Raw genomic sequence first — 115,343 nt, 5'->3', positions numbered from 1 at the left:
TTGAGGGCCTGTACGGTAAATATCCCCGCATCGATAAAGAACTGATTGTTCAATATCATAAAGGCCTTATTGCTACTACCTGCTGCCTTGGTGCTTCGGTGCCCCAGGCCATTTTAAGAAAGGGCGAAACCGAGGCTGAACAGGAGTTTAAGTGGTGGCTTGATTTATTTGGTGAAGATTTTTATGTGGAGCTGCAGCGCCATGATATTCCCGACCAGAATAAGGTGAACGAGATATTAGTGAAATTTGCGAAAAAATACCAGGTGCCTATTATTGCCAGCAACGATTCGCATTATGTGGAACAGGATGATTTTAATGCCCATGATATTCTGCTTTGCATCAATACCGGTGAAAAACAATCTACTCCTGCATTCCGCGGTGATTTTGCCGATGATGATGTAAACATGAAAAATATGCGCTTCGCATTTGCCAACGACCAGTTTTATTTTAAAACTACCGAGGAAATGACAAAGCTGTTCCACGACCTGCCTCAGGCTATTGATAATACCAACGCTATTGTTGATAAGATCGAGCTGCTCGATCTAAAACGAAGCATCCTCCTGCCTAACTTTCCCATTCCTGATGCATATAAAACGCATACAGCAGATCAGAAGACGGAGAAAGGTGATACAATGAGCGCCGATTCGCTGAATCAGTGGGAATATCTGAAGCATCTTACTTATGAAGGCGCCAGGGAGCGTTATGGCGATGCCTTTGAGGGGGATATTAAGGATCGCATCGATTTTGAGCTGTTTACGATCAAAACGATGGGATTTGCCGGTTATTTTCTTATTGTAAGCGATTTTATTAAAGCGGGCAGAGACAGCGGTGTATTCATCGGGCCCGGACGTGGTTCGGCAGCAGGATCGGTAGTGGCGTACTGTATTGGCATTACCAATATAGATCCTATAAAGTACAATTTGCTGTTTGAGCGCTTCTTGAATCCTGATCGTAAATCTATGCCGGATATTGATACGGATTTTGATGATGAAGGCAGGCAGAAGGTAATTGATTACGTGGTGCAGAAATATGGTAAGAGCCAGGTGGCACAGATCATTACATATGGTACCATGGCTGCTAAAATGAGCATTAAGGATGTGGCACGTGTGATGGACCTGCCGCTGGTTGAATCGAACGCTTTGGCCAAATTGGTTCCGGAAAAGCCGGGCATATCGCTGAAACGTGTGCTGCATGCACCTTTACAGCCAAAGGAAGGAGAAAAGTCGCTGATCGAAAAAGAAGGATTGGTTTCGGAAGACCTGGAAAATGTAAGGAAGATCCGTGAAATATACAATGGTGATGACCTGCGGGCAAAAGTGCTGCATGAAGCAGAGATATTGGAAGGATCGGTACGAAATACGGGTATCCATGCTGCGGGCATTATCATTGCGCCTAAAGACCTGACGGAGCTGCTTCCGGTAAGCACTGCCAAAGATTCAGATTTGTGGGTAACGCAAATAGAAGGAAGCGTGATTGAGGAAGCAGGGGTAATTAAAATGGACTTCCTGGGGCTGAAAACTCTCACCATCATTAAAAATGCCTTACAGCTTATTAAGCTGAACTATGGTAAGGAGATAGATATAGACAGTATACCGCTGGATGATGAGAAAACCTACCAGCTATACCAGAAAGGAGAGACCAACGGTACATTCCAGTTTGAAAGCCCGGGAATGCAAAAGCACCTGCGTGATCTTAAACCGGATAAGTTTGCAGACCTGATAGCCATGAACGCACTGTATCGCCCGGGTCCGTTGCAGTACATTCCCAATTTTATTAAGCGGAAGCATGGGCAGGAAGAGATCGCTTATGATTTGCCGGAAATGGAAGAATACCTGGCTGAAACTTATGGAATTACGGTATACCAGGAGCAGGTGATGCTGTTAAGCCAGAAACTCGGAGGATTTAGTAAAGGCGATGCAGATGTGCTGCGTAAGGCAATGGGTAAAAAGCAAAAAGCCGTGCTGGACAAAATGAAAAAGCAATTCATTGAAGGTGCGGTACAAAAAGGCCATCCTGCCGATAAGCTGCAAAAAATATGGACAGACTGGGAAGCTTTTGCACAATACGCGTTCAATAAGTCGCACTCCACCTGCTATGCGTTCGTAGCTTATCAGACAGCCTATTTAAAGGCACATTATCCCAGCGAATATATGGCGGCAGTATTGAATAACGCCGGGTCGCTGGAAAAGATCACTTTCTTTATGGAAGAGTGTAAACGCATGACCCTGCCGGTGCTGGGCCCCGATATTAACGAATCGCTGAAAGGTTTTGCTGTAAATAAAAAAGGAGAGATACGCTTTGGCTTAGGCGGACTGAAAGGAGTGGGCGAAGCTGCCGTGGAAAGCATTATTGCCGAAAGAGAAAAGGGGGGTGCCTATGCTACCATTTTTGACCTGGTGAAAAGGGTGAACCAGCGTACCGTAAATAAAAAAACGATGGAAAGCCTGGCCTATGCCGGAGCTTTTGATTGCTTTACAGACCTGCACCGAGCCCAGTATTTCCACACAGCTCCCAATGATGCTATGAATGGGCTCGAAAAGATCATTAAGTACGGACAGGTTTGCCAGGCGCAGGCGCAAAACAGCGCCAACACGCTGTTCGGAAACCTTAGCGAAAGCATGGAAGTACAAACCCCGAAAATACCGGATTGTCTTCCCTGGCCTTTGGTAGTGCAGCTGGATAATGAAAAAGAAGTAACCGGTATCTTCATCAGTGGGCACCCACTAGATGATTATCGTTTTGAAATGGAGCACTATGGCATTTCGAGGATCGGGTATGTAAACGAGTTTAAGGACGATAAAGAAAAAGTGAACCCTAATGTTACTTTTAAAATAATGGGTCTGGTAAGCGATGCGCAACACCGGGTAGCTAAAAGCGGTAATAAGTTTGGCAGCTTCGTGATTGAAGATTATAGCGGGAAGCTGGAGCTGATGCTATTTTCGGAAGACTACCTGAAACATTCGGCTATTCTGCAGCTGGGCGCTACGGTATATATTACCGGCTTTTTTAAACAACGCTTCAACGGTGATTATGACTTTAAAATAGCTTCTATATGCCTGGCAGAAAGTGTAAAGAAAAACTTTACCAAAAAGCTCAGTGTACAATTACCTGCTGCGGATGTATCGGAGGATATGATTGCTTTTGTACAGCAGAACTTTAAAAGTTATAAGGGCATGGCTTCCGTTAACTTTACCATCAGGGATGAAGAGGAAGAAATAGAGGTAGCGTTGTTAACCAATGGCAAAGGTGTCGAAATGAACAGTGAGCTGATTGAATTTTTGAAGGATAAAGAAAACTGGAAGGTAAGGGTGGAATGTAACTAGGGAGTTGACCTGGTCTGACCGTCCCGGTCTGACCAGCAGGGAGAAAGAAGCACTGCTATATGTGGCGTTCCTGACCGCCGTCAGGCAGCTGCTGCTGTGCGAGGCGTCCTCGCCTCGCATTATTTATTTTATGGCCTGCGGGCGATGAACATTTTTAGATGAATGACGCCGATCATTGGCTTCGGTACAACTTTTTATTTTATATCTTGTTATCTTTTGCATGAAAACAATGAACTGGAACGAATACCTCAACTATACGCATGAGATCGTCAATGCGGATGTGCCTCCGGCTCCGTATGATCATCCCGATTATTACCATTATACCAAAATGAACGAGGCTCGTATGAAGCGCTGGATAAAGACCAACCCGATTACCCCGGAAGCAGCCAGCTTAATCAAAAGCATTGATCAGCCACAGCAATGGGTGGTTATAACCGAACCCTGGTGCGGCGATGCAGCGCATATTGTGCCGATCATTTATTTAATGAGTACATGGAATGATAAAATTTCGTTCACGCTTCAGCTCCGCGACAGCGCCTCTGAGATCGACCACTATTTAACCAGTGGTTCCAAGTCGATTCCTATACTGATTGTAAGGGATGAAAATGGTAAAGACCTGTTTCATTGGGGCCCAAGGCCTAAGAAAGGGCAGGAGATGTACCTGGAGCTGGCGGCGCGTAAAGCTGATTTTGAAGAGATCAAAACAGCTATCCAGAATTATTACAATGCTGATAAATCTTTAAGCACGCAAAAGGAAATTATAGCCCTGTTGAGCAAAGTAAACGCATGATGTTGCTGGGACCTGATGCTTTACGCTTATACTAACGGTTAGTTGCTCAGGTCTTTCATTACTTATTTTTACCGGGGTAAAAACCAGAAGCATGAAAAGGCGCTAAAGCGGACTGGTGAAATACAGCTACATTATTGGAGCAGGTGCTATTAATGTAGCCCCCGGGTCACAGATCCCGCCTGTAATAATAGATTATCGATCACCTAACGGTTTTATTGGTTAAACAGTACCGTTGAACATCTGCAAGCGGATTACAAATACCTGGTATGATACATAACCTACAGCTTTGGATGTAAATGGTAATTCAAATCATATCCCCGGTATTAATGAAGGTTACGGGGATGTGGCACTTTGCTGATGTTGAACATTGCATATAGCGTATTACATATACTTACATTTTCAGGAATTAAGCATCGAGTTCCAATATACGGCTGGTGCGCGCTCTTACTTCGGCCAACAGTTCAGGATGGTCTTCGAGCTTTTGTCCATAGGACGGGATCATGTCCAGAAGCCGCTGCATATTGGCCTCGGCCCTGTCGGGGAAGCATTGCTTTAAAAGCCGGAGCATAATGGAAACTGCAGTTGATGCACCCGGCGATGCGCCCAGCAGCGCTGATATGGTGCCATCTGCTGCAGTTACTATCTCTGTACCAAATTGCAGGGTAGGGCCATTCTCAGGATCATTATGAATTACCTGCACCCGCTGGCCGGCTTCCTGCAATTTCCAGTCGGCAGGATTGGCCTCAGGATAAAACTGTTTCAAAACATTCATCCTTTCTTCGAAAGATAAGCTTAACTGGCGGATGAGGTATTTTTCAAGGTCTAAGTTTTTAATACCCACTTTTATGAGTGGGAAAATATTCCAGTACTTTACAGTACCGAACAAATCCCAGTAAGAGCCCTCTTTTAAAAATTTAGTAGAGAAGCTGGCAAAGGGGCCAAAAAGAATGGCTTTTTCACCATCAATAATCCGGGCGTCCAGGTGCGGCACGCTCATGGGCGGAGCGCCTACTTCGGCCTGCCCGTACACTTTTGCCTGGTGCCTGCTGCTTACTTCGGAATTTTTACAAACCAGCCATTGGCCACCTACAGGGAAGCCTCCGTATTTTTTGCCTTCAGGCACATCGGCTTTTTGTAACAGCTCCAACGAGCCACCGCCCGCACCGATGAATACAAATTTTGCCAGCACATTATATTTTTTACCGGAGCTTAGGTCTTTCACTCTTATTTCCCAGCGCTTATCGGGTCGCTGGTTCAGCTTTCTTACCTCGTGATGCAGGTGCAGCGTGGCCTGTCCCGACTTTTGAAGCGCTTTGATCAGCGCCCCGGTGATAGCACCAAAATTTACATCGGTACCTAAAGCCGAGTGTGTAGCGGCAATTTTTTCAGCGGCATCACGGCCATTAATAATTAAAGGCGTCCATTGTTTAATAACTTCAGGGTCTTCGGAATATTGCATATTCTGAAAAAGGCTGCTTTGCTGCAATGTAGCGTATCTTTTCCTGAGATATGCTACATCTTTCTCCCCCCGTACAAAGCTCATGTGAGGCGTGGAGCGGATAAAATCTTCAGGATTACCGATTTTTTCCTGTTCAATAAGATAGGCCCAGAATTGCTTGGACACTTCAAACTGCTCCATAATGGCACGTGCTTTATCAATATGCACCACACCATTTTCGTCTTCAGGAGTATAATTCAGTTCGCATAAAGCGGCATGTCCTGTGCCGGCATTGTTCCATGCATCGGAGCTTTCTCCTGCCACGTAATTTAATCTTTCAAAAATATGCATGGTTTTACCGGGAGCTAACTGGTTGATGAGCATTCCCAGGGTAGCGCTCATGATCCCGCCGCCAATAAGGGCGATATCGGTTTCTATCGTCTCTTTCATTTTCTGTATGGTTTATTTCAGGTTTTTGCTGCTGTACTTTTAGAGAAAGGAACACCGCCTGGTAGTAAGAGATAAGTAATGGGTGCGCTTCCCGTTGCAAAAACAGGCGCAAAAATAATACGAATTTTCCTATTTCCTTTTATTAAAACAGAATGATAATAGATATAAATATTTCGGTAATGTTACATTGGAGCAGTAGCCTGGTGCGTTGACAATAAATTATCGGGTGGCGGCTGCTTACCTTTAATGAGTCGTTTTTTCAAACGGAAAAAGGGCTGTTCTACAACGTAATAGAGTAACAGAGCACAAATGGCTACCAGCACCAGGTAAATCATTAGCACCGTCATTTTTTGATGCCCTACCCATTGATTGAAAAACGGCAGCAGGATGCCGATAACCAGGCTGCTGTGCACGAGATAAATGCTGTAACTCAGTTTACTGATGTAGGTAATCACTTTGCGCCAGGTATTCTGTGGTGCTTTTATGCGAAAGAAATGGGGCAGCAGCAGCAGGATAATGCCCTGGGAAAGATCAAAGTACAGAAGTCCTGATAAGCTTAGGATAGGATGGTGGCCCAGATTTACTGTAAAGCCATCTTTAATGATCTGGTAAAGGAAGTAATTGCAGGCTACCAACAGCAAGATCAGTATCCATAACAGCATGGAGCGTTTGCTGTTTTGTTTGAGAAAAAAGGATGGCCGGTACACATATAGCCAGGCAGCGAGTATGCCGAACGCCGGCGCGTCCATTCTGCATAAACGCGGTTTCTGAGAATAAGCCCAAAATCTTCCATAGTGGCAAAGCTGGCATTATATAGATAGTATGATCTTGTGATGTGTGCGCCGATCCAGAATAAAAGACTTACGTATAGAAACGCAAATTTCGGTCGGATTCTTAATCCCCTGATAAGCAGTAGCAATAAAGCAGGTGTAGCCAGATAAAACCATTCTTCTGTACTTAAACTCCAGGCCTCCAGGAAAAATTTTGGATGGTTTTTGTTGAAGTTCTGTATAAAGATCAGGTATTCACTTGTCTGTACACCGCTTTCCTGAACATAGGTATAGTTGAGAAAATACAGTAATACGAGCATAGTATAGTAACTGGGTAAGGTTTTAAACCACCTGCTGATAAAAAACCGGCGAAGCCTGGCGTTGTTGACATTACCGGCAGATTCGAAGCAGGAGAATAACCGGTAACCGACAAGAAATCCACTCAATACAAAAAATATGGTCACACCATCTAATAGTGAAAATACCATCGAAAGTGCCTGCATTTTACCGCCTGGCGGATAAATGAGGTACAGGTGGGCCAATACTACAAAGGCAATTGACAGACATCTCAGCAAGTCCATCCCGTAATTTCTTGTATTCATTAGTTTTGATTATATCAGTTACCGATCCGGATCATACTTATCCTTCTATCCATTCGCTCAGCTCTAACCAGCGCATTTCCTTTTCATCTAAAAGATGGGTGACGGTGCCGATTCTTTCCGCCAGCTTCTGTAATTCTTCATAAGCTGTGCTGCCGCTGTTCAGCTGCGCTGAGATGGCTTCTTTTTCTTTGGTTAAAGCTTCAATTTCTTGTTGCAGCAGTTCAAACTCCCGTTTATCTTTAAATGAAACCTTCTTTTTTTCAGGTATTGTATTTTCTTTGGGCGCAGGCTTTCCTGGTGACTGTACATTCTCATCTGTCAGCTTTCTTTTTTCTTCCTGCAACCGGTACTGGGTATAGTTCCCCGGGAAATCCCTGATCAGGCCATCTCCTTCAAATACCAGGAGGTGATCTACCAGCCTGTCCATAAAATACCGGTCGTGGCTTACGATCAATAAGCAGCCGGGGTATTCCATCAGGAAGTTTTCTAAAACACCCAATGTGGGAAGGTCAAGATCGTTGGTAGGCTCATCTAAAATTAAGAAATTCGGATTCCTGAAAAGGATGGAAAGCAGGTGCAGCCTGCGTTTTTCGCCGCCGCTTAATTTGCTGATATACGTGTATTGCTTATCAGCGTTAAATAGAAACAGTTCCAGGAACTGTGCAGCGCTTAAGGTTCCGCCTTTAGCAAGGGGAAAGTTTTCAGCAATATTTTTTACAAACTCGATCACGCGCATATCGTTCTTTACCTCCAGACCCTGCTGTGAATAATTGCCAAAAATTACGGTATCGCCTATATTGATTTTACCATTGTCCGCTTCCTGTAACCCTTGCAGTATATTGATGAAAGTAGATTTGCCGGCGCCGTTTTTACCTATTACTCCTATGCGCTCACCTTTGTTAAAAGTGTAATCAAAGCCCGTGAGTATTTTTTTATCACCATAAGACTTGTACACTTTTTTCATCTCCACCACTTTGCCGCCCAGGCGGTTCATTTTCATCTGCAACTGTACCTGCTCGTTCACTACCTGTTGTTTGGCGCGTTTTTCTACTTCATAAAAATTATCTTCCCGGCTGCGCGATTTGGTGGTACGGGCTTTGGGTTGTTTACGCATCCACTCCAGCTCACGGCGGTACAGGTTTTTAGCCTTATCAATACTTGCCAGTTCGTTTTCTATACGTTGCGCTTTTTTTTCGAGATAGTTTTCATAGTCGCCTTTGTGCACATACAGGTTGCTGCCTTCCATTTCCCATATTTCTTTACAAACGGCATCTAAAAAATAGCGGTCGTGCGTAACCAGCAGCAGGGTTACATTCTCTTTGTTCAGGAAATGCTCCAGCCATTCTACCATCTCCACATCCAGGTGGTTGGTAGGTTCGTCCATGATCAGTAATACATGCTTGTGCTCAAACCCTATATCGATAAGGGTTCTGGCGAGCGCAACCCGCTTTTTCTGTCCGCCGCTGAGGTTTTTTACCAAAGCGTCCAGGTGATGTATGTTCAGCTTACCGAAGATCTGCTTTACTTTGGCATCAAAATCCCAGGCCTGTAACTCGTCCATCACCACTAATGCGTCGGCTATTTTGTCTGCATCATTGCTTTCGCTGGCCGATTCATATTTTTTGATCGCAGTAATTATAGGATTATTATGAAAGAACACATTATCTGCAATCGTTTTTTCAGGGTCAAGGTCGGGTTCCTGCTCAAATAGAACCACATCCACGTCTTTGTTGATCCATAGTTTGCCTTCGTCTGCAGTTTCCCTGCCTGCCAGTATTTTTAAAAGGGTAGACTTGCCGGTTCCGTTACGGGCTACCAAAGCAATTTTATCGCCTTCTTCTATGTGAAACGATATATCGGAGAACAGCGGCTGTATGCCATAACTTTTTTCTAAACCTTCTGCGGAAACGTAATGCATTCTTTTAATGTGAAAATATGGAAATGTGAAAATATGCTAATGGGCAAAGGTACGCAGAATGCGGGGAAGGCTTTGTTATAAAACGGGATTTTTGCGAACCCGGTATTTGATGGGGCATAAATATTTTGCGGTTTAGCTGTTGGATGAAGATACAACAGCGGCAGCACGGCCGGGGCTAATCCAAAAGTAATATCAGCCTGATGTCACAGTGAGTCTCAAGGACAGGACAGGGCGACAGACAGCATTTAATTCACATGACACTAGTTAGATTCTGTTTGAAGAAGACCCCAAACTCACGTTAATATATATAAATTGTGAATTATTGTTTTACTGTAACGTATGCAGATAAGGAGCCTCCTTTTACCTTTTCCCAGGAGCCGAGACTGTTATGCCTTATATATATACTACCGCCTAACCTGCTGCCGTAATTAAATGTAATCTCTCTCTCTCCCGGGATTAATTCATAAGTAATGAAAAAAGGCCCTTTAAAATGGAGATCGTGATCCTGTAAATCTATTTTTTGCCACCCTTTTTGGGTGGATACCCGTTCAATAATATTTACCGGGCATATTTTTTCAAAAGGCGCTCCGTCTTTTATATTATAGAAATTAATTCTTAGGGTAACAGAATCACCACTTCCGTTCCGGATCATAATAGAAGTGCTTAAAATTTGAGAAGATTTTGTATTGGCGATATATTGGGCAAACTCCACTATATCATTATTTTTTGAATTTACCGGTGGGCTAAATAAAAAAGAACTGTAAGATTTTACGCCAATTGTTTTTAGGGCCGGAGTCTTATTGCTGATAACGACCGGTTCTAATGTAATAGTGTCTGCATTTAGAAAAAAACTATATTGCTTGCTGCTAATAATATCTTTGACCCTTAATGTTACATCCCGGAACCCGGAATAAGAGAACGTCAGCGAGTCGTATAAAAACTTATCTGGTATGTCGATTTCAAAGGCTCCCTGTTTATTGCTGATTGTGCCGAAATTCTTCCCTTTAATGCCGATATTGGCATAAGGAAGAACGCCATTAGTAGTATTTACTGTTCCCGAAATTGTATTTTGGGCAATCATGAATACAGGATGCAAAATGATGCAGATGAAAATGATGGCTTTCATTCGCCCGGGTTTATATTGATTTCAGCAAACCTCCATCCACGGGAATACTTGCTCCGGTTATATACGATGCCTGTTCCGATGCCAAAAAGGTTACCAGGTTTGCCAGTTCTTCAGGCCTGCCTAATCTTTGTAAAGGAATATCAGCTTCTGCTGTTTTTGTGATTGCTTCTATTGATGTATTTTGAGCCTTGGCCTGTAACGAAAATAATTCATTCAGCCTTTCAGTGTCAAAATTTCCTGTAAGGATATTATTCACAGTAATATTGTACTTGCCTACATCCCGTGATATCGTTTTTCCCCAGGCAACCACTGCAGCACGTATAATGTTGGACAAAGCCAGGTTATCAGCAGGTTCTTTAACCGTTCTGGATGTAAGGTTTATAATACGGCCACACCTGTTTTCCTTCATACCTTTAACAGCAAGGCTGGTAGTGTATTGCACGGTTTGAAAAAGCAGGCTGAATGCTGATTGATAATCTGTTTCCTTTTGCTCCGATACGGTTCCTGCCTTTGGCCCGTTGGTATTGTTTACTAAAATATCAACCGCATGATTGCTGAAAAAATCATCCATCTTTATTTTAAAGCTTTCAAAATCCGAAAAATCAACAACCAGATAATCGTGCTGTTGCCCTTCGCTTGCAGATAATTCGCTTATTACTTGCTGTAGCTTTGCCTCATTACGTGCCATAATAGTTACCGAGGCTCCGCTTGCTGCAAGCTGCACAGCCACTGCTTTTCCAAGCCCCTGGCTGGCGCCGCCGACCAGGGCTTTTTTGTTTTGTAAAGAAATGATCATGAATGATATATGTAAAATGTAGCATCCTGCATTCAGAATTCTACGGTTAAAATTTTATATGTTTCTAAAGACTTCCTTCTTTTTTAAGTTTATTAAACCAGTCGTCCAGGTTCATATCCAGCGCTTTTTCGAAGGAGGCTTTCATGTCTTCCGGCTGGGGGTGTTTATTCTGCCAGTCTTTAAAATACTGCTGCATGGCTTTATCTACACCTTCCTTACCTACCCGTTTTTCCAGTTCATATAACCATATGGCTGTTTTTACATAAGAAATCAGACCATAATCCTGTGATGTTTTAAAATCTGCGGCCGGAATGTCGATAGCTGATTGCATGGGGATTTGCTGCATAGCGGCATACAGCGCATTTTGAAACCGGTCTAACGGAAGATTTTTTAGCTGCGGAGGGATCTGATCTCCGAAAACGGAATTGGCCCTGTATTTTTCTGCTTCGTAACGAAACTGGTAATAAGTGTTCAAACCCTCATCCTGCCATGTATGTTCCCGCTCATTGCTTCCCAGCATACTCATGAACCAGTTGTGGCCTATTTCATGGGCAATGACACCGTCCAGGTATTCTTTTTTTGCATCCGGCACGGTAATAAGCGTGATCATGGGATACTCCATGCCGCCGCTGGAATTGTTTTTGGGACCTTCAAAAACCTGAACGGTTGGGTACATATAGGTGCCTATCCAGTTACTATAAGCCCTGGTTGCGTCTTTTGTATAATCTATGCTGTTATTCCAGATGGTTCCGGGTTTATTTTTATAGTAGGTGAATGCGTCTACAGTTTTACCGGAAGCCAGCTTTACCGTATCATATTGTATCACTACATCCTGTTCAGCAAACCAGGCAAAATCAGGTACATTTTCGGCGGTATAAGTAAGGGTTTTTTTCGCAGCCTTATTTTTATATAACACAGGGGTACCGGAACGTGCCTGTGTATTCTTTGCCCCGATTTCCCGGTATTGCTTCAGTTCATCAGCATTTTGTAATACACCGGTAGCACCCACCACATAATTACCTGGTAATGTAATGTTGACCTTAAAATTCGCATACTCGCTGTAATACTCGCCCATACTTAAATATGGAAACTCATGCCACCCGTTTTTATCGTACACGGCTGGTTTGGGATACCATTGGGTGGCCATAAACTGACCATCGGCATAGCCTGAACGTGAAAAGTAAGAAGGTAAATGAACTTTAAAATTGGTAGTGATAGTAGCCGATTCTCCCGGATTTAGTTTTTGGGGTAATATGACTTTAAGAATATCAATATAACCGGGATTACTATGGGGTTCTGTTTTTGCGGTGGCCCCGTTTACCTTAAAGTTCAGCCCTTCTATGTAACCGCGCGTGATATTGGAAATATCTTCTTCCGATGTAGGATCATTCTTTATTTGTTGGAATAAGGCAGTGCTGTCATTTTTATAGGCATTGGGCCAGATATGAAACCAGATAAAACTGAGGGAATCGGGCGAATTGTTTGTATAGAGCACCGTTTCTGCTCCAGTGAGTGTATGAGCTTTATCATCAAGCGAAACATCAATTTTATAGTCCACCTTTTGTTGCCAGTAAGTATTCTGGGCATAAGCAGTGGTGGTCAGCATCATAATAAAAGGTAAAAAAAGGAATCGGATCATACTGATAGTTTTTTGAAAGATAAGGAGAAATTTTAAAGCCGGTGATTGCCATTTTTGTGAAACGCATGCGATTTTAGCGGTATTGTTGGCCAAGAACAAAAACCTCCTTGATGCTCTGCTTTTACTAACTACCAAACCGGCAATATTTATTGCATCTATTCCGGTGTTTTATTCAATAAACGGCTATCCCGGCTTGCTGTTGTATTATTCATCCAGACGCCAGGTATCTAGCAATAGTAACAAATGAAATACTAAGGATCTGATAAAATTATAATGATTTGTTTTTATTTAATTGATAGTCAATATTTTATATTATTTTAATTAGAGTTGCTTATTGAAAGGAACAGTAAAAACAGCCTGTTTTGTTAAAAGTCTCTTTTTTATCGCCGGCTATTGCAGTAACAGCTGTAATTTAAAAAAAAATCGGTTTTGATAGCTTTAAGGGGAGCATGTCTGAGGATGAAAATTGGTAGTTTACTTTTTAACCCTTAACTTTTGCCGCTCATACCGTTAAGCCTTTCATAAGAAACAAAATGGTATGTTCGTTTTCTTTAATTGATCATTATATTGCAGGATTAAAATGTCGATGAAATTATGAAGCAGGCTTTATTAATCGTAAATGCTTTATTGGTTGTTGCGGTTTCTTATTTATTGTATAAACAGTTTGCAAAGGGTTCCGAAGCGATTGTTACCGCGGGAACCTCTTTAAATAACAAAGATTCTGTAACCAGCAAAAAACTGCTGTTCGCTTATATTAATATGGACTCTATACAAAATAAGTATGAGCTGGCAAAAGTTGTATCCAATGAAGTAGAACGGAGAAGAGAAAGCCTTGATGCAGAGCTGAACAGGATGCAAAAAGCGTACAGGAATAAATTAGAGGGCTACCAGCAGCGCAGCGCTACTATGACTGAAGAGCAGGCCGTTGCAGCGAGGGAAGATATGGAGAACACAGAACGTGAAATGATGGAAAAAAGGCAGACACTGGCAGATGAATATCAGAACTGGCTGGCATCTAAAAATATGAGCGTGATAAAAGATATAAAAGACTACTTAATGCAATTTAATGCAGACGGCACTTATTCATTTATATTTTCTCATGAGCCGGGTCTTTTTTATTATAGCGATACAGCGTACGATATCACAAAGGAGGTGATCAACGGGCTGAACCAGCAATACAAGCTTAAGAAGAAGAAGTAAGAAGCTATAGTTGCCACTCGACAATGCTGTTCTCCAATGTTGTTTTATAAGGAATGCTAACGCGGATATAATTATCGCTATATCCTTCTATCATGCCGTTTTTATTGTGATTTTCAAATAATACCTTACGTGTTTGTCCTGCATGTTGTGCTTCAAAATATTGCATTTTCATATAAGAAAGATTACGAAGCGATTTATTCCTTTCATGCCTTTGATGTATAGGTACTACCGGTTTTAACGTAAGCGCATGGGTATTATCTCTTTCAGAATAAGTGAAAACGTGCAGGTAAGAAATGTCTAACCCGTGCAGGAAATCGTAAGTTTCTTTAAATTCAACATCGGTTTCGCCGGGAAATCCCACAATAACATCCACTCCAATAGCACAATGCGGCATCAGGGTTTTTATAAGCCCTACACGTTCAGCATAGAGTTCCCGTTTGTACCGCCTGCGCATCAGCCCCAGAATCTTATTGCTGCCACTTTGCAGCGGTATGTGAAAATGCGGCATGAACTTTTTGCTGTTAGCTACAAATTCCACAATTTCATTAGTAAGCAAATTAGGCTCTATGGATGATATCCGGTACCGTTCAATCCCGTCAATGTGATCGAGCGCTTTAATGAGCGAAAAAAAGTTTTCTTCCCTGCTATGAACCGGCACCGGGGCATACCCGTCAGGGCCTTTACCGAAATCGCCCAGGTTAATGCCGGTAAGCACAATTTCTTTAGTACCGCCGGCAGCGAGACTTTCTGCGCTCCTGATCACATTGGCAATATTATCGCTGCGGCTTTTTCCCCGTGCCATGGGAATCGTGCAGAAAGAGCAATTGTAATCGCAGCCATCCTGCACTTTTAAAAAAGTACGGGTACGATCGCCAAGCGAAAAGGAAGTAGTAAACCCGCTGACTTCTTCAATATCGCAACTGCAGATTTTTGCGGAGTCTCCTTTAGCGATCTCTTTGATATGTTTGGTAATATTGAACTTTTCTGCTGCGCCCAAAACCAGGTCTACACCGGGAATTTCGGCTATTTCCTTAGGTTTTAACTGTGCGTAGCAGCCGGTAATAACCACGATGCTTTCAGGTGCTTTACGTTGTATGCGGCGCACCAGCTGGCGGCATTCTTTATCTGCATTATCGGTAACAGAGCAGGTGTTGATTACATATACATCGGCCAGTTCTGTAAATTCTTTCTTCACAAAGCCCTCATTTTCCATCATCCTGGAAATGGACGAGGTCTCGGAGTAATTGAGTTTACAGCCCAAAGTGTGAAAAGCTACTGTTTTTGTGCCCTGCATAAGGGTGCAAAGTTAAGTTGAAAAGTTGAAAGGTTGAAAAGTTGACTGTTGGTAACCAGGGCCAGGCGCATGAACTTGCGAAATTTTGTCAACTCATTAACCTGCTGACTTTTTAACTAATTCCTACATTTGCCAACTGATATGAAGATCCTGCGTTTCCTGTTCAGCATTTATGCGGCCATTCTCTTTGTGGTTTTAATGCTGCTGGTATTTCCCTTTGTAATCATTGCCAGTTTTTTTGGCAGGATCAGGGGCGGCAATATGATCTACCGGCTATGCGTTTTATGGGCCGATGTGTGGTTTGCGCTTACATTTATTTTTGTAAAGAAAATATATGATGCACCACACAATAGTAATAAGAAATATATTATTGTAGCTAATCATATTTCGTACCTGGACATTCCCATGCTGGTGAAAGTGTTCAGAAAACCTTTACGGCCGTTAGGCAAAGCAGAACTGACCAAAGTGCCGGTTTTTGGTTTTATATATAAATATGCTATTGTTTCGGTTGACAGAAGCGACGCCCGGCACCGGGCATTGAGCCTCCGTTTACTGCGCTACATTTTAAACAAAGGCATTTCAATTTTTGTTTTTCCTGAAGGTACTTTTAATGAAACAAATGCTCCTTTAAAGGAATTCTATAATGGCGCTTTTAAGCTGGCTATTGAAACGCAAACGCCTGTTAAGCCCGTTTTATTCCTGGATACTTACAGCCGGATGCACTACCGCAGTATATTTTCTTTAAATCCCGGGAAGAGCAGGGTAGTGTATCTTGAAGAAATAGCTGTTGACGGCCTTACAATGAATGATGTAGCCCGCTTAAAAGACAGCGTATATCAAAAAATGGAAGAAGCGCTCAGGGCTTATAAGGCGCCCTGGATATCAAAACAGTAAGTATATTGCACTACATGCCGCAAGCACCTGAATTATACAGTAACAGTTATAGGAAGCCCGTTTTTGCGGAGATCATTATCCCGCTGGCCCTCCCGCTTAATTATACCTGGCAGGTACCTCAACATTTGCTGGAAACAGTTAAGGCGGGCTGCAGGGTAGAAGTGAATCTTGGCAGGAATAAGCGGTATGCTGGTATTGTAAAATTTTTACATGACAATGCTCCTGAATTTTTTGAGCCGAAAGAAATATTGAATGTTCTGGATGTGCAGCCCGTGGTATATGCCCAGCAGCTACAGTTATGGGAATGGATGGCTGCTTATTATATGTGCACAGAGGGAGAGGTAATGGCTGCAGCACTGCCGGCTCATTTTAAACTGAGCAGCGAAACGGTTTTGATTTTTAATGAGGAAGCAGGAGAAGATTTCACGGATCTGGATAATGAAGAATACCTGGTGGCAGAGGCTTTACTGATTAGAAAGGAACTAAAACTGACCGAAGTACAGCAGGTATTGGATGCTACGCATGTGTATCCTGTTATTAACCGGTTGATACAAAAGCGCATTTGTTATGTGTGGGAAGCGTTGAAGGAAACCTACAATCCTAAAAGGGAAACTTTCGTAATACTGGCGCCTGAATACGCTGCAGAAGCGGCTTTGGAGCAATTGCTGAATGAGGATAAGCGCCTGCAGCGTGCCGAAAAGCAAATGGAGCTGCTGCTGGCCTATCTGCATTTTCAAAAAGCTGAAGGCGATGTAACCAAAGCTGCTTTGCTGAAAAAGGCAGGCGCCAGCGAGGCGCAGTTTAAGGGACTGGTGGAGAAAGGAATTTTGATCGCTGAGAAAAGAAATGTTGACAGGGTGAGGCGGTCGCCTAAAAACATTAATGTAGATTTTGAGCTGTCTGAAGCACAGGCAAAAGCATTTTCGGACATTAAAGCATCGCTTGTTCAAAAGAATATCTGCCTGTTGCATGGGGTTACCTCCAGCGGCAAAACGGAGATTTATATCAGGCTGATAGAAGAGCAGTTGAAAACCGGAAAGCAGGTACTTTATATGTTGCCGGAGATAGCACTCACTTCTCAAACCATTCGCAGGCTGCAAAAGCATTTTGGAGGGCATATAGGCGTTTATCACTCTAAATTTTCACAAAATGAAAGAATAGAAATATGGAACAGGGTAAAGGATGGTGAGCTGAAAGTTGTGTTGGGCGCACGCTCTGCGCTGTTCCTGCCTTTTGACAACCTGGGCTTTATTATTTGTGATGAAGAGCACGATACTTCTTATAAGCAGATGGAGCCTGCACCACGTTATCATGCAAGAGACGCGGCTATTTATATGTCGTCGTTATACGAGAACTGTACTGTGATTTTAGGCAGCGCCACTCCTTCGTTAGAGTCTTACTATAATGCCACAAAGGGTAAATATGGATTAGTACAGCTGACACAGCGCTATGGCGATGTGGAGATGCCTGTTATCGAAATGATTGATACGCGCAGGTTCCGGGCAAAGGATATCACTGAAACTATTTTAACACAGCCGCTGCGCGATGCGGTTCAACTGGCTCTGAATAGTAAGAAACAGGTAATACTGTTCCAGAATCGGCGTGGTTATACTCCTTACCAGCGTTGTAATGCGTGCGGCTGGATACCTCAATGCAGGCATTGTGATGTATCGCTTACCTTTCATAAATTTTATAATAAACTGGTTTGCCATTATTGTGGTACCACTTATCCGCCTATGACCACCTGCGCCGCCTGCGGCAGCCACGATTTTGTGCAGAAACAATTTGGTACCGAAAGAATAGAAGAAGCTTTACAGGAAATTTTTCCTGATGCCAGAGCGGCCAGGATGGATATTGATTCGGTACGTGGCAAGCACGCGCACGACCAGCTGATACAGGCATTTGAGCAGCACAAGATCGACATACTGGTGGGTACACAAATGGTAGTGAAAGGACTTGACTTTGAAAATGTTGACCTGGTGGGCATTTTAGACGCTGATGGCATTTTATCTTTTGCTGATTTCAGGGTGAATGAAAGAGCGTTTCAGCTGATGGAACAGGTAAGCGGACGGGCGGGACGCAAGCATGGCAAAGGTAAGGTACTGGTACAAACTGCTCAACCGGCACACCCGGTATTGGTGCAGGTGCAGCGGCATGATTATGATGCCATGTACCAGGATGAAATAACTAAACGGGAACTTTTTGCTTATCCGCCTTTTTCCAGGATCATTAAACTTACTTTCAGAAACAAAATAAGAGAGGTAGTGCAGGATGCGGCACAGCTCTTTGCCAATGGGCTGTCTAATCGCTACAAAGCGTATTTAACAGGCCCTGCAGAACCGGTTGTGAACCGGGTGCGCAACCAGTATTTAATGGAGCTGCTGCTAAAATTGCCTCGCAATGCAAAAGTCCTGGAGCAATGCAAAAAAGATATCCTTTATCAGATAGCGCTACTTCACCAGGAAAAAAGATATAAATCGATAGTGGTGATCCCCGATGTGGATGGAGTGTGAAAGGGGATATAAGCGATAGCTGACAGGTATAATAGCTGAGAGGATATAGATATCAGGCCTTCCTGAAAATTCCGGGTGTGCTGTGTATTGTCTATTTCAGGCCGTATTGAATCAGTGTGTTGTGGATTTTTAATTTTCCAGCCATTTAAAATATTCAATTGCTACCGTTGAAATCTCCTGAAGCTTAATGCTGGCACACATTTTATACTTTCAGGAAACCCCGATGTTAGCCGCCCTTTCATATTCACTATTCACCAATAACTGATATTCATAAGCTATAGACAATAAACCTCCATCCCCGATCTCCGGACTTTCCCACTACACTCCTCACTTCACTTTCCCTGTATCTACTTCCCAATCATCTGTTCTGAAAGGAGCAACCGGTAATCCCTCTTTGCTGAAAATATTAGACATGCCTTCGTTGCTGAATGAAAACCTTACGGCCACCGGTTTTTTTACCTGGGTACTGGACGCAACCAGCCTGTTTTTTTCTATTTTAACCATTGCCGGGAAGAACACCTTGTCGGCCCCGGCAATAAAAAACTCAGTAGCCGCCTTCCCGCTCTTTAATGTAAAGCCATTAGGAGCATTATCGAAATACAGGTTCGCATTGCTTCCGTTTATTTCCATGCGGCTAAACATAGGGCTTTTGTAAATGCCCACATCCTGTGTATATGTTTCTGCTAAGGCATAAGCAGCGAGTCTTTTGGCTACCTCTGTTTTATTAGTGGGGTGTATGTTTTTTACATCATTAACCAGGTCCGTAATTACCACCATACCGGTTTGGGGAAGGTTTAATGTTTGGGTTTGCTGTTCGCGGATGAGGTTGCCCACATTATAATTTCCATAAGTATAAGGGGCTATCTGCACATAATAAAAAGGAAACTCTTTTTTCCATGCCTTTCTCCAGGCGTTTATCATGGAGGAAAATAAATGATTATAAGTAAACGGCATCACGGTATTGCCTTCGCCCTGGTACCAGATAACGCCTGCAACAGAAAACTGTGTTAAAGGATAGATCATCGAATTGTATGCATAACCAGGCTGTACGGGCCACCACGGCGTTTGGTTTTGCATGGCGGCAGATTGCATTAATACGCTGCTTTGAGTAACTATCCCGGCCGGGGTCCATGTCTCTGCGGGTGTTCCGCCCCAGCTTGCATTGATGATGCCTACAGGCACATTCAGTTTTTTCTGAAGCTCCTTCGCAAAAAAATAACCCACTGCGCTAAAGCCCTGCAAAGCTTCAGGGCCGCTTATTTTCCAATTTCCTTCTACATTATCCTGCGGGTACCGCGATGTTGACCGGGGTACCTGTAACAATCTCAGGTTATTGTTAGCGCTGTGAGGTATTTCCTCCAGTATTTGTGGCAGCTTCTGGTAGCTGCTCCATTCCATGTTCGATTGTCCGGAGCACACCCATACTTCGCCGATCATAATATTGCTGAGGGTGATGGAATTATCACCTTTAAAGGTGATTGTATACGGCCCTCCCGCAGCCGGGGTTGCCAGCTTTATTTTCCATTGAGCATTGCCATCTGTAACTACTGAATCTGTTTTATTATTCCAGGAAGCTGTAATAAATATTTTTTCCGTTGGATTTGCCAGCCCCCACAACGAAACCTCAGTTTTTTGCTGCAATACCATATTGCTGCCGAAAATGTTGGGAAGCCTTATAGTAGCAAACGCTGTACTGCCTGCAGTTATGGCGAAGGCTATACAAAATCCTATAAACTTAAAAAGAACCGGTTTCTGGTAATGAGCAATCATCATTTTTGTTTTAGTATTTAAAATCCGGGGTGAAAGTTAAGAATTTTACCGGCCTTTTGGAAATGCTGCAAACAATTCTAATAAAGATTTCTTTTGTGCACTGTAATCAGGATTGTTAAAAAGATTCACCCGTTCCGACGGGTCCCAGGATAAGTTGTAAAGCTCGTTTAGCGTCCCGGCGCTATCTTTTGTGACGCGTAATTTCCAGTCCCCGTCCCTAACACCTTCCAGTGATGTATTATGATAATAAATGGGCCGGTGAGGTTTGTCGTAATTTTTTATGGTAAGAAAGCCTGACACAGATTGGCCGTCGAGCTCATTTTTGGGCAACTTCGATCCCGACCATTCGGCTATTGTTGGCAAGATATCCAGGTTGGAAAGGGGCTTCCTCAATACTTCATTAGATAAGGTGTGCCCCTTCCAGTAAACGATAAAAGGAACACGATGCCCTCCTTCGTAGGATAATGCCTTCCATCCCCTGAAAATACCTGCTGCACCTACATGGTAGGGCCTGGTGTTACCATCCTCGTACATACGCTGCGGCGCGTTGATCCAGGGGCCGTTATCGCTGGTAAAAATGAAGACCGTATTGCTGGCTTCGCCTATGTCGTCAACAGCTTTCCATATTCTTGCCAGACTTTCATCCATATCTTCAATCACATCGCCTAAAGCCCCGGCTGCCGAGTGCACGGGTCGATATTTCATAGCTCCAAATGCCACAGGTAAATGGGGCATATTGTGGGCCAGGTACAGGAAGAAAGGTTTTTTGTTTTTATGTGCCTGCTGAATGAATGCGATAGATTCTTTAGTATAAATATTGCTGAGAATGCTGTCGTGTGGTTGATAGATCTCAGGTGTGGTATTCCTGAAAATTTTAATAACGGTATCTGTTTTTACATAAGGGCTTCTGTAATCATGGCTATACATCATGCCATAAAAAAGATCGAAGCCCTGTTGATTCGGAAGCCCGCTTCCATAATCGCCCACATGCCATTTACCTATTGCCCCTGTAGCATAGCCGCTGGGCTTTAAAACCTCTGCAATGGTTACTTCATCTTCAGGCATTGTGATTTTGTTTCCTGGCCCGATTACATAGGTAATGCCCGATCTTGTGCAATACCTTCCGGTAAGTAATGAAGCACGGGAGGGGGAGCAAATAGGCGACGTGGTTACAAAATTAGTCGCCATCAGGCCATTAGTCGCCATTTTGTCCAGGAAAGGCGTTCTGATCAATGGATTGCCATAACAGCCAATATCGCTATAACCTAAATCATCGGCTAATACGAGTATTATATTGGGCTTTTTCTGGGCCGATAAAGCTGATACCATTAATAATAACCATGCACTGGTTATTAATTGCCTGCATATTTTTTTATTCATAACCATTTTCAAAAATTACGGTTTGTCCTCTTTTAAGGTTCACAGAAATAATCCCGTTATCATTTCTTTTAAATAATTCCATAGGAATATTTTTCGACAGCCAGGTTTTAAAAGGAAGCCTGATGTTTAACTCACCATTTTTTTCAGCAACTACGGTAATAATTGTGGGCACCCCGTTTTCTTTTTTTGCCGAAACAATAAAAGCCCCTTCGGCCCTGAGATGATTAAAAGCAACATCTTTCCATTCGCGTGGAACAGCCGGAAAGACTTCGATATAACTATCCCTGCTTTGTAGTAACAATTCGTGTACGCCTTGTGCAAAAGCAAAATTGCCTTCCAGGGTAAATGGTCTGTATGTAAGGCCGGAGTGTTCTCCTCCTTTCTGGTCTCCATTCAGATGGAAGCTATTGGGAGAACAGAAGTTGGAAGCGAAGATCTGCAACTGCCTGGCAGCTTTATCAGCCTCATAGGACCGTGCATACAGGCTGGCCATCCAGCTAAAGGAGTAGCCGCACCATGCCCGGGTGCCTATTTCTTCAATTCTTTTTAAGGAATTTTGAATCATGACTTTGTCTTCCGGGTTGTTGATATCTAACAACGCCAACGGGTATATAGCCATGTACTGGGACATGTGGCGATGCGAATTGTTCAGGTTTTGTCCCGGCGCAACCGTAAAACCAGTTTCGTTTATTTCATAGCCAGGAAGCTGTTTCAGCAGGGTTTGCCAATGCGCTGCTTCACTTTTTTTACCGGCGGCTATGGCTGTCTCTCCTGCTGCCTTAAACAGGAACTTAACAAGAGAAAGGTCAAAATTGCTCCATTCCCTAAACCAGGCCTCTATACGGTTGTCGTTGTATTCAGGGCTGGAGCTTAAAGGAAGCTTTCTTACGCCATCTTCTAATCGCGTGATGTTTTCGAGGTAAGTAGCTACGTCGTGTATGTAGGGATAGGCTTTGGCTTTGAGGAAGATTTCATCCATCGAATATTTCCACTGCCAGTAGAAATGCTGCGCGCACCAGGCGCCTACTGTTGGCCCCAGCGCATATGGTATCCATCCTCCCATCGGGTCACCGTTAAGCGTGGCCACTCCCGGCACGTTCAGCCCTTCCACGCCGAAATATTGTTTGGTATATTGCTCATTCTTTTTCCTGTTTTTCCATAGCCAGTTAATAAAACTTTCCCCTTCTGTCAGGTGGTTACCCGTATAAACCGGCCAATAGCTGAGCTGGGTATTAAGATCATTATGAAAATCGCCTTTCCATGGTGGAAGGCTGCCATTATCGGCAGTCCAGACGGCTTGCAGCGTAATAGCAGGAGCCATGGGGCGGGATACCGATCCCAGCTTATACATTTCCAGGTAATATTGCTTTTCAATAAGGGTGTCCGGCAGGCTTACTGATGATTTGGACCAGAAATTCTTCCACCAGTTGGTATGGCCTGTCCAGCTGGTAGGCTCGCTTAAAGCAGTGTTGAGCACCGGTATTTTAGCCTTGCTGTTGTTGCTAATGGTCCATCCTCCAATCATCCGGTTTCCCGGGAATTTTTGCCAGGCAATGGCTACTTCAAAATAATTCTTATCATAGGTAGATTGATGATAGCTGATGGTATGGGCTGTTTCCATAACTGTACCTTGCGTATATCCTAATTTTTCAAGGCTTTGTGCAGGAAGTTTGTCTTTCCCGCTATTACCGTTGTTGTAATTATGCACAATAAGTTTTGGTGCCAGGATGTTAAATATTTCATGAAATTTTTTTTCCTCAATGTTTTCGAAAGTAAAATACCCCGTGTTTTGAGTGGCATGTATATAACATTTAAAAGTGATCCCGCTTTCAAAAATGATAATATTAATGGCGTTTTTTATGTCGAGGGTATTGGAGAGAACTTTTCCAATGCTGCCCAGATCAAATTCTAATGCAGCAGCAGGAAGTTTGGTAGGATAAGGTACCTGGTCATAAGGAACGTCGCCTAACAGTTGGGCAGAGTCGTAATTTTTAGTGCGCACCCAGCGTTCAACGTCCTTAAAGTGAAATTTGGACAGGTCCAGTGCTTTGCGTTCGTCCCAAAGGTCTGCCCGGTCCAGTGATAAGCGAAGCCTGCCCTGTTTTTGCCATACAAGTGCACCCAGCATGCCATTGCCGAGTGGCATGGCTTCATCCCATTTTTTTGCTAAATGGTTAAATTGAAGATTGTGCCATGCCTTTGGCTGTGCAAAACAAATTTCTGATAAAGCAATAAATAAAACCAGTAGTAATAACCAGGCGGATAGTCTCCTTATCATAATTAAAAGCTAAATTGCATATAAGCGCAGTTAAGGTAGCAATTTTAATTTTATAAATAGCCATGAATATTGAAGTAATACGTGATTATTGCCTTTCAAAACCAGCGGTGGAAGAGACTTTTCCTTTTGGTCCTGACACTTTGGTGTATAAAGTGGACGGGAAAATATTTTTACTAATGGGCATCAATAGTAGCCCGCTTTCATTTAATGTAAAATGCGATCCTGACAGGGCTTTAGAACTGAGGGAAGCGTATGAGTGTGTAAGACCGGGCTATCACATGAACAAAAAGCACTGGAATACAGTTATTGCAGACGGAACTGTTTCCCCGAAGCTTTTAAAGGAGTGGATCGATGATTCCTATCACCTGGTGGCTAAGGTAAAAAAGAGCAGGTGAACTTTTTCAGAAATGAATATAACTATGCTCTTTTAAATTATTCTTACAGAAACAAAATTTTAAGCGATTGAGTAATAACCATATCACATTCAGGTCTGCTTTGCAGCTGCTATTGGTACAATGCATTGCAGTGGACCCGGCGTAATTGCTTTTACGGCGGGTTCTGCAAACTGTTACCGTAGCCCGGACAGAGACGTGTTTTTACATATAGCATTACCTGCAGATGGTGAAACAGCAAACAGTTCCTGTACTTTCGTATTCTTTATTTTATGCTGAACGTGTAAACATCTAAACTGGTTGCAGTGGCTTCCGGTTTAGTGGTGAAAAAGTATTCTCCTTTTGTCAATGCTCTGTTCGGTGCAATTTTGTAGACATCGTTGTTTAGCTTACTGATGTTTAGAGGAACCTGGTACTTTTCGCCGGTTTTGGCTCCTTCAAATGTTCCTACCGACATACTTTCCACTTCCCGCTTCCCCTTAACCGATTTTAAAGTATATAAAGTTACTTCCGGTAAAGAGGCACCACCGGTATTGATCATGAAATATTGAATATCATCAGCCGAGAGACTGACACCGGAACTGGCTCCGTCTACCTGTAATACCTGAACACCCTTGAACCCGAAGTTCCGGGTGCGTTTACCGGCTACAGATTTTTCTAACGGCTGAAGCGGTTGTGCCTTCAGTAAAACATATACATGATTTACTAATTCGGGCGACAGGTGTGATGCCCCACCTGTATTGCTTGATTTTACCGGTTCTTTTTTAGTAGAAGCGATAGCTGCGGTGCTGCTGCCGGAAGCGCTTTTATTCATCATAGCTTTTATCACATCCGCCGAAACTCCTTTGGATTTTAAGTCGATCAGCGCATCAGTAGAAAGATCAAATACGCATTTGGACTGATCAATTTTTGTAAGGATAATTTCATCCCCCAGCCCGGCTTTATGCAGGTCAATAATGCTTTTGTTGGTGAGTGCATCGCTTTTAGGCAAGGCTGATTTTACTGCTGGCTTCGGAGTGGTTTTGGTTTGGCTTTGTACTGCAGTGCTTATACATACAAATAGTAAAGTAAAATAAAGAATTGATCTCTTCATAACTGATTTTTTATTAGGTGAGAATTGTATTTTTTTAATTATTAAAACGAGTATTTTCTTTTGCCCGTGTTCTGCCTTGCGTTGCTGTACACCCGTGTAGTTAATTTATGGCAGGTCCGGTAGCCAGGGTGGAGACCGCCTGTTAAAGCAGGTTGTATGCTTTCCTGGGCAAGCGATATGGTTGCAACCAATGATAGCAGCATCTCTATTAAGGCGGTTAATTTGAGCTGCAAACAAAAATTGTAAACACTGCATAGTTTATTTTTTATATCGGCTATGGCAGAGATGTTTCAATCTTTAATTAAGCGAATGGATGCGCCAGTTTGAAAAAATGCTGTATGCTTCGTAATGGAGCTGCTCTGATTAAAAAGACTGTATGCCAAAGCCAAATAATTATCATTCTGTTTTGTATCAGCACTCCACCAAATACCATCATAACCAATTGAGTAGGGGAATGGCGGCTCTGCGTTCGGAGAGCGCATAGAACCCGGTAGTGCTGAAAATCCACTGCTATTGGTCGCTCCGGTATTCGGAGAAAGCCAATGACTAAACCCTGTTTCTTTTAATTTTCCTCCTGCAACTGACTCACCGCCCAAATAGCTGATAAGCGTTTGCCACTCTGCATTCGTTGGTATATGCCAGCCTTCAGGAGCCAGGCCACGTGCATCTCTAACAGCATAGAAGTTATAAAGCATGCCATAAATATTCAGATAAGTAGTATTACTTTGCCAATAAGAAGCGCTCGCTTTGTTCAGCATGCTCCAGGGATAATTGGCCGGATCGTTCGCATTGTTTCCACCTGCAACAGGAATGCTTTCCCCATTCCTGAAAACGGTAACATCCAGATTGTTCTTAGACCATATTTGATTGCCGATTGTAACAGACTCCAGTTGAGCAACGCCAAGCGTTTTAAAACTTAATATATCCCCGTATACAATAGTGTTATTATATTTAGCATACGCTCTTACGTAATAAGTGGTATTGATAGTAAGGCCCGATAATCTTGTATCAAACCACCCTCCATTTTCAGTATTTACACTAACATGATTATCCCTGACTGTCGGGGCGTTATTTGTTCCATAACAAACGCCAGTCTCCGGTATAGATACGCTACTTGAAAAGTCTTTACTTGTTGCGCTCCAACTGATACGGGCAAACCGGCTGGCCACCTGATCCACTTCTATAGTTTTCACTTCTATTTTATCGTTGTCCGCAGATTCTGTTCTTTCATCCACCGGTTTGTCTTTGGAGCAGCCTTCAATAATAAAAAATAGGAGGGGAGCTATTACGAGCTTTTTGTTGATCCATTTCATATGGGAGTATTTTACCAGTTAAATTATTTAAGATTATGAGTAATGGTCAGAATAATTATTGTAGTGCTTATATTAGCTCATCTATTTTATGTAGGAGCGACTTCGCGGTAAGCACTGTCAAATGCTGTGCAAGGCGTATTTCCCGCTCACCGTATTGAATACATACACTATAACTTTTTTCCCGTACGGCGCGCATTAGCGCCATCCGGGCCTCGGTACTTGCAGCATTAATACCCGAAGCCACATTACGTACAGTGTCCGCCACACCAAAACCGCCATAAGTGGTATAGCTCAGCATTTCCATTTTTTCGCCCCTGGGGCTGCGCACATATAATCCTATAATATCTTTGTTGGCATAATGACTGTTCCCAACGCTGAAGCCCTCTTTATCAAAGCTGAAACGACCTCCCCGCCTAATAACAATATTGACAATTACAAGGGTGCCCACATACAACAGTAAAAAATAAGTGATCCAGTTTGGAATGAAGCTGCCCAATATGCCGGACGCCGGTCCCTTACTATTATTAAACGTTAGAATAGCTCCAGCGAGGCTTAGTATGCCTGCAATCCAGATAAGGGGCAGGGCAAACCTGAATCCCAGTATTGCAGGTTTCCAGGTACAGGTGTAGCTGCCTGTAGCATTTTGTTGAATGTTGAAACTGTAGTTAGGATTGACTGATGTCATAGTTTGTGATTTTATAATGATTGGTTTAATAAGCCTGTTCATTCTGCCGGATATCCTTTAACCGGTATTTACGTTTTTCGTTCCATACAGGTCTCATACAGCACACGGTGTATTGGCTGTGGACGCTGTATTTTTTAACCACGGTATCAGCAATATGCAATGCCGAAGCCGGAGCGTGTGTTGTGAGGGAGTACTACTCCTATTTGTGATCTTAAGGATTAATCCATAATCTGCCATTTCTATTCATTCACACTAAACAGTTTAAAAAGTGTTTTGATCCTTACAGCGTTTTGGAACACAGTCCCTTAAATAAAGCTGGCCTGCTTATAAACTATGGAAGTAAAATAATAGCAATCATATTGACATATATGTTTACCATTTATACAAACATAAAATATAATCTTGACATTCATGTCAATAAATATCCAGGAATATCAAAAAAAGTTTGGCCAGCGCATCAAGCGGCTCCGGAAAGCGATCAATTTTTCGCAACTCGATTTAGCGGTAGCTTGTGGCCTGGAGAAAACAGCCATTTCACGGATTGAGAACGGCAGGACCAACATTACCTTGAAAACCGCTCTTATTCTTTGTTCCGCCTTAAATGTAGAATTGAAAGAGTTGTTTGACATTTAGGCCGATCGGCATTTTTTAAAAATCAGATGAATAAATAGCATACACTTTTTGTATTTTTAAAGTATTATATAATAAAAAGCAATAGTCCGGGCAGCGAATTTAACATCCATCTATTTGATAGCTTGTCCCTATAGTAGGTATTCAATATTGTTTTTTATATCAGTCCCGCATTTTTAAAGTATAATGCCGCTTCTTTTGCCGTATTAAAGCCTTGTTTGGAAAAAAGTTCTGTTTTTTTTAAGATCCGTTTGTTAAATGTATTCACTGTTGATTTTTTTATTTTAAAAGCCTGCCCTATTATTTCGCTGGTACTGTTTTTTTGGTATACATACCTTTTGAGTATTCTTAATTCCTGTATAGAAAAGCTGGTTTGCTCAGCAAATTTTTTTCTGGCAAGCGCATGTAATCTATCATCCACATGCGCGCTATAACTGTTTACAGGGTAAATGCGGGTATGATAGGTTTCGCAGCTGAATTGTTTCAGCATGCTTAGCTGGCACAGGTATTCGGTTATTTTGTTCTTTCCGGTTAACTGGAAAGGTGAGCATTCCCGTTTGCAATAAATGTATTTGCCGGTTTTATGCCTTAGCGCAATAAGCGTGGCGCAAACGGGCTGCATAAACTGCAGTTTGATTTCATTATGCATGAATAGTTCCAGCAGCGAAGCGCTGTAATAACACTGTAGGGGAGCATGTGCCGGGTGGATGATCTGGTGATAGTCTCTGAGTGAAAAATCAGTATCAGTATACCCCAGCCACCGGGAAATACCATTACGATGCACGATCCTGTTCTCAGCCAGGTTTACAGAGAAATAAATACGTTCCTGAAGTATTTCTTCGTCCATACGCTTCAGTACAGCGTTCTGCTCCAAAGCGGTAACCACTTGTGTACAGGAGTGATCTTCCAGGTAAGCAGCTACCTGATCGGCATAGTTTATGCCGGCGGCTGCAGGCTTGTATTGTGGGAACTGGAGCATTGCTATCTTTAATAGCAACTTCCGGCCTGTTATCATCATCCCTTTCCCAAAAAATTATTGCACCAATGTGAACCCTGCCCAGTAGTAGGGCGTATATTTTTTACGCATGGTTTGTTGTGTATTCAGAAAAGCCTGGCGAATGGTCTTTCCTCCCAGCCATTGAGCATAAAAATTTTGCATGAACTCTGCGGTTTCTTTATCCGGTACCTGCCAAAGGCTGGCCATTATATAGTTTACTCCGGCCAGTTTAAAGGCCCTTTGCAGGCCGAACACTCCTTCGCTGCCTTCTATTTTTCCCAAACCGGTTTCGCAGGCTGATAATACAGCCAGCTGCGTATTGGGCAGCTGCACCGAGCTTATTTCAAGCCCTGTTAATATGCCATCGTCTTCGTTGGGGTGTGCTTTCCCCTGCCAGCCCCTGTTGCCGCCTGCCATTACCAGCCCGCAGCGCAGCAGAGGGTTGTCTGAAGCTTTAAAGGATGTTTCGGGATCGCTTTCTTGCGTGGGAGTATCCGGGAATGTAAAGCCATGGGTTGCAAAATGAATGACCGCCGGAGAGTTATTGCCTCCAAGGCTTCTGAATGCAGCTTCGGTAGCATGGTCGCCCGTAAATATAGTGACCTCTTTTTGCGAAGCTTTTGCAGACATTTTTATCATATTGATCTCTGTCAGGGTATGAGGCAAAAAGCGAAAAGAGTCCAGGTCGGCGCCGCGACCTTGATAATTTATATAATTGTTGGAAGCGGGCGATGCAGCAATGCTTTCATTTGCGGCTTGCTGATCGTAATGGATACCACCAAACATGGCTATTGAAACGGGAGTGGAAGGCCGGCTCTGCTGCAAAACTATCTGCCGGGTGGAAGTAAGCTGAACAAGATCATATTTATCACAAAGCAGCCCTTCTTTTTTATAAGGGATCGCCGAAAAGGCTGTGTGGTGCAGTAATCCATCCGGAGAAAAATACACGGTCCGGCTATGGGTAAGGTAAGGTTCCAATGGCTGCCATATTAGTTTATATAAATCGTTTGCATTGTTTTGGTTGTATGCCGGTTTTGCCCCACGGCTTTTTGTAGCTGCTTTATAAGGGAATTTTTTCATGGCGGCAATTAATTGTTTTTCTTCACACAGCATTACAAACTGTGGCACCGTATCCTGGGGACGAAGTAACAGGGCCGCATAGTAAACGGTGTCGGGCTGTATGGTACTATAGGTATCAAATCTATATTTGAACCGTACAAATTCAATGCTGGCTTCATTGTTCCGCAAATGTTTTTGCACATCCTGCCATTGAACAGAAAGTATTTCTTTTACTTTCCGGTAGTCTGCCGACCTGCGCAATATATCCTTCTCCTCCTGGTTCAGAGCGGCGGCAATAGAATCTGTATTGGCGCTTCTTTTAGCTATTGGTGTTAGCAGCAGGTTTGTATAAAAAGATTTGTGCTGAAGGTAATTTTTCCAAAGCCGGTTTAGTTCACCATCTTTTGATTGCGACATATTTTGATAAAGATATCTTGTATTTTGAAGGCTGATACTGTTGGCGCTTAGCCTGGTGTTATAAGCAGCGACTGCTATCTCCGGGCTTTTATGCTGCATTAAAAAAATGTAAGGCCTGGCCGAATACACTTCGATCCCTTTTAAATAAACAAGTAATTCCGCTTCAGATAAGAAGTTCAGTTTTTCTAATAGCAGCTTGTTTTCTGTTTCTACGGCTTCCTTTAAATATATAGCCTTTTTAGGAACATTGTCGGCATATAAATATCGGCTCATATCATACAATAACTTCAATCGGGTAGCGTTTCGGTCTACTCCCAATTTGTTGTAGATAACCAGGGCCTTTTCAAATATTGGTTCTGCTAATTCAATTCGATTGGATATGGCATATAGCCTGGCTAAGCTTCTCAGGCAGAATGGATATTGAAGGGTTTCCTCTCCACCATTTTTGTAGGCGATCTCAACATTTTCTTTCAGGTATTTTTCTGCTGTTTCATATTTCTCCATTTCGGTATTAATTACACCTAAATTATTTAAAACCATTATATAGGCAGCACTGTTCTCTCCATTGGCCTGTTTTTTTATTTCCAATGCTTTTCTGAACATAGAATCGGCCATTTCCAGGTTATGATTCCGGTTGTATAAAATTGCAAGATTATTCAATGCACTGGCATAGGCGGAATGTTGCTCTCCATACATTTCTTTCAGCATACCTAATACCTGAACCTGTATTGTTTCCTGTTTTCTGTAATTACCCATTCTTTCGTATAAAATGCCCAACTCATGCAAGGCCAGCGCATATTCTGTCTTTTTCTCAAGAGGTTCCCGGGGTGCCACATTACTGGCAGCGATGAATAACTCCTCTGCCTTATTTAAATTGCCCATTAATGTGTAAAGATTTCCTAGCTGTATTAAGCTAAAAGCATAATCGTTTTTGTATGGAACATTTATTTCCTTTAAAATAGCTATTGCTTTTTGATATTGTTGTTCGGCTTCCGGTAATTTCCCGGCTTCTTTACAGGTTGTTGCAAGATCTACCAAATACCTGCCATACTTTTGACTGCTTGCTCCATATTGCTTCTTTGCGCCATCGCAAGCTTTTACATGATAAACCATGGCGCTGTCGTTCCTGGCCAATGCTCCATAAACGACGGCCAATGTATATGCAGCCTCAATGTATGCAGTATCTTCGCTGTTAAGATGTTTTACTGCTTCAAAACTTTGTTGTGCAAAGGGCAATGCTTTAGTGTTCTGGCTTTTATCAAAGTAATACTTTGCAGAATCACTATCACTCTGCCCCCGGGCTAATACTTGCAGGCATAAGCATATGCCGGTTAATATTATAAAGCGTTTCATAAAATGTTTCTGTAGTTTAAAAGATTATTTTTCTAAAGTATTCAGTATGATTGCTGCATTCTTTATTAATACATGGTTCCCTTTATGATTAATAATGCTCCTGCACAGCTCGGCTGCTTTTTCCCTGTTTTTTTCTTTTAAATAAGCTAAAGCCAGGTACCATTGCGTCTTAGCCTTTAAGGTTGTATCGGGTTGATTTTTCAACACCCAATTAAAATGAGCAATTGCTTTTCCCGTATTGCCTGTTTCCAGATATGCAATTCCCTTATAATAATGTCCGAGTTGCAAAATATTTTTTTTCCGGTCTGTTTCTTGAGGGCCCCGGGTTTGCGGCAGGTCGTTTAAATTTAATTTTTGCAGGGTTGCGTAATTGCCCTGCTCATAATCCATCAGTGCTTCTGCCAGGAAAATAGGATATTCTTCGGGTAAAGGTTCTTTTTTAAAATATTTTTTGAACAATGAAGCCAGGTCAATGTCGTTGCTGCTATCTTTTGCAGGTTCACTTATTACTGTCTTAGACCGGCCGCTTTCTTCCCGGGTGGTATCAATATTCTTTCGGTTGGCTATATCCGGGGCAGTACCCGGCTTTTGCCAGGGTGCCATAAAAAGTACAATTGCTATTATAACAGCCGCTGCTGAGCCGATGGTCAGCCACTTTTGCATCCTTCTTACTTTGCCGGGTATTTCAGCCGGTGCTACGGTACCTGGCAGGCAGGTTATATCCTTTAATGCAAAGCTATCTCTTAAAGATTGCTCAAAATCGAGCTGATGGCGCATTTCAGGATTAGCTGCCAGTTCTTTTTCGAACGCCTCCATTTCAGCAGCCTCCATTTCGCCGTCTAAGAAGCGGATGATTTTTTCGTACTGTTCGGTTGTAATGCCCATACCTGCAATTTAAATGATATACTAATTGTTTTGTTTGTCCATCTCTCCAATCAGTTCCCGCAACCTTTGCATACACCTGTAAATACGATTGGTTGCCGAGGCTGCTGTAATAGCTAAAAGTTTTGCAATTTCATTATTCGATTTTCCTTCAATATGCCGCCATTGAATAATCTGCCTGTCGGCTGCAGCCATTTTTGCCAAGGCCTGCGCTATCGTTTCCTCCCGGCTTTTTGTTAGCTCGTTTTCCTTTTCATTCATATCGTATTGTGCTCCGTCAGAAAGTACAGGATACAATTTTTTGTTTTTTTCGGCCAGGCGCTTTTCATTGGTTAAATGCCCCAATAGCATATTCCTGCAATAATGGAACAACACGGTTTTTACATTGGCCCTGCCTGTATAAAGTTTATCCTGATGGGCAGATTCTTTTAATTTCAACACACCATCGGTAAAAGAATTATTAGCCGCAAATTCAATGATATCTGCAGGATAGCGATGGTAAGTGATTTTTGCCCATTGTATAAACAGCGGGCGGTAGCAGGAATAAAAACAGGAAATGATTTGCTCGGATAGGTTCTGCTGGTTATTTTTAAAAGCAAAAGAAATGGTTTCTATGGTTAGCAATTGCCGGCAGTGTGTACTGTTATCCATTAATCGTTTGAATTTGTTATAAATCGAATTACCCTGGTGTTTATTCCCAGATGTACATGAATTTATGCTGTCAGTTTTAACCGGGCAGGCCTATTCTGCATTAATCAAACAGGTCAGAAGATAAATACCGGTCGCCCCTGTCGCAGATAATACATACAATAATACCTGATGCCAGCTCTTTTGACAGCTCAATAGCTGCATGTACCGCGCCGCCGCTACTCATGCCGGCAAACACCGCTTCTTCCCGCGCCAGGCGTTTTGCCATTGTACGGGCATCTTCTTCGTCAAGATCGATCACCCTGTCAATCCTGCTGCGCTCAAATATTGCAGGCAGGTAAGCTTCAGGCCATTTACGTATGCCTGGTATACTCGATCCCTCTGTAGGCTGGCAGCCTACGATCTGAACAGCGGGATTTACTTCTTTCAGGTATTTTGATACACCCATAATGGTACCCGTTGTACCCATGGAAGAAACAAAATGAGTAATGCCGCCCTCTGTATCACGCCATATTTCCGGACCTGTGGTTTGGTAATGCATCCCTGGGTTGTCAGGGTTGCCGAACTGGTTAAGCATAAGGTAGCCACCCTGTTTTAGTTTATCATTGGCATAATCGATAGCGCCTTCCATGCCCTTATCCTTCGGGGTTAAGGTAACGGTTGCTCCAAATGCCTGCATGGTTAAAACCCGTTCCCGCGTGGCACTTTCCGGCATTACGAGCTCTATGTCAATGCCAAAAAGATTAGCTATCATTGCAAGAGCAATACCGGTATTGCCGCTGGTAGCTTCAACCAGTTGGATGCCTGGCTTAATTTCCCCGCGGTCTAATGCGCCTTTTATCATACCATAAGCGGCCCGGTCTTTTACGCTCCCTCCGGGGTTATTACCTTCCAGCTTGGCATATATTTTTACATTGTTATTTACTGATATCTTATTCAGCTCAACCAAAGGCGTATTGCCTATTTGTTCCAGTATCCCAGCCATTTTTTATAGTTATAGGGTGTCAAAGATAAGTATGTTGTTTTTATAGACTAGTGTTGCTGTTAAAAAACTATATTTACAATAATAGAACCACTACCGCTATGATAACAGAAGATATAGCCCGATCGTTTAAAAATATTGTAGGAAGTGATCATTTTTTTACCAATGAAGATGTTTTGTTGCATTATGCACATGATGAAACAGAAACACTGGATTTTAAACCGCAGGTGGTTATAAAGCCTTCAACTCCGCAGCAGATCAGCGCTGTATTAAAGATTTGTAATGAACATAAAATACCGGTTACGCCCCGGGGTGCAGGTACAGGCCTGAGCGGCGGGGCGTTGCCTCATTTGGGCGGTGTGGTTATTGCTACCGAAAGCCTAAATAAGATTCTGGATATAGATGAGCGAAATTTGCAGGTAACAACCGAGCCGGGGGTTATTACTGAAGTATTACAAAAGGCGGTAGCCGAAAAGGGGTTGTATTATCCCCCGGATCCTGCCAGTAAAGGTTCCTGCTTTATCGGTGGAAATATATTAGAAAACAGCGGTGGCCCGCATGCTGTAAAGTATGGCGTGGTGAAGGATTATGTGCTGAACCTGGAAGTAGTACTACCAACGGGTGAAATTATATGGACCGGAGCAAATGTATTAAAGAATGCTACAGGATATAATATTACGCAGCTGATAGTAGGCAGCGAAGGCACATTGGGCATTGTAACCAAAATTGTGCTGAGACTTATTCCTTTACCTAAATACGATTTACTGATGCTGGCTCCTTTTGCCAGCCTTGAAAAAGCCTGCGAAGCAGTAAGCGCCATATTTCGTGCAGGGTTTACTCCCAGCGCATTGGAGCTGATGGAAGCGGAAGCACTGAAAATAGTAAGCAGCATGGTGCACAGCCACATTGTACCGGTAAGTGATGATATGGAGGCCCACCTGCTCGTAGAAGTAGATGGCAATGATATGGAAGTATTATTTAAGGAAATGGAGCAGATCGCTTTTGTTCTGGAACAGCATAAAGCAGGGGAGATTTTATTTGCAGAAGATGCACACCAAAAGGAGGCGCTCTGGAAAATTCGCCGGAAAGCAGCAGAATATGTGAAAAGGGCCGGGTATACGATAGAAGAAGATGTAGTAGTGCCGCGTGCAGAACTATCTAAGCTGATTAGCGGATTAAAAGCCCTTGGCCGGCAGCACGATTTTAATGTGGTCGCTTACGGCCATGCAGGAGATGGCAACCTGCATGTCCGGATAAAAAAAGAAGGAGTCCTTAATAGTTACAACAGTCCTGTAATGGACACCATTGTAAGGGAGTTGTTCTTGCTGGTAAAAAGCCTGGGAGGAACGATCAGCGGCGAACATGGTATTGGTCTGATACAAAAGCGCTTTATAGATATTGTCTTTGAAGAAAAGCAGATACAGCTTATGCGGGATATTAAGAAAGTATTTGACCCTAATGGTATTCTCAATGCCGGGAAGATATTTGATTAAGCAAAGATGTTAAAAAAAAACACTGTTCGAAATACCCTTCGTTCCAAACTTTTATGCTTCCTACGATACACATAACCCTGTACCGCTGGAAGCGGCAGGGAGGGAATATACAGAGGCGCGCTGCGTGTTTCATTCAGTCAGGACCGATTATTTAATATATTTTGTGACGGCCAATTACAACGCCATTGACGGGTGCTCGATTGTACCGGGATCGATGAACGCCCGTATGTTTTTATCAGCTTAAAGAATTTATTATTTACAACCTGAAGGTGCATGTTTTCCGGTTACAGACAAACCTGTTGAAGTGATCTGTATTATCTGCAGCCCGAATTTTTACTAAAACCAATAGGGGTAAATACACAGTTAATGGTATTAAGTATATAAGAAACAATAAAATGATTACAAATGAAAGAACTTATTAAAAGCATCTTGCCGGTAATGGCTGGCCTGTTATTCATTACCGTATGTAATGCTGCCGATTTTAAACTGGTAAAAAATGAAAGTAATATCAATTTGTATGAAAGATGGGTGCCACATAATGGTAATACGGTGCGTGAGCTGAAAGCCGATTTTGTGGTGAGGACACCATCTGCAGATGCCGTGATCGCATTATTAAAGGACCCGGATAAAGGTGCAAAATGGAATACCCATGCCAGAACCGTTAAAATAGCTGTAACAAAAAATGAGACCGTTTGGTACACCTATGTGCGTTATAAAATGCCATGGCCTATGAACGACCAGGATTGTGGCCTGAAATATTTTTTCAATAAAAATGATGTAAGCAAAGCAATATGCCCTGTTTATTTTGAAGAAGCCGGTGTTATGCAGTTTCCTGCTATTAAAAATGTGAACCGTATTACCGGGACCAGAGGAAAGTGGGTGCTGGAAAAAATAAAGAACGGGCATTTAAGAGTAACTTACCAGATAATAACGGATAAAAGCATAAGTGTGCCGCGCTGGATTGCAGATCCCATTATTCATGATAATCTTTTTACTACTATGGCTGCATTCAGGGAACTGCTTGAGCAAGGGTCCTGAACCGCACTCTTATGCGGTTCTGACAGGCTGCCTGTTCACAAAAAACTTTACCAGTAAAAGACCGGCCGCAAAGCCGCCAATATGAGCTGCATAAGCTACACCCGCATCCTCACGTCCTAAGGCCCCCATACCGTCTATTACCTGTAAAGCAATCCACAGGCCCAGTGCCACAAAAGCATTTACCCGTATTACAAATGGAATGATCAGCATGCGGATACTGTTTTTGGGAAATAGTATCATATATGCGCCCAACACACCTGATATAGCACCAGACGCACCCAGGCTGGGAGTATATAAGCCAGTGCCCGTATAGCCCGACATAAAAACATGCGCCAATGTGGCTAATACACCACAAAGCAAATAAAATACAAGATATTTGAAATGTCCCATTACATTCTCAAGGTTGTCGCCGAAGATCCATAGATACATCATATTCCCGGCAATATGGGCAATGCCGCCGTGCATAAACATAGCTGTAAAAATAGTCCCGTAAACGGGGATCGGGGTTGGCTGAAGGCCCCCACCGACAATATCCCGGTTGGTTAAGATCTCTTTTGGTACTGTTGAGTAGCTCATCGTGAAGGCCTCATTCGTACCTAGCCCCTGTGCAAAAATAAATACCCCTATATTCAGTGCTATAAGCAGATAGTTAATATAAGGAGTTATTGTCCGGCCGGTATTATCATCTCCAATAGGGATCATTGTTGTTTATTTTGCTTCCGAAAGATAAAGGTTCTTTACCATAAAATATCGAATGTAAAATATTAAAAATGCTTGCTGACTTTCTGAAACCGGAAATAATCATTGATAGGGAGATTGATGATTTATTCCTTTAAGCTGCCCTGCCGTGCAGTAGCATACCGGTTGCGTATTTATTTTAAAGAAGTACCCCATATCAGGATGCAAAGGAGCACTACAATTAAAATAATAAATGCCGGTTTCCAGGTTTCCCAGAAGATTTTACCTTCCAGCTCTTCTTCTTTATTCTTGATAGCTTCAGCATAATTACTATTGATAAGTCGGAGTGTTTTGAATAAGCCGGTTTGAACCGATGCCGGTAATACAGTAACCATGTATAATAGTTCTTTCACTATCGCATCGTTAACAGGCATTTCGTTAAACTCATTTAGTAAAGAAATATTTTCTTCAGAAAGCAGCAGGTTTAATTCGGTGCCAACACCATCTTTGTTCATACGGTATATGTCCATTTTTCTTATCTGATCGCTGGCCAGTAGTACCTGCTTTAATATATGTTCGGGCGTTTTTATCGGTTGTTCAAGCGGATGGCCATACGCTTTGGCCAGCCATCTTTCCTGCAGGTATTTTTCTTTTTTACCTGCGTTGGATAATGTTTCATAAGCCTCTTTTATAAGATCAAAATAAGCCCGTGAAGATTTGTTATCAGGATTTTTATCAGGATGGTAAAGATGCGCCAGCTTTCTGTAGGCTGCTTTTATTTCGGCAATATCTGCCGAAGGCGGGATCTGTAATATCTGATAATAATCAACTGCCATCAGTGGTGAAAGTAGGGAATAATCTGAAATAATGAATAACCTGTCTATAATTGATAATCAATCTGTAAAGTTTTTCAACAGGGATATAAATGCAAAATAAATCATAAAATAATATTGGCGGGAATAATAAAAGGCCGCTTAAGCAACTTTACATATCGTTCTGCGGTCATTAATACAGAAGCAGAGATTTTCCTAAATTCAATAACAATTTAAATAGCTAAATAAAATGAAACGATTTATCAACTCCTTAGGTATCGGGCTAACATTAGCATGGGCGCTGCTTTTAGCCAAACCTGCAGAGGCGCAGCCACGGGTAGGGGTTAACATTAACTTTCAAACTTTCTACGATGAGCTGAGCCCTTATGGCGACTGGATCGATTACCCGGAATACGGCTATACCTGGCGCCCCAGGGTTGAGGCAGGCTTTCGCCCTTATGCTACCAATGGCTATTGGGTATATGCCAATGATTATGACTGGATGTGGACTTCGGGATATGATTGGGGATGGGCGCCTTTTCATTATGGCCGCTGGTTCCAGGATCCTTATTATGGATGGCTGTGGGTGCCCGGATACGATTGGTCTCCTGCATGGGTGACCTGGCGTGGCGGGGGCGACTATTATGGGTGGGCCCCTATCCGTCCCGGTATCAGTATCAGCATAGGCTTTGGCAGCTATAACCCTCCTTATGATTACTGGACATTTGCCCCCGGCCGTTATATGACATCAAGAAATATTGGCAGGTATTATTACCCCTACGGTAATAATGTGACAATTATAAACAGAACAACCATTATCAATAACTATCATAGCGACCGTGGAAGAAGGAGCAGTTATGTGAACGGTCCGCGTCGTACAGATGTAGAAAGATATACCGGCCGTATCAACGCAATGTCAGTACGTTCTTCGGACAGGCCGGGCAGAACCACAGTAAGCAGGAATGCCGTTTCTGTATACCGGCCAGCGGTTTCAAGAACCGCCGACAGGTCTGATTATGCCCCGAAAGCCGTGCAACGTTATGACAGGAATAGCGTAGCAGCCAGGGGTGCTGACAGAAATACTAACAGAGTTTACAGTAACGGCGCCCGTTCAGACAACCGTAACGACCGTGAAGCACGTGTTAATATGGCCCCGCGCAGGGAAGATGCCATTAACAGGGATGCAGGAAGACGTTCGGAAGATAACCGTACTTTCAGGGACAATACAGGCCGGAGCAGTGCTAACGGTTCTGGAGAATCATCTAATGCGGCACGTGCAGAGCAAATGCAAAGGCAGCGCAGTAACCGGTCTGATCAAAATATGATGGAAATGCGGCAGCGTAATGAAGAAATGCGGCAACGTAACAACGATGCCATCCGTCAACAAAGATCTGAAGAGACCAGGCAGCGTAGTATAGAAATGCGTCAACAACGCCAGGCCGAAATTCAAAGGCAGCCTCAATCCGGTGTTGAAACGCAGCAGAGAGCGGTACGGGATCGGGATCAGGCTCAGAGAGAATCGCAGGTACGCAACCGGGAAATGCCGGTACAACGGCAGTCTGCGCCGAGAATGGAAAGCCGTTCTGAGAGCAGGAGCTTTGAAGGACGCAGCAGCTCACCCGGCCGTTCCTTTGGAAATGGTGAAAGAAGCAGCAGTCGCGGTGGTGGTGAAAGAGGTGCAAGAGGAAGATAATCAGGAGTTGTTGGTTTAGTTTTTATATATTTAAAGTTTGCAAAACGGTTTCGGTTCTCCGAAGCCGTTTTCCTTTATGGTTGGTGCTGGATAATACCGATTCGATGAAAAAGGTGTTATTGTACTGAGCCCATCGGAGGACTTTTTTCAAATGGATGATGGTCGGCAGGCTGTTAATGGGAAGTAGTGTATTTATTTGATAATAAGCTCTTTAAAATATTAAGTTTTTGCCTCCATCCACCGCGGCTGGCAGGCTGCCCGGCGGGGGCACGTAACTGCAATTCCGATCGCTGTCGGGAACTGATCTTTGCTCTTCCCCGCTTTGCGCGGCTGGCATCCCCCGATAACGGCTATCGGCACCACCAAACAAAATTGGTGCCTTTTGCAGTTACTGGTATCATTTAGCAGAATTCCTGAAAATATAGAGACTAAATCAGGTGTAAGCAAACCTGGCCGTCGGTCAGGCGGGTATTCACAGATGATTTGCCAGGCAGATCGCTGATAGCAATTCCTGTCGGCAGCTGTAAAGGCTCATCCATACGAGGTGCTTTTCGTGTGCGCTTTTTAAAAAATTATTTCTGGCCGATTGATAATAAGCAGCTTAGACAGGTATTTGTACCTTTTTGTTACCGGCTTCAGGGCTTTTGTTCTACTTTTAGCATATTATGAGCTATAAAATGATACAGACCATGCGCTGGTATGGTCATAATGATGCTGTTTCACTAAGCGATATACGCCAGTCAGGAGCTACCGGTATAGTAACGGCGTTACATCATATTCCCGTTGGTGAAGTTTGGACCAGCCAGGAAATTCAGCAAAGGAAAAAAATAATTGAAGATGCCGGCCTTACCTGGGAAGTGGTGGAAAGCCTGCCTGTGCATGAGGATATAAAAAAACGTAGTGGCAATTACAGGGCTTGGATCGAAAACTATAAACTTAGCATGAAAAACCTTGCCGGGCACGATATAAAAGTGGTTACCTATAACTTTATGCCGGTGCTGGATTGGGTGCGTACGGACCTGGACTATCCAACAGGAACCGGTGCGCTTTGTTTAAGATTTGGATGGAAGGAATTTATAGCTTTTGACGTATTTATATTAAAGCGTCCCGGCGCCGAAAACGACTACAGGGGAGCTGATGTGAAAAAAGCGAAAAGATTTTTTGACAACCTGAGTCTCAATGAAATTGAAAAGCTGAAAATCTCCTGCCTGATGGGCCTCCCCGGTTCTGACGGATCATTTACTACTGAAGCGGTTTTATCATTGCTGGATGAATATGGGGATATCTCTGCACACCAGTTACAACAAAACCTTTTTTCTTTCTTAAATGAAATTGCGCCTGTAGCAGAAACATACGGTGTACAGCTGGCGATACATCCGGATGATCCGCCTTACCCGATTTTAGGATTACCGCGTATTATGAGCAAAGACGAGCATATTGAGGCCTTGTTTACAAATGTGCCTTCCAAAAATGCAGGGCTTTGTTTTTGCACGGGCTCTTACAGTGCCCGAAAGGATAATGACTTACTGGCGATGATCAAAAAATATGGTGAGCGGGTTTACTTTCTCCACCTTCGCAGCACCGACAGGGATGAGGAGGGCAACTTCTTTGAGGCCAACCACCTCGAAGGAAACGGCAATCTTATACCTGTTATTCAGTATGTAAGCCAACTGCAACAAGAACAACAGCGCAGCATTCCAATGAGGCCGGACCATGGCCATCAAATGCTGGATGATCTTAATAAAAAAACATATCCCGGCTATTCTGCTATCGGAAGGCTGAAAGGGCTGGCAGAGATCAGGGGGGTAGAGGCTGCTATACATCAACTGGGGTTGTAAAACGAGTCGGAGGTACGAAGCTGGTCGGTGATTGAGTTGACCGGTGATAATACCGACCAAGGCACGAAAAAATTCAATAGAGCAGGCATAATTCTGAACATTTACTGCCAGCCGCGCCGGCCAAGCAATGATGTTAGCACCAGTGCTGTTGCCATTTATGTTATATTAATGTTATTCGGTCAATGATTTGATTTAATATTGTATCAAATTTCTTTCTAAGTTGAAGCCCCTTTGGATGCATGGTCATATAGCTGTGTGTAGGTAATGTCGGGTGAATACATTGATACAAATAGTTTTCGTCAAGAGTTTTATATTCAAGTCCGCTGAACACTCTTTGAAATTGATGTTCATAGTCCCAGCCTGTTATGAAAATTATGATGTCAGGTTTTACGATTTTAATTTCATCAAGAATAAGGTTAAAACCCTTGTTATTCAGTTTTTGAAGTTCGTAATCAGGTGTAGTACCTCCACTATCACACTTTGAGAAATTTGTCCATAAAAGCCCATTTGGCAAATCTTCTCCGTTTAGCCTGTTATGGCAAGTTCGCGCAAACCGCCAAAAAGGACTATTTCGGCCGTGATAATTTTTTGCAAATTCAAAATCTTTATAGTTGCCCATTAAGTAGTTGGCAGTCATATTTTTAGGATTGCTTACTGTATCAACCCAACCGTAAGTTTCTTTTCCCACATAAAGCACTTTGCGATTTACTTTTTCATAATCGGAAAATGCTTTCATTAAAAGCGGATATGAAAATTTATCTGATCGCTCTTTTGATGAACTTTTCAGTTCTGAAAGATATTGCTCATAAACTGACTTTAATTCCTGATTTATTTTCATTAGTAAACGTTTTGATATTTCTTTTGAGCCTCTTTTAATTTTTTGATTGTTTGTTCAAGTGCTTTTAAAAGTGTTTGGGATTGAACGTAGTGAAGTAAGGTTTTTAAAATACGAACCTTATTCTATCGCTCTCATCCATATCCGATTCTGCCATCTGTTAACTGTTATCTCACTAACGTCCATCACCATCCAGCAGGTTGCCTAATCCTCCCAAAATACTGCCTTCTTCTTTACGGGTGGTAGTAGCAAAGGAAAGGATTCGTGAGGCCAGGCGGCTTACAGGCAGGGTTTGTATCCATACACGGCCCGGCCCGGTAAGGGTAGCATAGAAAAATCCCTCACCGCCGAAAATTTTATTGCGGATGCCGCGTATCATTTCTATTTCATAGCGAATGTTTTGTGTAAACCCTACAAGACAGCCCGTGTCTATACGCAGTATTTCACCAGGCTGAAGATCCCGGTGAAACACATGGCCCCCGGCATGTATAAAGCTCATGCCATCGCCTTCCAGCTTTTGCATAATAAATCCTTCGCCGCCAAAAAGGCCCGTACCCAGCCGGCGCTGAAACTCAATACCCACCGCTACCCCTTTGGCAGCGCACAGAAAAGCATCCTTCTGACAAACTACCTTCCCGTTATATGCCGAAAGATCTACCGGGATGATCTTCCCCGGGTAAGGCGATGCAAAAGCTACCTTCTTTTTGCTGTGGCTAACATTGGTATACGCTGTCATAAAAAGGCTTTCACCGGTAAGAATACGTTTGCCCGCGCTCATTAACTTACCTAAAAGGCCGCCCGACTGGCTGCCTGCGCTGCCATCTCCAAAAATAGTGGCCATTTCTATCCCGTGGTCCATCATCATAAAGCTGCCTGCTTCTGCAATGGCCGTTTCATCAGGGTCGAGCTCAATACTTACGTATTGCATTTCTTCACCAAAAATTTCATAATCTATTTCGTGACTTGATTTCATTTTTTTAGACTTTACTATTTAGCGCTTTATTCAATTGTTCTTTATCCAGCTGCCCTTCCCATCTGGCTACTACTACTGTAGCTACTGCATTTCCTACCATATTGGTTAATGCACGGCATTCGCTCATAAATCGGTCAATGCCCAGGATCAGCGTCATACCGGCTATGGGTACTTCGGGTACCACGGCCAAAGTTGCAGCTAAGGTAATAAAACCCGCACCGCTTACACCTGCTGCTCCTTTAGAGCTAAGCATGGCTACCAGTAATAATACGATCTGGCTTTGCAGGGGTAAATGAATATTACATGCCTGCGCGATAAACAGGGCGGCCAGGGTCATATAAATATTGGTTCCATCCAGGTTAAACGAATATCCCGTAGGTACCACGAGGCCAACAATAGGTTTCGCACATCCGGCTCTTTCCATTTTCTGCATAAGTGTTGGCAGGGCCGCTTCGGATGAGCTGGTTCCTAAAACAAGCAGCAGCTCATCTTTGATGTACTTCAGAAATTTAAAGATCGAGAACCCGTTATACCTCGCTACGGCGCCTAATATCACGATTACAAAAACAAGAGCGGTAGCATAAAATGTTATTACTAAAGCCAGCAGGTTGCCAATAGATGCTATGCCATATTTACCTATTGTAAAAGCAATGGCCCCGAAAGCACCTAAGGGGGCCAGTTTCATTAAAATAGCTACCAGCTTGAAAATGGGATAAGCCAGCGCTTCCATAAAGTCGAGCACCAGCTTGCTTTTGGGCATGGTTAATGAAATGGCAATGCCAAAAAGAATGGCTATGAGCAGCACCTGTAAAATGTTATCGCCGGTTAAGGGGCTCACCAACGTTTTAGGTATGATATCGAAAATGAAGTTGATGAGGGAGCTGTCGTGCGCTTTATTTACATATTGAGAGATGGCAGATGCTTTCAGCGTTGAAGGATCAATATTTAAGCCTTTGCCGGGTTGCACCACATTGCTTACTATAAGCCCGAGTATTAGAGCCAGTGTAGAAAAAGTAATAAAATAAATGAATGCCTTCCCTGCCACGCGGCCCACTTTCTTCATATCGTTCATAGAGGCAATACCCACTGTGATGGTTACAAAAATAACCGGGGCAATAATCATCTTTATAAGCGATATAAACCCATCGCCTAAAGGTTTCATCTGTTCTCCCATAGGTGGCGAGAGATAGCCTAACAAGGCCCCTGCTGTAATAGCAAAAAGTACCTGTATGTACAGTACCTTGTAAAATTTCTTTTTTTGTGGAATTACCTGGCCGGAATGCTCTTCTACAATCATTGATTTTCTTTCCTGAAATATCGGAAAAATTATTCAAGCAGCTCTTTAGGAAGTATTTTTTTTAGAAAAGGTAATTTATCCTCTTCCATTACAATGAACTTCCACTCTTTTAAATCGTCAGATCGGGCAATCACATCTTTCACTGAATAGATATCATAAAAGCCTGTGTGCTGGTTGTATTTTACGTTTTTTTCTCCAAACTTTGATTGAAGCGTTAGCGTTAGTAGCTCGTTTTCTGCCAGAGAAGTATCTGCCCTTGCGGAGTCTTGTCCCGTATCAAATTTCATCCTTAAAATATTAGCGTATTTGAGCTTAAGAAAACAGGAAGCGCCTGCTATGGTAGAATCGCCTACCTGCAGCACCTGGGGTGAGTCTATGGTATAGTTAAGATCGGGAATATTAAAAATAGCTTCCATCGCTGTTATCATCTGCTCTTTTGGAATAATGGTGAAAAATTCATCCATAACAAATTCAGCAGCTGCCCTGAAATCCTTTTCAATAACGAGATGGGTATAATGCAGAAATTGCTCTTTGGCTGTATTTTTATATTCCTGGGCAAACAGGCTGCCAGATATAAAAGAGGAAAAAAATAACAGGTACCGGAACGGATGTTTCATAATAGAGATGTTAGTACAGCTTAATGTAGCTATAAAGTAATTAAAATTTCAGATCTTTAAAATAATACAGCTTGTCTGCGTCTGTAATGCTCCGGATCACTTTACAGGGGTTGCCCACAGCTACCACGTTGGAAGGAATATTTTTGGTAACTACGCTGCCTGACCCGATCACTGTATTATCGCCGATTGTAATGCCGGGGTTAATGACCGTGTTGCCACCGATCCATACATTATTACCAATAGACACAGGAAAGGCATATTCAAAGGCTGCGTTCCTGGGCTCATGATGCAAAGGGTGCCCGGCGGTGAAAACAGATACATTGGGTGCCAGGAATACATTGTCGCCAATTGAAACCGGGGCACAATCGAGGATAATGCAATTGTAATTGGTATAAAAATTCTCGCCTGTGAAAATATTATATCCGTAATCGCAATAAAAAGGCGGCTCTACATGAAAGTGGGTGCCGGTGCTTCCCAGCAGGTTTCGTAATAAAGCATTCCGTTCTTCTACTTTAGAAGGGTGAAGGGTATTTATTTGATAATTCATGTCTTTGGCATGCTGCCGCTCTTCAAAAAGTTGCGGATCGAAAGCTTTATAGGGCATGCCCGAGAGCATTTTTTCTTTTTCTGTACTCATGGTAATACGGTTATTGTGCTGATGGGCTACTTGCTGGTACGTTCCGGATGCGGCGGCGGCAGCTCCTGTACGTTCACCTCTTCAGCAGTAATATGAAGGAAGACTGCATATTTGGACGGCTTAATTTTTTCACTGAATTTTTCGGCATACGCCTGTGTGAATTCTGCGCCAAAATATAATATAAAAGAGGTGTAATACACCCAGAGCAATATAATAATAAGTGTGCCGGCTGCGCCAAATACAGCGCCTGGATTAGATTTGGTAATATACAGGTCTATCAGGAATTTACCGATCGCGAACAGCAGTGTGGTAAAAGCGGCCCCAATAAATGCCGGCTTCCACCTGATGATTACATCGGGCAATACTTTAAAAATCACAGCAAATAAAAATGTGATAACAGCAAAGGTGAGCACATTGTTTAAGACGAAAAATAACCAACCAGATTGCAGGGGTATGAGATCCTGGAACCGGGTCTGTATGCTTCCTAAAATATTATTAAGAATAAGCGACACAAGCAATAAAAATCCGAGGGAGATGATCAGGGAAAAAGATTTTAGCCGGTTGGTCAGTAATCCTGCAATGCCTTTTCGGGGTTTGGCTTTTACTTTCCAGATAGTGTTGATGCTGTCCTGGATTTCAAGGAATACAGCGGTAGCTCCAATGATCAGAGAAATGATCCCGATAACTAGTGCAAACGATGTCTTGTTGCTGAGGCTTGCCTGCGATACCAGGTTTTGGATCTGTAAAGCAATATTGCGATCATCTGTAAATTCGCTTACGTATTCAAAAACTTTTCCTTCTATAATTTCCTTTTTGTATATAAGGCTTGCAGAGGCAATTACAATAGTTAATAAAGGCGCCATGGAGAATATAGTACAGTAGGCCAGTGAAGAGCTTAGCTTGGGAATTTTATCCTCAGAAAAGCTTTTGCCTGCTGCCACAAGGAGCAGCCATAAATTTTTAAAGAATTTTTTTATTTTTCCTAATATATTCATCATAATAACCAAACATAAAATATTGTGCCAGTTAGTATTTAGAATGGATAACCGATACCTATATTCAGGATGAGGTTCTGCTTCCGCCAGGTAGGGTCTCCAAAATTCATATCGCTGAATACCCAGCGTTGGCCAGCGGGGAGCCAGGGTTTACGGAACGGTGTGGCAAGGTCGAAGCGGATCACAAAAATGGTGGCATCTACACGAAGTCCAATACCGCCGCCAACCGCAAACTGGTTAAACGCATTGGATAGCTTAAACTGGCTTCCTGCCCTCGAAGTATCGGTTTTAGAAGTCCAGATATTACCTGCGTCGATAAATACAGCACCGTGTATTACACTAAACAGCTTGGCCCTCAGCTCACCATTCAGCATCATTTTTATATCACCGCCCTGGTCTGCAAAAAAGCGGCTGGAGTCGGGTTTGATCTCATAATTATAGCTGCCGGGTCCTAAAGACCTTGCCCTGAACGCTCTTATGTCGTTACTGCCCCCTGCAAAGAACTGGCGCACGTAAGGCAAAACGTTGCTGTTGCCATAAGGAATACCATAGCCGATGTTTGCCCTGCCTGCCAATACCATTCCGGGGTTTACTTTAAAGAAATTCCGGAAATCAGCCTCAAGCTTTATAAACTGGTTTACTGTGGTATTGAATAGTGTTTTTTGCCCGTTTGCATTTTTCTTTAAAAATGCATTGACGAGATTACCCGCTGTTTCTACAGATCCCAGGAAGTAAAAATTATTCCGTCTTTTGTCCTGGAACTGGTTACTATAGGTGAAATGGTAATTGGTGCTGAAAATAAACTGGTTCTCGTAGTTTCCGCGCAGGCTGGGTACCTGGGCCAACAGCTTTTGCAGGCTGTCTGATGTTTTTAATGTACGTACGTATGTAACTGAAAAAGGATTAAGATTGTGGTCTACATATTGATTGCCTTTCCAGTTGTATCCATACTCAAGGTTGCCTGAAAGCATAGTGAAATACAGCGCCCGGTTAAGGAACTGGCCGCCCAGGGTAATATTGGTTTTAGGTACGAAATTGCTGGCGCTTTTAAAATTAATAGGTGCTACAATGCGGGGGAATGTTAAACGGGCGCTTGCGCTCAATGAGTAAGAATTGGTTTTAGCGCCGCTTACCTGGGTTTCAAAGCCACCGGCAAGGCTGGTGGTTAATTGTTCTGCACCCCGGAACAGGTTACGGTTTGTGTTGGATAATTTTAATTCAGAACCTATAAAGTTGTTCGACTTACTGGTGCCTGTAACCTGTAAAGACATGGATCGCTTTTTCTGGGGCGTCAGATAGAAGTTAGCGTCCAGTAAATCGCTTTCCAGTGTATCTATAGGCCGGAACTCTGCTTTTACAAACCTGAAAGTACCAATATTTACGAGGCGGTTTAAGCTGAGGCTATGATCGCGGCGGTTGTACAATTCATCTTTCTGGAAAAATATCAAACGATCAAATAATGCCGGTTTATATGTATGGGCGGGATCATAAATGTTGAAATCATTGTGAACAGTAGGTTTGGATATACGAATGGCAGAGTCTCTGCGGATATTGTAATTCGGATAGATATTTATATCGTTGATCCGGTACGGCTTTAAACCTTCTATGGGTGTGATATCTTTTATTTTTACCCAAACATTAACCTGGTGGTTACCAATAGTGCTATCTACCTGCATCAGTAAAAACTCGGGGTTAAAAAAGAAGTATCCTTTTTCTTTCAGATCATTGTCTATACGTTCTCTTTCTGCTGTAAACACATCAATATCGTAATAACTGCCTTTTTTCAATAATGTGTTTTCCGCACTACGCCTTATAATATTATCTAAGGCAGTAGGTTCGGGTGGAAAATTTATTTCGTTGAGTGTATAGCGATCTTTTGTAAGCGCTGTATAAATGGCTTTTCCTGTTTTACCCTTCACGCGTGCTTCGCCGGTTACTGCAGCCTGCAAATACCCTTTGCTTATAAGGTGGCTTTGCAGTACGTTGATATTATTCTGCAGCCTGAGATCGCTCATTAGTACCGGCGGCTCACCCAGCTTGGTACGGATCCAGTTTCTTAAACCTTTGGGTTTTTTGGGTTCTCCTGCCAGGTTATAAAAAAACAGTTTATACCTTATGCCCAGTATTTTTTTATTGGGCCTGGGCCTTGTCATTTCTTCCAAAGAGCTTTTAAGTGCTTTTTCTCCGGGAACCTTTTTGGCGCTGTCGGGGTTGATCTTTATTTCGGCTCCGGTATATAATATCTGTCCCTCTTTCAAATGCTTTACACCACTGCAGGAGCTTATAAAAACTGCAGTAACCATTAAAAGTAATATGCTATAAATTGTACGCATTGTTCCTGTTCCTTATATCACCAAGCCTAATTCTTGATACCTGGTGCCTTATAAAAATTTCCTGTTTTGCCTAAGTCTATTCTGACTCTGATTCTGATTCCGCTTCTCTTTGCTTACGCCGTTGTTCCCGTTCCCTGTTCAGCCGCTCCTGGCTTTTAAGACTCCTGAAAATTTCCCTGAACCGGTTGTAATCTACTACCATTGCAAATCCTAAACCAGTTTCGATGATCTGCCCTTCAATTACAAGATCAGACTGATTACGCCGGTAGGCTCTTAACCGGTACCTGCCATCGCGGGAAAGCATGTATTCTATATTTACATTACCGGCTATGTTAGCACCGTTCCTGTTGTTGGTTCGCGAACCTTCCAGTGCAAAGTCGCTGCCTACGGTAATAGTAAGACGATCATTCAGCAAGCGTTTGGATAACGCTACATTGAGATCGGTTCGGGTTTGTTGAGTGCCGGTAGTATAATCGTCCTGTGAGGTAAGATCGAAGGAAACATCTACACCTTTAATCAGGTCAGAAGCCAGATTATTAAGCTGCTGGGTAAGCAGGCGGCTGACACTCTGCCTTGCCAGCATTTCGGGCGAAGTACCGCCTGCCAGGCTTTCAAAAGGATTCTCTGATATAAAGCGGTTAAGTGCCAGTAAGGCAAATACCTGCTTGTTCAGTTCACTCTCATTGCTGTTTACCTGCATCAGTCTTGCATTTACAATACCTCCAAACGCGTTTTTCTCATTTTCGGGCATGGTAATTTCAAAGGAAATCCTGGGCTTCAGGAGTTGCTCGGTCATTTTCAGGTACACAATAAACGGCAGCTTTTGCCGGTACATGGTTCGGGAGCTTTCATCAGCTGTTGCTACCTGGTCCGCTATAAGATCAATAGCAGAAGTATTAACATTGTAAACCGCGGTCAAATCAATATTTGCTTCTGTGGGCGCGCCTGTCCATTGTATATAGCTTCCCTGTTGCAGCTGGAATTTTCTTTTGGCAAGACCGCCAATAGATAAATTGTAGCTGCCATCAGAAATTAGATAGCGACCTGTCATCGACATTTTTCCACTTGGATCCATCGTCAGGTTCAGCTCAGCTTCTCCTTTTACCAAAAGGGCATCGCCGTTAGCGGGGTCAACGACTACGGTTATTTCAGCTTCTTTATCTGTTTGCAGGTCCATAGAAAGATTGATGCCTTTCAGCGGGGAGCGGGTAAGGCTATCCACATTAATGGTCTGGCGGCCGTTATTAGGCGGTGCATCCATGTCTACAAATTCTACAATTCCTTCCTGGCTTACTACCCCGGGATCGCTGTCGGGTATTACAAAAAAGAAACGGGTATCCTTATTAATGCGTAAGGTACCTGTTACTTCCGGTTTATTCATATCGCCGCCTATATTTGCATTTACTGTGAGAAATACCTTGCCGTAGAATAATTCATTATCGGTAGCAGTAGAATTAAGCGCCCTGAAATTATTGGCCCTGAGCTTCAGATCAAATCCGAAATTAGTATAATCGGTTGTTTTAACCAGTCCGTTCAGTACCAACGACTGGTTGGCAGAATCGCGTAAAGTGAAATTATTAAACCGGATCCCATTATCGGTAAATGATATGGTTTCATTATTTAACCTGAAATAGGAATTAAGCGTAGCCACATTCAGGCCCGCATCTTTAAAGCTGAGGCCTCCCAGTATTTTAGGCGCAGTTAAAGGACCTTTGGCTGTCAGCTGTCCGGTTATAATACCGGTGCCGTCTTTTATTTGTCCGCCGGTTACACTTTCAATATATTTAAGATCAATTTTATTAATGTTCAAAACCATGTCAAGCGAGCCCTTGTCTGTAGTATAGTAATAGCCATTGACTTTTACGTCGTGCAGGCCGCTTAAGGTTATATCTGCTCTGTAAGCATCTTTGGTATGGTTGTCTGCCAGTATTTTTATATCTCCCAATTCATCTTTTTGATAACGCAGTTTATTGATTGTAAGGTCCGCTTCAAACCCGGGGTTTGCTGTAAGATTTATTACATCTACTGTTCCGTTTAAAGCACCACCAATAAGCGAAGTGTCCTGTTCGGCATAGCGGGTCAGCGTTTCAAGCCTGAAGTTATTAAACTCAGCTTTTACGGGGGAGTTTGCTGCTGTTGAAGCGCTGTTGATGGCTAAAGACTGCCCGTTGTTGCGAATGTTAAAATTTCTTATATAAATACCGGCCTTTCCATATTGTATCAGGTTATCAGGTGCTACCTGCCATTTGTCGTAATTTAATAAAAGCTTTTGAGGGTCTAATGAAAACTGGTACGTTTGATTATCTGCTTTAAAATTACCCCCGATCATATATTTATCCTGGTTTTTACTGTCACGTAAAAACACATTCACTCCCAATATATTATTGGCGGCGCTGCCATTTATGGCAGAATTGTATAAGTGAACAGAAGGGCTTTGCAGGCTTTTTATATCCAGGGCATACGACAGCATGGCGCTGTCTTTATTATTAATGGTGAGCGTAGTGTTCTTTATATCAAAGCTGTCGTAAACAATATGCGGGAAGCTTGCATTTATAATAAGGCTGTCCGTTTCGGTATGAAGCGTTCCACTGAGTGTAGCAGTGGCAAAGGTGGTAAGCGACGGCACAAACTCTTTCAGGAGTTTTGAATCATGCACGATCACGTTAAAACTGATTCTTTGCGGTGCTGTTTTCTTTACAGGTGCAAATGCATAATACCGGTTTATCTCATTAATAAATGCCTGTCCTAGCTGTGTAAGCTGGTATTTCCCCTTCAGATCGGCGCTGATGATATCTGACCGGAGCTGCAGGATGTTTTCATTAGCGGTTGATAAGGCATTCAGCGCAATCGTATCCATATTAATAAGCTTACCACCGGTGGCTACCTGTAGACTTGTAATAAAAGCGGTACCGTTTAAATAATCAGGATCAACTGTAGTAAAATCAAGTTTGGCAAGTCCTGCTAATTTCAGCTCGTCTGTAGCAAAGTTCAGTTTTTGCAGGTCTACCTGTTTTAAATCTGCTGTACCTTTTAAAGAAGGATATTTGCCAGCCATATTTATATCAGCAGCAAGATCGAAATGCAGGTTCGTATCAGCGCTTGCAACCTGCAATCCGAGCATTTGCTTTGCATACCTGCCGTCAAGCCGTATATCATGATAGTTGTATTTGTTATAGTAAGCACTGTAAATGGTTCCTTTAACGGTAGCGTTAGCCGTTTGAGCAGAAGTACCGGAGCCTGCCACATCCAGGTACAGGCTTACAGCACCTACATCTGTTCTTTTTAATAATCGTCCTATATTAAATTTATTAAGGTTAATCTTAGCCTTATACAAAGGATTTTTGGAGGTTCCAGCCATTGCCGCATTGATTTTGGCCGATCCCATATCGGTTCTTACATCCAGGTTGGTATTGAATTTACTTAAAGTGCCCGCAAACTTTCCACCGGCTGCGATCTGGTTAGGCAGTTCTATATTGTCCGGCAAAGTTCCTTTTGGCAGAAGCGCATTCAGGTCAGACTTGGAGGTAGTGAACTTTCCAATGTTAAGATTGAAGAAGGCTTTATCCATATCTGGTAAACCCTTAATAGTACCTGCAATATCAATGTTGGTATTGCGCATACCATTTAGCTGCAATTGGCTGATATTGATATCATTTAACCGGCCTTTTACATTGGCGGCCATATTTAAGCGTTGATTGCGATAGCCTGCCGGGAGCGAAGGGACAAAATACCAGGCATCGGCAAGGCCTAACACTGAATGGTTGAACCTTAAATTAACATCCACCTTTTCGGGGTGCTTAGAAAGGTCGTCCGTAGAGCTGTAAGTTACAAGGGTATTATTATTAATAAGTGTATGAGGTGTTTTTATTAAAAGGTTTTCAACATTGATCTGTTGATCATCGTAAATGATTTTGCCCTTTAACTCGTTCAGCACAAACCCACAGGTGTCCTGTAATTTACCTCCATAGATGGTTGCTTTGATCCCGGCGCTGTCGATAGCAATATTTTCTCCCGAAATCCCGAGGTTTTTTATATTGAGGTGGTTGAAGTCCATCCCTCTTTTTTCATGAGGAGCGGAAAGATTATCATATCTGATACTATTATTGGATAAGATAATTTTATTCAGGTAAAGACTGAAAGAAGATTTCTGTGTGCTGTCTGCTGCCTTTTGAAGTGCCGCTTCATTGGCCGGGGTAGGCCTGTAAGCAAAATCGATAACAGAATTGCTGAGCTCGCCATCGCTTGTCTGGTATTTACCATTTGTTAGATCTATCAGCAGATTTTTAAGCGTAAAAGTTTTTAAAAGGGCAAAAGCACGGGTATCGGAAAGACGGTCATCGTATTTCAGATCAATATCATCAAATGCGAAATGCTTTACTTCGATCAAAGGTAGTCTGCCTCCTGATGCCGTTTCAGCTTCATCTATAGCTTTATCGGCTTTTTGCTGCAAAACAGTTAGCGGCTTGTTCTGGAAATAATGTAGCCGGGTATTCTTAAGCTCCAGTTTATCCAGTACATACTGCATCTGTTCCAGATCGAATTTGTCTACCCGCGCGGTTAATCGGCCCAGCGATACGCCAGCGTCATTTCCTGCCACGTCGTCTTTAAATTTTATCCTGATATCCTCAAAGCTGATCTTATCCAGCCTCAGCTGAAGTGGTGCTGTAGAATCTTTGGGTGTTTTCTCCGGTGCTTTGTCTGCTGCAACAAAAGCATCTACCAGGAACTGATAATTAAAAAGAGTATCCGGATTAAGCCGGTATACGTTGGCATATACTTTTTCCAGATCAATATTGTTAACAGCGATCCTGTTTCTGATCAGCCCCAGCATATCGAGCTGAACCGCCAGCTTACCCGCATACAATAAAGTATCTTTCTTTTTATCTGCTATAAAAAACCGGTCTAGCTGCAGGCCGGTAGGAAAGCTGATGCGTATACGCTCCAGGCTGATCTCGGTGTCGGTTTTCTTTTTCAAATAAGAAACCACCTTGTTTTTTACAAGATTTTGAACAGCCGGTATAGTGAGTGATAATGCTGCAAGGATAACAAGCATAATAATACCTGCAATGACCCACAATATGATTTTTAAGATTTTACTTGCTACCCGGTTCAACTAATAAAAATTTTCAAATAATGAATGTCTGGTTTGCTGTACAGAGCTGTATTAACTAATTGTCTGAATATAGTTAAAGTTAGTCTGATTACCCTAACAAAAATATACCTTATACAAATTGCGTGCTATTTTTTCTGAAGATGTAATTTTTTAATGTGTTGTAGCACAGTTGGCTTGGTTTTGGTATATTGTAATAATGCTGAATTCAAACAATAAAATTTATTCATATGCCTTATATTACGAACCGGGACAATATAAAACGGGTCAGGATTTTTTATGAAGATCATGGATCGGGTAACCCTGTCATCCTGATTCATGGCTGGCCTTTAAGCCACCGTTCCTGGGATGCACAGGTTACAGCACTGGTGAACGCCGGGTACAGGGTAATTGCGTATGACCGAAGGGGTTTTGGTGCTTCTGAAACCGAATGGGATAGATATGATTATGATACGCTTGCTTCCGATTTGCATGCTCTTATAACAGAACTTGACCTGAACGGGGTTACATTGGTAGGATTTTCGATGGGGGGAGGAGAAGTAGTGCGGTATTTTACAAAATATGGTTCTGAAAAAATAGTTAAAGCTGCATTGATAGCTTCTATTATTCCTTTGGTAGGCCAAAAGTCCGACAATCCCGATGGAGTGCCACAGGAAGAGCTGGATAAAATTATGGAAGCGCTGAGAACAGACAGGGTGGGTTTTCTAAAAGATTTTCATAAAAACTTTTATAATTATGGCCTGTTAAATAAAAGTGTAAGCGATGCCCGTCTGGATGCAGATTTTATCGTAGCTTCAGGTGCCTCAGAAAATGCCACCCAAAAAGCTGCTGAAGCATGGGCCATCACAGATTTCAGGCCTGAGCTGACAAATATTGCCGTGCCTGTTTTAATTGTTCATGGAAATGCAGATAATATTGTTCCGTTGAAAACTTCGGCAGAGCAGGCTGCCAGGGGTATTGCTAATAATGAATATCATATTATTGAGGATGCACCTCATGGCCTGAATTGTACGCATGCCGATGAACTAAATCAATTGTTGATTAATTTTTTAAATAAATAATCTTTAAAAGTAAAATGCCGGATTATGGAAGATAATAACGGAAGAGAGTTTTCAGTACAGGCCAGGGTGAACGGCCAGATGCAGGAGGTATGGGTATTAACATCTGAAACAACAGATGGTATTACTTTTTATAATTGCCGCGTTAATGGGAATAAAATTACCCAGATCAGGAAAGATGAGCAGATATGGAAACAGATCTGGGGCGATATCAGTGAAGAAGATGTTAAGGCAATTGGAGAAGCTATTGAAGGTTCTATATTACAGGATTAGATAGAACAATGTATGGAAGTTCCCGACAATAAAAATCAGATAGCGGTTTTAAACGACCTGGTGCAGGTGAATAATGACAGAATAGCCGGCTATGAGAAGGCTTTGTCTGAATTAAATAATGAAGAGGCCGCAGATCTGAAATCTTTTTTAAAGAAAATGATCAATAACAGTATTGACTATAATACCGAGCTGGAAAAATTAATAAACCTTTACGAAGGTGAGGCAGCAGAAGGAACATCAGGTGCGGGAAAAATGTACCGTGCCTGGATGGAGCTTAAGGCATTGTTTACAGGAAATGATATTGCGGCTATTTTAGATAGTTGCGAGACCATTGAAGCAACGGCTATCCGTGCCTATGGTGCAGCGCTTGGGGAAACATTAAGCAATGATGTACGGGATTTGCTTACTGCCCAAAGGACCGAACTGATGCAGGCCTTTGAAGATATCAGAACTTTACGAAATACTTTTATTCGAGAATAGATCAATCCTTTAAATTTCCCCAGATGAAAAATGTAACAGCATTTCTTTTTCTTGTTTCTTTTGTCCTGCAAAGCTGCGAAGTGGCAGAAGGCATATTTAAAGCAGGTATGGGATGGGCTTTCTTTCTGGTAGCATTGGTAGCGGTAGGATTATTTTTATTATTCCGGAAAAAATAGGAACCCGTTTCAGTTTTTGGGCTTCATTATGCCGCATTTCCGGCGTGATCTTTCCCTTTATGCCACTTGCATCGGTAAAGGTTTTTGCCTGTAGCTGCAAGATCAAATACAAAAGTCCGGCAGGTTTTTTAATGTATTTCAGGATGACGACTTTAAGCCCTTATTTATATTGCTGTAGACCATTAATGCGAACCCTATCAGGGGAAATTGCCGTCGTAACATCACGTTACAGCAAAAATGCATGAGATGCAGCCCAGAAAATGAATAACAACCTCAACGAATAATTTTAAACAGGCCTGTAAATAAATGTATAACTTAGAGCTGCTTTAATGCATTAGGTTATGATTTTATTTGACGGTCCAAAAAACTCCGGTAAAAATGTATTTCAGAAACTGCATCCGGTACACAGGAGCCTTATTGGGCTGGCTTTTGCAGCATTAACCTTTTTTTTGTTACCGGCCGAATTCAATATACTGATAAAACTGCAGTTGAGCTGGACCTCTTTTGCCATCATCTATATTATCTGTTGCTGGGTAGTTGTGATGGACACGCCCGTGAAACGTATAAAAAATATTGCAGATAAAGAAGATGGCAGCAAGGTATTTGTTTTTTCAATGATATTGCTAACCTGTATTGCAAGTTTTTGTGCGGTATTTTTTATTGTGGTTTCACAAAAGGAAAAGAACATGCTTTTGCTTATCATTACTATGGCAGGGATGCTGATTTCCTGGTTCCTGGTTCATACGGTTTTCCTGTTTCATTATGCACACCTGTATTATAAAAGCATCAAAATCAAGAGGTCACTAGAGTTCCCGGGAAATGAAGATCCTGATTACCTCGATTTCGCCTATTTTTCTATTGTAATGGGCTGCACTTTCCAGGTGTCAGACGTATCTATTACAGATAAAACGTTGAGACGGGTTGCCTTGTTCCACGGGCTCCTGTCTTTTTTGCTCAATACCTTCGTTATTGCCTTATCTATAAATATCATTTCGGGCTTAATCGGCTAGCAGTAATTACGTAAATATATTTTCATACCGCGATTGTATAAACTGGCAAAAAATTTGCTATATTCCAAAGAGGAAAAGCTGACCGGTTGCTTATACCTGAAGCTGGCATTACAGCCCTTTTTAATAACCTTTAATGTATTAAAATTTTAAATGTATGAGAGACGCGTTATCCAACAACCCCGGAAATTTTATCGGAGCAGAATCCCATAGCTCTTTTCCTATCAGATTTACCGGAGATGCTATTCAGTACTTATCATCTGATATGAGTATCAACCTGAATGACTGGAAATGGCATGAGGAATATATTAACGGGCAAAGACATTGTGTAATCACAGACAAAATGCCTTCAGATCCAGCACGGTGTTGAATAGGGTACACAATACCTGCTTTTGCAAAGGCTAATCCTAACTAAGATATTTAAGCGGTTACTTTCCCGGGAGTAACCGCTTTTTTATGACCAGTTTTTATTTTATACCAGTTTTCCCAATATAATACGGACCCGCGTAAACGTTGAAGATGAGCCCTCGACGGTTTGAAGCGTATTTGCAGCGGTATTTCCGAACAATATGGCCACCAGGAGATTTTTTGCGTCAGTATTATTTAGCCATTGATGATTTCTCCGCCATTTGGATGCAGTACCTGCCCGCTTATATAACTGGAATCATCACTCGCTAAAAAAAGATAACAGGGTGCCACCTCGTTAGGCATACCCGCTCTTTTCATAGGCGCATCGCTGCCAAATTCCGATACTTTCTTTTTATCAAAGGAAGAAGCAATTAAAGGAGTCCAGATAGGTCCCGGGGCTACTGCATTAACACGTATGCCTTTTTCGGTAATATTAGCTGCCAGGCTCCTGGTAAAAGAAACAATTGCCCCTTTGGCAGCCGCATAGTCTATTAATTGGGGACTTCCGCGATAAGCTGTTACCGATGAGGTATTAATAATAGATGCACCTTTTCTGAGGTAGGGCATCGCATACTTAGTGGTCCAGAAATAAGAAAAAAAATCGGAGTAAAAGGTTTTCATTAGTTGTTGTGTACTTATCTGCTCTATAGAATCGCTTTCCCAATGTAGCGCAGCATTGTTGACTAAAATATCCAGCTTACCAAATGTTTTAATAGTTTTTTGTATCAGCTTTTTACAGTTCGCTTCTTTGGAAAGGTCGCCTTTTACAAGATAGCATTTCTTCGCGTAAGCTTCTACAGCAGCTTTTGTATCCTGCGCGTCTGCTTCCTCGCTCAGGTAAGCAACGCAAATATCTGCCCCTTCTTTTGCAAATAATACCGCCACTGCTTTTCCGATTCCACTGTCACCGCCTGTAATTAAAGCCACTTTGCCAGATAATTTTCCTTCTTCGGCATAGGCTCTGGGCGCTGTTTGCGGAACCGGTACAAGGGTTTTGCTATTGCCCGGCCTTCGCTGTGTTTGCCCCGGACGTACCTTTCTTTTGCTGCTTTCTTTCATAATGCTTTTTATTTACTTTATAATAGTTTCTTGTAAGAAATAGGGTAGTATGCTGGTTACGGAAATTATTCCGCTATTTGCCCACTGTTCCTTCACCTTTTACTCAATTATCACTCCAAAAAACAGGAATATGCAGGTGTCCGGAGCTGTACTATCAAACAATCAGGTCTTCCGGTATTGTAAAAATAAAATAGGGAACGATATTTGACTTAAGAACTGCAAAATGCGAAGTTTACTAAGTTTTACCAATAAAGGTATTTTTTGTCCGCAGGGTAATTTTTATATTGATCCCTGGCAGCCTGTAGATCATGCTGTTATTACGCACGGCCATGGCGATCATGCCCGTTGGGGCAGCAAATACTACCTGACGCATGACGCGTCTAAATCTATATTACAAACAAGACTGGGAGCAGATATTAACATAGATACGCTGCCTTATGGTGAAACCAGAACGATCGGGGGGGTTCAGGTAAGTCTGCACCCTGCGGGGCATATTATTGGCTCGTCGCAGATACGGTTAGAACATAAGGGCTTTGTAAGTGTGGTTTCCGGCGATTATAAAATAGAAGATGATGGGATATCAACACCTTTTGAGGTGGTAAAATGTAACGAGTTTGTAAGCGAAAGCACCTTTGGGCTGCCTATATACAACTGGCTGAACCAGCAGCAGATATTTGATAATATAAAAGACTGGATCTATCGCAACCAGGCTAACCACAGAACCAGTGTGTTTATTGCCTATAGTCTGGGTAAAGCGCAGCGCTTAATGAAGGGGCTGGAAGGGGTAGCTGAAATTTTTGTTCATAGTTCGATCAGCCGCCTGAACAAAGCTATGGAAAACGCAGGTATACATTTACCGCAAACCCATACCTGGAATACGGAGCTTTCAAAAGCTGTGGTGCAAGGCAATATAGTGATATTGCCTCCTTCATTGCTGGGAAGTAATATGATAAAAAAGGTTCCTAATGGCGCCGTTGCAATATGTTCGGGCTGGATGCAGGTACGTGGTAACCGTCGCTGGCAAAGTGTAGATGCGGGCTTTGCTGTGAGCGATCATGCTGACTGGAATGGTCTGCTGCATACTGTAAAAGCTACGGAAGCAGAAAAAGTTTTTGTTACGCATGGTTACACGGCCACATTTGCAAAATATTTAAATGAGATCGGGGTCTTGGCCGAAGAAGTGCTGACGCAATATGGGAACGATGAAGAAACAGAAGCGGCTCCATCTGCTGATCAGGAGGAAGACGTATGAAAAATTTTGCAGCACTGATACATGCATTGGAGATCAGCAACAAAACCAATGATAAAATCAATGCTATTATTGACTACTTATCTGTGGCTACAGATGACGATAAGCTCTGGCTGATAGCTTTATTTACCGGGAGAAGACCTAAACGGCCGGTGAAAACAACCCTCATCAGGCAATGGACCCTGGAAATTACGGGTTTGCCTGAATGGTTGTTTTTAGAGTCATATAGCAATGTGGGAGACCTCGGTGAAACCATCAGCCTGATATTGCCTCGCCCACGGTACACGATCGAAAAAAGTATTTCGCAATGGATGCACGAGCTTACGGCTTTATATCATAAAACAGATGAAGAAAAGAAAGCGTATGTGCTGGAAGCGTGGAATGGCCTGGATTACCGTGAACGTTTTATTTTTAACAAGCTGATCGGGGGCGGGTTCAGGGTGGGTGTTTCCTATAAACTACTGGTGAATGCTTTAGCAAAGTTTACCGGGGAGGAAGAAAGCAAAATCATGCATAGCATTATGGGCAGTTGGAACCCGCTGGAAACAGGCTATGCGTCGCTCGTAGCGGGCGGGCATGTAAATGCCGGCTATTCAAAGCCCTATCCTTTTTGCCTGGCCTATCCGATCGATAAACCAGTGGAAGAGCTGGGCACTCCTGGTGAATGGCAGGCCGAGTGGAAATGGGACGGGATACGCGGGCAGATCATTAAAAGAGGGGACGAGCTTTTTATATGGAGCCGTGGAGAGGAGCTGGTAACGCCTCAATTTCCCGAGCTGCAGTTGTTGAAGGAACACCTGCCGGAAGGTGTGGTGCTGGACGGTGAAATACTTGCTGTTAAAGAAGGGCAGGTATTGGGCTTTAATCATTTGCAAAAAAGACTGAACCGTAAAACGGTTTCTAAAAAGCTGCTGCAGGAAACACCCGCAGGTTTTTACGCTTACGACCTGCTGGAATGGAACGGTACGGATATCCGTGAAAAACCTTTTACCGAACGCCGGCAACTGCTGGAACAGTTACTGGAACATATTCCTTTTGGTTATGTATTGTTGTCGCCGGTAGTACAATTTTCTGAGTGGAAACAACTGGAGCCACTACGCAATGAGGCACGTGATGTAAACAGCGAGGGACTAATGCTTAAAGCTAAAAACTCTGTTTATCATGCGGGCCGCAAAAAAGGCGATTGGTGGAAGTGGAAGATCAGCCCGCTTTCTATAGACACGGTGCTCATTTACGGGCAAAAAGGGAGTGGGCGCCGAAGCGCTTTTTACACCGATTATACATTCGCTGTTAAATCGGGTAATCAACTGGTAACCATAGCTAAAGCCTATTCTGGTCTTACGGATAAAGAAATAAAAGAAGTAGACCGGTTTATTAAAAACAATTCCATTGAAAAATTTGGTCCTGTGCGTACGGTAAAGCCAGAGCTGGTTTTTGAATTAGGCTTTGAAGGCATTGCAGAAAGTAACCGGCATAAATCCGGTGTGGCGCTGCGTTTCCCACGTATTCTTCGCTGGAGAAAGGATAAAACGGCTGATGAAATCAATACCATCGAGGATCTGAAAGATATCCTGGAAAAGTATGGGTGATCGCTGCCTTTACTTTTATAATTCTTTCAGTCCTTCAGGCTTTGTTTGTCTGTTTATTGAGAAACCACAAAGAAATACCATAACTATAAAGAATATATAGCGGCCCGGTTAAACCTTATTTGACCGAATGAATGGCTTAGGATTGAATGTAAGGTGCGTTTACCCTGACACATAGCCAGCGTCCCGTGTATAGCATTATAAAATTTCCTATCTTAACACCGGGCAAATTTTAAAATCCTGAACTATTTTTATGAGAATCTTGCTGAAACAATTTGTGCCACCCATTGCTAAGGCACTGAAATTTTATAGTTTTAAATATGGTTGGAAGGGCGATTTCCCTTCTTACAAAGCAGCAAAGTCGCGTACCCGGGGGTACGATGAAAATCATATTCTAAACCGGATAACAGAAACAACACGCCGTGTAAAAAATGGGGAGGTAGCTTATGAGCGCGATGGGATTGTTTATGATAAAATACAGTTAAATATCAATCTTCTTTCTGCACTGCTACTGGTGGCCTCCCGAAATGGCAATAAGCTTACAGTTATAGATTTTGGCGGTTCTCTTGGAACGTCTTACTATCAGAATATAGCCTGTTTAGCTCATCTGGAAGTGTTGAATTGGTGCATTATTGAACAACCTCATTTTGTAGATATCGGAAGAAAGGAATTTGAAAACAGCCATCTGAAATTTTTTTATAGCATTGAAGAATGCCTGGAACAATATCCTGAAGCGCACCTGCTGTTATTTTCCAGCTCTCTGCAGTATTTTGAAAAACCCTACGAAACACTTAAAAGTTTGCAGGAGTTTAAAATTCCCTATCTGATGCTGGACCTGATCGCTTTTAACAGTGAAAAAAGAGACCGTATCACTATACAGCATGTGCCGCCCGTTTTTTACGGGATTGAAGCCTCTTACCCCTGTACGTTTTTCAATAAAGAAAAATTGGAGGCGCAGCTAAAGGAAAGCTATACGAAGGAGTTTGAGTTTGAAATTTCTTCGGAACAGTATTACATTAACCTGAACCCTTTCCGATATGAAGGGTCATTATGGCGCCATGTGTAAAAGGTCTGCCTTGCACGTTGCGCCTGGTTTATTGCCTGTTATGAGGTAGTGTAGCGTGCATCATATTGCTGATTCGTGGGGGAGCGGTGGCCATGGCTTGCCATATAAGAGATGTAAAGCAAAAAAATGCCGGGCAGCTGTCAGATGTTTTAGCTTTTGTTATCTTTGAGATATGGCAGATTTAAAATCCTTATCTGATATTCTTATGCTGTTTAAGCCTGTATGTATGAAAAGATATCAGGTGCATTTAAGATCACCAAAGTTCCTGGTTAGGATCTTTTCGTTACATCCTTGTAAGCAATATTAATTTATCTTTTGTCCACCATCCAAACTACACCCGGTTATCAGATCGTTAAGGATTGGTTCCAGTCTTTAGGTAACTCGCCTTTTGCTTTCCAGCAGGAAAGCTGGCAAAAATTTCACGAAGAATATTCGGGCCTTGTAATTGCACCAACCGGTTTTGGCAAGACCTTTTCGGTTTTCTTTTCTGTTATTATTCACTATCTCAATTATCCAGGGGAATATGGCGAAGGGTTGAAGCTGATATGGATTACGCCGCTGCGCTCTTTAGCTAAAGATCTGGGAAGAGCCATGAGTGGGGCTTTGGAGCAGATTGGCCTGGATTGGGAAGTGGGCGTTCGCAATGGAGATACCACTACCAAGGAGCGGCAAAAGCAAACTAAAAAAATGCCGGATGTACTGATCATTACCCCCGAAAGCCTGCACCTGCTGTTTGCGCAAAAAAATAATGCTTCCTATTTTAAATACCTGAAATGTGTTGCGGTAGATGAGTGGCACGAGCTGCTGGGAAGTAAACGGGGCGTATTAACAGAGCTGGCCATATCAAGGCTGAGGAGTATAGTGGCCGACCTGCGTATATGGGGCATCAGTGCTACTATAGGAAATATAGATGAGGCGATGGAAGTGCTGATCCCTTACACCGGTATCAAAAAAACAGTGGTTCGCTCAAAAGAGAAAAAGAAAACAGCTATCATCTCCATTATCCCTGATGAAATAGAAGTGCTTCCCTGGGCAGGTCATTTGGGTACAAAGATGGCGGCGCAACTGGTTCCTATTATTAACGAAAGCCGCACTACGCTTATATTTACCAATACACGTGGCCAAAGCGAGCTATGGTACCAGGTAATGCTAACTGCAGCGCCGGACCTGGCCGGACGCCTGGCTATTCATCATGGTTCTATTGATATGGAACTGCGTAACTGGATAGAAGATATGCTGCATACGGAGCAGCTGAAAGCCGTAATATGCACTTCTTCTTTGGATCTTGGAGTAGATTTTAAACCTGTGGATACGGTTATCCAGATCGGTTCACCCAAAGGTGTGGCTAGGTTCTTACAGCGTGCAGGTCGCAGCGGGCACTCACCTTTTGAAACATCAACAATTTATTTTCTTCCCACCCATTCTTTAGAGCTGGTAGAAGCGGCAGCGCTGAAAGAAGCTGCCCGGAAAGGCATTATAGAAAGCCGTATACCCCTCGTACAGACCTTTGATGTATTAGTGCAGTATGTTATTACACTAGCAGTTGGTGAAGGCTTCAGGGAAGAAGCGGTATACCGGCAGGTAAAGCAAACCTATGCTTTTAGCTATATGGAAAGGGCCGAATGGCTGTGGGTATTAAAGTTCATCACACACGGGGGCGATGTGCTTACAGCATATGAAGATTTTCAGAAAGTAATACTTGAAGAAAACGTTTACAAAGTAAGGAGCCGCCGTATTGCGATGATGCACCGCATGAACCTGGGCGTTATTGTAAGCGATCCCATGCTGAAAGTAAAATTTCTGGGTGGAGGTTATATTGGTATGGTGGAAGAATATTTTGTGGCAAGGTTAAATCCCGGCGACAAGTTTGGACTGGCAGGAAAAGTGCTGGAGTTTGTAATGATAAAGGATATGACAGTGCTGGTAAAAAAGAGCAATGCGAAGCGTGCCATTACACCAAGCTGGCTGGGAGGAAGGCTTCCGCTAAGCGCTAATCTGAGCTCTTTTTTAAGGCATAAATTTAATGAGGCCCTGTGGCCGGGGTCAAAAGAAGTGGAATTGAAAAAGCTTTATCCCCTTTTTAAGCAGCAGGAGCTTCATTCTCATATACCGAAAGAAGATGAGTTCCTGGTAGAGCTGATACAAACCCGGGATGGGCATCATTTATTCATGTATCCTTTTGAAGGGCGGCTGGTGCACGAGGTGATGAGCGCACTGGTTGCTTACCGTATCAGCAAAATCCGGCCTATCACCTTTTCCATGGCTATGAACGATTATGGATTTGAATTGCTAAGCGATCAGCCGGTTCCGATGGATCAGATAGATCTGAGTAAGATATTGTCTGCCGAAAATCTGGCAGAAGATATAATGAGAAGCATCAATGCCGCTGAAATGGCCGGGCGCAAGTTCAGGGATATTGCTGTAATATCCGGCCTGGTAATGAAGAATTATGCGGGCCGGTTTAAAACAGATAAGAACCTGCAGTCCTCTTCGGGCCTTATTTTCAGGATATTTGAACAATATGATCCCAATAACCTTTTAATGCGGCAGGCTTATGAAGAAGTATTTTATCAGCAACTGGAAGAGCCGAGGTTAGCTGCGGCCTTACAGCGTATACAACAAAGTAAGATCATTGTTGTTAATGCTAAGGCATTTACACCGCTCAGTTTTCCTATAAAAGTAGATAGTCTCCGCCATGATTTAAGCAGTGAGGAGCTGGACGTAAAAGTGAGAAGGATGCAGGAAGAAACGCTGAGGAGAAATGGTTCATAATCTGTTTCGAATACGGCGGAGTAATGTTCTCTATTCACCATTTACAACATTTAAAGCATGGAAATAACATGTAATAATGAAACCCTTGTTTTATCAAAGCATCGTGCTGTTTTCTGGCCGCGCAAGCAGGTGCTTTTTTTGTCTGATATGCACCTGGGCAAGACGGGCTATTTTCGTTCACAGGGCATACCCATTCCCTCTACAGTAATGACCGGTGATTTAAGAAGATTATCTGTGCTTATTGAAACCTATCAGCCTCAGACCATTGTGGTGGCCGGCGATATGTTTCATCATGATTATAATGCCGATATTCATATTTTTAAACAGTGGCGTGCCTCTTACTTCGGTACAGACTTTGTGCTGGTCCCCGGCAATCATGATAAACTAATGAATATCGATTACGATGCGCTTGATATTCGCTTAACTGAAAAAAAATATATCATAGAGCCTTTTCTCATTACGCATCAGCATGCAGGTGATAGGGAGAACGGTTTTGTTATATCCGGGCATATCCACCCCGGTTATATTATTACCGGCAAGGCAAGACAATCTTCCAGGATGTCCTGTTTTATTGTGTCGGATCATTATATGATACTGCCTGCATTTAGTTTCTTTACCGGCTTATACACAGGATACGAAGTTTCGCCATCCAATAAATATTATCTTATTGGAAATGATACTATCTTTTGTTTATAGTACTCCTTCTTTGCTAAATCCGGCATGATTTTTTAATAATATGCTGGTATGAGCAAATCAAACAAAAAGGCAACAGATCCTATTGATACGAAGAAAGAAGTACAGGAAAGTAACGATCCCCGTATAGATCAGGATTTGCCCGGTTTTCCCGGTCCTCCTTCCAGCGAAAAAGATTTAAAAAAGAAAAAGCCGGTTCCCGATTCACCCCGGAAATAAGGGATACAAATCATTAAAATACTAACCGCTGAAATCCCGCCTATTATTATTGGGTAACGAATATGATATTTGCAGTAATCTCTCCACTACCGTGAAATTAGCGGTAAGCCGGCAGTAGAATTGCTGAAGTTGCATGTTTATAAATACTATCCAAACAGCTCCTGCTCTTCGCGGTCTTCCACCTTTACATTTTTAATAAAATCAGAAAATTCAGAGCCGGCATGATTACTGTAAACGCCATAGGCATCAAGAATATATCCGATTTCACCCTCTCTGTCTTCCGTTATATATAATACAGAATTGTCTGCAGGGTCAGAATCCCCTTCAAACCTGAACGTTTTAAATATGAGCAGATCTCCGGGCTGATACGTTTTTCCTGACTGTTCGGAAACCATTTGTTTCCTTTCATTCATTTTTATTTCGTTATCGACGCCTTTTAGCCTCAGCTTTTCAAGCACCTGGCTCAATGTGGTCATTTCTACAGGCTGTTGCATAATAAATAGTTTAAAGTAGTTTAAAAGATCTCTCAAAATAATACACAAACTAAGCCAAAATATTCAAACGCAGTCGCTTTTAAATGAGGGGTATTATTTCGTGTGCTTTTTAACTGAACATTTCATTTTCTTGATTGCTTCGTGCATTCGTTGCCATACTTTGTATAACAAAACGTTGTATGCCAAAATCATGCTGCTGCGCAGGATGCCGGAATTCTTTTTGCACACGCTTCCTGGCTTTGTAAATCCTTTCTGTGCCCGGTTCATTATTCTGCCTTACTTTTGCGCTTCATTTTTCAACTACAAATACCACTTACAGCTTTTATGAAGCATAAGAATTACTATATTATAGACTTTGACAGCACTTTTACACAGGTAGAGGCGCTGGATGAATTGGTAAGAATATCTTTAAAAGATCATCCTGATAAGGAAGCCGTATTTAAAAAAATTGAAGATTATACCAATATGGCTATGGAAGGCCGGATATCATTCTCAGAAAGCCTTGCTGAGCGCGTAAAGCTTCTGGGAGCCAACAAATCCCATCTTAAAAAGCTGGTAAGCCATCTTAAAAAGAAAGTGTCTAAATCCTTTTCGAGGAACGCTTCTTTCTTTGAAAAACACGCAGATGATGTGCTGATCGTATCAGGCGGTTTCAAGGAATTTATAACTCCTGTTGTAAAAAAGTTCCACATCAGGAAAGAGCATATTTATGCCAATACTTTTGTATTTGATAATAAGGGCACGATCATCGGATACGACGATACCAACCCGTTAAGCCAGGAAGGAGGGAAGGTAAAGCTGCTGAAGGAACTGAACCTCCAGGGAAATTTGTATGGAATTGGCGACGGGTATTCTGATTTTCAGCTGCGGGAAAGCGGGCTGATAAAAAAGTTCTTTGCCTATACAGAAAATATTTCCCGTAAAAGTGTGACGTCAAGGGCTGATCATATTACGCCCAGCTTTGATGAATTTTTATACATCAATAAGCTGCCGGGTGCAATCTCCTATCCTAAAAACAGGATCGTTTGTATTGTAATGGGCAACGTGCCTGCAGAAAGCATAGAGCTGTTGAAGCAGGAGGGACTGACCATTATTACCGATCATGAGGCAGATGAAAAGATGATGCAGAAGGCCAGTATTATACTGGCAGGTAATGATGTGCAAACAGACACCAAACAAATAAAAAAGGTACCAAGGTTAAAAGTGATCGGCTATTTGGGGGCAGCCCAAACCGGGCTGCCTGTGTCGCTTTGTACGGAAAAGGGTATTGTTGTTTTTGACGATGCAAAGGCAACAGCTAAAGGACCTGCTGCTATTCCCCAAAGGATCGCAGATTTTATTAATAAAGGGTCTATAAGCCATAGTATAAATTTTCCTACGCTTCAGCTACCCGCAGTAAAACAAACACATCGTATCATTCACATCCATAAAAATGTACCGGGTGTAATGGCTCAGATCAATATGCTGCTGGCACAGCATGCAATTAATATCAGCGCCCAGTATTTAATGACGAATCCATTCATTGGATACGTAATTGTGGATATCCATACAGAATACGATAAGAAATTACTTAAAGAGCTAAAGGCTATCGAGCATACCATCCAGTTCAGGGTGCTTTATTAGTGACCGCGTGCAGCCCCTGCATCATGTAGCAAGGTGCACGCACCTGATTTCCCCAAAGGGGAAAAGTGGTTCACTCATGATTGTGCAGGAAGTAATATTTGTCTTTTGTATGAAAGGCAGCCCCTGCGCTCTTTCCTTTGGGGTGGAGTTTGTGCTTTAATACTATATGGTGGCTTGTGTTTCATCGCTTCAGCAATGCCAGATCCAGTACATCCTCCATGCGGTCGACATAATGAAACTTCAATCCCTTAATAAAGGAAGCTTCTATTTCTGCAACGTCTTTTTCATTTTGAGAGCAAAGAATGATCTCTTTGAGGCCGGCGCGTTTGGCTGCCAGTATTTTTTCTTTAATGCCACCCACTGGTAATACCTGTCCGCGTAAAGTGATCTCTCCGGTCATAGCAAGGAAAGGTTTTACCCTTTTACCTGTTAAGGCAGAGGCAATAGCGGTCATCATCGTAATACCCGCGCTTGGCCCGTCTTTGGGAGTAGCTCCTTCCGGAACGTGTACATGTATACTTTTCCTGCTGAATATGGCCGGGTCAATATGATACTTCTGTGCATGTGATTTAAGATAGCTTAAAGCAGTGGTTGCGCTTTCTTTCATTACATTGCCCAGATTGCCGGTAAGGTTCAGTTCTCCTTTGCCTTCGCTGAGGCTGGATTCTATAAATAATATATCCCCACCCACGTAGGTCCAGGCAAGGCCTACTGCTACTCCCGGAACTGTAACAGCTTTATACAGGTCGTTATTAAATTTTGGTTTGCCCAGGATTTCCTGCAGCTCTTCCAGAGAAAGCGAGCTGCTGAGGGTTTGTTCCATTGCTATTTTCTTGGCCCTGTTACGCATTACACTGGCTATAAGCCTGTCCAGTTCGCGTACCCCGCTCTCGCGTGTATAATCAGCAATCAGGCGCTCCAGTACTTTATCATTGATTTTGAAACTGGCCCTGGGAATGCCATGCATTTCTTTTTGCTTAGGAAGCAGATGGCGTTTGGCAATCTCAATCTTTTCCTCAATAGCATAACCGCTGAGGTTAATGATTTCGAGCCGGTCCTTGAGTGCAGGCTGAATGTTCTGCAGATTATTTGCAGTAGCTATAAACAATACTTTGCTTAAATCATATTCCAGCTCCAGGTAGTTGTCGTAAAATGTATTATTTTGTTCGGGATCCAATACTTCCAGCAGGGCACTGCTAGGGTCGCCACGAAAATCATTGCCTACTTTATCTATCTCATCCAGCACAATTACCGGGTTACTGCTTTTCGCTTTTCTTAATGATTGTAAAATACGCCCAGGCATAGCGCCGATATAGGTTTTGCGATGACCGCGTATCTCACTTTCATCATGCAGGCCGCCAAGGCTTAAGCGGATATATTTACGTCCCAATGCACCGGCGATACTTTTTCCTAAAGAGGTTTTACCAATACCCGGAGGACCAAAAAAGCAGAGGATCGGGCTTTTCATATCCCCTTTCAGCTTTAAAACGGCCAGGTATTCCAGTATCCGTTCCTTGATCTTTGCCATTCCGTAATGGTCATTGTCCAGGGTTTTTTTAGCGTTTGCCAGGTCATAATGATCTTCGGTATATTCATCCCAGGGCAGGTCCAGCATCAGGTCAACATGGTTATACACTACAGAATAATCAGGTGTGCTGGGATGCATACGCTCCAGCTTCTCTACTCCTTTCTGGAATGCTTCCCTGGCTGCAGCGGGCCATTTCTTGGTCTCCGCTTTTTTCTGCATTTCCTTTATTTCCTGCGAGTTGGCGTCTCCGCCCAGTTCTTCTTTAATGCTTTTTAATTGCTGCTGCAGGAAGTATTCCCGTTGCTGTTTATCCAGCTCGGTACGTGTTTTATTAGTTACCTTATTCTTAAGCTCTACAAACTGCAGTTCTTTTTGCAGCAGTTCCATCAGGTTAACAGCCCGCTCTTTTAAATCGGTAAGCTCTAATAATTTTTGTTTTTCCTGGATAGAAGTGTTCAGGTTGCTGCTCACAAAATGAATCAAAAATACCGGGCTTTCTATATTTTTCAGGATCAGGGTGGCCTCACTGGGCAAATTAGGCGACTGCTGAATAATATTAGCGGCAATATCTTTAATATTAGAGATATAAGCCTCAAAATCGCCCTCTTTCGGCAGCTCGTTCTCCTGGATTTTTGTGGTTTTAGCTTTAAAATAAGGATCGGCTGTTGTTATTTCATTAATAATAAACTTGCTGCGGCCCTGTATAATCACGGTAGTGCCCCCATCAGGCATTTTAATCAGTTTGATGATTTTAGCAATAGTGCCTATAGGAGTCAGGTCGTTCACCGTGGGTTCTTCAACCGAAGCATCTTTTTGAGCTACCACACCAATCAGCTTATCTCCTTTATATGAATCATTTACTGCCTGTATGCTTTTATCACGGCCAACGGTGATGGGAAGCACTACCCCCGGAAATAAGACCGTATTTCTTAACGGAAGAATGGCTATTTCTTCAGGAATAACATCCAAACTATCATCTGTATCATTTTCATTAAGCGGAAGTATCGGCATAAAATCCATATCATCTTCAGGCTTCAAAAACACTTTGCTAAAATCCATAATATATTTTTTTGAGACAAACTGTCATACCCTGTTTCACTGTACAGCTATTTTGTTAGGGTAAACAGCAGAGAGTATTATTTGGCAATATTAATGCCATCGGCCTGATTTCCGAAAACTTGTCGTAATAAAATTGCCAAACGCTCCAAACAGTATCTTTAGGTTAATGCACACAGTTGCTTTAAGGATAGGGGAGGTTTGTTGTTGTTCTGCCGGTATGAATGCTTTTTGCATAAAATCCGGGGTCAGGTATTTTACTCCTGAAAATGCTTTACAGGCGTTCTTAAAACGCAATGCCCACGCTGAACTGCAATGCCTGATTTTTCCAGTTGTCATGAACCGTAACATCTTTTATATCGTTCAGGCCAATTACATAACGTGCAGTAAGCCTGAAGGAACTGATATTGAGGCCGGCACCGCCTACTATCGAAAAATCGCCTTTTTTAAATGCCTGCTCGCCATTTTTTAAGAGATTTTTTTCTTTGTTCATCAATATGCCGAACTGTGGGCCGGCTTCTATATGTAAAGGTCCGATAAGGCGCAGATTCAGAAGAATGGGGATGGATAAATACTGGAGCTTGGCCTTGATCTGGTCATTTTTAAAATCAGGAAGGGTATTGGTAAAAGAAGTATCGGTAGTAGAGGTGGTTTGAGAAAAAATCACTTCAGGGTTAATGCTCCATTTATCTCCAAGCCCTATTTCGGCAAAGCCGCCCAGCAGGTAGCTGTAATTAAACTGCTCTTTAAAACTTTTACCATCGATCTTTCCGGCATTAACACCGGCTTTAACGCCCACATGAAATTGTGCGTTTACAGACAAAGACAGGAATAGCAATAGGGCTATAGTGGTTAAAGAGCGATTGATCATTGTATATTATTATTAGATGTATAGCAAATATACGTTAAGTTAATGCATATTTTATGCCAGCTCAATAACGGTTATTTCCGGCAAAATACCTACGCGTCCGGGGTATCCTATAAAACCAAAACCACGGTTTACATATAGCTTTTGATCTGCCTGCTGGTACAACCCGGCCCAGTGCTTGTAAACGTATTGTACCGGGCTCCATTTTAACCCGGGGATTTCTACCCCGAACTGCATACCGTGTGTATGGCCGCTCAGGGTAAGGTCGATATGGGTATACTTGGTGCTCACTTCTGTATCCCAATGAGAAGGGTCATGGCTCATCAGTATTTTAAAAGGATAATTTTCAGCGCCCTGCATGGCCCGGCTCATATTGCCATAGCTATGAAACCGGCCTTTGCCGCTGATATTTTGCACACCAATCAGACCGATGATATCTGCTCCTCTTTGCAGTGCAAGGTGCTCATCCAGTAAAAGCCGCCATCCCATGTCGGTATGTATCTTTTTCAGCCGGTCAAGGTTGGCGGTTTTGGCCGCATCATCAGGCCATTGGGCGTAATCGCCATAATCGTGGTTGCCCAATATAGAATATACGCCCATCGGAGCTGTAAGTCGGCTGAATGCTTTCTGGTATTCACCCACTTCTTCACTCTTATTATTTACTAGGTCACCGGTAAATAAGATCAGGTCGGGTTTTTGAGCCAGGATCAGATCAATACCCCTGTTCACTGCATTAAAATTGGTGAAACTCCCTGTATGAATGTCTGAAATCTGAACAATCTTCAATCCTTTAAAAGAAGCGGGCAAATTAGCAAAGGGAATCTTTATGTTTTTAACCTGATAATTGTATTTATTGTTTAACCCGTAAATAAAGGATGCAAATAAACCACCTCCTGAAACAATGCCCATCCACGTAAGAAAGGAAGACCTGGATATTTTATCGCCTGTTTCACCGGCAATTTCACTTATTTCATTATTGGCAGAAAAGATTTTACCGGCAATCCACTGTACCGAGCGGCGGATATCGTCTATAAAGAAAAACAGGGCGGCGATCAGTTTAGCCATAAAAAAAGCAAAAACCAGTACAAAAAGGGTGCTTTTTAACAGCTTGTGCTGTTCGCTGAACTGGAAATGTGGTAAAAGGAGTATTATGATCGTTGCAATTACAGAGAACGACCAGTAAACAATGGTATAAATTCCCCTGCTTTTAGATCCGGTTACAAATAAAGACCGCACGGAAAAGAATACGTACAGGTCAATCAATACCATAATTGCTATTAGGATCCACCAAAACGGCCCATTACGCATAATCAGAGTAATTAAGTCGGCAAAGCTAAGAAATTAGTTGCAGGTTGCCGGTTTGGAGTTTTATGTTCCGGGCCCCGGATTTAGGATGCGGGATTTCAGATTTAACCAGCATACTTTAATTTCTTCCTGACTTATGATCTGCCCGACTTATGCGCCTTCTCATTGCTGTCATCTGCCAACTATTCTATCAACCCATATCATTCCTGCTGCAAAAAACTTTACATTTGCGTTTCGCCGCGGTTTATGCTTCTTAATAAAATAACCCCATAACCGGGCATCGAAATATGGCAAAAATAATTGGAGTAGCAAACCAGAAAGGTGGTGTAGGCAAAACAACAACGGCTATTAACCTGGCTGCAAGTTTTGCTGTGCTGGAGTATAAGACTTTATTGGTAGATGCAGATCCGCAGGCTAACAGCACAACCGGTGTAGGTTTTGATTTGCAGAATATTACACAAAGCCTGTACGATTGTATGGCCAATCAGACCCCGGCACGGAATGTGATCCTGAAAAGCGATATACCCAATCTGGACCTTATTCCTTCGCATATTGACCTGGTAGGTGCAGAGATCGAAATGATCAATTATCCGAACAGGGAGATCGTTTTAAAAGAGATCCTGGCTGCCGTTCAGGAGGATTATGATTTTATAGTGATCGATTGTTCGCCATCGCTGGGATTGATAACCGTGAACGCGCTAACAGCCGCCCACTCGGTGGTAGTACCGGTGCAATGCGAGTTTTTTGCCCTGGAAGGATTAGGTAAGTTGCTGAATACCATAAAGATCGTTCAAAGCAGGCTCAATACCGGTCTAAAAATAGAAGGGATTTTGATGACCATGTACGATGCGCGCCTGCGCCTTTGCAACCAGGTGGTAAACGAGGTACGCCGGCATTTTGAAGAGCTGGTCTTTGATACCATTATACACCGGAACTCCAAACTGAGCGAAGCACCCAGTTTTGGTAAGCCGGTTATTTTGTATGATGGGAACAGTAAGGGGTCAGTAAATTACCTCAATCTGGCTAAGGAGATTTTACAGAGAAATAATTTAACCAGGATTCCGAACGAAGAGAAGATATTGGAATGAAGTTAACAAGTTGAGGGGCTGAAAAGTTAAAAGGATCACCCACTTTGTTAACATGTAAACCTGTCAACATTCAAGAAAACAAAGAGATGGCTACACAAAAATTAAATAAAGATGCGCTGGGGAAAGGTATCCGTTCCCTTTTAGGCAGTATTGATGCAGAGTTGAAAAGCGGTACCGGCGAATTGAAAAAAACGGTGGTAGAAGCAGCTACCAATATCTCAAAAATTCCTGTTTCTGATATTGAAACCAATCCCAGGCAACCCCGTACCGATTTTGATGAGCAATCCCTGCAGGAATTAGCCCAGTCTATAAAGATACACGATATCATTCAGCCACTTACCGTTTCTAAAATGCTCAATGGTAAGTACCGGTTGATTGCCGGGGAGCGCCGCCTGCGGGCCTCAAAGATAGCGGGGCTAGCAGAAGTCCCAGCCTACATTCGCCAGGCCAATGATGCGGAGCTGCTGGAGCTGGCTTTGCTGGAAAACCTGCAGCGGGAAGATCTGAACGCTATGGAAGTGGCGTTGAGTTATAAACGCATGATGGATGAGCTCAGCTATACGCAGGACCAGGTGGCCGAACGCATGGGAAAAGATCGCAGTACTGTGGCCAATTTTATCAGGCTGCTGAAGCTGCCACCCGATATTCAGCTGGCGGTAAGGAACGGTACTATTTCTATGGGTCATGCGAGGGCGCTGATCAATGTAGATACGGTGGACAGGCAGCTTTTTATTTTTAAAGAAATAAAAGACAAGGGGCTTTCTGTAAGGCAAACCGAGGCTCTCGTGCGTAACCTATATAAGGAAAACGGGGCAAAGAAACCATCCAAAACGGGTTTATCCTCTCCGTTCCAGCGCATTGAAGATAAGCTGGCTACCCAGTTTGATACGCGCGTAAAGCTGAAACATAATTCAAAAGGACATGGGCAAATAACATTTGATTATTATTCAGTAGAGGAGTTGAACAAGCTGTTGCAAAACTTTAACGTGTCCATTGATTAACTTTAACTTCCTCATAGAGTAATCTGTATTTTATTTGCAAAATGCACCCTGTAATAAAACTTCTGTTGTTTGGTTTATTGTTTAACATTGCCCGTATAAATCCGGCTAACGCACAAACTGTGGATACGGCAGTGGCCCGGCAGCTGGCAGCCGCCAAAGATACACTGGGAAAGCCCACTATTAAGAACCCCGCTTTCCGGGAAACCGACAGCGCTAAATTAAAAGATCCCAGGGCCCGCATTCCCCGTAAAGCGGCTATCCGATCGGCTGTTTTGCCGGGCTGGGGACAGGTGTATAATAAGAAAATCTGGAAATTGCCTTTTGTATACGGAGCCATTGGAGGAACAGGCTATTATTTTTTTTATAATGTAAAGTGGTATAAAGATTTTCGTGACGGTGTGCGGGTGGTAGATGCTTTAGCTAGATCAACCAGTAGCCCTAAAGATTCTTCGGGTTATAAAGGACTGGACAGAGTTGTAAGACTCACATATGAAAATACCGGAATTGAAACGTTAAGGTATTATAGAGATGATTTCAGAAGGGATGCGGCCTACTCTGCCATTTACTTTCTCATTGCCTGGGGGTTAAACGTGATAGATGCCACAGTAGATGCACATTTGAGCAGTTTTGATATATCGCCCGATCTGGCATTTAAAATACAACCGGGTTATAGCGAAATGGCAGGTACTGCAGGCATGAGTTTTATTGTGAAGATTAAATGATAACAAAATAATTAAAAAGGATTAATGAAACGCCCGTGTAAAACATTTTATTCTTCAGGATGTATAAAAAAAGCGTTCCATTAGGCAAAAACCGCAGCGTAGCTGCAAACTAAAAAGATACAAATGAGAATTGCACTGGTAGGTTATGGTAAAATGGGAAAAGCTATCGAGGAAATAGCCCTGGAAAGAGGCCATGAGGTGGTTTTGAAAATAGATGAGCATAACCAGGATGAGTTTAGTAAAGAGTACCTAGCCAAAGCAGATGTGGCCATCGAGTTCACCGGCCCTCATACCGCTTATGATAATATTATTAAACTGATTGAATTCGGTATCCCGGTAGTAAGCGGCTCTACCGGCTGGCTGGAGAAAATGGATACTGTAAAACAGCTATGCACCGATAAAAACGGGTCTTTCATTTATGCCAGTAATTTCAGTGTTGGCGTTAATTTATTCTTCGAGCTGAATAAGAAGCTGGCGGCATTGATGCATCCGCATAAAGAATACAAAGTAGTGATGGAAGAAATACACCATACACAAAAAAGGGATGCTCCCAGCGGGACCGCTATTACACTTGCCGAAGGCGTGCTTGAAACCTATACACAGCTGAGCAAATGGGTGAACGATGTCCCGCCACAAAAGGATGAGCTGCTGATAGTGAGCAAACGCATCGACCCCGCCCCGGGCACACATACCATTACCTATACGTCCGACATTGACGATATTGCTATCACCCATACCGCTCATAACCGTAAAGGTTTTGCTTTAGGCGCAGTAATAGCTGCCGAGTTCTTAAAAGATAAGAAGGGGATCTTTACAATGAAGGAAGTGCTGGGAGTGTAGGGAGTGAAATGTAGATATTGAACATTAAATGTAGAATGTAAGATGTAAAATGCAGGATACTACCTGTCAATTTTTAAGCCTTTAAATTTTTCAATTCTCCTTCTGTCAACTGTTATCCGTCCTCTGTCATCTTTAAAATAGCCAGAAATCCGGAAAAGTCCGGAAGTCCGGAGACCGAAGATGTGTGAACGGTTGCTGGATGCTACATGTTTATACATTTGGTCTTTTACCGGATGCCTTTTGCTGTGAAAGCAAGCAAGTATTTTCACAGTATTTTTTTCTTATCAATAGTAAAATATAATATATACGGAAACCTGCTTAGCTTCAATCCCCTTATATTTTTATAGTAAATTCTTTCCGGAGGATTGTTTTTTAAAAGATGATAGGCCTGCTGTAATTCTTTAACAAAGGCTGCAGACGCTTTAATACTATATTGGACATAATAATCAATCGCATCCTCAATTTCTTTAAGGGCCCTTTTAGAAATTAATAGGTTATATTCCATATTTTCTGCTCAATAGTAATAGGGACTCCTCTGCTGTAATAAAGTCGTTATCATTTGTATTTATCCGTTCATCTAAGATCGAAGTCAACGCTTCGTCAAAATCTTCTCCTACATCTTCCGTAATTACTATTTTAATTGGTTTTGATTTGAAAACTGCCTTAATTGAGTTGATAATATCATTGTTGATGTCCTGAGCTGAATCTAAATGTTAGGTAGTGTACATACAGAGATATGTTTACTGTAAATTTAATAATTTTTATTTTATGCGCCACGGGCTACTTTGTCAGCTAGTTCCATAAATGCCTGCTTTGTTATTTCATCATCGCTCATCATGACCGGTATACCTATATCTCCACCTTCGCGGATGCTTTGCACCAGGGGGATTTCGCCCAGGAAAGGTAAATCATATTCAGATGCAAGGTTTTTAGCGCCGTGTTTTCCGAAAATATAATACTTATTATCAGGAAGTTCGGCGGGAGTGAAGTAGCTCATATTTTCTACCAGCCCCAATATCCTGGCGTTTAACTGTGCCTGGCCAAACATGGCAATGCCTTTTTTAGCATCGGCCAGGGCTACATCCTGCGGAGTGCTTACAATTACCACGCCGGCAACTTTTACTGCCTGCAACAGGGTAAGGTGTATATCCCCGGTTCCTGGAGGCATATCTACTATCAGGTAATCCAGGTTGCCCCAGTCTACATCCGTAATGAACTGGCGGATCGCGCTGCTGGCCATAGGCCCCCTCCATACCACCGCTTTGCTTTCATCCACCAGCAGGCCAATACTCAATAATTTGATACCGAACCGCTCCAGCGGTACAATTACACCTTTGCCATTCACATCTTTCATCATAGGCCGTTCACCGCGTACACCAAACATAATCGGCATGCTGGGGCCATAAATATCCGCATCCATTAAGCCTACAGCAGCACCTGATTGCGCCAGGGCCAGGGCCAGGTTGGCCGATACAGTGCTTTTACCCACACCCCCTTTTCCGCTGAAAACTGCAATAATTTTTTTGACACCGGATAAAGGACCTTCCTGTGCTTGTTCATAGGCTGTTGCCGCAGCGGGTTTATTTTGAAAAGAAATTTTTATAACTGCATCTTTACTTACCTGGTCTTTAATAGCTTTAATGGCCTCGCTTTTCAGTTTTAGCCGGTCATCTGCGTTATGGGCTTCTATGATCAGGCTAAATGATATATAATATTTCTCGATCACCAGGTCCTGTACAATGCCTGCCGTTACAATATCTTTTTCATTACCTGCATAATGTACGGTTTTTAACGCCTCCAGTACTTTTTCCTTTGTCATTATTAAAGCTTATGTTAAATTCAAATATAAATGTCAAAGTTAAACACCTATAAGCCCAAATTGTTGTCTTTATTCAAGTTCATGTACTTAATTTTGGCGCAGTGAAGAAGATCGTATCGTTTTTTATAATTACATTATACTGTGGGCTACATGCAAATGCCCAGTTTGAAAAGGCCCGTGATTCTGTGGTTCAGCTGTTTGGGGTTATTATGACGGCAGACAGCCTTGAGGCCATACCTGCTGTGAGCGTTACTGTACGAGGAACCAAACGCGGAACTATCACCAATAATGATGGTATATTTTCTATTGCCGTATTAAAAGGGGATGTTATCGATTTTTCGCATGTCAGCTTTTTGCCGGGCCATGTGCGTGTGCCCGATACGCTAAAGGGTACGCAATACAGCATTGTAAAAACGCTGGTGCGAGATACTGCTTATCTTCCGGTAGCAATAATAAGGCCGCGGCCCACACCCGAACAGTTTGCCAGGGACTTTGTAAATGTTGCTGTGGCCGAAGATGAGCTGGAAATTTTACGAAAAGCCAATACTCCGGAAGCCCGTAGGGCATACCTGGCCAAACTCCCGCAGGATGGCCGTGAAATGACCAAACGCCAGCTGAACAATGTATTTCAGAAAGCCAGGTACCAGGGGCAGGTGCCACCTATGAACATTTTTAGCCCGGCCGCCTGGGCCGAATTTATCAATGCCTGGAAACGTGGTGATTTTAAGCGAAAGTAATAGTTTAGCTGACAGTTGAAAGCTGACAGGGTCAGGGATTTCCTGAAACGCTTTTAGGCGCTATGCGAACAATAAAACTAATAGGGATGGCTTCAATGAGAATTTTATGGGCATCACTCCTCCTGTTGATTGGATTGTTTTCTGATGCGCAGGTGAAAATTTCAGGGACCGCTAAAAACTATAATGATACTGTTTTTTTTATCAGTGAGCCTGGTGGGTTTTATAATTATACAAGAGCCTGGCGTGATAACAGTGTAAAAATAAAAATTGAAAAAAACGGACGGTTTGAAGCAATAATTCCGGAAACATCTATAAATACATGGTACATAAAAACAGGCAAAGGAAATCAGTTCTTTGATTTAATAAGTGGTAAAAACATAGAGTTAGTTGCCGACTTTTCACAGGCTAGCCCGCTTATGGCTGTAGGTAGCAACTCAGCCAACTTCAATTATTCCTCCTATGCAATTGACCGTATTCGGAAAAACGACACATACAAAAAGCTGAACAGTAAAATAGGAGGGGCAAACATAGACAGTGCTTTGTTTTACAGAAAAGAAATTGCGGTGCTCAAATTAAATGTGCTTAATAACTATAAAAAGTATCACCCAATATCTGATGCGTATTACAAATGGTTAAGGTCGGGTTATTTATATGAACCTTATGAAAGAACATTAGTAGAAAATATTTCAAATAAAAACTCCGTAGATGAAAATACCCTAAAAAAAATTATTGAAAAAGGCACAAATGATGAATATGCCGCGTTAAATACCAGCGGGTATAATGACCTGATAGACTTTTATATCAGAACTAAGTATATGCAAAAAAGTAACGGTGAGGGTACAATTGACGGGTATTTTGATTTTGCCGTAAACTCAAATCTGATAAAAGGCAATACAAGAGATGTTTCTTTGTCAAGATTGATGTATCTGATGAGAACAGCTCCTGATAGCCAGTACGTTCCTATATTTAAAAAGTACGATAGAATAGTTTCAAACAAAAAAATGAAGCAAGCTGTTATCTATGCACGGGATGATTATTCTAAGTCGGTTGTACCCCTGAAACCAGATTTTGCCCGTGCTAAATCTATTACAGAAATTTTTGCAAAGTATAAAGGAAGTGTCATTTATGTAGATTTTTGGGCAAGCTGGTGCGTACCATGTCGGGCAGAAATGCCTGATGCCGGAGCTTTAAAGGATAAATTAAAAGGCAAGAACGTTGTGTTTCTTTATATGGGCTACAATGACAAAGAAAAAGCATGGGCGAAAGCCCGCAATCAATTAAACATTGAAGGAGAGCATTATCTTTTAGATGAAAAAACAGTAAAAGAAGCAGACGAGGTTTTCGGCATCAATGGCATACCCCATTATGCAATAATTGACAGAGACGGTAATATTGTTAATAAACGGGCAGACAGACCCAATGATGTATATCAGGAACTATTGACCCAAATTGAAAAATGATCCAAGCTGCCGCACATTAAACAATAAACTATATACGATGTACGCCTATTGGCTGTGAACCATGACCCATCAATTATCTTCCAACTTCTTACTCGCCAGTTCCTGCTCCCTCATCTAAAGCCCCTTCAGCACTTTTTTTATAAGGTCTTCCAACTGCAATGCTGGTTCTGCCTGTAATAATTTGATTAAGTTTTGCTCTGCCTGCTGACGATTGATCCCAAGCGCCAGCAACGCCTCGAGCGCATCCTGTTTAACACTTGATGTAACCGTTACTGTACCTGCAGGTAATACTGCATCAGTATGATCCCGGCCTATTTTGTCTTTTAGCTCCAGCACGGCCCGTTCAGCCGTTTTTTTGCCAATGCCTTTGATCCGTTCCAGCGAACGGCTGTCACCATGTAAGATAGCGGTACTTACTTCTTCTGGCTTCATATAAGATAATATAAGCCTCGCTGTATTGGCTCCAATCCCTGATACGCTTATCAGTAAAAGAAAGATATCTTTTTCCTCAATGTTGCTGAACCCATACAGGAGGTGGGCGTCTTCCCTTATTATAAGATGGGTAAATAACAATCCTTTTTCCAGGTTTTGAATCTGGGAGTAAGTATTCAGGCTGATGTTCACTTCGTAACCTATGCCTCCGGTATCAACAATTACGCTGGATGGGGTAATGCCGGCGAAACTTCCCTTCAAATAAGCTATCATGGGAACGAATGTAAAATGTAAAATTGAAATCCGTTACCTTTGGCAACAAAATTTTTTATACAATCCATGACTAATAAAATTGTAGCTGCAATAACTGCGGTTGGAGGTTATGTTCCGGAGGACAGGCTAACGAATTTTGATCTTGAAAAAATGGTAGACACCAATGACGAGTGGATACGTACCCGTACCGGTATTGAAGAGCGCAGGATATTGAAAGGAACGGGAAGGGGCGTGAGCGAAATGATTGTTCCTGCTGTCAGGGAACTGCTGGATAAACGGGGCATTGATGCCAGGGAAATCGACTGTATTATTGTAGCTACAGTTACTCCCGATATGGTATTTCCTGCCACTGCTAATATTGTATCTGATAAAATTGGCGCCGTAAATGCCTTCGGCTATGACATTGCTGCTGCCTGTTCCGGCTTCCTGTACGCGCTTACGCAGGGTGCTGCATTTATAGAAAGCGGACGTTATAAAAAAGTAATTGTGGTAGGTGCAGATAAGATGAGCGCTATTGTAGATTACACGGACCGGGCAACCTGTATCATATTTGGAGATGGCGCAGGCGCTGTATTGTTAGAGCCTAATGCAGAAGGGTTAGGTATTAAAGACAGCCTGCTTAAAAGTGATGGCAGCGGCGGTGCTTTTTTAAGAATGAAGGCCGGCGGCTCTGCCTATCCGGCAAGCGCTGAAACCGTAGCCAATAAAGAGCATAATATTTACCAGGAAGGACAGACCGTATTTAAATTTGCCGTGAAAGGCATGGCTGATATAAGTGCTGAGTTGCTGGAAAGAAACCATCTTACAGGTGACGATATTGCGTGGCTCGTACCCCACCAGGCTAACCTGCGCATTATAGATGCAACAGCTAACCGAATTGGTTTGCCAAAAGAAAAAGTAATGGTCAATATTCAGAAATATGGCAATACCACGGCTGCTACCATCCCCTTGTGCTTATGGGATTGGGAAAAACAGCTTAAAAAAGGAGATAAGCTGGTGCTGGCCGCTTTTGGAGGCGGCTTTACCTGGGGCGCCACGCTGCTGGAATGGGCTTATTGAGATGGATGATCTTCATGGTTAATGGCAGCTGCCAAAAGCTGGAAACTTGACTATAATTATGTCCTTACATTCCACTCATTATTGACTACTCACTTTTCACTATTTAAACCATTGGCTACATCTATAAATATACGACGGGCCGAGGCCGCTGATTGCCCCAGGATTTTGGAACTGGTGCAGGAGCTTGCCGATTATGAGCATGCGCCCGAAGCGGTTACGGTAACTTTAGCGCATTTTACTGAGAGCGGTTTCGGTGCGAACCCGGTTTGGTGGGGTTTTGTTGCTGAGCGTTCCCCTTCTTCTTTAGAGCAGGGACAGGGGAGTGGTATCGTTGCCTTTGCGCTTTATTACATCCGTTTCTCTACCTGGAAAGGGCAGGCCATGTACCTGGAAGATATTTTAGTCACAGAGCAGATGCGTGGCAGGGGTATAGGGCATTTGGTGTTTGACGCATTAATGAAGGAGGCCAGGGAAAAGGGCTTTAAACGAATTTGCTGGCAGGTGCTCGATTGGAATGAGCCGGCTATCAACTTCTATAAAAAATACAATGCCAACTTTGATGGTGAATGGATGAACTGCGCTGTTGAAATATAAAAACTATAATAGCAAACCCCTGCTGAAGCAGGGGTTCTTTATTTATAAGCAGCGTAAAAGTTAAAATGAGTAAACAGCAGCTATCAGGAAGGTTCCGGTGCTTTTTGTGCTGGAACCGTCATTTTTGGTGAATATGGGATCTTTGGCGCTGTCTATCCTGAATTCAGGGATAATTGCAAGACCGCTTGCAGGTTTTATGTTAAACGACAGGGTGCTTTGAATAAGGGATGTTGGCGTTGCGAAAATTACTCCGTCTTTTTTGTCATCGAAGTACTCACCGCGAAGCGTGATGCCAAATTTTTCGGAAGGATCTACGTTTAAATAGAGTGCAGCCCCCCACCATTTACCTGATGGTCCCCCGGCAAAATCAATCATTTTTACAGTACCATCATATCCCAGAGAAAACTTATCGCTCACCGTAGCAGTAGCAGTAAGGCCGATCTGGTTATTATTGTTGCCATCCTGGTCTTTACCCCCAACATAGTTCAGGAACGCATTTATATGGTCAGAAGTTTTGCTGAACTGGGCAATAATATTCTTTTTAGCAAAAGAAGCACCCAGGTAATCGGTGGGATTGGTGATACCAGCCATCAGGCCAAAGCCATCGCCTACATTATAATCTATTTTTAAACCGGTATGAGAAAACGGGCCATAAGAAAACATATAGCTCATGCTGTAATTCCGGTTTAGTTGGGGATCCAGCACCTCGTATCCCAGGTGGGTACCCCATTTACCGGCAGATATGCGGATATTGTCGGTAGGTTTGTAAACCACATAAGCCTGCTTGATGGCTTGTAAAAGAGCAGAACCTTTTCCGGTAGCAGTATCTGGCTCTTCCGCATAAGAAAACTCTCTGGCCCTTGTACCAAATCCCAGGTCAACCACCACTTCAGCTTTTCCTTTGCTGTAGCTGGCTTTCAGTGAGGCCATCCCAAGTTCAATAGAATTTTGAGAGTTGGTAAAGCTTGTGAAATTATTAAAACTTCCTGCTGACTTTGCATTTTGGAAATTATAACGGTAGTAAGCATCTACCGATCCGTTAATTTGTAGTTCGCCTTTCGGTTCTTCCGGTTCAGCTTCCGTTTGTGCAAAAATTGCACTGGTGATGAAAAGAGCTTTGGTTGTTAAAAGTAGTTTTCCTTTCATTTACTTTAGTTTAAGATTAAGAAAAATGTTTAGGTAATTCATATAGCAGTCTATTTGAAATATTATAATTAATTATATATTTTATTTTTGTAGTATTTTTGTATTTAAATGTAATTATTATTAATTATAATTTGTGTAAATTTAATAATAATTATTTAATTGTATAGAATAATTGTTATTTAACATATATATTATTTATTATAATATATATGTATTTGTATAAATATTTTATGTTTTGATATTCATAAAGGATATATTATAGGGGTATGTTAAAAATGCTATATTTGCGCCCTAAATTTTTTACAATGGCAAATACTGCAGATATCAGCCGTGGCATGATCTTAAAACTGGATGGAAGCCTTTACTCTGTGATAGAGTTTGGAGAAAACAAAACAGCGCGTGCCGCTGCAAAAGTTTGGGCGAAACTTAAAGGAGTAGATAATAACAGAACAATTGAAAAAACCTGGAATTCGGGGGACACTATTCATCCTGTAAGAGTTGAAAAAAGGGCGTTCCAGTATCTTTACCAGGATGAGACCGGCTTTAATTTCATGGACAATGATACATTTGAACAGATAAGCGTAGCTGAGAACCTGATTGACGCTCCACAGTTTTTAAAAGAAGGCCAGGAGGTTGCTATTGCTATTAATACAGAAACCGAGCAGCCTGTAAGCGTTGAGCTTCCCGACAAAATTGTAATGCTGGTTACTTATACAGAACCGGGATTAAAGGGCGATACCGCTACCCGTACCTTAAAACCTGCAACTGTAGAGACCGGTGCTACAGTTAGCGTTCCTTTGTTTGTGAACGAGGGCGAGCTGATAAGAGTAAATACTAAAACCGGCGAATACGTAGAACGTGTAAAAGAATAATTACAGGCAGAATTTTATAAAAGTGGCTCTACAATCAATAAGGATTTTGAGCCATTTTTAGTAAGGGACATTTATCATATTAAAAATTAGCATTAAATCTTCTGTTAATGTTATTGATTTACTTATCTTAGTTATTCTTTTCTTAAGCAGGTAGCAAAATAATATTTTAAACCAAGCTGTCAAATTGAAAAATATGGACTTCAGGCAAATTCAGGAACTGATCAAAATGATCAATAAATCAAATATCGGGGAGTTGACTATTGAGCAAAAGGATTTTAAACTGTCTATTAAACAGAAAGAAGAAGCGGTAACCCAATTGGTATCGGCCTCCCCTTATCCTGTACAACCCATGGCAGTACCTCCTGCACAAATTACGGCTCCTCAAACCCAGGCAGCTGCAGCATCAGCTACTTCGGAAAAAGCGAAAGCACCCGAAGCCGCCAGCAACAATACCATTATAAAAAGCCCCATGATTGGTACATTCTACCGCAGACCTTCTCCTGATAAGCCTAATTTTGTTGAAGAAGGTGATATTATAACAACGGGAAAAGTGCTTTGTGTGATTGAGGCAATGAAATTGTTTAACGAAATTGAGAGTGAGATCAGCGGCCGTGTGGTAAAAATACTGGTGGACGATGCATCTCCGGTGGAATTTGATCAGCCTTTGTTTGAGGTAGAAACAGCTTGACGGGCTGTGTGAACCGGCCAGCTTTTCGTCATTAGATAAAACTGCCCGCACAGGAGTCTTAAAATGCTGTATTGGCTTATGTCGTATTATTTTGAGAGATATTCTTCTGCATCGGAATTGCTTATCAAGCAGGAAGAGATCAGTGAAATTTTTAATAAGATATTATCTGCTCCTAAAAATAAAAATCCACTTAGTTATATTTTGAGTTTTTTTATATTTAGAAAAACAGTGTAAGTGTGCTTTATTAGCTTATTGGGCACATCAGCATATTATCACATTTAAGATATGTTTAAAAAAATATTAATAGCCAACAGGGGAGAGATCGCATTACGTGTAATCAGAACCTGCAGGGAAATGGGGATCAAAACGGTTGCGGTTTATTCTACAGCAGATAGCGAAAGCCTGCACGTAAAGTTTGCTGATGAAGCGGTATGCATCGGGCGGCCTGCCAGTGCAGAGTCTTATCTTAATATTCCCAATATCATGGCAGCCATTGAGATCACCAATGCCGATGCGGTGCACCCGGGCTATGGGTTTCTTGCAGAAAATGCAAAATTTGCCGACATCTGCAACAAAAGCAATATTAAGTTTATCGGGCCTACTGCCGATATGATTAATAAGATGGGCGACAAGATCACTGCCAAGGAAACGATGATAAAAGCGGGAGTTCCTGTGGTTCCTGGCGGAGAGGGATTGCTGGAAAGTGTTGAACAGGCGAAAAACCTGGCAAAAGGAATTGGTTATCCTGTTATTTTAAAAGCCACAGCTGGCGGTGGTGGTAAAGGCATGCGCATTGTATGGGAAGAAAGTGAATTGGAAAAAGCCTACGATACAGCTAAAATGGAAGCAGCGGCATCGTTCAAAAACGATGGTATTTATATGGAGAAATTTGTGGAAGAGCCACGCCATATAGAAATACAGGTCGCGGGCGACCAGTTTGGAAATGTTTGCCACATGAGTGAGCGCGACTGCTCTATTCAGCGCCGCCATCAGAAACTGGTGGAGGAATCTCCATCTCCTTTCATGACACCGGAGCTGCGCGCCGCTATGGGTGAAGCTGCAAAAAAGGCCGCTGAAGCTATACGATACGAAAGTGTGGGTACAATTGAGTTTCTTGTAGATAAACATCGCAATTTTTACTTTATGGAAATGAATACCCGTATACAGGTAGAGCATTGCGTTACAGAAGAGGTGATCAATTTCGACCTGATAAAAGAGCAGATCAAAATTGCCGCAGGTGAAAAAATTTCAGGACAGGATTATATCCCCGATATGCATAGTATTGAGTGCCGTATCAATGCCGAAGACCCGTTCAATGATTTTCGCCCCTCACCGGGGAAAATCACCAACCTGCATGTGCCGGGCGGACATGGTGTGAGGGTTGACAGCCATGTGTATGCCGGTTACACTATTTCTCCTTATTACGATTCTATGATCGGTAAGCTGATCACCGTGGCCCGCACGCGCGAAGAAGCTATAGATACCATGTACCGTGCCCTGAGCGAATACGTGATAGAGGGTGTTAAAACCACTATCCCCTTTCACCTGCAGTTAATGCGGGATGAAAATTTTATCAAGGGGAATTTTAATACCAAGTTTTTAGAAACCTTCGAGCTGAAAAAATAAACATCTTTATTTTATAAGATAATGCAAAACGGGCACAGATCGGCGCCCGTTTTGCATTATCAATCAGTTGCTATTTTTGGGTCACCTTGATTTCGGTGTCTATATTGGAGGCCATTGGTATTTTCTGGCCCCGTACCTCAATATTTCCTTTCAATGTTTGTTTTGTGGTAGTAATCAGCGGCATCCCTGTTGCTAAATCAACTTCTGTATGGCCGGATACCTCTCCTGTCAGGTCAAGATCCATTTCAATGCCATTCACCGTCATTTTAGAAGTGCTGTCGGTTTTTAAAGTACTTGCAGTATGGATGAGTGCTTTTGCACCTTCTACTTTGGTAAGGGTATAGGTGCTTGTTGCCGAGATAGTATAGGGCGTTTTCAGGGTAATGGTTGATGTCCAGGAATCGCCCTCTTTTACAGGCTGATCAGGATAAAAGCCAAAAGCCTGCCCCATCAGGTTTTTCATGGCATCTTCACCTAAGATACCCTTCATGGTTTGCTTCTGCATTTCATCTTCTCCCAATTTCTGCATGATTTCTTCAGTGCCATCTATTGTAAGTACTTTTCCATCAGGCGCTAAAACCACTCCTACTGTTTGTCCTTTTAACGCTCTGAAAGCTTGGCTGGCAGCGTTGGAAGAGTCCGGATCATCGCTGTCCATATGTACTTTTTGGCTCATTACATCCATACTCATCTTCAGCCTGTTGTAAGTCATGCTCAGCTTTTTGTTAGGCCCTGCTGCGGCAATGCTATAAGACATATTGATGTCGTAATCCATATTCAATTCCATATCCTGCCCCATTACATTCTGAAAGGTCTTCGTTTTCATGCTGGTTACAGCCTCATACTTACTTCCATTTGCAGGATTGAATTTCAGGGTATAAGTTTTCTGGCCGTAGGCCGTGCCGCTTAAAAAAAGTAATGTAATCGCTATGGATGTAAAAATAAGTTTCATCTGTTTATTGTTTTTTGGACAGCATGACGCGAATCACTGCCGGTATTCCTAAAGAGCAGTTCGTCAAACAATCCATAGGGTTATTTAAGGGTACTGATCAGCTTGTTGTTTAATGTTACATAATCCTGGTTTTTAGCGGCAACTGCCAGCTCTTTTGATTTCAGCGCGGCTTCTTTTGCTTCAGCTTTCCTGCCCAGTTTGGCAAGGGCGCGGGCATGCTGATATCTTATCCAGAATGCATTGGGCTGGGATTCGATCGCTTTCGCCAACCATTCTTCTGCTTTTTTCAGGTCCTTTCCGCTTTCGAGGTAGTAAAAGGCTGCCTGGAAATAAGCCGGCTTATCAGATTTCATCGAGGCTTCAATATCAGCCATGATCGTTGCATCTATACTGGTTCTTACAGGCAGACTTACCGATGATTTGTCCCAGCTGATTACCAGCTCGCAGCTTTCAGGCTGAATATTGTCGAACTGGATCGTAAAATTTTCTACTTTGGTGGCGAGCGGCTTTACTTTAGCTGTAACTCTTACCACATCCTGGTCCTGTTTATAGGCTGCAGGGCTTGTTACGTCTGTTTGTTTTGTGATAATCAATGTCCATGAAGCAGCGCCCGGAATGCTTAACAGTCCATATTTGCCGGCAGGTATTTCTTTTCCGCCAATAGTTACATCATTTCCAAAATCAATCGTGGTAGCGCCATTGGCACCGGTGCGCCAAACCGTATTATAAGGAACAAGATCTCCGAATACTTTACGGCCTTTTACTGCAGGGCGGCTATACGAAAGCTCAATGCTGGATAATCCGAACTCTTGCTTTACTGTTTGGGCAGGGCTGGGAGCCGGCATTTTTATCTGGGCATTTCCATAAGATAGCACACTTAGCCATACGATTGATACTAGTAATTTTTTCATGTGTATATTGTTTATATGTATTGCCCGTAAAAATAGCGAATAAAAGAGTGATATGTGTACAGATGTACCGTGTACACCCATGGTACCTGTAACATAGTATATCTTACATATACCCCGTGCCGATAAAGAATTATTTGAATGAAGGGTGAAACTGCTCCAGGGTTTTTCGTAAAAACTCCTTATTGAGGTGAGTGTAGATCTCTGTAGTAGTGATGCTTTCGTGCCCCAGCATTTCCTGTACGGCACGCAGGTTGGCTCCCCCTTCTATTAAATGCGTTGCGAACGAATGCCGGAACGTATGTGGGGAAACGGTTTTATGAATACCTGCTTTCTGAACAAGGTCTTTAATGATCAGGAAGATCATAACACGGGTAAGTTGCTGTCCGCGCCTGTTCAAAAATAAAACATCTTCATTGCCGGGTTTTACAGCGATATGATTGCGGATGTTTTTCCTGTAAATATTGATGTGTTTTATTGCTGAGCTACCAACAGGCACCAGTCTTTCTTTATCACCCTTGCCTGTAACTCTTATATAGCCAACATCCAGATATAACCGGGAAATGCGGAGATTTACTATCTCGCTTACGCGAATCCCGCAGCTGTAAAGTGTTTCCAATATGGCTCTATTACGGGTTCCTTCGGGGGTGCTGAGATCAATGCAGCCAATAATATTTTCTATTTCTTCGAAGCTTAAAACATCTGGCAGCGCACGCTTGGTTTTAGGCGCTTCCAGCAGGAGCGTAGGATCTTCTGGAGCTATATCTTCCAGCGCGCAATATTTATAAAAAGCACGGATACCGGATATAATACGCGATTGTGAGGTTGCTGTTAGCCCCAGCTCACCGATCCAATTGATAAAAAACTGCAAATCCTGCAGCGTAACAGCTGCAGGATTCTTTTGTATATTTTTTATTTCAAGAAATTGGGTAAGCTTATCTAAATCGCGCAGATATGCCCCGGTTGAATTTTCAGAAAGAGATTTCTCTAACTGAAGATATGCTTTAAACCCTTTTTTGTATGCTTCCCACATGGGTTATTTGAAAGTGAGCGGTTTGTTATGCACTATTTCTTTACCTTTCACATTCAGCTTGGCATAAATATCGCTTTTAGTAATATTTACAGAGTCTATAAGACTGTGAATATTGTCATAATCTATTTCAGTAACTCCTGTATCGGTAAGCAACTGTTGGGCTATTTGACCGGTAGCCATATCTTCTACATAAATAAAAGTGTTGTCATAATAAGCTACCAGTCCATCTTCCAGTTTGAATTTAGGATCGAAATTGTTAATGGCGCTGGTAAATTTGCTGGTAGCGCCACCCTGATCAAAAGGCAATTTAAGCAAGTAACCCCGGCCTGTGGCACAATCATTGAATTTTACCCAGGCGTATTTACCCTCTATAATATCTGTAGTAAGGAACTGTTTGGAAGGGATAACCGGTTTTTCTACAAACTCATTAAAAATAATGTCTTTGATTACGCCCATTCCGCCCTTTTCCCAATGTATGGAATCTATCCGGCAGTCTTTAAAGCTTATTCTTACAAAAGGTTTCCCCGGAGCTTCAGAGCGAACAACAACAGGCTCTGTTAAGCAGGTAGTGTCGCTGCAAAATGGCTGGGATGCGGTTCCTTTGCCGCCGTCTGTACAGCTGGCGAAGGCAAGAATGGCACTAACAAACGTAATACTTAATAATTTCATGTGTTGAATTTTTTGTTCTGCAATAATATGTATCAGGTTACTGAAGCAACAAACCTACATAAAAAAATTGTTTGGCAAGGTGATTTATATCAGCTAATTAGCTTTACAGGAACACATCTTCCAGCAAAAAATATTCAGGAGGCCCGGCTTTCCGGAAAGTAACGGAAACAATATCATATTGTATCCATTGGTGCCCGGGGTTAAGGAAGAGGTATGCATCAGCTGCATTCTGAAGAAATCGGAATTTCTTTTTTGTTACACTTTCCTCGGGGTGGCCATAAAAAGAAGAACGGCGCGTTTTTACTTCGATAAAGTGTAATTTTTTACCTTTAACGGCGATAATGTCTATTTCATAATGGGCATGGCGCCAGTTACGGCAAATAATAGTATAGCCTTTGGCTTCAAGAAACTTTGCCGCCAGCTGCTCGCCATTTTTACCTAGCTCATTATGACCGGCCATTACTTATCTTTACCTGAATTTACTATAAAAATTGATATGCAACAGTTAGCTCCTTTAAGCGGAAGTATAAAACATTATGATTGGGGTGGTACCTCTTATATCCCCGCCCTGTTACAAATAGAAAATCCCAATATGCAGCCCTATGCCGAGTATTGGCTGGGGGTACATCCGCAGGCCGGTTGTACACTTATACTGGCCAACGGCGAAGAAGTATTGCTAAGAGATTATATAGCGGCCAATAGCGTAAAGGCCCTCGGAGAACAGGTGCTGAAGCGCTTTGGCAATCTGCCTTACCTGCTGAAGGTTTTGGATGTGAAGGATATGCTATCCATACAGGTACATCCTTCTAAAAAGCAGGCCGCGATCGATTTTGAGCAGGAGAACAAAGCAGGTGTTCCGCTTGATGCACCCAACAGGAATTATAAGGATGCCAATCATAAGCCGGAACTGATGGTAGCCCTGAGCGAATTTTACCTGCTGCACGGGTTCAAGCCTGAGGACGAATTATTATCAGTATTCAATAAGGTAAAGGAGCTTAGATCTTTTAAAACCGTTTTTAAAAAGAAAGGCTACGCAGGATTATATAAACTGGCGATGGAAATGCCGCAGGAACAGGTAAATGAATTATTGCAACCATTGCTGAGCCGCATCATCCCGCTATACCAGCAGGGCATGCTGCAAAAGGATGATGAAAACTTTTGGGCAGCAAGGGCCGCTCTTACGTTTGACAGGCCGGGCGTAATTGACCGGGGTATATTTTCTGTTTATTTTTTCAACCTGGTGCGGCTTACAGCCGGGCAGGCTATTTTTCAGGATGCCGGTGTGCCACATGCTTACCTTGAAGGGCAGAACGTAGAAATTATGGCCAGCAGCGATAATGTTTTGCGCGGGGGCCTTACCTCCAAACATATAGATACTATTGAGCTTTTAAAGCATACTAAATGCGAAGCTACCCATCCCAAAATCATAAAGCAGGTAAAAAGTAAATCAAGCCAGTTATATAAAGCTCCGGTAAAGGATTTTACGCTAACCTCCTACCAGCTTAAAAAAGGAGAAAATATTGAGCTGGATATCAATACTGCTGAAATATTTTTATTGATGGAAGGAAAAGTTTCGTTACAGGCAAAAAAAATCAAAGTGGTTTTGGCGCGGCCCGATATTACTGCGGCTGCTTTTGCCGGGGCAAAAGTTACAGTTAAAGCACTGGAGGATGCCTGGCTGTTTAAGGCGGCTGCCAGATAAAATTACTTGGATGTTATGCTCTTGCTGTGATAACGCTCGGGGGTCTGATAATGCGATTTTAAATAGTTATCTTTAAATTCGAATATATCGTCGTATTTATACCAATTATCTCTTATAACAAGCTTTTCGTAAACCAATGTCTCAAACAAAGTACCGTCATCGTCCTGGTAAAAGCTCGTGTTTGCGGGCTTTCCCATGATTTTTATAACTGCTTCCTTGCTCATTCCGGGTCTTATGTTGTCCGATCCGGATGAAGCTAATTTTAAAGAGGAGCAGGAAGTGATAATAAATAAATTAAGAATAAGGAATAAATTAAATAGCCGATACATAAAACTGATTTTTAGTGTTGATATTAATTTTTATTGTCTTCCCCGTACAGATGCTTCTCTCGGCCCTGTTCCAATGAAACCAGTTGCCCGTTTTTGAAGTGAAGTACATTATTAACCTCGAACCAGTTATTTTTCCAGATAGCTTCTTTATAGTAGTAGGCCTCATATAATGAGCTGTCTGTACCATAATAAAAAGTTTGCTTGTAAGGTTTACCCACTATAGAAGTTATTGTATCCTGGCGCATGCCGGGCTTTATGGTATCAATAGTAAATTTACTGGTACGTTGTATGGCACATCCTGCCAGGATACAGCCAATGCCAACAACCAGGAACTGTTTTACTGTTTTCATAAAGAAGGGATTTAAATATCAGACGAGCATTTAATTCTTTAAGTTGTAAGCAACGAATCTGATTTTCAGCATGTACCTTAGCATTTTCTAAATTCGTATGACAAAAAAAGAACGCTATCAGTTCGTAATAGATTATTTCTCGGTGCACATGCCTGATCCTGAAACGGAGCTGGTATATGACAATCCTTACCAGCTATTGGTAGCTGTAATACTATCCGCGCAATGTACCGATAAGCGGGTAAATATGACCACTCCTTTTATATTTGAAAAATATCCTGATGTAGTCAGCCTCAGCAAAGCTTCTGCTGAAGATATTTTTCCCTTAATTAAAAGCATTTCCTACCCTAACAATAAAAGTAAGCACCTGGCCGGAATGGCAAAAAAACTGGTTGAGGATTTTAACGGCAAAATCCCGATGACGGTAAACGAGCTGGTTACCTTACCCGGTGTGGGGCGCAAAACGGCTAATGTAATCACTTCTGTTATAGAAGGGCAGCCTAACATGGCCGTAGATACACATGTAAACAGGGTAAGTAAAAGGATTGGCCTGGTGCCGCAATCTGCAACAACTCCTTTAGCCGTAGAAAAAGAGCTGACTAAAAATATCCCTGTCACTTTAATTTATAAAGCCCATCACTGGTTGATTTTGCATGGCCGCTATATTTGCACGGCACGTAATCCCAAATGCCGGGAATGCGGTTTGCAGCAGGTCTGCCTATGGTTTCAGAAAAATAGAATAGGTTATAAATAAAACGGGAACGCCCATACAAAATGCCAGGAAAATCTTTCATTTTCAGTGAGAAGATTTACTAGCGAAGAGATTATTTACCGGTTTCCCTTTCGCCAGAAACGATAACGAATCGTGGAAAAAATATTTTCAAAAACTGAAGGCACAAGATATCGTCAAATGGCTTGCTTTTTGCCTTTACAAAAGCATGAACAGCCATCCGTTTTTTACGATTGATGATAAAAAAACTCCTGTAATAGCTTTTGCGCTTCATGACGGGCATTTTATTGACGGCAACCTTCGACGCTATCTGCTGCTGGATGAACAGGGCCGTGCCCGTGAAGAAGACCCCTATACCGGCTATATGATTGCAGACCTTCCTGTTAGTAAAGTGGTGGTGCATACTTCTCGCTTTCAGCTTGACCTGAACAGGACAAAAGATAAAGCCGTTTATCTGAAACCGGAAGATGCCTGGGGACTAAATGTATGGAATGACTTGCCATTGCGTGTCATCCGGAAACTCCATAAAGATTATGATTGGTTTTACAAATCTGTTGCTGCATTAATTGAAGCGGCTATAAAAAAACATGGCTGCTTTTTTATTCTTGATGTGCACTCTTATAATCACCTTCGGGAGCATCCTTTTACAGAAGCGGATGTGGAGAGGCACCCCGAAATAAATATGGGCACCGCATACAATAGTAAAAGCCGGAAAGAGCTATGCGACCGTTTCACCGGTTTTTTTGCTGAATCGCGTGTCCTGGGCCATAAAATAGATGCCCGGCAGAATGTTATTTTTAAGGGAGGTGCCTTTGCCCGATGGGTCATTGCAAACTATGGAAGTTATGGTGCTGTATGCTCCATTGAGTTTAAAAAAACATTCATGAATGAATGGACCGGCATTGCTGATATACCATATATTAACAGGCTGAAGCAGCTGCTTGAATTATCGGTAAGCTTTTTGTATAAAGAAATAAACAACAAAAATACAGAGATATAATAATGACGCAAGCCGGCCTGAAAATATTGAACAGGTTAGAGGATAAGCTGAAAAAAGCAGAGCCTGTGCATATGAGTTTGCCGGGTAATGGTATTTTAAAAATAGAAAAACCGGTTCCTTTTTTACTGATCTATAGACTGAATGGAAATAAGGATCATTTTCCTAACCGTTTGTGTAAAACAGAATCGGCTTATCTTATTGCTGAAGACAGTGCCGACGGCTTACTACAGCAGATTATCCGGCTGGTGGCCCGTATATTTTTTGATAAATTCAAAGGTTTTCTTTTAGTAGAGGCCTGGCAGATGCTGCCGGTATATCAGGCACCATTTACTATACATATCAGCCAGAAAAGTGCTGTTGCTACTGCGCGCAAATTAGATGAAGAGCTTAACAAAATGCTTATACCCTTATGGAGCAAAACATCTGTATTAAAAAAACAGGAAGCGCCTGTAGCGCCACCGGGAGCAAAGGCTTTACTGAACAAGGAGCAGCTGGAGAAAGAAGGTGTTACCCTGGTAGGTATATCCATTGCGCCAGTTTATATAAATGAGGCTACCGGTAAAGTATACCCTTTGTTCCTGCGCGAATTAAGGGCGGGCTATAGCAGGGCTTTGCGTAAAAGCTTTTTTGAATTTATCAGGTTACAAACAACTTTTAGTGCCTCACACTTTCAAATGCTGGGTGCTACGATCATTGACAACAAAGCAAAAGAAATAGACAGGGAGCTTGCCGCTTATAGCAAGTTGTTCGACTTTTTAATGCTGGTAACGCCTGTTAATGTAAAAGAAGCATGGGAAGACTTTAAACAGGCAGACTATTCAAAAGATCCGGTATTCCATTACAGGCCTATGCCGGTAGATCCCGAGATCATTAAACGCAAGATATATAACCTGCCTGTTGAAGATATTACCGATCCTACCATTGCATTCCTGTTCCGGGATAAACGGAAAGAGATCGATCGAATGTTAAATATGATGCAGGAGCGGGGAAAGCATGATTTTATGCTAAGCAGTCTGCAATTGTTTGGCCCGGTAAGCGAACAGTTGTTGGACATAGCCAGGGCGCTGCTGGTGGCTATAAATGTGTTCAGCGAACCGGTGAGGGAACCAGAGCGACTGAATGCCGCTGCGTTCGCAATGCTTGCCCGAAAGGAGTTGAAATGGCTGCGTACCCAGGACAAAAACATTTCAACCAATATTCGTATTGCCGATGATGTGGAAGGAGTACTGGTATCAAAAGGGGTACTATATATTAATTCGGGCTTCGGGGTATCAAAAAAAAGGGCGCAGTCCTTGTTGCAGCACGAAGTAGGAACACATGTGGTAACTTATTATAACGGAAAAGCACAGCCGCTTGAACTGTTTTCCATTGGCGTTCCGGGATACGAAGAGTTACAGGAAGGACTGGCCGTGTTAGCCGAATATCTTACCGGTGGGCTTACGGGCAGCCGTATAAGAACACTTGCTGCCCGGGTGCTTGCTACGCATGAAATGGTTAGCGGCAAATCTTTTGTAGAAACCTTCAACCTGCTTACAGATAAATATGCTTTTGCACCTCATTCCGCGTTTAATATTTGCATGAGGGTGTACAGGGGAGGAGGGCTTACAAAAGACGCGGTATACCTGAAGGGGTTTCTAAACATTATCAGCTATATTAAAAAGGGCAAAGACCTGAAACATTTACTGATCGGCAAAATACGGGAAGACTATTTACCTGTGGTACAGGAACTGGTACACAGGAATATTTTATTTAAAGCTCCTGTAACTCCCCGGTTTTTAACTGAACCTTTTAAAGAAAAGCTGGATGAGATTAAAAAAGATGGGAATATCTTTAAAATGATCCAACATTAAAACAACTATATGCGAATAGCTTTTGTTATTAACGATTATGATAGGGAAGCCCCCGGTTTTACCACTACCCGCCTGGCATTGCAGGCATTGCAGATGGGGCATGAAGTCTATTACATAGCTGTAGAAGACTTTAGCTATACTGCCTCCGGCCAAATGGGTGCCCATGCCAAAAAAGCACCGGAAAAAATGTTCAGAAGCCCTAAAATATTTATGGAGGCTGTTTTTAAAGCAGAGAAAAAACTTATAGAGTCGAAAGACCTGGACGTAATGATGCTGCGAAATGATCCTTCTATCGATCTTGAAGAAAGGCCCTGGGCGCAATATGCAGGAATTGTATTTGGCCAGCTGGCAAAAAAGAACGGCGTGCTGGTGTTGAACAACCCCGATACACTGGCAAAAGCTGCCAACAAGATGTATTTTCAATACTTTCCAGAAAGTGTACGCCCCGAAACTATTATAACAAGAAATATTGCAGAAATAAAAGACTTCTATGCGGCACATAAAAAGAACATTATCTTAAAGCCTTTGCAAGGTTCTGGCGGGAAGAATGTTTTTCTGGTAAACGAAAGGAATCAGAACTTTAACCAGATTGTTGATGCCATAGGCCGGGATGGTTATATTGTAGTGCAGGAGTACCTGCCTAAAGCCAGTAAGGGCGATATCCGTTTGTTCTTATTAAATGGGAAGCCGATTGAGATTGATGGAAAAATAGCTGCTATACATCGTTCGCAGGCAAGTGGCGACATACGCAGTAATCTGCACCAGGGAGGAACTGTTTCGCCGGCTAAAATAACTAAAAAGGTTCTTGATATTGTGGACGCCGTAAGCTATAAGCTGATTAAAGAAGGTATGTTTTTAGTTGGGCTTGATATTGTAGGGGATAAGTTGATGGAAGTAAATGTATTCAGCCCCGGCGGTATGGGGCACGCCTGCCGGTTAAGTAATATCAATTATTTTGAAGAAGTAATAAAAGCGATTGAACAGGAGCTGGAATAGTAGCATCAAACCACTTCTAATGCTGTCAGTTCAAATTTTGACAGGTCTTCCGGCTTTTTGGATTTGCAGGTAAGCAGGTGCGGATACGGCACCCGAACCCGCAGGAGTTCCATTATGTAATGACCATTGTTACTGGTAGTCACATCTACTTTATATATATCTCCTTCATGATGCAGTAAACGCGTATGGATCTCAAAATCTATATCGTAATTCTGCAGATATTCGCGCAGGTGGCATTCAATAGCCTGCTCGTAAAAAGAACGGCGCGATAGGCCACGAAATTTATTTTTATAGATTTTCCGCAAAAGTGTTCTTACCATAATGTGGCCTACATCTTCGACGGCTACATGGCCATAATAAATGCCGAAAGGCATCGCTACTACATTGGCGGCAAAGCGGTCGCCCCCTACGTGCGAGCATTCCCATACATTTACATCAGAATTGAATGACTCAAAAAATTTATATACGGGAAATCCAAATTTAGCGCAGCATTTATCTTTTTTCCCGTTGGTGCAAACCACGAAAAAAGGATCTGTTTGCCATGCTGTTCGCGGGTCTGCAATGTGGTCGGCTAATTGAATGGAAGGAAGATTTTCTGTAGCTGTTTCTATGGTAAAATAGCGGCAGGCAGTACAGTCAACAAAAGATATTTTACAGTTCTTAAAATTTGTTTTTTTGTTCCTGATGAGCAGCACCTTGCCTTTATATGATTGGGCAAGCAACTGAATTTCGCGCAGCCATTCTTTATTAAAATGAGCTTCTTTTACTTTTTCTGGAAAAGGATTGAAATGTTCCAGCAGAATAAACACTCCTGAATTAGCTGCTGTGCCACTCAATTGCTCCTTAAAATACCTCGAAGCCGTGCTGCAAAAAAATATTTCCTTGTTAATATTATGATCCAAATAATGCTGTTTTTATAGTTCTTCAATATAAACAACACTTTCTCTTATAAGTTGAATAGCCAGCTCTTTTGCTGTATCGGCTGGTGCAGGCAGATCTTTTAAAATAAATTTTTTGTTGGTGAAAATGAAATCCAATGCAGGTTTTGCAGTATCCGGAAACCGGATCGACTTACCAAAGAACTGTAACTCATAGCCGTCCTCCTTTTTAGCAAAGAGGTAAATAACTCCATCATTCAGTGCCAGCCGGGTGCCCGCAGAAATTTTATTTGCCTCGCGAATGCTTTCAAAATAATGATGTACCGGCTGCGGCTGCGCTGTCCTGTAACTTTTATTCAGTCTTTCAATTCCTTTATCAAAATCGAGCGCTGAAAGTTGTTGTTTAAGCGCTTCTGTCTTTTCTTTTATTATAGAAGAAAGGTCTTCTTTCCAGAAAGGAACCGCTTCCCTGAACGTTTTGAACTCTTCCAGCTGCGGAAAAATTTCATTAAAATATCTTGCCCATGTAAAAGATAAAATACCAATAGTGATATGCGATGAAATACCATCATCGGCTATAGCATCATGCACATAGCCGCGGGGCACATAAAGAAAGTCGCCGGGGTATAGCTGAATAGTTTGGATAGGTTCTTTTTCATACCCTTTGCTTACAAAAGCCTGGTTTTTGGTAGGCAGCTCTTTTTCAAATCCATATAAATGCCATGTTTTAGTACCTGAGATCTGCAGAACAAAAACGTCGTGAGTGTCCCAATGCGGGTTAAAGCCCTGCGATTTATCGGGCGTAATATATAAATTGGCCTGCACAGGCGAATTGAACTTTTGTGAGAGTTCGAGGCAGCAGTGGGAAAGGTTATTGAAATATCTCTGGCCCGCCTGTATCACAAAGGTTGCGCCGTTATTAAACAGGGCAAATGCTTTATCTGTATTAATAATACCATCTTTGCGGTGATGGCCGATAGGCGTACTTTTAAGAGTGTACTCCGCATGAGGTATTTCTTTCCCGTTTTTCACGATCCTTACCGAAGGATAAAAAATATCCTGCCGGTCCAGATAATCGGAAATTTCTTTTGAGGTTAGGATGTTTTTATAATAGGTTTCGTCATTTCTTTTGATATGCAGGATATCTTTTTCGTGATACTGGTCAAAAAAATCTTCAACAGAACAGGGCGCTACAATATTTTTAAAAAAATTATTCATGATCGGTTATTATGAGGGATGCAAAATGCAAAAAAAGCCGCAGAAAATAAATGTTTACTGCGGCTTTTTAAAGTTTTTGTTTAAATAGCAGGAAGATCAGGCCCCGGTTCCATCGCCATCGGCACCACCATCCCCGTCAGCGCCACCATCGCCATCGGCGCCTCCATCTCCGTCAGCACCACCATCACCATCGGCGCCATCTCCACCATCGGCACCACCATCTCCATCGCCGTCACCGTCTCCATCGTAGGCACCGGCAGTTCCTGAAAGATCGTCTAATCTTGTTACCTGTAGTTCATCCTGGGGAAAATTGATATTAGTTGTTTCCATAAAAAATTCTTTGAAGTTAAAAAAAGCTTTGTTTTCATTTCTAAAGTAAACAATCTTTTTGACTTACAAAAATCAAAAAAATACATGGAGATTTCTTGACAAATGATTAACAAATATTATTCAGTTTCGCAACAATCAATAATTTTAGCGAATGAAACATTCAGTTTCGCGCCTGCCCGATTTTTACCTGGCTATCCTTGATAGACTTAAAGAAAGGAGGTGCCTGCCTGTGACGGGATGTATAACCCTGGCTAAAATAAATTTATACGAATGAAATATTCTTTTTTTATCCTGTTCGCATTGTTTTGTGTGGTCGCTCATGCGCAGCCAATAAAATATACCAGCGGTGGCAGTCAGTGGAATGCTGATTCATTGGGAAATCATCGTTTTGTATTTCATCTTAGCCCTCAGGAGTTTGCAAAGAACAGCCATGTGTCTCATGTAATTATTCCCTGGCGCCGGCATGATGACGAGCCTGCCGGCAAACAGGTGATGGTTATTGCTGAAAAAGGCACACTGCCTGTTAAAAATGTTAAAGTATTACAGGCAGATAATGAATCAGGAAATATATTATTTGAGCCAGCTGCAGGGCCGGGTACCTACTATGCCTACTATATGCCCTACAAAAAAGAAGGTCGCCCGAACTATCCCACGAGTGTGTATTTGAAACCTGCAGCAACTGCAGATGCCGCCTGGATCAAACAAACCATGTTACGAAAGGCAGTTGGAGCAGCGGATATAAAAGCATACGAATCTATCGATGCTTTTAATAGTTTTTACCCGATGGAAATCATTGCAACAAAAGATGAGACCCAAAAGTTGATTAAAGCTTCGGGCCGTAATGATTATATAGTATTTCCGGAAGATCGTATGCATCCAATAAGAATGGCAGACTATCTGCCCGAAAGATGGGTGCGGCAGGGTATCAGGCATAGCTTTATTGATACAGCTGCAAAAGGAGCATATCTGGCATTTCAACTGGGTGTTTATGCTTTACAGGATATAAAGAATGCACGGGTGAAATTTTCGGACCTGAGAACTACAGGCGGAAATATAATTCGGGCAAAAGATATTCACTGTATCAATACAGGTGGTGTGGATTATAAAGGCTTTCCAATGATAAGAACCGTAAATGTTTCTTCAGGAACCATACAGCCTATGTGGTGTGCAGTAGATGTGCCTGTACACGCACCCGCAGGAGCCTATAAGGGCAGGGCAACGGTGCAGGTAGAAGGGGGAGCTCCGCAAACGATTGTGCTGACTATTGTTGTAAAAAATAAAACGGTTAGCGATGGCGGCATAAGCGAGCCTCAAAAGCAAACCCGGTTGAAATGGCTCAATTCTGCACTGGCTCAGGATAATACCGTAATAGCGCCTTACACACCGTTACAGGTTACTGATAACTCAGTAGCTATTTTAGGCAGAAAAGTGCTGATTAATAAAGATGGTTTCCCTGCGCAGATACAAAGTTTTTTTAAGCCAGAAATGACAGCAACAGATACAATCCCCAATAATCTGCTGATTGAACCGGTTCACTTCCATTTTATAGAAAGCAGCTCTAAAAAAGACGTTCAATGGAAAAGCAGCGGGGTAAGGTTTTTACGAAAAGATGCGGGTACGGCTCAATGGCAGGCTGTAAATACATCTGCGGCTATGGAGATGAAAGTAGATGCAACGCTGGAGTTTGATGGCTTTCTTTCTTACACGGTAAAGCTTACAGCTTTGAAGGACGTAGCCTTTAACAATATTAACTTTCATATTCCTGTAACGCCGGGACTGGCCCAATATTTTATGGGACTTGGCCAAAAAGGAGGGAACCGTCCCGATTCCGTTTTATGGAAATGGGATGTGGCCAACAAAAACCAGGATGGAGGATGGATCGGAAGTGTAAATGCCGGGCTGCAATTTTCTCTTCGCGATGAACATTATGTACGCCCGCTAAATACTAATTTTTATTTGCAGAAGCCCCTGCTGCTGCCTGCTTCATGGGGAAATAACGGTAGAGGGGGTATTGATGTCTTTAAAAAGGGAAGTTCTGTTTTAATAAATGCTTATAATGGGGCGCGCAGCATGAAGAAAGGCGATACGCTGTATTATAATTTTAACCTGCTGATTACGCCGTTTCATACCATCAATACAGATTTCCAGTGGCAAACCCGATTTTTTCATAAATACGGCCCGCTCAATAGTATTAAGGCTACTGGCGCTACGGTGGTGAACATTCATCATGCTACCCCTATCAATCCGTATATTAATTACCCTTTCATTGAATGGAGGAAAATGAAGGCATATATCGATAGTGCCCATGCTTTGGGATTAAAAGTGAAAATATATAATACGGTGCGCGAACTGTCGGATAAGGCTTATGAAACATTTCCGCTGAGGAGCCTGGGTCATGAAATTTATTCACCGGGGCCGGGCGGTGGGTTTAGCTGGCTGCAGGAGCATATCGGTAAGGATTATATAGCTGCCTGGTTTGTGCCGGAGATAAAAGATGCAGCTATTGTGAACAGTGGTATGAGCCGCTGGCACAACTATTATGTAGAAGGGATGAACTGGCTGGTGAACAATGTGGGTATTGATGGTATTTATTTAGATGACGTGGCGTTTGACAGGATCACAATGAAGCGTATTAAGCGTGTGCTCACACAAGATGGCCATTCTGGAATGATCGATCTGCATTCAGCTAATCAGTTCAATAAAAATGACGGGTTTAATAACAGCGCCAATCTGTATATGGAGCATTTTCCTTACCTGGACCGATTATGGTTTGGTGAATATTTTGATTATGAGCAGAACGGCCCTGATTTTTACCTGACTGAAGTAAGCGGGATTCCTTTTGGGCTGATGGGAGAAATGCTGCAGGATGGAGGAAACGCCTGGAGGGGCCTGTTATACGGTATGACCAGCCGTATGCCCTGGAGTAATAATGCAGACCCCCGCCCCATATGGAAAGTATGGGATGATTTTGGAATAAAAGGCAGCGAAATGATAGGGTACTGGGTACCTCGCTGCCCGGTTAAGACCGGTAATGAAAAGGTACTGGCGACGGTTTATAAAAAACCGGGCGCTGCATTGATATCAATTGCAAGTTGGGCTGATAGCAATGTAAATATTAAACTGGATATTAATTGGAGCGGGTTGGGGATAAACCCTTCAAAAGTGACTATTATAGCGCCGGCTATTGATAATTTTCAGCCGGCTAAAACGTTCATGGCCGGAGAAGAGATTCCGGTAGAAAAAAATAAAGGCTGGTTATTAATCATTAAATAAATTTAATATCTAAACGTATAATAATGAAAAGAAAAATGTTTTTAAGACAGATGTCTGTTTTTGCGGCAGGTGCCGGCATATTACCTGCTTTCGGTAAAGAGGTGCTTTCTGTTAATACGGCCAAACCATTTTTTGAGATATCGCTTGCCCAGTGGTCTTTGCATAAAGCGCTCTTTGCCAAAGAAATGGACAACCTCGATTTTCCGGGAGTAGCTAAAAGGGAATTCGGTATCAGCATCGTAGAGTATGTCAATTCTTTCTTTAAGGATAAAGCAGAAGATACAAAGTATTTAAATGAGCTGCTAAAGCGCTGTAAAGACAACGGTGTAAAAAATCACCTGATCATGTGTGACGGGGAAGGCGAGCTGGGTGATCTGGACGATAGGAAAAGAGTGCAGGCTGTAGAAAATCATTACAAATGGGTAAATGCGGCAAAACACCTGGGGTGTAGAACGATACGGGTAAATGCGGCAGGCAACGGAAGCCGGGAAGATGTGGCTAAAGCCGCGATAGACGGACTTTCCCGTTTGGGAGCCTATGCCGCAAAAGAAGAGATCAATGTAATTGTGGAAAACCATGGAGGCTATTCCTCCGATGGCAGCTGGCTGAGCGGAGTAATGAGGAGCGTGAATAGGCCCAACGTAGGCACTTTACCTGACTTCGGTAATTTTTGTGTAAAACGTGATGCAAAAGACTGGAAGATATGTGTTGATGAATATGATCGTTATAAGGGAACTCAGGAACTCATGCCTTATGCAAAAGGAGTAAGCGCCAAATCTTATGATTTTGATGAAAAAGGTAATTGTGTTGAAACCGATTATTATAAGATAATGAAGATTGTAAAGGAGTCTGGGTTTAAAGGGTATGTGGGTATCGAATATGAAGGCAGTCAACTGCCCGAAAAAGAGGGCATTCTTAAAACAAAGGCCTTGCTGGAACGCCTGCAAAAACAATTAAAGTGATGAACGGTACCTTAGTTCACCGGGCGGCAGATGATAGATGACAATGTTCATAATTGATGGTTGTGGTTCATAGTTCGCGGCTTCGCGTTGTGAGTTGCACCTGGATGCAATCCTTCTTCGCTTTGCCGAATTTGTAGTTCCATAGTCGTATTCTATACCTTCAAAATGAGGACATCCAGAAGGTCAGGATTTATGGCTCAGCGCTATGAACCATTAACTATGAACTATATACATCACTATTCACTACTTCCTGCTCACTATTCACTAACTGTTTCCTTTGTAATCTTACCAGTTATTTCCCTGATCCTTATTAATCCTTTCTGATACATCACTGGGCCCTGTTTGATGCCAGTAAGGGTCATACTTTACAAACCACGAAAGCCAGAGGCTGCGTGATAAACGCATAAGCCAGGGCTGCAAGCCGGCAAGCAGCACTGCATTAAAAATGATCCAGTAAAAAACGCGGTTATCGTTCAATGAAAATCCTATAATAACCCACCAGGCAATAAAGCTGGCCACACTCATGGCTATGGCAAGCATATAGCTCACATAGCTGGTACCATAATAAAAACCTACTTCTATTTCGGTTGGCTGTCCGCATACAGGGCAGCTTTTGTTCATTTTGGTGATCTCTTTAAAATTCAGGCTAAGCGGTTTTTCAAAGAGTTTCCCTTCGCGGCAACGGGGGCAATAAAGCCCCAATACTCCGCTCAGATAGCTTCTTTTTGCTTTTCTATGATCATGTTCCATTTTGATATGCTTATTTTGTGATTGCTGTAAGTATTTTTTCCATCAGCGAGCTGCGGCTGCCTTTTATCAGGAAATAGCTGTGTTCAAAATTTTGCTGACCGGCCCATGCTGCTGCGGCTGCTGAATCATCAAAATAGATAAATCCATTCCTGAACGGCAGGAAAGGTTTGCCTACGAGCACTACTTTATCCCAGTTGTTTTGTGTGATTTGCTTAATAAGTGCCTGATGTTCTGCTTCACTTTCAGTTCCCATCTCAGCCATTGCTCCCAGCATCAGCACTTTTTTACCGGCATCTATCTTTGAAAAATTCTCGATGGCCAGCTTCATACTGCTGGGGTTGGCATTGTAGGCGTCCAGTATGATTTTGTTGGTTCCGTTTTCTATTAACTGCGACCGGCTGTTGGATGGCCTGTAGTTTTCAATAGCTGTTTTAATGTTGTTGATGCTTACACCAAATTCGTTGCCCACAGCAACTGCAGCCAGCACATTGGGTAAATTATACGCGCCAACTAATTGGGTTTGTATTGAAGTTGCTGTTCCGTTAATATCAATACCTGCTTCCAATAAGGTACCGCTACTTTCTATTTTGCCGGTAATATTTGCGTTGGAGTGGCCATAGGTCACTATTTTCCTGATACCCAGGCTCATCGTTTGCAGATAATCATAATCTTTCATAATGAAGGCCGTTCCATCGCGCCGTGTTCTTAAATAATCAAACAGCTCACCCTTTCCTTTCCTGATACCTTCAATGCTTCCAAAGCCTTCCAGGTGTGCTTTACCACAATTGGTAATCAGGCCATGTGTAGGTGCTGCTATTTGACAGTAGCTCTCAATTTCATGCAGATGGTTGGCTCCCATTTCTACCACAGCTATTTCAGCATCTTTCTTTATTTTAAGAAGGGTAAGCGGGATGCCTATATGGTTGTTCAGATTTCCCTCGGTAGTATAAACCGTATATTTTTCGCTTAATACCGCATGGATCAATTCTTTGGTCGTTGTTTTTCCATTGCTTCCTGTAATAGCGATAAAAGGAATGGAAAACTGATCCCGATGGTGATGAGCTAATTGCTGCAAAGCGCTCAAAACATTAGTTACCAAAATAGTTTTGCCCGGGATCTCAAATTCCTTTTCGTCAATTACTGCATATACTGCGCCAGCTTCCAGCGCGTTTTTAGCGAAAGCGTTACCATTGAAATGTGGCCCTTTGAGTGCAAAAAAAATATCTCCGGCCTGCAGCTTCCTGGTATCTGTTTGCACATGGGGATATTGTAAATAAACCCGGTAAAGCTCATCGATGTTCATAGCTGCAAAAATAGCTAAACCTTGCCGTTTAAAATATTTTGGGCTTATCTTTAGACGCAAATTGTTTACTATGAGTTTCAGAATTGGCAGTGGTATTGATTTTCATCAGTTGGTGGAAGGCCGTGATCTGTGGATTGGAGGCGTATTAATTCCGCATACAAAAGGAGCGCTGGGACATAGCGATGCGGATGTTTTATTACATGCGATCTGTGATGCCTTGCTGGGAGCGCTGGCTTTGGGCGATATTGGCCTCCATTTTCCCAATACCGACGAAAAGTACCGGAATATTGACAGCAAAATTTTATTAAAGCATTGCGTAGATCTTGTGAAAGACAAAGGGTATGATATTGTGAATATTGATTCTAGTCTTACCTTGCAGGAACCGAAAATAAAACCCTATGTTACCTCAATGCAGGAAGTTATTGCAGCTCTTTGCAGTATTACAACTGGTGATGTATCGGTAAAAGCCACTACAACAGAGCACATGGGTTTTGTAGGCAGGGAGGAAGGCCTGGTGGCGTACGCTACGGTTTTATTAAGGAAAGCCCCGGTTTCTTAAACCGTACATGCTGGTTTCCGGATGGATTGCCGCACCAGTGGTTTTGTTGGCCTTATGCTTCAATTAAACATCTGCTGTCCGGATATTCCTATTTCCGATTAGCCATTCATCTTTATGAATGTTGACCGATGCAGCAATCAGTTCAACTTATCATTGGCGAATTTGCCGGCTCATGATGTTGCTTCAGGTACCTGTATTCAGCGCTGCCATAAAACATACAGATATAAGGCATAGCGCCTTCTTTTTTATAAAAGAAAACAGTTTTTATTGCTGTTAGCCTTACGCAACATTTTGTTAAATATCCTCCCTGTTCAAAACAGTGTTTGCCTTTAGCTTCAACAGGCTATCTTTGCCCCTATGGCACAACTGGAAGTTAAAATTGTAAGTCAATCGCAGCACACTTTACCATCTTACGCCACCTCGGGTGCATCCGGAATGGATTTAAGAGCGTCTATTAAAGAAAACATAGTATTACAACCACTGGAGAGGACATTGGTGTCCACCGGTTTATTCATTGAATTACCTGAGGGGTTCGAGGCCCAGATCAGGCCGCGCAGCGGACTCGCGATTAAACAGGGTTTAACCTGCCTTAATACACCTGGCACCATTGATGCGGATTACAGGGGAGAAATAAAAGTTATTTTAATTAACTTATCCAATGAGCCTCAAACTATCCAGAACGGTGACCGTATTGCTCAAATGGTCATCCAAAAGGTGGAACTCATTACCTGGGTGCCTGTTGATACACTTGCGGAAACGGATCGTGCAGCAGGAGGGTTTGGTCATACAGGAAAGCAATAAAAATAGAAAAACAGAAAACTGGAAAGTGGGTATCCGTATCCCGGAACCTGAGAAAGCGGGATGACCGGAACGAACAGGATTAGGGAAATAAATTATAGAGAATGAAGTTACAATTAAATATGAAAAAAATATTATTTATAGCTGTAGTAGCAGTGCTTGCGTCATGCAGCGCCAGTAAAAAAACGGTAAAACGGCCTCCGGTTGTTGACACTACATCGGCACTGGACAAGGAAGAAGAAACTGCAGCATCTGTACTTTCTAAAATGAATTATATTGATTTTAAAACTTTTTCGGGGAAGGTAGATGTGGATTTTGATGATGGAAAGGGTAACGGCAAAAGTGTAAATGCTAAACTGGTAATAAAAAAAGATGAAGCCATCTGGCTGTCTGCCGGTCTTTTAGGATTTGAGGGGGTGCGCGCATTAATTACAAAAGATTCTGTGAAGATCCTGAATAAGCTGCAAAAAGAGTATATAGCCACCAGCCTTGCCTATCTGCAGGATAAAATAGGCCTGCCGGTGGATTTTGCCACCTTGCAGAACCTGTTGATCGGGAATGTAGTATTCGTAAATAAAGACAATGCCAGCCTTACCAAAGAAGGAACTGATTATCTAGTTACTTCCCAGGATGCCAACTTCAAAAACCTGCTCACTGTTTTAATGCCCGGATATCTGCCTTCGGTAAGTAGGTTGAGTGATGTAGATCCCTCCACGAACAGGAGTGCGCAGCTGGCGTATAGCAATTACACAAGCGTAGCCGGGCGTAATTTTTCTACCCGCAGGGATATTAACGTAAGCTATAAAACCAATATTACCATAAAACTTAATTTTAGATCATATGAGTTTGACGGGCAGGTAAGCACTCCTTTTTCGGTACCATCAGGATATACTCAAAAATAACACGCAGGCTACAATATGATATACCAGGCTTTAGTACAACTGTCGCTCAATAGTTATCAGGCTGCATTTTCTCACCGGAGAAAGCATTCTGACGCCTGCTCCTGCCTCAATAACCCGTCCGTCAGTACGCATTATATGCTTCGGCTTTCCACCACAAGCCTACATTACCCGATGCAGTTAGCAGTTTCACTATTGCTGGTTTTGTTGCTTGCGGCACCCGCCGTATCGGCCCAAAAAACCAGCGACAAAACAGCAATGGAGGAGGAACGCAGAAAGCTGCAGTTAGAGCTCAGGCAAATACAGGAGGCTTATGATGCTGTAAAAGGACAAAGTTCCAACAACCTGCACCAATTGGCTGCACTCAATAAAAAAATAGAAGTCCAGGAAAAATATATTAATAATATAGGGAAGGAGATCAGGCTGATAGATGATGATATTTATTACAGCGCTATAGAAATAAAGCGCCTCAAGAGCCAGATGGATACACTAAAAGCCCATTATGCCCGAACAGTGGTGTATGCCTATAAAAACCGGAGCAATTATGACTATCTTAATTTTATATTTTCTGCCAACAGTTTTAACGATGCGGTAAAGCGCGTAGCGTATTTAAAAAGCTATCGTGGTTACCGGGAAAAGCAGATGGATGATATTATTAAAACACGCAATCTTATAGACAAGCGGTATTCGCAACAGGTGGCCAGCAAAGAGCATAAAAAAGGAGCCCTGGTGTCCCGGACCAATGAATACAATGTGCTGGAACAGCAGAAGACAGAGAAGGACTCGGTGGCAAAAGTATTGCTGTCGCAGGCAGGTTCTTTACAAAAACAGATCGCGAAAAAACAGCAGGAAGATAAACAGCTTAAGGCCGGTATTGCTGCTGTGGTAAGGCAGGAGATTGCAGAAGCTAAAAAAATAGCACAGGAAGAAGCCAGGCAGCGGGCAGCAGCAGAGGCTAAGGCCCGGCAGGAAGCATGGGCCCGTGAGAGGGAAATGGAAGCAGAAAAAGCGCTGGCAGGTGCAAAAGCCGTTATACCTTCTGCAGCGCCTGCATCACCGGCAGAAGAACCAGCGACGACTGTTGCCCCACCATCCAGGGAGCTGAAATTTGACCCGGTAGGAGCGGGCAAAACAGGTGCTGTACGTAATGTGCCGGCTTCTAATAACACTATTGTCGCTAATACAGATCCTATTGCTATTGCGAAAAACAGGCAACCACCTCCTCCGGCAGTTGTAGTATCTAATAAGCCTCCTGAAGGTGGTTACCTGAATTATAAGGCAGATGATATTGCGTTGAACAGCGACTTTTCCCAAAACCGGGGCAAATTACCTTCGCCTGTAGAAGGGGTGATTACCTTAGGTTTTGGCCGTTATAAAATCGAAGGAGTAGGTCCCGATATTGTAGGTGATAACCCGGGCGTAACCTATACCGCACAGGTAGGGGCGGCTGTGAGAGCGGTATTTAATGGAGAAGTGGTGAGTGTATCAAGGGTGGGCAGCACTTCTTTTGTTGTGTTAAGACATGGGAAGTATTTTACAGCATATAGTAATCTTGCATCCGTTAACGTGAGCAAGGGTACGGCTGTCGCCCGCGGACAAACGATCGGTACCGTTGCGGCCGATGAGGAAACCGGCAGCGGCAAGCTCGATTTTATTTTAATGATCGAAGAGCGTAATATAGATCCCAGGGCCTGGCTGAGATAATAACTTTTAATGTATCTTCCTGCAATGGATGCCAGTATTATCAGGAGGGTGGAAGTGACGGACATAAGCACAGAAGCTGCCGATGCCCGCACCTTAATATTAAAGCCTTTAGACGACTGGCAGCCGCGTTATCGGTCGGGCCAGTTCATTACATTCGTCTTTTATACAAAAAATGGAGAGCAGCGTCGCTCTTATTCCATCACTTCAACGCCCGCTGCCGGAGAACCCTTATCTGTTACAGTAAAAAAACTGGATAACGGCGAGTTTTCCCGGTGGTTGGTTTATAAAACAAAACCGGGCGATATATTATACACATCCGGTATTAGTGGTTTTTTTGTCCTTCCCGAAAAAACAAGAGAAAAAATATTTTGCTTTCTTGCTGCCGGAAGTGGTATTACACCCTGCTTTTCTATGATTAAAACCCTTTTGCTTACCACGGAGCAGAAGATATTCCTGTTTTACAGCAACCGGAACGAATCGGAGGCCATTTTTCTTGAAGCGCTAAAACGCTTAAAGAATTTATACAGCCATAGGTTCCATATCCATTTTATGTATAGTTACAAGCTGGACGTATATCAAAGCCGGCTCAGTCACTGGTTGTTAACTCATCTTATGGATAAAAACTTTAGCGGCATAGACAAGAGCAATATCCTGTTTTATATTTGCGGCCCGTTTGATTATATGCTGATGGCCACGATCTCGTTACGGAACAATGGTATTAATAATACACAGATATTTAAAGAAGATTTTAACCCTTTGCCGCCTGAAAGATTGCCCGTGCCTCCAGATACAAACCCGCATTGGGTTACATTGCATGTGGGCAGCAAAGTATATTCGGTTCAGGTCCAATATCCTAAAAGTATTACAGCATCGGCTAAAGCAGGGCAAATTGCCGTTCCTTATAGCTGCGAAGCAGGCCGTTGCGGAAGTTGTGTGGCTACCTGCATTTCCGGTACCATCTGGATGGCTTATAACGAGGTGCTGACCGATGAGGAAATTGCGAAAGGCCGGGTACTTACCTGCCAGGGCTTCCCGGTGGGCGGGGATGCAGAAATTGTGTATGAATAAGTTATTTCGATGCTGAATACAGGTTACAGGTTTCAAGTTACTGGTTACAGTCTGAGGTCTAAGTACTAACATCTAATGTCTTGAATAACACAAATTTTGAACTTGGAACCTGAAACTTTTAACTCTATGAGCATTGATTGTTGAACATTGAGTATTGAGTGTTCGGGTATTCTATACAGCAAGCGCGAAATATTCAATAATCAATTTTCAATAAATCAATATTCAAGAGTCTACACAATCTAGAAACCAGCATCCAGTAACCTGAAACTAGGAACCTGCAACCAATATGGGGAAAACTGCTTTCAAAAAATATTTTTTTGTTTTTTACAGGCTGTTACATTTGCATCCCGGTAAAATTACCGGAACTTAAAATTTAAAGATGGATCTAAAATATATACAGCAAATAGCTACCGATTTATCGCTGCCTTTAAAAAATGTAACCAATGTGCTACAATTACACGAAGAGGGAGCTACTATCCCGTTTATCAGCCGGTACCGGAAAGAAGCTACCGGTAATATGGATGAGGTACAGGTAGGAAATGTAATAGATAAAATTAAGTACTACGATGAGTTGATCAAGCGCAAAGAGACGGTGGTGAAAACTATAGAAGCTGCTGGTAAGCTTACGCCCGAATTAAAGCTCCGTATCGAGAACTGTATTGCTGCAACGGAGCTGGAAGATATTTACCTGCCCTATAAGCCCAAACGCAAAACCAGGGCCACTGTGGCTATCGAAAAAGGATTAGAACCTTTGGCACAATTAATTTTTGCCCAGGATAAAAATATTTCGGAAGAAACGGCTACCGGCTTTATCAATGAGCAGGTAAAAGATAAAGCAGAAGCGTTACAGGGCGCAAGAGACATTATTGCTGAATGGATATCAGAAAGCGAACAGGCCAGGATGCTGGTGCGATCTATGTTCCAGGAAAATGCCGCTATTGCCGCTCGTGTGCTTACTACAAAAAAGGAAACAGAAGAAGCACAGAAATACCGGGATTATTTTGATTTTAAAGAACCTTTGACCGATTGTCCTTCGCACCGGTTGCTGGCTATTCGCCGTGGAGAAAAAGAGGGTTTTTTAATTATGGATATTTCTATAGAAAAGGATTCCGCTATTGGGGAGCTTAAAAAAGAGTTTGTAAAATCTTCTAGTGAAGCAGGTCGCGAGGTGGCTTTGGCAACAGAAGATGCGTACAGCCGCTTACTGAAACCGGCGATTGAAACAGAGTTCCGGATGAGCAGCAAAACTGCTGCGGATGAAGAGGCGATCCGTGTTTTTGCAGAGAACCTGCGCCAGTTATTACTGGCTTCGCCTTTGGGAAGTAAACGAGTACTGGCCATTGATCCGGGCTTCAGAACCGGTTGTAAAGTGGTTTGCCTGGATGAAAACGGGACTTTCTTAAAATACTCAACAATATATCCTCATGCACCGCAAAATGAGTGGGATGGTGCTATTGCCACGATCAAAAACCTGGTGGCTACATATAATATCGAAGCTATTGGTTATGGTAACGGTACTGCCAGCAAGGAAACGGAGAAGCTGGTCCGGGGCATAGATTTTGGCAAACCTCTTTCCATATTTATGGTAAATGAAAGCGGAGCCTCTATTTATTCTGCAAGCGAGGTAGCACGTGAAGAATTTCCTGACGAAGATGTTACCGTGCGCGGCGCTATCAGTATCGGACGCCGTTTATTAGATCCTTTAAGTGAATTGGTAAAGATCGATGCCAAGAGCATTGGCGTGGGGCAGTATCAGCATGATGTAAATCAGAACCGGCTGAAAGATAGCCTGGATAATGTAGTGCAAAGCTGTGTGAATTATGTTGGTGTTGATGTAAATACGGCCAGCAAACATTTGCTGGCTTATGTATCGGGCCTCACCGCTACAACGGCCAAGAATATTGTTGAGTATCGCAATAAAAACGGAAGATTTACATCGCGCGGCGAATTGCTGAAAGTATCTATGCTTGGACCTAAAGCTTATGAGCAATGTGCGGGCTTTTTGCGGATACCAAACGCAGAGAACCCACTGGATAATTCTGCAGTGCACCCGGAAAGCTATGGTATCGTGGAAGAGATGGCCAAGAAGCTGAGTTGCACCGTAAGCGATATCATTGCAAAACCCGATGTTCGAAAACAAATCAATGCCAGGGATTTTATCAGTGAAACTGCGGGAGTGTATACTGTAGAAGATATTTTGAAGGAGCTGGAAAAGCCCGGGCGGGATCCGAGAGATACTATTGAGGAGTTCCGCTTTGCAGAAGGATTGACAACCATGAATGATCTGAAGCCGGGAATGAACGTGCCGGGTATTATTACCAATATTACCAATTTTGGCGCTTTTGTGGATGTAGGTGTAAAGCAGGATGGCCTGGTGCATGTTTCTCATTTAGCGAATAAATATGTGAGCGACCCTAATGAAGTGGTAAAGCTGAACCAGAAAGTGATGGTAACCGTGCTGGAGGTAGATGCTGGCCGCAAACGTATTGCGCTAAGCATGAAAGATGAAAATAAAACGGAACAAAGACCCCGGACTAATACGCCTAAGGGCACTACCGTAACCCATAAACCAAAGAACAGCTTCCAGTCGAGCCTGGATGCACTGAGAAAGAAATTTGATCAATAACCTGGTCTGACCGTCCGGGTCTGACCAGCATTAGAGCTGTCTTTGAAGAAAATCAAGAGAACTAGAACCGCAGATTTTAGCGGCCAGTTCCTTGTTGCATAGGGTGTTCCCGAAAATTAAAAGATAGTCATTGTACGATTATTTTCGTACATTAAGAGAGGGTGTCAAATTCATCATTTGTTTGTTGGGTGAGTATTTTTA

99 protein-coding genes (1 of these 99 running past the window's edge) are annotated in these 115,343 nt (G+C 42.5%); 49 read left to right on the top strand and 50 right to left on the bottom strand.

What is annotated here, in order from left to right; translation table 11 throughout:
* Positions 1-3,323 carry the 3' portion of a DNA polymerase III subunit alpha gene (gene dnaE, locus ACYVBM_RS09935; protein WP_460685501.1) on the top strand. The gene continues 352 nt to the left of window position 1, outside the view, so only the last 3,323 of its 3,675 coding nucleotides appear in the window; its start codon lies beyond the left edge, outside the window; it ends in the stop codon at positions 3,321-3,323.
* A 229-nt stretch (positions 3,324-3,552) separates the two neighbouring features.
* Positions 3,553-4,113 (top strand): thioredoxin family protein, encoded by a 561-nt coding sequence (locus ACYVBM_RS09930; RefSeq protein ID WP_460685500.1) that lies wholly within the window; start codon positions 3,553-3,555, stop codon positions 4,111-4,113.
* A gap of 406 nt (positions 4,114-4,519) precedes the next feature.
* Here the strand turns inward: ACYVBM_RS09930 and mqo are convergent, their stop codons facing one another.
* The 7 genes from mqo to ACYVBM_RS09895 all read right to left on the bottom strand — a co-directional run bounded on the left by mqo (position 4,520) and on the right by ACYVBM_RS09895 (position 12,852).
* On the bottom strand, positions 4,520-6,001 hold the full coding sequence (mqo, locus tag ACYVBM_RS09925) for a malate dehydrogenase (quinone) (protein ID WP_460685499.1): 1,482 nt from the start codon (positions 5,999-6,001) through the stop codon (positions 4,520-4,522).
* Positions 6,002-6,183: 182 nt separating this feature from the next.
* Positions 6,184-6,663 carry an acyltransferase family protein gene (locus ACYVBM_RS09920; RefSeq protein WP_460685498.1) on the bottom strand — a complete coding sequence of 160 codons (480 nt, stop codon included), beginning with the start codon at positions 6,661-6,663 and terminating at the stop codon, positions 6,184-6,186.
* Positions 6,645-7,373 carry an acyltransferase family protein gene (locus tag ACYVBM_RS09915; RefSeq protein WP_460685497.1) on the bottom strand — a complete coding sequence of 243 codons (729 nt, stop codon included), beginning with the start codon at positions 7,371-7,373 and terminating at the stop codon, positions 6,645-6,647. Before ACYVBM_RS09915 ends, ACYVBM_RS09920 begins: the two co-directional genes overlap by 19 nt.
* Positions 7,374-7,410: 37 nt before the next feature.
* Positions 7,411-9,291, bottom strand: coding sequence for an ABC-F family ATP-binding cassette domain-containing protein (locus tag ACYVBM_RS09910; protein WP_460685496.1), 1,881 nt, complete (start codon positions 9,289-9,291; stop codon positions 7,411-7,413).
* Between the two features lie 319 nt (positions 9,292-9,610).
* Positions 9,611-10,417 carry a carboxypeptidase-like regulatory domain-containing protein gene (locus ACYVBM_RS09905; RefSeq protein ID WP_460685495.1) on the bottom strand — a complete coding sequence of 269 codons (807 nt, stop codon included), beginning with the start codon at positions 10,415-10,417 and terminating at the stop codon, positions 9,611-9,613.
* Between the two features lie 10 nt (positions 10,418-10,427).
* Complete coding sequence (locus ACYVBM_RS09900) at positions 10,428-11,213, bottom strand: SDR family oxidoreductase (RefSeq protein WP_460685494.1); 786 nt, start codon at positions 11,211-11,213, stop codon at positions 10,428-10,430.
* A 64-nt stretch (positions 11,214-11,277) separates the two neighbouring features.
* On the bottom strand, positions 11,278-12,852 hold the full coding sequence (locus tag ACYVBM_RS09895) for a M1 family metallopeptidase (protein WP_460685493.1): 1,575 nt from the start codon (positions 12,850-12,852) through the stop codon (positions 11,278-11,280).
* A 594-nt stretch (positions 12,853-13,446) separates the two neighbouring features.
* Between ACYVBM_RS09895 and ACYVBM_RS09890 the strand changes: the two genes are divergently transcribed.
* Complete coding sequence (locus tag ACYVBM_RS09890; RefSeq protein ID WP_460685492.1) at positions 13,447-14,052, top strand: OmpH/Skp family outer membrane protein; 606 nt, start codon at positions 13,447-13,449, stop codon at positions 14,050-14,052.
* Between the two features lie 4 nt (positions 14,053-14,056).
* Here the strand turns inward: ACYVBM_RS09890 and mtaB are convergent, their stop codons facing one another.
* Positions 14,057-15,346: a tRNA (N(6)-L-threonylcarbamoyladenosine(37)-C(2))-methylthiotransferase MtaB gene (mtaB, locus tag ACYVBM_RS09885; RefSeq protein WP_460685491.1), complete on the bottom strand. Its 1,290-nt coding sequence runs from the start codon at positions 15,344-15,346 to the stop codon at positions 14,057-14,059.
* A 141-nt stretch (positions 15,347-15,487) separates the two neighbouring features.
* Between mtaB and ACYVBM_RS09880 the strand changes: the two genes are divergently transcribed.
* Both ACYVBM_RS09880 and priA read left to right on the top strand, forming a co-directional pair.
* Complete coding sequence (locus tag ACYVBM_RS09880) at positions 15,488-16,240, top strand: lysophospholipid acyltransferase family protein (protein ID WP_460685490.1); 753 nt, start codon at positions 15,488-15,490, stop codon at positions 16,238-16,240.
* A gap of 14 nt (positions 16,241-16,254) precedes the next feature.
* Positions 16,255-18,753: a replication restart helicase PriA gene (gene priA, locus ACYVBM_RS09875; protein ID WP_460685489.1), complete on the top strand. Its 2,499-nt coding sequence runs from the start codon at positions 16,255-16,257 to the stop codon at positions 18,751-18,753.
* A gap of 327 nt (positions 18,754-19,080) precedes the next feature.
* Here priA and ACYVBM_RS09870 read toward each other — a convergent pair whose 3' ends face one another.
* From ACYVBM_RS09870 to ACYVBM_RS09860, 3 genes are read right to left on the bottom strand one after another with little or no spacing between them, the layout of a single operon-like run.
* On the bottom strand, positions 19,081-20,526 hold the full coding sequence (locus ACYVBM_RS09870; RefSeq protein WP_460685488.1) for a sialate O-acetylesterase: 1,446 nt from the start codon (positions 20,524-20,526) through the stop codon (positions 19,081-19,083).
* 42 nt (positions 20,527-20,568) lie between these two features.
* Positions 20,569-21,903, bottom strand: coding sequence for a sulfatase-like hydrolase/transferase (locus tag ACYVBM_RS09865; protein WP_460685487.1), 1,335 nt, complete (start codon positions 21,901-21,903; stop codon positions 20,569-20,571).
* On the bottom strand, positions 21,896-24,181 hold the full coding sequence (locus ACYVBM_RS09860; protein WP_460685486.1) for a glycosyl hydrolase family 95 catalytic domain-containing protein: 2,286 nt from the start codon (positions 24,179-24,181) through the stop codon (positions 21,896-21,898). Before ACYVBM_RS09860 ends, ACYVBM_RS09865 begins: the two co-directional genes overlap by 8 nt.
* Before the next feature lie 62 nt (positions 24,182-24,243).
* On the opposite strand from ACYVBM_RS09860, the gene ACYVBM_RS09855 reads away from it, so the two are divergent.
* On the top strand, positions 24,244-24,576 hold the full coding sequence (locus ACYVBM_RS09855; protein WP_460685485.1) for an MmcQ/YjbR family DNA-binding protein: 333 nt from the start codon (positions 24,244-24,246) through the stop codon (positions 24,574-24,576).
* Between the two features lie 262 nt (positions 24,577-24,838).
* Here the strand turns inward: ACYVBM_RS09855 and ACYVBM_RS09850 are convergent, their stop codons facing one another.
* The 3 genes from ACYVBM_RS09850 to ACYVBM_RS09840 form a co-directional block, all read right to left on the bottom strand.
* A complete protein-coding gene (locus ACYVBM_RS09850; RefSeq protein WP_460685484.1) occupies positions 24,839-25,666 on the bottom strand; it encodes a hypothetical protein in 828 nt (275 codons plus the stop codon).
* Between the two features lie 290 nt (positions 25,667-25,956).
* Complete coding sequence (locus ACYVBM_RS09845) at positions 25,957-26,979, bottom strand: fibrobacter succinogenes major paralogous domain-containing protein (protein WP_460685483.1); 1,023 nt, start codon at positions 26,977-26,979, stop codon at positions 25,957-25,959.
* Positions 26,980-27,046: 67 nt separating this feature from the next.
* Positions 27,047-27,664, bottom strand: a complete 618-nt coding sequence (locus ACYVBM_RS09840; protein ID WP_460685482.1) for a hypothetical protein — start codon at positions 27,662-27,664, stop codon at positions 27,047-27,049.
* 411 nt (positions 27,665-28,075) lie between these two features.
* Here ACYVBM_RS09840 and ACYVBM_RS09835 point away from each other — a divergent pair, with 411 nt between their 5' ends.
* Positions 28,076-28,297 (top strand): helix-turn-helix domain-containing protein, encoded by a 222-nt coding sequence (locus ACYVBM_RS09835; protein WP_460685481.1) that lies wholly within the window; start codon positions 28,076-28,078, stop codon positions 28,295-28,297.
* A 154-nt stretch (positions 28,298-28,451) separates the two neighbouring features.
* Here the strand turns inward: ACYVBM_RS09835 and ACYVBM_RS09830 are convergent, their stop codons facing one another.
* From ACYVBM_RS09830 to cysM, 5 genes are all read right to left on the bottom strand, one after another.
* Positions 28,452-29,312: a hypothetical protein gene (locus ACYVBM_RS09830; protein WP_460685480.1), complete on the bottom strand. Its 861-nt coding sequence runs from the start codon at positions 29,310-29,312 to the stop codon at positions 28,452-28,454.
* Positions 29,313-29,327: 15 nt separating this feature from the next.
* Positions 29,328-32,120, bottom strand: a complete 2,793-nt coding sequence (locus ACYVBM_RS09825; RefSeq protein WP_460685479.1) for a CHAT domain-containing protein — start codon at positions 32,118-32,120, stop codon at positions 29,328-29,330.
* Positions 32,121-32,144: 24 nt separating this feature from the next.
* A complete protein-coding gene (locus ACYVBM_RS09820; RefSeq protein ID WP_460685478.1) occupies positions 32,145-33,005 on the bottom strand; it encodes a tetratricopeptide repeat protein in 861 nt (286 codons plus the stop codon).
* 21 nt (positions 33,006-33,026) lie between these two features.
* Entirely contained in the window at positions 33,027-33,653 is a 627-nt protein-coding gene (locus ACYVBM_RS09815) for an RNA polymerase sigma factor (RefSeq protein ID WP_460685477.1), read from the bottom strand.
* Between the two features lie 100 nt (positions 33,654-33,753).
* Complete coding sequence (gene cysM / locus ACYVBM_RS09810) at positions 33,754-34,635, bottom strand: cysteine synthase CysM (protein WP_460685476.1); 882 nt, start codon at positions 34,633-34,635, stop codon at positions 33,754-33,756.
* A gap of 98 nt (positions 34,636-34,733) precedes the next feature.
* Between cysM and ACYVBM_RS09805 the strand changes: the two genes are divergently transcribed.
* Both ACYVBM_RS09805 and ACYVBM_RS09800 read left to right on the top strand, forming a co-directional pair.
* Positions 34,734-36,125 (top strand): FAD-binding oxidoreductase, encoded by a 1,392-nt coding sequence (locus ACYVBM_RS09805; protein ID WP_460685475.1) that lies wholly within the window; start codon positions 34,734-34,736, stop codon positions 36,123-36,125.
* 405 nt (positions 36,126-36,530) lie between these two features.
* Complete coding sequence (locus ACYVBM_RS09800; protein WP_460685474.1) at positions 36,531-37,163, top strand: SRPBCC family protein; 633 nt, start codon at positions 36,531-36,533, stop codon at positions 37,161-37,163.
* Positions 37,164-37,172: 9 nt separating this feature from the next.
* Here the strand turns inward: ACYVBM_RS09800 and ACYVBM_RS09795 are convergent, their stop codons facing one another.
* Entirely contained in the window at positions 37,173-37,865 is a 693-nt protein-coding gene (locus tag ACYVBM_RS09795) for a rhomboid family intramembrane serine protease (protein WP_460685473.1), read from the bottom strand.
* A gap of 170 nt (positions 37,866-38,035) precedes the next feature.
* Positions 38,036-38,677 carry a J domain-containing protein gene (locus ACYVBM_RS09790; protein ID WP_460685472.1) on the bottom strand — a complete coding sequence of 214 codons (642 nt, stop codon included), beginning with the start codon at positions 38,675-38,677 and terminating at the stop codon, positions 38,036-38,038.
* A gap of 226 nt (positions 38,678-38,903) precedes the next feature.
* On the opposite strand from ACYVBM_RS09790, the gene ACYVBM_RS09785 reads away from it, so the two are divergent.
* Both ACYVBM_RS09785 and uxuA read left to right on the top strand, forming a co-directional pair.
* Positions 38,904-40,346, top strand: coding sequence for a DUF6600 domain-containing protein (locus ACYVBM_RS09785; protein ID WP_460685471.1), 1,443 nt, complete (start codon positions 38,904-38,906; stop codon positions 40,344-40,346).
* Between the two features lie 665 nt (positions 40,347-41,011).
* On the top strand, positions 41,012-42,184 hold the full coding sequence (gene uxuA, locus ACYVBM_RS09780; protein ID WP_460685470.1) for a mannonate dehydratase: 1,173 nt from the start codon (positions 41,012-41,014) through the stop codon (positions 42,182-42,184).
* Between the two features lie 160 nt (positions 42,185-42,344).
* On the opposite strand, the gene ACYVBM_RS09775 is transcribed toward uxuA, so the two are convergent.
* From ACYVBM_RS09775 to ACYVBM_RS09740, 8 genes are all read right to left on the bottom strand, one after another.
* The gene (locus ACYVBM_RS09775) at positions 42,345-43,022 is read right to left on the bottom strand and encodes a hypothetical protein (protein WP_460685469.1); all 678 of its coding nucleotides are present in this window, start codon (positions 43,020-43,022) and stop codon (positions 42,345-42,347) included.
* A gap of 172 nt (positions 43,023-43,194) precedes the next feature.
* Positions 43,195-43,992 (bottom strand): TIGR00266 family protein, encoded by a 798-nt coding sequence (locus ACYVBM_RS09770; RefSeq protein ID WP_460685468.1) that lies wholly within the window; start codon positions 43,990-43,992, stop codon positions 43,195-43,197.
* 4 nt (positions 43,993-43,996) lie between these two features.
* Positions 43,997-45,289, bottom strand: coding sequence for a dicarboxylate/amino acid:cation symporter (locus tag ACYVBM_RS09765; RefSeq protein WP_460685467.1), 1,293 nt, complete (start codon positions 45,287-45,289; stop codon positions 43,997-43,999).
* A gap of 29 nt (positions 45,290-45,318) precedes the next feature.
* Complete coding sequence (locus ACYVBM_RS09760; protein WP_460685466.1) at positions 45,319-45,906, bottom strand: hypothetical protein; 588 nt, start codon at positions 45,904-45,906, stop codon at positions 45,319-45,321.
* Positions 45,907-45,946: 40 nt separating this feature from the next.
* The gene (locus ACYVBM_RS09755) at positions 45,947-46,543 is read right to left on the bottom strand and encodes a sugar O-acetyltransferase (protein ID WP_460685465.1); all 597 of its coding nucleotides are present in this window, start codon (positions 46,541-46,543) and stop codon (positions 45,947-45,949) included.
* Between the two features lie 26 nt (positions 46,544-46,569).
* Positions 46,570-47,541, bottom strand: coding sequence for a YihY/virulence factor BrkB family protein (locus ACYVBM_RS09750; RefSeq protein WP_460685464.1), 972 nt, complete (start codon positions 47,539-47,541; stop codon positions 46,570-46,572).
* Positions 47,542-47,576: 35 nt separating this feature from the next.
* Positions 47,577-49,871: a translocation and assembly module lipoprotein TamL gene (gene tamL / locus ACYVBM_RS09745; RefSeq protein WP_460685463.1), complete on the bottom strand. Its 2,295-nt coding sequence runs from the start codon at positions 49,869-49,871 to the stop codon at positions 47,577-47,579.
* 76 nt (positions 49,872-49,947) lie between these two features.
* Positions 49,948-54,984, bottom strand: a complete 5,037-nt coding sequence (locus tag ACYVBM_RS09740) for a translocation/assembly module TamB domain-containing protein (RefSeq protein ID WP_460685462.1) — start codon at positions 54,982-54,984, stop codon at positions 49,948-49,950.
* A 227-nt stretch (positions 54,985-55,211) separates the two neighbouring features.
* On the opposite strand from ACYVBM_RS09740, the gene ACYVBM_RS09735 reads away from it, so the two are divergent.
* From ACYVBM_RS09735 to ACYVBM_RS09710, 6 genes are all read left to right on the top strand, one after another.
* A complete protein-coding gene (locus ACYVBM_RS09735; RefSeq protein ID WP_460685461.1) occupies positions 55,212-56,042 on the top strand; it encodes an alpha/beta fold hydrolase in 831 nt (276 codons plus the stop codon).
* Positions 56,043-56,066: 24 nt separating this feature from the next.
* Complete coding sequence (locus tag ACYVBM_RS09730; RefSeq protein ID WP_460685460.1) at positions 56,067-56,312, top strand: hypothetical protein; 246 nt, start codon at positions 56,067-56,069, stop codon at positions 56,310-56,312.
* A 12-nt stretch (positions 56,313-56,324) separates the two neighbouring features.
* Positions 56,325-56,792, top strand: coding sequence for a PA2169 family four-helix-bundle protein (locus tag ACYVBM_RS09725; RefSeq protein WP_460685459.1), 468 nt, complete (start codon positions 56,325-56,327; stop codon positions 56,790-56,792).
* A 23-nt stretch (positions 56,793-56,815) separates the two neighbouring features.
* Entirely contained in the window at positions 56,816-56,968 is a 153-nt protein-coding gene (locus ACYVBM_RS09720) for a hypothetical protein (RefSeq protein WP_460685458.1), read from the top strand.
* Positions 56,969-57,309: 341 nt separating this feature from the next.
* Positions 57,310-57,978: a DUF1345 domain-containing protein gene (locus ACYVBM_RS09715; protein WP_460685457.1), complete on the top strand. Its 669-nt coding sequence runs from the start codon at positions 57,310-57,312 to the stop codon at positions 57,976-57,978.
* A gap of 154 nt (positions 57,979-58,132) precedes the next feature.
* Positions 58,133-58,345 (top strand): hypothetical protein, encoded by a 213-nt coding sequence (locus ACYVBM_RS09710; protein WP_460685456.1) that lies wholly within the window; start codon positions 58,133-58,135, stop codon positions 58,343-58,345.
* A 233-nt stretch (positions 58,346-58,578) separates the two neighbouring features.
* Here the strand turns inward: ACYVBM_RS09710 and ACYVBM_RS09705 are convergent, their stop codons facing one another.
* Positions 58,579-59,442, bottom strand: coding sequence for an SDR family oxidoreductase (locus tag ACYVBM_RS09705; protein ID WP_460685455.1), 864 nt, complete (start codon positions 59,440-59,442; stop codon positions 58,579-58,581).
* 223 nt (positions 59,443-59,665) lie between these two features.
* Here ACYVBM_RS09705 and ACYVBM_RS09700 point away from each other — a divergent pair, with 223 nt between their 5' ends.
* From ACYVBM_RS09700 to ACYVBM_RS09675, 6 genes are all read left to right on the top strand, one after another.
* Complete coding sequence (locus ACYVBM_RS09700; RefSeq protein WP_460685454.1) at positions 59,666-60,694, top strand: ligase-associated DNA damage response exonuclease; 1,029 nt, start codon at positions 59,666-59,668, stop codon at positions 60,692-60,694.
* Complete coding sequence (locus tag ACYVBM_RS09695) at positions 60,691-62,280, top strand: ATP-dependent DNA ligase (RefSeq protein WP_460685453.1); 1,590 nt, start codon at positions 60,691-60,693, stop codon at positions 62,278-62,280. Before ACYVBM_RS09700 ends, ACYVBM_RS09695 begins: the two co-directional genes overlap by 4 nt.
* A 250-nt stretch (positions 62,281-62,530) precedes the next feature.
* Complete coding sequence (locus ACYVBM_RS09690) at positions 62,531-63,343, top strand: methyltransferase, TIGR04325 family (protein WP_460685452.1); 813 nt, start codon at positions 62,531-62,533, stop codon at positions 63,341-63,343.
* 315 nt (positions 63,344-63,658) lie between these two features.
* A complete protein-coding gene (locus ACYVBM_RS09685; RefSeq protein WP_460685451.1) occupies positions 63,659-66,115 on the top strand; it encodes a ligase-associated DNA damage response DEXH box helicase in 2,457 nt (818 codons plus the stop codon).
* A 57-nt stretch (positions 66,116-66,172) separates the two neighbouring features.
* Positions 66,173-66,811, top strand: a complete 639-nt coding sequence (pdeM, locus tag ACYVBM_RS09680; RefSeq protein WP_460685450.1) for a ligase-associated DNA damage response endonuclease PdeM — start codon at positions 66,173-66,175, stop codon at positions 66,809-66,811.
* Between the two features lie 48 nt (positions 66,812-66,859).
* The gene (locus tag ACYVBM_RS09675) at positions 66,860-67,027 is read left to right on the top strand and encodes a hypothetical protein (RefSeq protein ID WP_460685449.1); all 168 of its coding nucleotides are present in this window, start codon (positions 66,860-66,862) and stop codon (positions 67,025-67,027) included.
* 146 nt (positions 67,028-67,173) lie between these two features.
* Here ACYVBM_RS09675 and ACYVBM_RS09670 read toward each other — a convergent pair whose 3' ends face one another.
* Positions 67,174-67,521 carry a hypothetical protein gene (locus ACYVBM_RS09670; protein WP_460685448.1) on the bottom strand — a complete coding sequence of 116 codons (348 nt, stop codon included), beginning with the start codon at positions 67,519-67,521 and terminating at the stop codon, positions 67,174-67,176.
* A 324-nt stretch (positions 67,522-67,845) separates the two neighbouring features.
* Between ACYVBM_RS09670 and ACYVBM_RS09665 the strand changes: the two genes are divergently transcribed.
* Positions 67,846-69,144: an HAD-IB family phosphatase gene (locus ACYVBM_RS09665; protein ID WP_460685447.1), complete on the top strand. Its 1,299-nt coding sequence runs from the start codon at positions 67,846-67,848 to the stop codon at positions 69,142-69,144.
* A 181-nt stretch (positions 69,145-69,325) separates the two neighbouring features.
* On the opposite strand, the gene lon is transcribed toward ACYVBM_RS09665, so the two are convergent.
* From lon to ACYVBM_RS09650, 3 genes are all read right to left on the bottom strand, one after another.
* On the bottom strand, positions 69,326-71,731 hold the full coding sequence (gene lon, locus ACYVBM_RS09660; protein ID WP_460685446.1) for an endopeptidase La: 2,406 nt from the start codon (positions 71,729-71,731) through the stop codon (positions 69,326-69,328).
* A gap of 283 nt (positions 71,732-72,014) precedes the next feature.
* The gene (locus ACYVBM_RS09655) at positions 72,015-72,599 is read right to left on the bottom strand and encodes a porin family protein (RefSeq protein ID WP_460685445.1); all 585 of its coding nucleotides are present in this window, start codon (positions 72,597-72,599) and stop codon (positions 72,015-72,017) included.
* Positions 72,600-72,650: 51 nt separating this feature from the next.
* Entirely contained in the window at positions 72,651-73,904 is a 1,254-nt protein-coding gene (locus tag ACYVBM_RS09650; RefSeq protein ID WP_460685444.1) for a metallophosphoesterase, read from the bottom strand.
* A 284-nt stretch (positions 73,905-74,188) separates the two neighbouring features.
* Between ACYVBM_RS09650 and ACYVBM_RS09645 the strand changes: the two genes are divergently transcribed.
* The 4 genes from ACYVBM_RS09645 (at position 74,189) to dapB (ending at position 77,552) form a co-directional block, all read left to right on the top strand.
* On the top strand, positions 74,189-74,989 hold the full coding sequence (locus ACYVBM_RS09645) for a ParA family protein (protein WP_460685443.1): 801 nt from the start codon (positions 74,189-74,191) through the stop codon (positions 74,987-74,989).
* 86 nt (positions 74,990-75,075) lie between these two features.
* Positions 75,076-75,990, top strand: coding sequence for a ParB/RepB/Spo0J family partition protein (locus ACYVBM_RS09640; protein ID WP_460685442.1), 915 nt, complete (start codon positions 75,076-75,078; stop codon positions 75,988-75,990).
* Positions 75,991-76,031: 41 nt separating this feature from the next.
* Positions 76,032-76,712 (top strand): DUF5683 domain-containing protein, encoded by a 681-nt coding sequence (locus ACYVBM_RS09635; protein WP_460685441.1) that lies wholly within the window; start codon positions 76,032-76,034, stop codon positions 76,710-76,712.
* 123 nt (positions 76,713-76,835) lie between these two features.
* Positions 76,836-77,552: a 4-hydroxy-tetrahydrodipicolinate reductase gene (gene dapB, locus ACYVBM_RS09630; RefSeq protein ID WP_460685440.1), complete on the top strand. Its 717-nt coding sequence runs from the start codon at positions 76,836-76,838 to the stop codon at positions 77,550-77,552.
* A gap of 265 nt (positions 77,553-77,817) precedes the next feature.
* Here dapB and ACYVBM_RS09625 read toward each other — a convergent pair whose 3' ends face one another.
* Together ACYVBM_RS09625 and ACYVBM_RS09620 are read right to left on the bottom strand one after the other, a co-directional pair.
* A complete protein-coding gene (locus ACYVBM_RS09625) occupies positions 77,818-78,057 on the bottom strand; it encodes a type II toxin-antitoxin system RelE/ParE family toxin (RefSeq protein WP_460685439.1) in 240 nt (79 codons plus the stop codon).
* Positions 78,058-78,318: 261 nt separating this feature from the next.
* On the bottom strand, positions 78,319-79,371 hold the full coding sequence (locus ACYVBM_RS09620; RefSeq protein ID WP_460685438.1) for an Mrp/NBP35 family ATP-binding protein: 1,053 nt from the start codon (positions 79,369-79,371) through the stop codon (positions 78,319-78,321).
* A gap of 101 nt (positions 79,372-79,472) precedes the next feature.
* Between ACYVBM_RS09620 and ACYVBM_RS09615 the strand changes: the two genes are divergently transcribed.
* Positions 79,473-80,108, top strand: a complete 636-nt coding sequence (locus tag ACYVBM_RS09615; RefSeq protein WP_460685437.1) for a carboxypeptidase-like regulatory domain-containing protein — start codon at positions 79,473-79,475, stop codon at positions 80,106-80,108.
* 86 nt (positions 80,109-80,194) lie between these two features.
* Positions 80,195-81,568 (top strand): TlpA family protein disulfide reductase, encoded by a 1,374-nt coding sequence (locus tag ACYVBM_RS09610; protein WP_460685436.1) that lies wholly within the window; start codon positions 80,195-80,197, stop codon positions 81,566-81,568.
* Positions 81,569-81,682: 114 nt separating this feature from the next.
* Here ACYVBM_RS09610 and ruvA read toward each other — a convergent pair whose 3' ends face one another.
* Complete coding sequence (gene ruvA, locus ACYVBM_RS09605) at positions 81,683-82,273, bottom strand: Holliday junction branch migration protein RuvA (protein WP_460685435.1); 591 nt, start codon at positions 82,271-82,273, stop codon at positions 81,683-81,685.
* Between the two features lie 66 nt (positions 82,274-82,339).
* On the opposite strand from ruvA, the gene ACYVBM_RS09600 reads away from it, so the two are divergent.
* Positions 82,340-83,332: a beta-ketoacyl-ACP synthase III gene (locus ACYVBM_RS09600; protein WP_460685434.1), complete on the top strand. Its 993-nt coding sequence runs from the start codon at positions 82,340-82,342 to the stop codon at positions 83,330-83,332.
* Between the two features lie 111 nt (positions 83,333-83,443).
* On the top strand, positions 83,444-83,926 hold the full coding sequence (locus tag ACYVBM_RS09595; RefSeq protein WP_460685433.1) for a GNAT family N-acetyltransferase: 483 nt from the start codon (positions 83,444-83,446) through the stop codon (positions 83,924-83,926).
* 60 nt (positions 83,927-83,986) lie between these two features.
* On the opposite strand, the gene ACYVBM_RS09590 is transcribed toward ACYVBM_RS09595, so the two are convergent.
* Positions 83,987-85,072: a porin gene (locus ACYVBM_RS09590; protein WP_460685432.1), complete on the bottom strand. Its 1,086-nt coding sequence runs from the start codon at positions 85,070-85,072 to the stop codon at positions 83,987-83,989.
* A gap of 305 nt (positions 85,073-85,377) precedes the next feature.
* Here ACYVBM_RS09590 and efp point away from each other — a divergent pair, with 305 nt between their 5' ends.
* The 3 genes from efp (at position 85,378) to accC (ending at position 88,258) form a co-directional block, all read left to right on the top strand.
* Positions 85,378-85,944, top strand: coding sequence for an elongation factor P (gene efp / locus ACYVBM_RS09585; protein WP_460685431.1), 567 nt, complete (start codon positions 85,378-85,380; stop codon positions 85,942-85,944).
* 193 nt (positions 85,945-86,137) lie between these two features.
* Positions 86,138-86,632 (top strand): acetyl-CoA carboxylase biotin carboxyl carrier protein, encoded by a 495-nt coding sequence (gene accB, locus ACYVBM_RS09580; RefSeq protein WP_460685430.1) that lies wholly within the window; start codon positions 86,138-86,140, stop codon positions 86,630-86,632.
* Positions 86,633-86,917: 285 nt separating this feature from the next.
* A complete protein-coding gene (gene accC / locus ACYVBM_RS09575; protein ID WP_460685429.1) occupies positions 86,918-88,258 on the top strand; it encodes an acetyl-CoA carboxylase biotin carboxylase subunit in 1,341 nt (446 codons plus the stop codon).
* 70 nt (positions 88,259-88,328) lie between these two features.
* Here the strand turns inward: accC and ACYVBM_RS09570 are convergent, their stop codons facing one another.
* The 5 genes from ACYVBM_RS09570 to ACYVBM_RS09550 form a co-directional block, all read right to left on the bottom strand.
* Positions 88,329-89,210: a DUF6263 family protein gene (locus ACYVBM_RS09570; protein WP_460685428.1), complete on the bottom strand. Its 882-nt coding sequence runs from the start codon at positions 89,208-89,210 to the stop codon at positions 88,329-88,331.
* A gap of 80 nt (positions 89,211-89,290) precedes the next feature.
* The gene (locus ACYVBM_RS09565) at positions 89,291-90,121 is read right to left on the bottom strand and encodes a DUF2911 domain-containing protein (RefSeq protein ID WP_460685427.1); all 831 of its coding nucleotides are present in this window, start codon (positions 90,119-90,121) and stop codon (positions 89,291-89,293) included.
* Positions 90,122-90,251: 130 nt separating this feature from the next.
* Positions 90,252-91,151: a site-specific tyrosine recombinase XerD gene (gene xerD, locus ACYVBM_RS09560; protein WP_460685426.1), complete on the bottom strand. Its 900-nt coding sequence runs from the start codon at positions 91,149-91,151 to the stop codon at positions 90,252-90,254.
* 3 nt (positions 91,152-91,154) lie between these two features.
* Complete coding sequence (locus ACYVBM_RS09555) at positions 91,155-91,820, bottom strand: hypothetical protein (protein WP_460685425.1); 666 nt, start codon at positions 91,818-91,820, stop codon at positions 91,155-91,157.
* 103 nt (positions 91,821-91,923) lie between these two features.
* Positions 91,924-92,280 (bottom strand): YraN family protein, encoded by a 357-nt coding sequence (locus ACYVBM_RS09550; RefSeq protein ID WP_460685424.1) that lies wholly within the window; start codon positions 92,278-92,280, stop codon positions 91,924-91,926.
* 36 nt (positions 92,281-92,316) lie between these two features.
* On the opposite strand from ACYVBM_RS09550, the gene manA reads away from it, so the two are divergent.
* On the top strand, positions 92,317-93,522 hold the full coding sequence (manA, locus tag ACYVBM_RS09545) for a mannose-6-phosphate isomerase, class I (RefSeq protein WP_460685423.1): 1,206 nt from the start codon (positions 92,317-92,319) through the stop codon (positions 93,520-93,522).
* A gap of 2 nt (positions 93,523-93,524) precedes the next feature.
* Here the strand turns inward: manA and ACYVBM_RS09540 are convergent, their stop codons facing one another.
* Together ACYVBM_RS09540 and ACYVBM_RS09535 are read right to left on the bottom strand one after the other, a co-directional pair.
* Positions 93,525-93,851 carry a hypothetical protein gene (locus ACYVBM_RS09540; RefSeq protein WP_460685422.1) on the bottom strand — a complete coding sequence of 109 codons (327 nt, stop codon included), beginning with the start codon at positions 93,849-93,851 and terminating at the stop codon, positions 93,525-93,527.
* A 23-nt stretch (positions 93,852-93,874) separates the two neighbouring features.
* On the bottom strand, positions 93,875-94,201 hold the full coding sequence (locus ACYVBM_RS09535; RefSeq protein ID WP_460685421.1) for a hypothetical protein: 327 nt from the start codon (positions 94,199-94,201) through the stop codon (positions 93,875-93,877).
* Positions 94,202-94,298: 97 nt separating this feature from the next.
* Here ACYVBM_RS09535 and nth point away from each other — a divergent pair, with 97 nt between their 5' ends.
* The 4 genes from nth to ACYVBM_RS09515 all read left to right on the top strand — a co-directional run bounded on the left by nth (position 94,299) and on the right by ACYVBM_RS09515 (position 98,774).
* Positions 94,299-94,952, top strand: coding sequence for an endonuclease III (gene nth, locus ACYVBM_RS09530; RefSeq protein ID WP_460685420.1), 654 nt, complete (start codon positions 94,299-94,301; stop codon positions 94,950-94,952).
* A gap of 184 nt (positions 94,953-95,136) precedes the next feature.
* Positions 95,137-95,928: an N-formylglutamate amidohydrolase gene (locus tag ACYVBM_RS09525; protein WP_460685419.1), complete on the top strand. Its 792-nt coding sequence runs from the start codon at positions 95,137-95,139 to the stop codon at positions 95,926-95,928.
* A gap of 2 nt (positions 95,929-95,930) precedes the next feature.
* Positions 95,931-97,778 carry a flavohemoglobin expression-modulating QEGLA motif protein gene (locus ACYVBM_RS09520; RefSeq protein WP_460685418.1) on the top strand — a complete coding sequence of 616 codons (1,848 nt, stop codon included), beginning with the start codon at positions 95,931-95,933 and terminating at the stop codon, positions 97,776-97,778.
* A 9-nt stretch (positions 97,779-97,787) separates the two neighbouring features.
* Positions 97,788-98,774, top strand: coding sequence for a glutathione synthetase (locus ACYVBM_RS09515; protein ID WP_460685417.1), 987 nt, complete (start codon positions 97,788-97,790; stop codon positions 98,772-98,774).
* A 5-nt stretch (positions 98,775-98,779) separates the two neighbouring features.
* Here the strand turns inward: ACYVBM_RS09515 and ACYVBM_RS09510 are convergent, their stop codons facing one another.
* The 3 genes from ACYVBM_RS09510 to ACYVBM_RS09500 form a co-directional block, all read right to left on the bottom strand.
* Positions 98,780-99,676: a sucrase ferredoxin gene (locus tag ACYVBM_RS09510; protein WP_460685416.1), complete on the bottom strand. Its 897-nt coding sequence runs from the start codon at positions 99,674-99,676 to the stop codon at positions 98,780-98,782.
* Between the two features lie 12 nt (positions 99,677-99,688).
* A complete protein-coding gene (locus ACYVBM_RS09505; protein ID WP_460685415.1) occupies positions 99,689-100,870 on the bottom strand; it encodes a cupin domain-containing protein in 1,182 nt (393 codons plus the stop codon).
* Between the two features lie 96 nt (positions 100,871-100,966).
* On the bottom strand, positions 100,967-101,200 hold the full coding sequence (locus tag ACYVBM_RS09500) for a hypothetical protein (RefSeq protein ID WP_460685414.1): 234 nt from the start codon (positions 101,198-101,200) through the stop codon (positions 100,967-100,969).
* Between the two features lie 151 nt (positions 101,201-101,351).
* On the opposite strand from ACYVBM_RS09500, the gene ACYVBM_RS09495 reads away from it, so the two are divergent.
* From ACYVBM_RS09495 to ACYVBM_RS09485, 3 genes are read left to right on the top strand one after another with little or no spacing between them, the layout of a single operon-like run.
* Positions 101,352-101,474, top strand: a complete 123-nt coding sequence (locus tag ACYVBM_RS09495) for a hypothetical protein (RefSeq protein WP_460685413.1) — start codon at positions 101,352-101,354, stop codon at positions 101,472-101,474.
* Positions 101,471-104,473, top strand: coding sequence for a glycoside hydrolase domain-containing protein (locus tag ACYVBM_RS09490; protein WP_460685412.1), 3,003 nt, complete (start codon positions 101,471-101,473; stop codon positions 104,471-104,473). The genes ACYVBM_RS09495 and ACYVBM_RS09490 overlap by 4 nt, the downstream gene beginning before the upstream one ends.
* A 23-nt stretch (positions 104,474-104,496) precedes the next feature.
* Positions 104,497-105,435: a sugar phosphate isomerase/epimerase family protein gene (locus tag ACYVBM_RS09485; RefSeq protein WP_460685411.1), complete on the top strand. Its 939-nt coding sequence runs from the start codon at positions 104,497-104,499 to the stop codon at positions 105,433-105,435.
* Between the two features lie 285 nt (positions 105,436-105,720).
* On the opposite strand, the gene ACYVBM_RS09480 is transcribed toward ACYVBM_RS09485, so the two are convergent.
* On the bottom strand, positions 105,721-106,185 hold the full coding sequence (locus tag ACYVBM_RS09480) for a DUF983 domain-containing protein (protein ID WP_460685410.1): 465 nt from the start codon (positions 106,183-106,185) through the stop codon (positions 105,721-105,723).
* 10 nt (positions 106,186-106,195) lie between these two features.
* Positions 106,196-107,488 (bottom strand): UDP-N-acetylmuramoyl-tripeptide--D-alanyl-D-alanine ligase, encoded by a 1,293-nt coding sequence (locus ACYVBM_RS09475; RefSeq protein ID WP_460685409.1) that lies wholly within the window; start codon positions 107,486-107,488, stop codon positions 106,196-106,198.
* Between the two features lie 70 nt (positions 107,489-107,558).
* Here ACYVBM_RS09475 and ispF point away from each other — a divergent pair, with 70 nt between their 5' ends.
* The 6 genes from ispF to ACYVBM_RS09445 all read left to right on the top strand — a co-directional run bounded on the left by ispF (position 107,559) and on the right by ACYVBM_RS09445 (position 115,142).
* Positions 107,559-108,047, top strand: a complete 489-nt coding sequence (gene ispF, locus ACYVBM_RS09470; RefSeq protein ID WP_460685408.1) for a 2-C-methyl-D-erythritol 2,4-cyclodiphosphate synthase — start codon at positions 107,559-107,561, stop codon at positions 108,045-108,047.
* Positions 108,048-108,404: 357 nt separating this feature from the next.
* On the top strand, positions 108,405-108,848 hold the full coding sequence (dut, locus tag ACYVBM_RS09465) for a dUTP diphosphatase (protein WP_460685407.1): 444 nt from the start codon (positions 108,405-108,407) through the stop codon (positions 108,846-108,848).
* Positions 108,849-108,949: 101 nt separating this feature from the next.
* Positions 108,950-109,747: a DUF4292 domain-containing protein gene (locus tag ACYVBM_RS09460; protein ID WP_460685406.1), complete on the top strand. Its 798-nt coding sequence runs from the start codon at positions 108,950-108,952 to the stop codon at positions 109,745-109,747.
* A gap of 171 nt (positions 109,748-109,918) precedes the next feature.
* Positions 109,919-111,448 (top strand): murein hydrolase activator EnvC family protein, encoded by a 1,530-nt coding sequence (locus ACYVBM_RS09455; protein ID WP_460685405.1) that lies wholly within the window; start codon positions 109,919-109,921, stop codon positions 111,446-111,448.
* Between the two features lie 9 nt (positions 111,449-111,457).
* Positions 111,458-112,516, top strand: a complete 1,059-nt coding sequence (locus ACYVBM_RS09450; protein WP_460685404.1) for a flavin reductase family protein — start codon at positions 111,458-111,460, stop codon at positions 112,514-112,516.
* A gap of 379 nt (positions 112,517-112,895) precedes the next feature.
* A complete protein-coding gene (locus tag ACYVBM_RS09445) occupies positions 112,896-115,142 on the top strand; it encodes a Tex family protein (RefSeq protein WP_460685403.1) in 2,247 nt (748 codons plus the stop codon).
* Positions 115,143-115,343: the final 201 nt, after the last annotated feature.

The sequence above is a fragment of the Niabella aquatica genome (genome assembly GCF_054779315.1).
The sequence above is the reverse complement of the archived record's forward strand: the minus strand, read 5'-3'. Positions and strand labels throughout refer to the sequence as shown.

Coding starts and splice junctions, on each gene's coding strand:
- ACYVBM_RS09655 (WP_460685445.1), bottom strand. CDS start 72,599: ATGATCAATCGCTCTTTAACCACTATAGCCCTATTGCTATTCCTGTCT.
- ACYVBM_RS09665 (WP_460685447.1), top strand. CDS start 67,846: ATGAAGCATAAGAATTACTATATTATAGACTTTGACAGCACTTTTACA.
- ACYVBM_RS09755 (WP_460685465.1), bottom strand. CDS start 46,543: ATGAGTACAGAAAAAGAAAAAATGCTCTCGGGCATGCCCTATAAAGCT.
- ACYVBM_RS09825 (WP_460685479.1), bottom strand. CDS start 32,120: ATGAAACGCTTTATAATATTAACCGGCATATGCTTATGCCTGCAAGTA.
- dapB (WP_460685440.1), top strand. CDS start 76,836: ATGAGAATTGCACTGGTAGGTTATGGTAAAATGGGAAAAGCTATCGAG.
- ACYVBM_RS09750 (WP_460685464.1), bottom strand. CDS start 47,541: ATGATGAATATATTAGGAAAAATAAAAAAATTCTTTAAAAATTTATGG.
- efp (WP_460685431.1), top strand. CDS start 85,378: ATGGCAAATACTGCAGATATCAGCCGTGGCATGATCTTAAAACTGGAT.
- ACYVBM_RS09445 (WP_460685403.1), top strand. CDS start 112,896: ATGGATCTAAAATATATACAGCAAATAGCTACCGATTTATCGCTGCCT.
- ACYVBM_RS09895 (WP_460685493.1), bottom strand. CDS start 12,852: ATGATCCGATTCCTTTTTTTACCTTTTATTATGATGCTGACCACCACT.
- ACYVBM_RS09905 (WP_460685495.1), bottom strand. CDS start 10,417: ATGAAAGCCATCATTTTCATCTGCATCATTTTGCATCCTGTATTCATG.
- ACYVBM_RS09910 (WP_460685496.1), bottom strand. CDS start 9,291: ATGCATTACGTTTCCGCAGAAGGTTTAGAAAAAAGTTATGGCATACAG.
- accB (WP_460685430.1), top strand. CDS start 86,138: ATGGACTTCAGGCAAATTCAGGAACTGATCAAAATGATCAATAAATCA.
- ACYVBM_RS09845 (WP_460685483.1), bottom strand. CDS start 26,979: ATGAAATGGATCAACAAAAAGCTCGTAATAGCTCCCCTCCTATTTTTT.
- ACYVBM_RS09495 (WP_460685413.1), top strand. CDS start 101,352: ATGAAACATTCAGTTTCGCGCCTGCCCGATTTTTACCTGGCTATCCTT.
- ruvA (WP_460685435.1), bottom strand. CDS start 82,273: ATGATAGCTTATTTGAAGGGAAGTTTCGCCGGCATTACCCCATCCAGC.
- ACYVBM_RS09840 (WP_460685482.1), bottom strand. CDS start 27,664: ATGACATCAGTCAATCCTAACTACAGTTTCAACATTCAACAAAATGCT.
- ACYVBM_RS09720 (WP_460685458.1), top strand. CDS start 56,816: ATGAAAAATGTAACAGCATTTCTTTTTCTTGTTTCTTTTGTCCTGCAA.
- ACYVBM_RS09735 (WP_460685461.1), top strand. CDS start 55,212: ATGCCTTATATTACGAACCGGGACAATATAAAACGGGTCAGGATTTTT.
- ACYVBM_RS09570 (WP_460685428.1), bottom strand. CDS start 89,210: ATGAAACTTATTTTTACATCCATAGCGATTACATTACTTTTTTTAAGC.
- ACYVBM_RS09455 (WP_460685405.1), top strand. CDS start 109,919: ATGCAGTTAGCAGTTTCACTATTGCTGGTTTTGTTGCTTGCGGCACCC.
- ACYVBM_RS09700 (WP_460685454.1), top strand. CDS start 59,666: ATGCGAAGTTTACTAAGTTTTACCAATAAAGGTATTTTTTGTCCGCAG.
- ACYVBM_RS09565 (WP_460685427.1), bottom strand. CDS start 90,121: ATGAAAAAATTACTAGTATCAATCGTATGGCTAAGTGTGCTATCTTAT.
- ACYVBM_RS09525 (WP_460685419.1), top strand. CDS start 95,137: ATGAACAGCCATCCGTTTTTTACGATTGATGATAAAAAAACTCCTGTA.
- ACYVBM_RS09820 (WP_460685478.1), bottom strand. CDS start 33,005: ATGGGCATTACAACCGAACAGTACGAAAAAATCATCCGCTTCTTAGAC.
- ACYVBM_RS09865 (WP_460685487.1), bottom strand. CDS start 21,903: ATGAATAAAAAAATATGCAGGCAATTAATAACCAGTGCATGGTTATTA.
- ACYVBM_RS09475 (WP_460685409.1), bottom strand. CDS start 107,488: ATGAACATCGATGAGCTTTACCGGGTTTATTTACAATATCCCCATGTG.
- ACYVBM_RS09800 (WP_460685474.1), top strand. CDS start 36,531: ATGAAAGAACTTATTAAAAGCATCTTGCCGGTAATGGCTGGCCTGTTA.
- ACYVBM_RS09725 (WP_460685459.1), top strand. CDS start 56,325: ATGGAAGTTCCCGACAATAAAAATCAGATAGCGGTTTTAAACGACCTG.
- ACYVBM_RS09490 (WP_460685412.1), top strand. CDS start 101,471: ATGAAATATTCTTTTTTTATCCTGTTCGCATTGTTTTGTGTGGTCGCT.
- ACYVBM_RS09610 (WP_460685436.1), top strand. CDS start 80,195: ATGGCTTCAATGAGAATTTTATGGGCATCACTCCTCCTGTTGATTGGA.
- ACYVBM_RS09675 (WP_460685449.1), top strand. CDS start 66,860: ATGAGCAAATCAAACAAAAAGGCAACAGATCCTATTGATACGAAGAAA.
- ACYVBM_RS09930 (WP_460685500.1), top strand. CDS start 3,553: ATGAACTGGAACGAATACCTCAACTATACGCATGAGATCGTCAATGCG.
- ACYVBM_RS09600 (WP_460685434.1), top strand. CDS start 82,340: ATGACTAATAAAATTGTAGCTGCAATAACTGCGGTTGGAGGTTATGTT.
- ACYVBM_RS09535 (WP_460685421.1), bottom strand. CDS start 94,201: ATGAAAACAGTAAAACAGTTCCTGGTTGTTGGCATTGGCTGTATCCTG.
- ACYVBM_RS09520 (WP_460685418.1), top strand. CDS start 95,931: ATGACGCAAGCCGGCCTGAAAATATTGAACAGGTTAGAGGATAAGCTG.
- ACYVBM_RS09450 (WP_460685404.1), top strand. CDS start 111,458: ATGTATCTTCCTGCAATGGATGCCAGTATTATCAGGAGGGTGGAAGTG.
- ACYVBM_RS09705 (WP_460685455.1), bottom strand. CDS start 59,442: ATGAAAGAAAGCAGCAAAAGAAAGGTACGTCCGGGGCAAACACAGCGA.
- lon (WP_460685446.1), bottom strand. CDS start 71,731: ATGGATTTTAGCAAAGTGTTTTTGAAGCCTGAAGATGATATGGATTTT.
- ACYVBM_RS09805 (WP_460685475.1), top strand. CDS start 34,734: ATGATAACAGAAGATATAGCCCGATCGTTTAAAAATATTGTAGGAAGT.
- ispF (WP_460685408.1), top strand. CDS start 107,559: ATGAGTTTCAGAATTGGCAGTGGTATTGATTTTCATCAGTTGGTGGAA.
- ACYVBM_RS09620 (WP_460685438.1), bottom strand. CDS start 79,371: ATGACAAAGGAAAAAGTACTGGAGGCGTTAAAAACCGTACATTATGCA.
- ACYVBM_RS09625 (WP_460685439.1), bottom strand. CDS start 78,057: ATGGAATATAACCTATTAATTTCTAAAAGGGCCCTTAAAGAAATTGAG.
- ACYVBM_RS09855 (WP_460685485.1), top strand. CDS start 24,244: ATGAATATTGAAGTAATACGTGATTATTGCCTTTCAAAACCAGCGGTG.
- pdeM (WP_460685450.1), top strand. CDS start 66,173: ATGGAAATAACATGTAATAATGAAACCCTTGTTTTATCAAAGCATCGT.
- ACYVBM_RS09500 (WP_460685414.1), bottom strand. CDS start 101,200: ATGGAAACAACTAATATCAATTTTCCCCAGGATGAACTACAGGTAACA.
- ACYVBM_RS09485 (WP_460685411.1), top strand. CDS start 104,497: ATGAAAAGAAAAATGTTTTTAAGACAGATGTCTGTTTTTGCGGCAGGT.
- ACYVBM_RS09860 (WP_460685486.1), bottom strand. CDS start 24,181: ATGATAAGGAGACTATCCGCCTGGTTATTACTACTGGTTTTATTTATT.
- ACYVBM_RS09670 (WP_460685448.1), bottom strand. CDS start 67,521: ATGCAACAGCCTGTAGAAATGACCACATTGAGCCAGGTGCTTGAAAAG.
- ACYVBM_RS09540 (WP_460685422.1), bottom strand. CDS start 93,851: ATGTATCGGCTATTTAATTTATTCCTTATTCTTAATTTATTTATTATC.
- ACYVBM_RS09880 (WP_460685490.1), top strand. CDS start 15,488: ATGAAGATCCTGCGTTTCCTGTTCAGCATTTATGCGGCCATTCTCTTT.
- ACYVBM_RS09770 (WP_460685468.1), bottom strand. CDS start 43,992: ATGAAATCAAGTCACGAAATAGATTATGAAATTTTTGGTGAAGAAATG.
- ACYVBM_RS09795 (WP_460685473.1), bottom strand. CDS start 37,865: ATGATCCCTATTGGAGATGATAATACCGGCCGGACAATAACTCCTTAT.
- ACYVBM_RS09900 (WP_460685494.1), bottom strand. CDS start 11,213: ATGATCATTTCTTTACAAAACAAAAAAGCCCTGGTCGGCGGCGCCAGC.
- ACYVBM_RS09460 (WP_460685406.1), top strand. CDS start 108,950: ATGAAGTTACAATTAAATATGAAAAAAATATTATTTATAGCTGTAGTA.
- ACYVBM_RS09870 (WP_460685488.1), bottom strand. CDS start 20,526: ATGATGATTGCTCATTACCAGAAACCGGTTCTTTTTAAGTTTATAGGA.
- cysM (WP_460685476.1), bottom strand. CDS start 34,635: ATGGCTGGGATACTGGAACAAATAGGCAATACGCCTTTGGTTGAGCTG.
- ACYVBM_RS09920 (WP_460685498.1), bottom strand. CDS start 6,663: ATGCTGTTATGGATACTGATCTTGCTGTTGGTAGCCTGCAATTACTTC.
- priA (WP_460685489.1), top strand. CDS start 16,255: ATGCCGCAAGCACCTGAATTATACAGTAACAGTTATAGGAAGCCCGTT.
- ACYVBM_RS09710 (WP_460685456.1), top strand. CDS start 58,133: ATGAGAGACGCGTTATCCAACAACCCCGGAAATTTTATCGGAGCAGAA.
- ACYVBM_RS09890 (WP_460685492.1), top strand. CDS start 13,447: ATGAAGCAGGCTTTATTAATCGTAAATGCTTTATTGGTTGTTGCGGTT.
- ACYVBM_RS09850 (WP_460685484.1), bottom strand. CDS start 25,666: ATGAAGAGATCAATTCTTTATTTTACTTTACTATTTGTATGTATAAGC.
- manA (WP_460685423.1), top strand. CDS start 92,317: ATGCAACAGTTAGCTCCTTTAAGCGGAAGTATAAAACATTATGATTGG.
- ACYVBM_RS09765 (WP_460685467.1), bottom strand. CDS start 45,289: ATGATTGTAGAAGAGCATTCCGGCCAGGTAATTCCACAAAAAAAGAAA.
- nth (WP_460685420.1), top strand. CDS start 94,299: ATGACAAAAAAAGAACGCTATCAGTTCGTAATAGATTATTTCTCGGTG.
- ACYVBM_RS09830 (WP_460685480.1), bottom strand. CDS start 29,312: ATGATGATAACAGGCCGGAAGTTGCTATTAAAGATAGCAATGCTCCAG.
- ACYVBM_RS09635 (WP_460685441.1), top strand. CDS start 76,032: ATGCACCCTGTAATAAAACTTCTGTTGTTTGGTTTATTGTTTAACATT.
- accC (WP_460685429.1), top strand. CDS start 86,918: ATGTTTAAAAAAATATTAATAGCCAACAGGGGAGAGATCGCATTACGT.
- ACYVBM_RS09730 (WP_460685460.1), top strand. CDS start 56,067: ATGGAAGATAATAACGGAAGAGAGTTTTCAGTACAGGCCAGGGTGAAC.
- ACYVBM_RS09650 (WP_460685444.1), bottom strand. CDS start 73,904: ATGCGTAATGGGCCGTTTTGGTGGATCCTAATAGCAATTATGGTATTG.
- ACYVBM_RS09550 (WP_460685424.1), bottom strand. CDS start 92,280: ATGGCCGGTCATAATGAGCTAGGTAAAAATGGCGAGCAGCTGGCGGCA.
- ACYVBM_RS09715 (WP_460685457.1), top strand. CDS start 57,310: ATGATTTTATTTGACGGTCCAAAAAACTCCGGTAAAAATGTATTTCAG.
- ACYVBM_RS09790 (WP_460685472.1), bottom strand. CDS start 38,677: ATGGCAGTTGATTATTATCAGATATTACAGATCCCGCCTTCGGCAGAT.
- ACYVBM_RS09760 (WP_460685466.1), bottom strand. CDS start 45,906: ATGAAACATCCGTTCCGGTACCTGTTATTTTTTTCCTCTTTTATATCT.
- dut (WP_460685407.1), top strand. CDS start 108,405: ATGGCACAACTGGAAGTTAAAATTGTAAGTCAATCGCAGCACACTTTA.
- uxuA (WP_460685470.1), top strand. CDS start 41,012: ATGAGCTATAAAATGATACAGACCATGCGCTGGTATGGTCATAATGAT.
- ACYVBM_RS09915 (WP_460685497.1), bottom strand. CDS start 7,373: ATGAATACAAGAAATTACGGGATGGACTTGCTGAGATGTCTGTCAATT.
- xerD (WP_460685426.1), bottom strand. CDS start 91,151: ATGTGGGAAGCATACAAAAAAGGGTTTAAAGCATATCTTCAGTTAGAG.
- mtaB (WP_460685491.1), bottom strand. CDS start 15,346: ATGCAGGGCACAAAAACAGTAGCTTTTCACACTTTGGGCTGTAAACTC.
- ACYVBM_RS09775 (WP_460685469.1), bottom strand. CDS start 43,022: ATGAAAATAAATCAGGAATTAAAGTCAGTTTATGAGCAATATCTTTCA.
- ACYVBM_RS09695 (WP_460685453.1), top strand. CDS start 60,691: ATGAAAAATTTTGCAGCACTGATACATGCATTGGAGATCAGCAACAAA.
- ACYVBM_RS09835 (WP_460685481.1), top strand. CDS start 28,076: ATGTCAATAAATATCCAGGAATATCAAAAAAAGTTTGGCCAGCGCATC.
- mqo (WP_460685499.1), bottom strand. CDS start 6,001: ATGAAAGAGACGATAGAAACCGATATCGCCCTTATTGGCGGCGGGATC.
- ACYVBM_RS09480 (WP_460685410.1), bottom strand. CDS start 106,185: ATGGAACATGATCATAGAAAAGCAAAAAGAAGCTATCTGAGCGGAGTA.
- ACYVBM_RS09590 (WP_460685432.1), bottom strand. CDS start 85,072: ATGAAAGGAAAACTACTTTTAACAACCAAAGCTCTTTTCATCACCAGT.
- ACYVBM_RS09515 (WP_460685417.1), top strand. CDS start 97,788: ATGCGAATAGCTTTTGTTATTAACGATTATGATAGGGAAGCCCCCGGT.
- tamL (WP_460685463.1), bottom strand. CDS start 49,871: ATGCGTACAATTTATAGCATATTACTTTTAATGGTTACTGCAGTTTTT.
- ACYVBM_RS09555 (WP_460685425.1), bottom strand. CDS start 91,820: ATGAAATTATTAAGTATTACGTTTGTTAGTGCCATTCTTGCCTTCGCC.
- ACYVBM_RS09645 (WP_460685443.1), top strand. CDS start 74,189: ATGGCAAAAATAATTGGAGTAGCAAACCAGAAAGGTGGTGTAGGCAAA.
- ACYVBM_RS09640 (WP_460685442.1), top strand. CDS start 75,076: ATGGCTACACAAAAATTAAATAAAGATGCGCTGGGGAAAGGTATCCGT.
- ACYVBM_RS09505 (WP_460685415.1), bottom strand. CDS start 100,870: ATGAATAATTTTTTTAAAAATATTGTAGCGCCCTGTTCTGTTGAAGAT.
- ACYVBM_RS09690 (WP_460685452.1), top strand. CDS start 62,531: ATGAGAATCTTGCTGAAACAATTTGTGCCACCCATTGCTAAGGCACTG.
- ACYVBM_RS09785 (WP_460685471.1), top strand. CDS start 38,904: ATGAAACGATTTATCAACTCCTTAGGTATCGGGCTAACATTAGCATGG.
- ACYVBM_RS09815 (WP_460685477.1), bottom strand. CDS start 33,653: ATGGATAACAGTACACACTGCCGGCAATTGCTAACCATAGAAACCATT.